The following is a 103,547-nucleotide window of genomic DNA, read 5'->3' on the forward strand; positions in this document are numbered from 1 at the left end:
ACGGACGGTCTCCCTCGATTGAGATCTTAACGACTCACTCTGGCACATTGCGATGCCGTTGGGAGCCGTCCACCCCAACAGTGCTCGTCACAGGGATGAGAGCAGCGCCGCGTCTGCGGCGCGGGAAACGTTCTTTCAGCCCAAGGACTTGGTCTGGCTGGATTCCTGTGACAAGCACAGGAATGAGGAAATCAAACAGGCGGCGGCGGGCTGCCCGAATTTCAATAGGCCTTAGCTCACGATATGCCGGGCAACCGACCGCAACACTGATCGATCCTTTGCGCTTGCGGTTATAGAGGTTGTCGATGACGATGGCTGATTGGCGAGGATTTTCCGCCTGGGTGGATCGATGCTGGGCGCCTCCAGTTGGACCCCGTGTATTGGTAATACAATTCTTGTGCGGCGCAATATTCGGTCACACCCGGCCGGTCGGCTTGAAAAACAAAGAAACCTCTAATATAACCGTTCCCGTGTGTTAATCCGCGAATATGAGAATGCGATCTTTGCAATCGCGCCGTCCAGCCTCGAAATGAGTGTGAAAACTTCGCGAATTCGCCCGATTTCTGTCGTGAAGGCTTCATCTGCCGGCGTTATATTCTATTCCGTCTTACAAAAACCAATATCGAATGTTTAAGGTCCCATCAAAAGAGGGACATAAGAAATAATACGGGAGAGCTATGATGAGAGAGCGTAATCTCTATCGTATCGTCGAAGTCAGCATGAGGCGCGAAAGCGGCCGGAAGGAAATCGGCATCATGACCGTGCGCCAGGCCCTTGAGCTTCCCCAGGTACCAAGCCTCGAATACAGTCATCCGGAACTCAATTCGCGGTCCGACGGCCGCTTCCTCACGCGTGACCAACTCGAGGCCTATGCGCGCTGCGCCTGACCCCGAGAGCACGGCTCCGGCATCATTCTCACGCCCTGCCTATTGCAGCAGCCCGTCCGGCTGCTAACGTCCTTCTCTCCAGATTCGCTTCGGCGTCGCCCTGACCTAGGGGGCGGTGCTGGTGCGTCGATTTCTGCGAACGAACCGCTCGGGCCAGACCGAGACCGAATGATGGAGCCGGACGATCATGCAGACAGCCCTGACACCCCCGCCCCTCGTCCTGCTGCCGATCTCCGGCAGCTCCGTCGGGTTTCCGGTGCGCCGGGTCTATTGTGTCGGCCGCAACTATGCGGCCCACGCCCGCGAGATGGGTCACGACCCGGACCGTGAGGCGCCCTTCTTCTTTCAGAAAAACGCCGACAATCTTCTGCCGCCGGGCGAGGATTTTCCCTATCCGACGCGCTCTTCCGACGTTCATCACGAGGTTGAGCTGGTCGTCGCCATGCGCACCGGGGGCGCGGATATTCCCGTCGAGCAGGCAGCCGATCACATCTTCGGTTATGCCGTCGGCATCGACTTCACCCGCCGGGATCTGCAGGCGGAAGCCAAGAAGGCGGGCAAGCCGTGGACGGCCGCCAAGGCGTTCGAGCATTCCGCGCCGGTTTCCGCGATCGTCCCCGTCACCGCGATCGGTCATCCCGCAAGCGGCAATATATGGCTCAAGGTCAATGGCGAACTGCGCCAACAGGGCGACCTCGACCAGATGATCTGGAAGGTGCCCGAGATCATCGCCGAGCTTTCCCGCCTCTTCACTCTCGCGCCGGGCGACATCATCATGACCGGAACGCCGTCAGGTGTGGGTGCCGTCACGCAAGGCGATGTCGTAGCCTGCGGCATCGACGGGATCGGCGCTATCTCCGTCAACATCGTTTGAGAAACGGAAGGGCGAAATTCACCGCCTTCGACCAAAGGACGCAGCCGCCATGCCGCTTTACGCTCTAGGACCGCTCAGACCGCAGACGCCGACCGAAGGCAGCTACTGGGTGGCGCCGGACGCAACCATCATCGGGCAGGTTGAGCTCGGCGAGGACGTCGGCATCTGGTTCGGCGCGACGCTGCGCGGCGACAACGAGCCGATCCGCATCGGCGCGCGCACGAACATCCAGGAGGCCGTCATCATCCATGTCGATCCCGGTCACCCGGTTTCCATAGGCGAAGGCTGCACCATCGGTCACCGGGCTATCGTTCACGGCTGCACCATCGGCGACAATTCGCTGATCGGCATGGGAGCGACGATATTGAACGGCGCGAAGATCGGCCGCAATTGCCTCGTCGGCGCCAACGCGCTGGTCACCGAGGGGAAGGAATTCCCCGACAATTCACTCATCGTCGGCGCCCCGGCCAAGATGGTGCGGACCCTCGATGACGCCGCCGTCGAAGGATTGAAGCGTTCGGCCGAACATTATGTGAAGAATTGGCAGCGTTACGCCGCCCAACTTACGCTGCTGGATTGATACGCGGCCTCACGCGCAGCTCTTGCAGTGTCCGCGGATCTCGATCGTCGTCTTCTCGGTCTTGAACTCCTGCGCGCGCACGAGCGTGGAAAGCCGATCCTCGATCACCTCGTCATGAAACTCGGTCACCTGGCCGCAGCCTTCGCAGATGGTGAAGGCCGTGACACCGTGGTCGTGCTCGTGTTCATGCGGGCAGCTGCAGGCCACGAAGGCGTTGAGGCTCTCCAGCCGATGAACCAGCCCGTATTCGAGCAGCTTGTCGAGCGCGCGATAGACCTGCAGCGGTGCGCGAAAGCCATTGTCGCGCAGCTTGTCGAGAATGGTGTAGGCGCTCATCGGACCGTCCGAATGGGCCAGCGCCCCCATCACCAGCGACTGGTTCTTGGTCAGTTGGGGCGTAACCATCAGTGATGTCCTCCATCCGAAGTATGCGGGGCGCTCTCGATCCGGCGGCCGACCGGCAACAGACTCAGCACGAAAAGGACCAGCGCGGCAACCACGATCGACGGTCCCGACGGCGTATCCCAGTGAAGCGAGCCGAAAAGCCCGCCGGCAACGGCGACCGCGCCGATCAGCGAGGCGTAGACAGCCATGACTTCCGGAGACGAGGCGAAGCGACGGGCGGTTGCCGCCGGTATGATCAGCAGCGAGGTGATCAGCAGGATGCCGACGATCTTCATGGCGATCGCAATCACCAGAGCCATCAGCAGCATGAAGAAGAACCGCGCCCTCTCGGGCTCGAGGCCTTCCGCTTCGGCCAGCTCCGGATTGACGGTCGATGCGAGCAACGGCCGCCAGAGATAGACCAGTGCGAAGATCACCAGAATGCCACCGCCCCAGACGATGTCGATATCGGCGCGGGATACCGCGAGGATGTCGCCGAAGAGGAAGCCGACGAGGTCGATCCGGACCCAGGTCATGAAGGCGACGATGACGAGGCCGATCGACAGCGCCGAGTGCGAGAGAATGCCGAGCAGCGCGTCGGTGGAGAGCGCGCCGCGCTTCTGCAGGAAGAGAAGCAGCACCGAGACGACGGAAGCGACGATAAACACGCTTACCATGAGGTTGAGGTCCATGAGCAGCGAGAGTGCCACCCCGAGCAGCGCCGAATGTGCCATCGTATCGCCGAAATAGGCCATGCGACGCCAGATGACGAAGCAACCGAGCGGCCCCGCGACCATGGCGATGCCAATTCCGGCGACGAGCGCGCGAATGAAGAAATCGTCAAGCATCGCGCTTCTCCGTCCCGTAACCCTGGAGCCGCGCGTGATGGCCGCAGCCGCAGTCCGGATCGTGATCGTGAATGTTGTCGGCCTCTTCGTCATGATGGTGGCCGTCGTCCGGGAAGCAGCTTTCGGTGATGCTGCCGTCGGCATGCAGCACCCGCCCGTCCGGGAGGTGCGTATGGTCGTGGTGATGACTGTAAACCGCAAGCGCGCCGGCGGCCCGGCGGCCGAAGAGTTTGAGATATTCCGGACTCTGGCTCACCACCTGCGGCGTTCCGCGACAGCAGACGTGGCCGTTGAGACAGACGACCGTATCGGTTTCCGCCATGACGATATGGAGATCGTGGGAAATGAGCAGGATACCGCAGCCGGTGCGGTTGCGGATCTGCTTGATCAATTCGTAGAGGGCTATCTCCCCGGAAAAATCGACTCCCTGCACCGGCTCGTCCAGGACCAGCAGGTCGGGTTTGCGGGCGATCGCCCGGGCAAGCAGCGCCCGCTGGAACTCGCCACCCGAAAGGTGCTGCACCTCGGCCTTCGCCATGTGCAGCATGCCCGTCGCTGCGAGCGACTCTTCGATCTCTCGCCCCTTGAGCGGGCCCGTCAGCGTCATCAGCCGCTCCACCGTCAGCGGCAGCGTCCAGTCGACGGCAAGCTTCTGCGGCACATAGCCGACCTTCAGCCCTGCGAGCCGGTCGACGTGTCCCTCATCTGGCTTGAGAACCCCGATCGCCGTCTTCGCCGTCGTCGATTTTCCCGAACCGTTCGGCCCTATGAGGGTGACGATCTCGCCGCGGCTGATCGAAAAATCGACGCCGCGCACCAGCCATCTGCCGTTTCGCCGCACTCCGGCATTGGCGAGGCTGACCAAGGGCGTCGTTTCTGGTGATCGGAAGTTCAACATCAAAAAGTTCCGGCTGGTGGTTGCCACTGGCTATCGCACACGTTATAGCATAACGCAATTGATGTAATAACATAACAACGCCGTTTCAAGCAATGTCCGGCCGTAAACGCCGGCTGCAGCAACCGGACAATTCGGAGAAAACGATGAATTCGACGACTGCCCTCCTGTTCGCCTCGACGCTTCTCCTTGCCTCCCCCGCATTTGCGGAGGCGCCCAATGTGGTCGTCTCGATCAAGCCGGTCCATTCGCTGGTCGCCTCGATCATGCAGGGCGTCGGCGAACCCTCGCTCATCGTCGAGGGCGGCGCCTCCCCTCATACCTACACCATGAAGCCGTCGAACGCCGCGGCACTGCAGGCGGCAAAGGTCGTGTTCTGGGTCGGACCAGGCCTGGAGGCTTTCCTCGACAAGCCGCTTGATACGCTCGGCACAGGTGCCCAGGTGGTCGAACTCGGCGAGGCTCCCGGGCTGGAGAAGCTGAAGTTCCGCGAGGGCGGCGCCTTCGAGGGGCATGATCACGGGGAAGAGGGGCACGGCGGGGAAGCCGGCCACGAAGATCATGGCGATGCCCATGCCGGCGAAGCGGACGGTGCCGAGCATGCCGATAAGCATGACGATCATCATCATGCAGAAGGCGAATTCGACATGCATATGTGGCTCGATCCGATGAACGCCAAGGCCATGGCGACGGAGATCGAGAAGACTTTGGCCGCGGCCGATCCGTCCAACGCCGCCACCTACAAGGCCAATCTGGAGAGGTTCAACGAGCGGATCGACGCTCTCGACAAGGGTCTCGCCGAGACGGTGGCTGCAATCAAGGACAAGCCTTTCGTAGTCTTCCACGATGCCTATCAGTATTTCGAGAACCGCTACAAGGTGCGCGTCGCCGGTTCGATCACCGTCAGCCCGGAAGTGCTGCCCGGCGCGGAACGGCTCTCCGAGATCCGCGCGAAGATCAAGGAATTGGGCGCGACCTGCGTCTTCGCCGAGCCGCAGTTCGAGCCCAAGCTCGTCAGTGTCGTCATCGAAGGCACGCCGGCGAAATCCGGCACGCTCGATCCGGAAGCCGGCACCCTCGAGGCCGGACCGGATCTCTACTTCCAGATGATGGAAAACATCGGCGTCTCGCTGAAGGAATGCCTATCTTCGGCGAGCTAAGGCCTGTTGAGATTCGGGCCACCGCCGCCGCTTGTTTGCTCGCCTCATCCCTGTGCTCGTCACAGGGATGAGGGAAAAATCGGGGTCCTTAAAAAGGAACACGCAAGGTCAATAGGCCGATGCGAGGCCTGCGATCACGCCCGTTGCGAGGCTGATCAGCAGAAAGTCATTGTCGACGCGCACCCATTGCTGGCCCCGTGGCGGCGGCCGCAGCTTGTAGCGACGGTAGTCGCGGACATAGGCCATGTGGCGCCGCTCGGACGGGCTCAGCCTGTGGCCGCGCGCCCAGCGGTGCTTTTTGACGATCACGCGCTTTTCGACATGCTTCTCGACGTGTCGGTCGACACGTTTCTCGACATGACGATCGATGTGCCTGTGGCGATTGCGATCATGCGCCTGCGCAAGCTCGAAGGAGCCGGCCGGCTGAGCAAGCGCCATCGGAGTGGCGAGGAACGAGCTGGCGACGAGCGCGATCAGAAGGCGTTTCATGGGGTTTTCCTTTCGTTATTACCCCCCGAAACTAAGCCTTCCTTCCTGAACCGAATATGAAGCCTGACATTACAAATAAGTAATGATTACCGATGCTTATAAGAGCTCTCTCATAAACTTTCCGCATTCAAACGCTAAGCGCCTGGTAACGGAACCGGTCGAAATCGGCAGGCATCGCGCAACCCGAGATATCGAAAGCGAAGATGCCGGCGAACGCCCCCGTGAAGGAACCGTGCTCGCCGCGCCCACCTTCGTCCGAAATCACGCCGGCGTCGAGCACCGGCCCGATGGTCAGCCATTGTGCCTGGTCCGCCCCTCGCCAAAAGAACTGGAGATCGTTGTCTCTCACCTCCATGGCGAGATGAATTGGACCGTCGGGTACGGCGATCCCGCTGCCGACCGGATAGGTCAACCGCCCGTTCGGAAAATCGCCCGGACAGGAGAGTACGGTGAGGGTACGTCCGAGGGTTTCGTGCCGTGTGACGCCGAGGGCATGGAACTTGTGCCGGTTATAATAATGCGTGAGACCCGCGACCTGCTGATAGGTGTCAGGAGCGAAATCGACGACGGCTTCCACGCGGAAGGAATGATGTTCCTGCCGCCGCGCCACCAGCGCCTGCTCGAACCAGCTGCCGATGCTCTCGCGGCCGAAGAGCCGGAGATGCCCGGTCCGGGCGGTTAACGAGAATATCCGCTCCGGGACCGGGGTGCGCAGCCACTGGAACTCCGGCGGAAGCACCTGCTCGTCGAAGTCCGTTTCAAAAAGGACACGCTCAGCGACGGTTCCTGCGGCTCCCGGCGCGGGCACGGTCACCTCGGGAACCGGGCCGCCATTTTCGAGATAGAGCCATCCGTCCTCCCGCCAGACGCATTTCTGCAGCGCAGTCTCGCGGCCGAGCGTGCAGCGTCGCTGCGGCGGCAGCGGCCGGCCGCAAAGATGCGTATGATAGGCTTGGCCGTCCGGCGTCTCGACATATTGCCCGTGCCCCGCGCGTTGCAGAGCCGCCTCCGGGTGACCCTTGGATGTGATGAGATGAACATTCGGGTGCATCTCGTAAGGTCCGTCGATGGTGCGGGACCGCGCCATGCCCACGGCGTGGTCGTAACCTGTTCCTCCCTCGGCGACAGTCAGGTAATACCAACCGTCGCGTCTGAAGAGATGCGGCCCTTCGACGAGGCCGAGCGGACTGCCGGCGAAGATGTTCTTCGCCGGGCCTACGAGCTTGCGGGTTCGCTCGTCCCATTCCTGCAGCAGGATACCGTCGAAAGCGGGGCTTTTGGGCGAACCGCCGAAGCTTTCGGAGCGGTGGTTCCACTTCATGTTGAGAAACCATTTGCGGCCATCGTCGTCATGGAAGAGCGACGGATCGAATCCCGACGAATTGACATAGACCGGATCGGACCAGGTGGCCTCGACCGCTTCCGCCGTCACGATGTAGTTGTGGGCATCCTTGAAGTTGCCGTCCAGGCGTTTGACGTCGGTATAGACGAGCCAGAACAGCCCGTCGCAATAGGAGAGGCACGGAGCCCATACGCCGCAACTGTCGGGGTTGCCGCGCATGTCGAGCTGACTTGCGCGTTCGAGCGGACGGCGCACGAGTCGCCAGTTCACGAGATCGCGCGAATGGTGAATCTGCACGCCGGGGTACCATTCGAATGTCGAGGTCGCGATGTAATAGTCTTCGCCGACCCGACAGATAGACGGGTCCGGATTGAAACCGGGCAGGATCGGGTTCCGGATCGTCGCGTTCATCTCTTGCATCTCCCTCTTCGCGGTGCCGCATCCAGCCCCAAGCTCACCGTCTTTTCAAGACCTTTCGCGCAGCGTTCCCAGACCGGCATCCCGGCAGATTGCCACCTGTCGAATCGCCTGAAATCCCCTGCGCGGGCTTCATTTTCCACGAAAGCTGCGGCGGAACATCGGCGGGAAGCGCGCCTGCGTGCCTAAGTTTTGATCATTCGCCGGTGGACGGTATTCGACTTTCGTCTGAGACCCCGCCCCTATCCCGGAAAATCGGCCATCGCACTTGAAAGCAGGCTTGAAATGGGCACTCTGCCTGTGCTTGGCAAAAAAACAAAAACCATTGCGGGGAGGAACTCGATGAAACCGTTACTCGGCTTCAGCCGATTGATCGACGCCATTACCGAAAAGATCGGCAAGGCGGTCTCTTGGCTTATTCTGGTGGCCGTGCTCGTGAGCGCCGGCAACGCCGTCATCCGAAAAGTGTTCAACATGTCGTCCAATGCATGGCTGGAGGCGCAGTGGTATCTCTTCGGCGCCGCCTTCATGTTCGCTGCCGCCTACACGCTGAGCCAGAACGAGCACATCCGCATCGATGTCGTCTACGGAATGTTCTCGCGCCGCGTGCAGCACTGGATCGACCTCTTCGGACACGTCTTCTTCCTGATGCCCTTCGTGCTTCTCATGCTGTATTACCTCGTGCCCTACGTACGGATGTCCTATGTTTCGGGCGAACTTTCCTCGAGCGCCGGCGGGCTCATCCTATGGCCGGCGAAAGCGATCCTGCTGATCGGCTTCGTTCTTCTCGCCCTGCAGGGCGTATCCGAAATCATCAAGAAGATCGCGATCATGACCGGAAACATGGACGATCCGACGCCTTACGTTCCGGCTCATGCACCGCTCGATGACACGGTATCGCCGGAGGCCCGCTCATGATCGAGTTCGTCGCTGAAAACCTGGCGCCGATCATGTTCGTGTCGCTGATCGTGTTCCTGCTGCTCGGATATCCGGTCGCCTTCTCGCTTGCCGCCAACGGTCTCCTCTTCTTCATCATCGGCGTCGAACTCGCGCCCTTGTCGGATTCCATCAATCTTTCCTGGCCCCTGCTGAACGCACTGCCGGAACGGTTCTGGGGGGTCATGTCGAACGACACGCTTCTCGCCATCCCCTTCTTCACCTTCATGGGCATAGTGCTCGAACGGTCGGGCATGGCCGAGGATCTTCTCGACACGATCGGCCAGCTCTTCGGTCCCGTGCGCGGGGGGCTTGCCTACGCTGTCATCTTCGTGGGCGCGCTTCTTGCGGCCACCACCGGCGTCGTTGCGGCTTCCGTGATCGCCATGGGTCTGATCTCGCTGCCGATCATGCTGCGCTACGGCTATGACCGCCGCATCGCCACCGGCGTCATTGCTGCATCCGGCACGCTCGCGCAGATCATCCCGCCGTCGCTCGTGCTGATCGTTCTTGCCGACCAGCTCGGCCGCTCGGTCGGCGACATGTATGCCGGCGCCCTCATCCCCGGTCTCGTTCTGACCGGGCTCTATATGGGCTACATCCTGCTGATGACCTTCGTGAAGCGGCACTCCATGCCGGCGCTGCCTTTGGAAGCGCGCACCCTCGGGTCCGGCGTCACCTCGCTTGCGATCGCGCTCCTGGTCGCCTGCGCAATCGCCTATGCGGCACACGTCTATCTTTCGCCGACACAGGGTGAAAACGCGGACATCCTCGGAGCGACGGTGGGTACCATATTCATCTATCTGGTCGCCCTCGCCGACAGGGCGCTCAAGATCAACGCGCTTTCGCGTCTGGCCCAGCAGGTGATCATCGTGCTGATCCCGCCGCTGGCCCTGATCTTCCTGGTTCTCGGCACCATATTCCTCGGCATCGCCACCCCGACCGAAGGCGGAGCCATGGGAGCCGTCGGTGCCCTTGTCATGGCTGCGGCCAAGGGCCGGCTGAACATGGAGGTCGTCCGCGCCGCGCTCGCCTCCACGACACGGCTCTCCGCCTTCGTGCTGTTCATCCTGATCGGCGCCCGGGTCTTTTCGCTCACCTTCTACGGCGTCAACGGACACCTCTGGGTGGAACATCTGCTGACCGCGCTCCCGGGCGGCGAGATCGGTTTCCTGATCGCCGTCAACGTGCTCGTCTTCTTCCTGGCGTTCTTCCTCGATTTCTTCGAGCTCGCTTTCATCATCGTGCCGCTGCTCGCACCGGCGGCCGACAAGCTGGGCATCGATCTGATCTGGTTCGGCGTGCTGCTCGGCATCAACATGCAGACGAGCTTCATGCATCCGCCCTTCGGTTTCGCACTCTTCTACCTGCGCTCAGTCGCAGCCCGGGTGCCCTATCTCGACAAGGTGACCGGCAAGAAGATGGAGCCGGTGACGACGGGGCAGATCTATTGGGGCGCAGTGCCTTTCGTCGGCATACAGATCATCATGATTGCGCTCACACTCATGTTCCCGCAGATGGTGCTGCATTACAAAGGCAGCGGCACCGGCGTCGATCCGTCGACGATAAAGATCGAAGTTCCGGGCTTCGGCAACGGCGGAGGCGGCCTGACCTTGCCCGACAACCGCGGCGGCCTCGGTCTTCCCGGCGGCTTGCAGCTGCCAAGCGGCAGCCCGCTCGACGGGGCTGGCCAGCAGCCGGCCCAACCGAATACGGCGCCGCAGCAGAACAACCCGGCTTCCGATCTCAGCGCACCGCCGTCGTTCAACTGAAGTGCGATCCACAAGCAGGCCGACGGCTTACCGTTGGCCGATACAAAGAAGCCAGCCGGCAGCGGCCGGGTGGCTTCTTTGCAGCATTCCATTTGGAAGGACGGATCAATCGGCAGCGAATTGCCGGGGGCTGAGCCTCAGAGCAGCTGCGCGGCGATGGCCTTCGAGCCGTTCTGTAGCGCTCTGCCGTACAGCGGCAGGAGCGACCGCGGCAACGCCGCGTTCATCCAACCATTGATGCGTGCAGATTTTGACGTAGGAGCCGACCCAGAGCCCACCCGTATACCGGCCAGCGGCCATGGTCGGAAGGGTGTGATTGGTGCCGCAGCACTTGTCGGAGTAAACCACGCTGGCCAGTTCGCCGATGAAGAGTGAACCGTAGTTGCGGAGCTTCTTGGCGGTGGCCTGCGGATCACGGGTGTGAACCTGAAGATGCTCGGCTGCGATGTAGTCTGAATAGGCGATCATCGCTGCTTCGTCTTCGCAGACGGTGATCTCCCCATAATCCTTCCAGGCTACCGACGCGACATCGGCAGTCGAGAGGTCCTGCAACTGCCTTTCGACTTCGACCAGGGTAGCTTCCGCGAGCTTGCGGTCGGTCGTGATCAGACCGACGCGGGTGCGAACATCGTGTTCTGCCTGCGCAAGGAGGTCGGTTGCGATCATAGCAGCGTTGCCGGTTTCGTCGGCGACGATGAAGATTTCGCTCGGGCCGGCAAGCTGGTCGATGCCGACTTGACCAAACACCTGGCGCTTGGCTTCGTTGACGAATGCGTTGCCGGGGCCAACGATCTTGTCGACCGCCGGGATTGACTCGGTGCCTGATGCCATTGCTGCGATTGCCTGGGCTCCGCCTACACGGAAGATGCGATCGGCACCTGACAGATGGCAGCCGGCGATCATGGCCGGGTGTGCGTTTGGCGGGAGGCAGGCGATTACCTGGTCGCAGCCGGCGACCTTAGCCGGTACGATGGTCATGACCGGCGCCGACAGGAGAGGATAACGACCGCCAGGCACGTAGCACCCCACGACTTCGATCGGGATGACGCGGTGGCCGAGGTGCAGACCCGGCAGTGTCTCGATTTCAAGCGGGAGGATGGTCTTGAGCTGAGCTTCGGCAAAGGCGCGGACGTTCGCGATCGCGAATTCGGTGTCTTCGCGGGTCTGCGGATCGAGTTCCGCTACGGCCTTCAGCCTCTCTTCTTCGCTTACTTCGAACTTTTCAAGCTCCACTTTATCGAAGGCTGCGGAGTATTCGCGAACAGCGGCGTCACCACGCTCACGCACATTTGCGATGATATCCTTGACCGTCTTCTCGACCGGAGCCGTGTCGGAGACGGCGTCACGGGTAGGCTTCTTGATCTGGATGAACCTGTCATTCAATGCGGCGAGACGCGATGTCATTAAAATCTCCTGTGTGCGGTGGTGTCTCAGCATCGTGGAACCGCGGCAGACGGGCAATTGCCCGCAAACCACCCGTTCAGTATTCTCACCACTTTGCGCGCCCGACGATCTCCGGACGTAGGAAGCGCGCGCCGGGGGTGCCATGCTGGGGCGAACCGATCAGATCAAGGAATCGACGAATGCCGAAAATCGGAAGCAAACTTCGTGAACTGCGCCGGAGGCGAGACTTGGGTGTCAGAGAACTGGCTGCGCGGTCGGGCATTTCACATTCTACGATCTCATTGATCGAGCGAGACCGAATGAGCCCGTCGATCGACACGCTCGGCGCGGTCCTCGACGCCCTGGGCACGACGTTGCCCGGCTTCTTTTCCGACCTGCAATCGAGTCTTCCATATACGCCGTTCTATTCCTCGGCCGACCTCATCGAGATTGGAAAGGCTGACACGATTTCCTACCGCGTCATTGGTCTGGACCATCCGAACAGGCAGATGCTTATGCTCCATGAGCGTTACGCGATCGGCGCAGATACCGGCGAGGAATTCACCCATGCGGCACAGGAGGCCGGCATGGTTCTGTCCGGAGCCGTCGAGGTGACGGTGGGCAACCAGAAGCGTATCTTGGGCGCGGGTGACGGCTACTATTTCGATAGTCGGCTTCCGCATCGATTCCGCAACGTCCACGATGGCCCGAGCGAAATAGTGAGCGCGATTACGCCGCCAACCTATTGACGCAGGCGTCACCCGATCCGAGTGGTGAGAATAGTGACCAGAGCGGTTAGTGCCCTTCCCAAACCCCTGAAAACTGCTTTGTATCGTGCAGTCGAAAACACTGATGGGGAGGGCTCGATGAAAATCCTTAAAGCTGCTGTCATTGCCTCTAGCGTCCTGACGACGAGCGTCGTCGGTGCGCAATCACGCGACCTGACGGTCGTATCCTGGGGTGGGAATTTCCAGGACGCGCAAAGAAAAATCTTCTTCGAGACATTCGGGAAGGAAACTGGAAAGCCCGTTCTCGATGAAAGCTGGGAGGGCGGATACGGCGTATTGCAGGCCAAGGTGAAGGCCGGCGTGCCGAACTGGGATGTCGTCGAAGTCGAAGCCGAAGAGTTGGCTCTTGGTTGCGCCGACGGCATCTACGAAAAGATCGACTGGCAGAAGATGGGCGGGAAGGAGGCTTATCTCCCGGCGGCCGTCAGCGACTGCGGTGTCGGCAATATCGTCTGGTCGACCGGCCTGTCCTACGATGGTGACAAGCTGGCGGAAGCTCCGAAGACCTGGGCCGATTTCTGGGATACGAAGAAATTCCCGGGTAAACGCGGCCTGCGCAAGGGGCCCAAATATGCGCTTGAGTTCGCCTTGATGGCAGATGGCGTCCCTGCGGACCAGGTTTACGACGTTCTGAGCGGCGAAGGCGGCGTTGATCGCGCATTCAAGAAACTAGATGAACTGAAGGCGGATATCACGTGGTGGGACGCTGGGGCACAACCACTCCAGCTGCTATCTTCCGGCCAGGTCGTCATGACGTCCGCATATAACGGCCGCATCAGCGGGATCAATCGCAGCGAGGGCAAGAAGTTCGGTTTCGTTTTCCCCGGCAGCGTCTATGCAATCGACAGCTGGGTAATCCTGAAGGATAGCCCGAACAAGGACGCCGGCATGGACTTCATCGCCTACGCGAGCAAGGCCGAAAATCAGGCGAAGCTTCCGGAGTATATCGCATACGGGCTTCCGAACCTTGGTGCGACCAAGCTCGTCCCGGAACAGTTCCAGAAGGAGCTGCCGACGACGGAAGAGAACCTGAATGGTGCCGTCGCTCTCGACGTAGACTTCTGGACAGACAACTCGGAAGAGCTCACCCAGCGTTTCAACGCCTGGCTGGCTCAGTAGGCGATCGTCTCAGTTAATTTACCGCCGCTCTGTTGCCCCGATCGATGGGGCAACATAACCCTTTGATCGTTTGGGGGGTGGCCCTCCTCCATTTTGCGTAGGTGACGATGGGCAACGCATTCATTCACTTCGACAAAGTCAGCAAAGCGTTCGGCGCCATGACCGTCGTCGATAAACTGGACCTGGCTATCGAGAAGGGCGAGTTTGTCAGCATGCTCGGACCATCCGGTTCAGGCAAGACTACACTTCTGATGATGTTGGCCGGCTTCGAGGCCCCCACCAGCGGATCAATTTCCGTCAGGGGCAAGCGGGTCGATGCACTGCCGCCCCATAGACGGAACATGGGCGTGGTTTTCCAGAACTACGCTCTGTTTCCCCATATGACAGTTGCGGAGAATGTAGCGTTTCCGCTCAAGATGCGTCGGGTGTCCCGCGGTGAAATCGTCGATCGCATCGGCAAGGCTCTCGATATGGTCCAACTCGGGGCGTTCCACGACAGGCGGCCGATCCAGCTGTCGGGCGGTCAGCAGCAGCGTGTAGCGCTGGCGCGAGCGCTCGTCTTCGAACCTGAAGTGGTCCTTATGGACGAACCGCTCGGGGCCCTGGACAAAAAGCTTCGCGAGCAGATGCAGATGGACATTCGCAATATCCATCATCGATTGGGTCTGACCATTGTTTTCGTGACACATGATCAGGCCGAAGCGCTGACGATGTCGGACAGAATCGCCATTTTCAATCACGGAAAGATCGAGCAGATCGGCACGCCTTCCGAAATTTATGACCGTCCGACGACGCAATTCGTCGCCGAATTCATTGGCGAAACCAACTTGCTCAGCGGCAAAGTGACGACGTCCGAAAACGGTTTGCTGGGTATTGCGGTCGATGGCGGCCAGCAACTCCAGGTCGCGTCAGCCGCAAAGCACGAACCGGGCAAGCACGTGAAAGTCTCGGTCCGGCCCGAGCGCATCGAACTCGGTTCTTCCGACGGGTCGAGGAATGAATTGAAGGTCAGGGTGTCTGACGTGGTCTATCGCGGTGACCACCTGCAGGTCGTCGTCGAGGCGGCAAACGGGTCTCTCGTCATCAAGTCTACCAGGAAAACAACCACGCCTCGGATCGGTGATGAGGCGGTCGCCTCGTTCTCACCCGAACAATGCTGGATCGTCGCATGAAGCAACGCTCCCGGTTCCTGCAGCATGCCAAATCGTTCGTCCTGATTGCGCCCCTTGCGCTATTCCTTCTGTTCTTTTTCGTCGTCCCTTTGGGAACCATGATGAAGACCGCCGTTTCCGATCCCGTCGCGTCTCGCGCGCTACCTACCGTAGCTGCTGCCCTCGACGGATGGGACCGCTCTAGCGCTCCGCCGGCGGAGGCGCAGAGAGCGCTGGTCGTAGACATTCAGGGAATACAGGACGACGAATTGTTTGGTGACCTAGTTCGACGGCTGAACAGCGCGAAGTCGGGTTTTCGAACATTGATGAGCAAGACCAGGACGGCAGTTGCCGATGACCCTAGCCTCGGTGACCTCACCTCCGTCGATCGGCGATGGAACGACCCGGCATTCTGGATTGCAGTCCAGGACGCCGCAAGCTCGCCTGTCACCGACCGAAATCTTCTTGCGGCTGTCGACCTGACGCGTGACAAGAATGGCAATGTGGTCGACGCGCCGGCCGGTACCTCGGCAAACCGCGAAACGCTGCTTCGCACCATGGTCATGGCGGGCATGGTGACCGTCTGCACCGTTTTGATCGGCTTGCCCTTCGCGATGGTGGCCGCCTCGACCACTGGCTGGAGGCGTCAACTCCTGCTTGGAGCGGTTCTGCTCCCGCTTTGGACATCGCTGCTCGTCAGAACGGCCGCCTGGTACATCATTCTGCAAGACAATGGTCTGATCAATATGACGCTCCAGGCAATCGGCCTGACGGACGGGCCATTGCCTTTGATCTTTAATCGGTTAGGCGTCGTCATCGCCATGACCCATGTCCTGCTTCCCTTCATGGTATTGCCGATCTTCAGTGTTTTGATCGGCATTCCCAAGAATCTGATGCCAGCCGCGGCCTCACTTGGCGCGTCACCTTTCCGATCATTCCTTTCGGTGCTTTTGCCACTCAGCCTGCGAGGCGTCGTGTCCGGATCGCTGCTCGTGTTCATGAGCGCTCTTGGGTATTACATCACACCTGCACTGATCGGCGGCGCAAAGGATCAGATGATCAGCGCCGTGATCGCCTACTATGCAACGGGCGCGGCCAACTGGGGCATGGCAGGCGCGCTCGGGATCGTTCTCCTGACCGCAACGATCATCCTTTACGTCGTCTACCTGCGGCTCTCATCCGAGGAGGCAAGGGCATGAGGACGCTTTCCCTGTCCAAGGCGATATTCGGCTCGGCCGTCGTCATCTTTCTCATGGCCCCGTTATTTGCGATCCTGCCGCTGGCCTTCACCGACAGCGTGTTCCTCAACTATCCGATCCCTGACTTTTCGTTGAGGTGGTTCGATGAATTGTTCACTGCCGACGCCTGGCGGCGCTCGATTATCAACAGCCTGATCATCGGAGCAGGAACGACGGTGCTTGCCACCGTGCTGGGCACGGTCGCCTCGCTTGGGCTTCGCGGAAAATCCGTATCGCTCCTGTTCGGTTTTTTCCGCACGGTGTTCCTGCTTCCGATGGTGGTTCCAGCGGTGGTGCTGGGCGTCGGTATGCAGTTGATGTTCGCCCAGTATGGGCTCGCGAATACCTATTTGGGAGTGATCGTAGCTCATACGGTGATCGCCATCCCGTTCGTGGTGGTGAACGTCACGGCCGCCCTACAGGGCATAGACCGTCGCCTTGAAAACGCTGCGGCCAGCCTCGGGGCGTCGCCGACGGTCGTCCTCAAGACGGTTACACTGCCTTTGGCCATGCCCGGAATCATTTCAGGAGCAGTCTTCGCGTTTGCGACCTCGCTGGATGAGGTGGTGCTGACCCTGTTCGTCGCGGGTCCCAACCAGAGAACCGTTGCACGGCAGATGTTCTCCACGATCCGCGAGAACATCAGCCCCGCCATTGCTGCCGCCGCATTCCTGTTCATCGTAGGCACCGTCCTGATTGCAGCCTTGGCTTACTTCCTTCGAAAGAAGCGGCAGGTCGCGTGAGCTGGATCGGCGCACTTTCATAAAAGGCCACGACGGAAAGCCTGCACGCAAGCGGGCCGAAGGGGACCCGCGGCAATGTTCCGGTCCTCAAATGGCTTAATGGGAAGCAACTCACCTGCAGCTAGTCCCTTCTCCCCGTCAAACGGGGAGAAGGTCGCGGCAGCGGGATGAGGGGCAATTTCGAAAAAGTGCCCCTCAGCGCAGCGTCAGATCTTGCCGTTCCGCTGCTGGATCATCATGAAGGTGTCGTAGTTGTATTCCGCAATCTGTGCGTTGAGGAAATACTCCGCGCGGAAGGCTTTGATCGATTCCCAGATCTTCTTGAATGGCGCGTTCGACGCTTCCATTTCCGCGTAAACCTTGTTGGACTCGTCGAAGCAGGCCGACAGGATTTCCGGGCTGAACGGGCTCAGCTTCGCCCCCGCCGCGACGAGGCGCTTGATCGCGGACGGGTTGAGATAGTCGTACTTCTGCAGCATGTTCGCGTCGGTCGCCTGGCAGGCCGTCCGCAGGAGCGACTGATAAGCCTTCGGCAGGCCGTCGAAGGCTGCCTTGTTGAACATGGCATGCACGGTCGGACCGCCTTCCCACCAGCCGGGATAGTAGTAATAGGGCGCGACCTTGTAGAAACCGAGCTTCTCGTCGTCATAGGGACCGACCCATTCGGCCGCGTCGATCGTGCCTTTTTCGAGAGCCGGATAGATGTCGCCGCCGGCGAGCTGCTGCGGAACGACGCCGAGGCGTTCCATGACCTTGCCGGCGAACCCTCCGACGCGCATCTTCAGGCCCTTCATGTCGGCGACGGTCTTGATTTCCTTGCGGAACCAGCCGCCCATCTGAACGCCGGTATTGCCGCCCGGGAAGCCGACCAGGCCCTGGGTTCCGAGAAACTCGTTGAAGAGGTCGATGCCGCCGCCATGATAGTGCCAGGCGTTCATGCCGCGGGCATTGAGTGCGAAGGGCACGGCAGCGCCCAGCGCCCAGGTAGGATCCTTACCCCAGTAATAATAGGCTACCGTATGGCACGCCTCGACGGTCCCGGCAGCCGCCGCATCCGCTGCCTGCAGGCCCGGGACGATTTCGCCGGCGGCGAAGACCTGGATCTGAAAATTTCCGTCGGTAGCTTCGGACACGTATTTCGACAGCACTTCCGCGCCGCCATAGATCGTATCCAGCGATTTCGGGAAGGACGACGTCAAGCGCCAGGTGACCTTCGGATTGGTCTGCGCAACGGCCGGCGCAGCCAGCGTCGATGCAGCAGCCGCACCCAGGCCGCCGATGCTCGCATGTTTGATGAATGAACGGCGATCCATGGTTCCTCCCTGTTCCCGCCATGAGCAGTGCGACACGGATCGGCCGCGTCACTGCCCATCGAGCCCCCGTCCGCCCATCCGGGACGTCGCAAGGTCTCTTTCCTCCTCGTTAGTGCCGACAACGCCGAAGCCCGCGAAGGCTTCGCGCACCGCGGCACACGTGCACCATACATAATCGATAATGCATGTCCAGCGACCGTGTCGCGGCGTCTTCTTCGACTTTTGTATAAGACGTCGCAAGCGGTTGGAAATTGCCCAAAATCGAGGCAAATCAATGCATTCGAACCGATTCAGAGCTCGGCGGATCTGGCCCAGAGATTGACGTCGGCCTCGCGTGCGTAAAGGTCGATTTCGCTCAGTTCCTCTGATGTGAAAGCGTCGTTTTCCAGCGCCTTGACGCAATCGACGATCTGTGCGGAACGGCTGGCGCCGATCAGCGCCGAGGTGATGCGGCCGCCGCGCAGCACCCAGGCGAGTGCCATCTGAGCGAGCGTCTGGCCGCGCCGTTCGGCGATCGCGTTCAGCTTGCGGATATTGTCGATGATCCCCGGACGGATGAAATCCTTCTTGAGGAAGTGGTTCTGCGCGGCGCGGCTGTCCTCGGGAATGCCGCTCAGGTACTTCGTCGTCAGCATGCCCTGCGCGAGCGGCGAAAAGACGATCGAGCCGATGCCGAGCTCCTCCAGCGTGTCGACGAGGCCGTCGTCCTCGACCCAACGGTTAAGCATCGAATAGCTCGGCTGGTGGATGAGACAGGGCGTGCCCATCTCCTTCAGGATCGCCGCCGCCTCGCGGGTACGCTGCGAGTTGTAGGACGAGATGCCGACATAGAGCGCACGCCCCGAACGGACGATGTGATCGAGCGCACCGCAAGTCTCCTCGAGGGGCGTTTCCGGATCGAAGCGATGGGAATAGAAGATGTCGACATAATCGAGCCCCATGCGTTTGAGGCTCTGGTCGCAAGAGGCGACAAGATATTTCCGGCTGCCCCACTCGCCATAGGGGCCGGGCCACATGTCATAACCCGCCTTCGACGAGATAATGAGTTCGTCGCGCAGGCCGGCGAAATCGGTGCGCATGATCTCGCCGAAGGCGATTTCGGCCGAGCCGGGCGGCGGACCGTAATTATTCGCCAGATCAAAATGGGTGATGCCGAGGTCGAAGGCCGTGCGGCACATGTCCACCTTGCGGTCGTGCGGCGTGTCGCCACCGAAATGGTGCCAAAGACCGAGCGAAATCGCCGGGAGCTTCAAGCCGCTCCGGCCGCAGCGATTGTACTTCATCTTCTCGTATCTGTTTTCCGCCGGTTTCCAGGCCATGACTCATGTTCCTCGTTCGCTTCGGTGGCGTTGAATACCCCTCCCCACGAGGGTCCTCAAGGGGCAGCAGATCGATGAAGGGCCCCTTGATCCGCCTGGCGGCCCCTTCTCGCCATCAAAATGGGAGAAGGTGGCGGCAGGCGGATGGCACCCGGCTCAGCGCAGCAATGCCTGCGCCTCTTCAATGCCGAGCGCCGCCGGCTGGGTGCAGGTTGTCGACAGCGTGACGAAACTTCCCTCCTCGCCGGATTTGAGGATCGACACCATCACGTCGACACCGTGCAGCGTGCGTTCCAGCGAGCAGCGGGCATCGCGCCCCTTGAGGATTGCGTCCGCCATATCCGCGAGCCCCGCCGTCCGATAATTGGCGATCGGGCCGAGCGGATGGTCCCAATTGTTGACGGCGAAGGGGTGTTCCCACATTTCGAGCGGCTGGATGTCCTTATTCCGCCCGCTCGCCTCGACCGTGCCGCCGAAGAAATTCGGATCCGGAACGAAGAGCGAGCCTTCGGTGCCATAAAGCTCCATATTCGCATGACGATGCGACCAGACATCCCAGCTTGCCGAAAGCGTGATGGTTGCGCCGTTCTGGAACTCGAGCAGGGCGTGAATGTTGGTGGGTGTCTTGACCGGGATAACCTCGCCGTTTCTGGGTTCGCTGGTGATGGTCCGCGTCGTGCTCGCCATGGAGGAGAGTGCGCCGACCCGTTTCACCGGTCCGATCAGGTTGATCAGGTTTGCGATGTAATAGGGTCCGAGATCGAGAATCGGCCCGCCGCCCGGCAGGAAGAAGAAGTCCGGATTCGGATGCCACATCTCCATGCCCGGGCTCATGACATGACATGTACCGGAGGTGACCTGCCCGATCTTGCCGGCGTCGATATAGGCGCGGGCAAGCTGGTGCGCCCCACCCAGGAAAGTGTCCGGTGCGCAACCGACCGTCAGCCCCTTTCCGGTGGCAATTCTCCTTAGCTCCTCCCCCTGCTCCAGCGAGAGCACAAGCGGCTTTTCGGAATAGACATGCTTGCCGGCTTCCAGAATGGCTTTCGAGACCGGAAAATGCGCCTCCGGGATCGTCAGATTGACGACGATGTCAACTTCCGGATTGGCGAGCAGTGCATCGATGCTCTGCGCAGTCACGTCGAATTCGGCGCCGCGTGCTTCCGCCGCCGCCGGATTGATGTCGGCACAGGCGGCGATCCGAATGCCCTTGAACAGTGGAGCAAGCTTGAAATAGGTCGTGGAGATATTGCCGCATCCGACGATGCCGACACCAAGTTCTTTTGTCATGGGAGTTTTCCGTCGATCAGTAGGATTGAATCGAAGCCAGCGAGCGCTTGGCGAAACGCCTGAAGTCGCTGGGATTGTCGTGTTCGGCGACAAAATATTTGGCCGAGGTTCTGGAAAGCGCCTGGATCAGTGCCTTCCAGTCGAGCGTTCCCTCCCCGACGTCGGCCCAACCATCCTCGTCCGCATTCTCGCCCTTGGGCGCGATGTCCTTGACATGGACGGCCGTGATGCGGGTCGGATATTTCGAGATCCAGGCGAAGGGGTCTCCCCCGCCGCGCACGATCCAGGCGATATCCGCCTCCCAGGAAAGGTCCGGGCCGCCGGCGAAAATCTGGTCGAGCGGCACCGAGCCGTCGGCGAGTGCATGGAACTCGAAGTCGTGATTGTGCCAGCCGAAATCGAGCCCGGCGTCGCGGAACGGCTTGCCGGCCGCCTGCAGCCGTGCCCCGAATGCTCGCCATCCGCCCGCATCCATCGGGCGCTGGTCCGGCATCAGGTAAGGGCAATAGATAGCGCGAATGCCGAGCGCCTCGGCTATCTCGAGCACGCGGGGCGCGTCGCTCTCCAGCATATCCAGGCCGAAATGCGCGGTCGGCATGGAGAGGCCGTTACGATCGAGCCCGGCCTTGAAATCGGCGATCTCCGCATCCGAGAGGGCCGCGTAAAGGGCTCCGTAGCCTTCCACCTGTGTGTAGCCCGCGGAGCCGATAGCAGAGAGGACTTCGGCAAAAGGCGGGAAATTGCGGGCGCTGTAGAGCTGGAAGCTGACGTCTTTCATGGAAATCTCCTGGTGGTCGTTGGACGGTTGCCTGGGAGTGCGCGTAAAATGGGGCTCACCCTTTTCCCTGGCAGGATTCGAGATCGTAGGCGCTGAAGCGTGGGCTCACGCCCGCGTCGACCGGCAGCCTTGGCGTGAATCGGATCGATTTCGTCTCGCCGGCGGTCAGATCGAAGGCATTGTCGGAATAGCGTCCCTCGACATCGGCCTCGATCATGACGTGCAGCGCCAGCCCGGCGGCCGTTACGGCGATATCGAAGGCCCCGTCCGGCCGAGGCGCCGTCTCGATGGTCAGTCCGGAAGGCACGAGATCGAGCGCTTTATAGGTACCGTGGACATAGTGTCCTTCGCCCGTTGCCCCGTTCGAAGCTTCGAAAGACCAGAAGAGCAGCGTGTCGGGTGGAATATCCTTCGCGGCGATGGTCACGAGCGTCGACGCGCGATCGGCCGGGCACGTCCCCGCGGCGGCGAGCAGCGGCTGCCGAGTGCCCTCGAGCGAAACCAGGAACGCCTGCAACTCGACCGTCACCGGCTCGGCCGTGTCGTTCACCATCGAGAAGGCGATTTCCCGCCCATCCGCGGAGGGAATTGCGGCAACGGCAACCGGCTGGAAGAAGCGGCGCGCCATGTAGTGCATCGCCTTCCAATGTCCGCCATAGTCGAGGCTCGACCAGGACGCCACCGGCCAGGTGTCGTTGAGCTGCCAATAGAGCGTGCCCATGCAATGGGGCTTCAGCGACCGCCAGTAGTCGACGGCCGTCCGGATCGCCAGGCCCTGCTGGATCTGGCTCAGATAGACGAAGCTCGGAAAATCCTTGGGGAACCGGAAGTAGCGGAACATGGTGCCGGCGATGCGTTCGTTGCCGCCGGCATTCTTCTGATGCGTCTCCATCACCGGCGAGGCGATGTTGAGGTCGCGCGTTTCGGCGAACTGCCGGATGACCGGCATCGAGGTGTAGGACTGGAATCCGAATTCCGAGCAGAAGCGCGGCCGCACGGTGCGGTAATTGTCGAAGGACTTGTTCTCGTGCCAGACGGACCAGTAGTGCATGTCGCCGGCCCCGTCGGCGTGCCAGGCGTCGCCGAAATCGAGGTATCCGACGGAGGGGCTGGACGGCCACCAGATCGCTTCCGGGCAGGCCTGCTTCATCGACGCCTCGACCGTCCGGTTCAGGCGGTCGTAGGAGACCAGATAGCGGTCGCGATCCCTGCGGCTCTCCTCGAACCAGGTAAGCGCGCCGACAAGCTCGTTGTCGCCGCACCAGAGCGCGAGGGACGGATGGGTCGAAAGCCGCCTGACCTGATAGTCCACTTCGGCCGCAACGTTCTCCAGAAAATCCGGCGTCGACGGGTAGAGATTGCAGGCGAACATGAAGTCCTGCCAGACGAGCAGACCGAGCCGGTCGCAAAGATCGTAGAACCAGTCGGGCTCATAGAAGCCGCCGCCCCAGACGCGGATCATGTTCATGTTCGCGTCCACCGCCGAGCGGAGAAGGTCCTCGACACTTTCGGGCGTGACGCGCGACATCAGCGCATCCGCCGGTATCCAGTTGGCCCCGCGGCAGAAGATCTCCCGGCCGTTTACCCGGAAGGCGAAGCGGCTTCCCGCCTCGTCCTTATCGGTGACGAGCTCGATCGTGCGGAAGCCGATCTGCCGCGTGACGATTTCGCCGGGCACCTCCACCTTGAGGGTCGAGAACGCCTGATCGCCGCTGCCGGCCGGCCACCAGCGCCTGGGCTCCTGCACCGTGAAGACATGGGTAAGGCGCGTTTCCCCGGCGCCGACCGCGCAATCCAGTCGTTCGCGCACGCCGTCGAGCATGAAATGGACCGGCACGATACCGGGATCGCGGGCGAAAAGCTGGACCGTCACCTGCAGATCGACGCAGCCGTCATCCAGCCACATCTGGCGCGTGGTGACATGTTCGATGCGAGCCGTTTCCAGCCGGCAGAGCGCCAGCGAGCCGTAGATCCCGAGCGGCGCGATGGCGATATTCCAGTCCCAGCCGAAATGGCATTGCGGCTTGCGCAGCATGTTGCCGTTGGCGATCGGCGAATTGCCGTCATGGTAGGGCACGTAGAAGGGTTGCGCCGCCTGCCGCCGCGCTCCCTCGGCAATTGCCGAATGGAGCACGATGCGGATGCGGTTCTCGCCGGCGACGATCGCGTCCGATACGTCGGGCCGATAACGGCGGAAGCAATTCTCGGACTGCAATACGCGCTCATCGTTGACGTAGACCGAGGCCACCGTGTCGATGCTTTCGAAGTCGAGATACCATCCCCCGTTCAGATCGTCGGCATCGATGACGACGGTGCGCTCGAGCACCCAGTCTTTCCGGGCGACCCACTGGATATCGGCCTCGTTTCGGCCGCGATAGGGATCGGCGATGATGCCGGCTCGCTGCAACGCGCTGTGCACGTCGCCCGGCAGCGCGATCGTCAGGGCGTGGCTGTTGTCGGCGGCGGCAAGCAGCCAATCGCCGGAAAGGTCGATACGGATGGAATCGCGGTTCGGGGTTTCGGAAGGCATTTCCATGATCCATTCGTGCACCGGGCGGCCTGCACCGGCGCCGTTTCATCGATACGGACCGAGTCTGTATCCCGGTCCCCTTCTCGGCTCGTCAGAGGCGGTTTTCACTCTCGGCGTCGAAGATCGACGCCACGCCCATGTCGAAGGTAAGGCGCACGGTGCTGCCCGGCGGGTAGCGCCTCTGGCCGGCAATCCGCACCGACATGGATTGGCCGGCAAATGTCAGCCATAGGAGGTTGTCGGCCCCCATCGGTTCCTCGATGTCGACGACCGCCTGGTGCGCCGGCTCGCCGTCCCTCGCCTCATCGACCTTCACGTGCTCCGGCCGCAGACCGAGAACGACCTTCCGGCCGGGCTGCAGCCTGGTGTGCGCCGGATAGTCGGTCACGTCGAAAGCGATGCCTCCGACCCGAACGAAGCTGCGTCCGTCCTTTGCCTCCACCTCGCCCCGGAAGAAATTCATCGAGGGCGAACCGATGAAGCCGGCGACGAAGAGGTTCTCCGGGGCGTTATAGATCGTCATCGGATCGGCGAGTTGCTGGATCACGCCGCTTTTCATGACGGCGATCCGGTCGGCCAGCGTCAGCGCTTCGATCTGGTCATGGGTGACATAGATCATCGTGTTCTTCAGCGACTGATGCAGGCGCTTGATCTCCACGCGCAGTTCGGAGCGAAGCTTGGCGTCGAGGTTCGACAGCGGCTCGTCGAACAGGAAGACGTCGACATCGCGCACCAGCGCCCGGCCGATCGCCACACGCTGCCGCTGACCGCCGGAGAGCTCCGAGGGTTTGCGCTTGAGCAGCGGCTGGATCTGCAGGATCTCCGCGGCACGCGTCACGCGCTTGTCGATTTCGGCCGGCGGGATCTTGGCGACCTTCAAGCCGAAGGAGAGATTCTTCTCGACGGTCATTTGCGGATAGAGCGCATAGGACTGGAACACCATGCCGATGCCGCGGTCCTTCGGCTCCTCCCAGGTGACGTTGCGGTCCTTGATGAAGATCTGCCCGTCGGAGACGTCGAGCAGCCCAGCAATGCAATTGAGCAGCGTGGACTTGCCGCACCCGGATGAGCCGAGCAGGACGAGAAACTCCCCGTGATCGATGTCGAGATTGAGCCTGTCGAGCACGGTGACGGCGCCGAAATTCAACGACAGATCCCTGACAGATACGCTTGTCATGCTTGCTTATCCTTTCACTGCGCCGGCTGCGATGCCGCGGACGAACAGGCGGCCGGAGACGAAGTAGACCGTCAACGGCACGAGGCCGGTCAGGATCGTGGCCGCCATGTTGACGTTGTATTCCTTCACGCCCTGAACCGAATTGACGATGTTGTTGAGCTGAACCGTCATTGGGTAGTATTCCGGCCGGGTGAAGACCACGCCGAAAAGGAAGTCGTTCCAGATCCCGGTCACCTGGAGGATCATCGCAACCACGAAGATCGGCAGTGACATCGGCAGCATGATCTTGAAATAGATCGTCCAGAACCCGGCGCCGTCGACGCGTGCGGCCTTGAAGAGCTCCTCCGGCAGCCCAGCGAAATAGTTGCGGAAAAGCAGGGTCAGGATCGGCATGCCGAAAATCGTGTGCACGATGATGAGGCCGGTCAGCGTCCCATAGACGCCCATTTCTCTGAGCACGATCACGATCGGATAGATCATCACCTGGTAAGGGATGAAGGCGCCGACGATAAGGATGGTGAAGAACAGATCGGCGCCCTTGAACCGCCAGTTGGCGAGCGCGTAGCCGTTCACGGAGGCGATTGCGATCGAGATGATCACGGACGGCACGGTGATGCGCACCGAATTCCAGAAGCCGCGGGAAAGCCCGTCGCAATTCAGTCCGGTGCAGGCCTCCGCCCAGGCCTTCACCCAGGGCTCGAAAGTGATCTCGAGCGGCGGAGCGAAGATGTTGCCGACGCGGATCTCGGGCATGCCCTTGAGCGAGGTCACGATCATCACGTAGAGCGGCAGAAGATAGTAGAGCGCCACGACGATCAAAGTGCCGTAGACGATGATATTGCGGCGGGAGAGCGTCCTGCGCGGCTTTCTGCCGCGGGGGCCGGCCACGAGTCCGGGAGCAGTCTCGTAAGCCGCGGCCATGCTGTTATTTGCGATGTTATCCACGCTTGCGGCCTCCTCCGAACTCCAGATATGCCCACGGCACGATGATGATCGCGACAGTCACGAGCATCATGGTGGAGGCGGCAAAGCCCTGGCCCAGGTTCTGCGCCTGGAACATGTAGTCGTAGACGTATTTGGCCGGCACTTCGGAGGCGATCCCCGGGCCGCCGCTCGTCTGCGCCACGACGAGGTCGTAGACCTTGACGATGCCGCTCGCGATGATCACCAGAGTGGTGATGAAGACGCCGCGCATCATCGGGATGATGATCAGCACATAGGTTTTCCACATCGGGATGCCGTCGACCCTCGCCGCTTTCCAGATGTCCTCGTCGATCCCACGCAGCCCGGCGAGCATCAGGCACATGACGAGGCCCGTTCCCTGCCACAGTGCGGCGATGAGAATGCCGTATATGACGATGTTCGAGTTGTAGAGCGGGTCGAAGGAGAAGCTCGTCCATCCAAGTGACCTGACGATCGACTGGATCCCGTATTGCGGATTGAGCAGCCATTGCCAGACGAGGCCGGTGACGATGAACGACAGGGCGAACGGATAGAGCATGATCGTCCGGAACGTGTTCTCGAAACGGATCTTCTGATCCATCAGGGCGGCCAGCACGAAGCCGATCACCAGGCTGAAAATCAGCGAGAGGCAACCGAAGACCGCCAGGTTCTGGATCGAGACCAGCCAGCGGGGCGCGGCCCACAGCCGCTCGTACTGGTCGAAGCCGACAAAGGCGAGCCGCGGCAGGAGCTTGGAATTGGTAAAGGAGTAGACGACCGTCCAGGCCGTACCGCCCACGAAGATGACCAAGGCCGTGAGGATCATCGGGATAGAGGCGATCTTCGCATTCAGGTTTCGCAGCCACTGGTTCGGCCGCGCCGAACCACGTGTTAGACCTGTCATGTTTCCTCCTCCGAACTGCAAAAGGTTTTCACGTAATCGGGCACCTGCGGCAATGCGCCGGCGGCTGAGGCCCGTTTGCCTCCCTCGCCCGCCACGCCTGCGCCGACAAAATCAGCGCAGGCGGCGCGTTTTCACCGTGCTCCCGGCGAGGGAAGATCAGCCCCGTCAAAGTGCGGGGCCTGGAGCGCCGCTCAATCCGCAGCCGCGATGATGTCGGCGAAACGCTTCTGCGCATCTTCCGGCGTCATGGAGTGGTTCGCGAAGAACTCGGAGAAAAGGTCCTCCTTCTGCTTCTGGCTGTCGGCCGACAGAAGCTGGTCCGTGCCCTGGATCACATTGCCCTTTGCGAGGATATCGAGCCCCTTCTTCATGCAGTCGTTCGCGGCCGCAAGATCGACGTCCCCGCGTACCGGCAGAGAGCCTTTCTTCAGATTGAAGGCCACCTGAGTTTCCGGCTTGAGCAAGGTCGACGCCAGCACTTCCTGCGCCTTCGACTTCTCCTCGTCCTCCAGAAGCGGGAAGTAGAACGCATCGCCGCCGGTCGAGATCACCTCGTTGACGCCGAGACCCGGAAGGCAGGTGTAGTCCACGCCGGCTTTCTGACCCGCAAGCTGGAACTCGCCCTGGGCCCAGTCCCCCATGATCTGCCCGCCAGCCTTGCCGGTGATGACCATGTTGGTCGCCTGGTTCCAATCCTGGACGTTGGTGCCCTTCGACATGCGGCGGGCATCGTCGGCAGCCTTGAAGACTTTGGCGATTTCAGGCCCGGCTGCCACTTCCTCGTCTTTCTGGGCGAAGACTTTCTCGAAGTTCTCCTTGCCGGCGATCGCAACCATCAGCACGTCGAAGGCGCCCGCCGCCTGCCACGGCTGGCCGCCAACGGCGAGCGGAACGATTCCGGCCTTCTCGAGCGCCGGGGCCGCAGCGACGAACTCGTCCCAATTCTTCGGAACTTCGACGCCCGCCTGCTTGAAGGCTGCATTCGAAAGCCACAGCCACTGCCAGGAATGGATGTTGACCGGCGCGCAATAGATCTTGCCTTCGATCGTGCAGGAGTCGAGCAGGCTCGAGGGCTTCACGACTTCCTTCCAATTCTCCTTGGTGGCGATGTCGGTGAGATCGCGCATCAGGCCCGCCTGCACCAGCTCTTCCGCCTGACGGCCGTGGTTGAACTGGGTGGCGGCCATTGGGTCACCGCCGGTTATGCGGCTGATCATGATCGGGCGTGCGGTACCCCCGGAACCGGCGATCGCACCGTCGACCCACTTGTTGCCGGTCGCATCGAAAGCTTTCGCCAGCTCGGCAACCGCCGCGGCTTCACCACCCGAAGTCCACCAATGCGTGACCTCGAGATCGGTCGCGTTGGCAGCGCCGAATGGCAAGGCAGTGGCTGCGCCCAAAGCGGCAGCTAGAAAACGCAATTTCATGAGTGTCCTCCCTCACTGTAACGTTGCCGGAAAAACTTAGTTCAAAGATTTTCTCTGCGCAACACCTACAACGGGCAATTCACGACAAATGCACAAATACAATCTCAGGTAGGGATAACCTGTAGGCGGAACGCCTGTCGGGAGGCAAGAAATTCGACGGCAAATTCGTGATAATCTCCCTGATTTCGTGCGTTTTCCCAGATCTCTCATCTCGGCGTAACCTTTCATGGCTTCCCATACGCCACATCGACGCTCTCCGCAGCGCAACTCAACCTGAGGGTTACGCCCTTCGCATTGCAGCAACGAAAATGCTCGACATCGCTCCTGTATCGTTACAGATTTTGGGTTGAACTCAGGCGTAGACGGATGTGGCCAGCAGCCGTAGTTCGTATATAAGGCGGGGCGACGCGGCCTCCGGTTGAAGGGTAGCGACGAGGGCCGCGATTCAGGAGAGCGGATTGGCGTGACGGGCATGGATGGCAAGACGAAGAACAGAGCGACGACGGCGCCGCCGGTCGAAGGCGGCAGACCGACCCTTAAGACGATCGCCTTCATGACCGGGCTCGGTGTTACCACCGTCTCGCGTGCCCTGAAGGATGCTCCGGACATCGGTGCGGAAACCAAGGAGCGCGTCCGCCTGGTAGCAAAACAGATCGGTTATCAGCCCAACCGGGCGGGCGTCCGCCTCAGAACGGGCAAGACGAATGTCATCAGTCTCGTGCTGACGCTGGAGGAAGAGATCATGGGCATTACCAGCCCCATGGTCATCGGCATCACCGAAATTCTCGCCGGCACGCAATACCACCTGGTCGTGACGCCTTACAGTTCGGCCAAGGATCCGCTCGGCCCGATCCGCTACATTCTCGATACCGGCGCGGCGGACGGGGTGATCATTTCGCGGACCGAGCCCAACGATCCGCGGGTAACGCTTCTAACCGAGCGCCACCTGCCCTTCGCCACCCATGGGCGAACCAAAATGGGGCTGATCCATCCCTATCACGACTTCGACAATGAACGCTTCGCCTACGAGGCGGTCCGAAAGCTCGTCGACCGCGGCAGGCGGCGGCTGGTGCTCCTCGAACCGCCGCCGAATCTGACCTTCCATTCGCACATGCGCACCGGCTTCGAGCGGGGCCTGAAAGACTTCGGCGCGGAAGCGGTAAGCTTTCACCAGGTCAACATCGACCACAGCCTGGTTGCCATCCGTGATGCGTTCGAGAAGCTGATGCGTTCCCCCGATGCCCCCGACGGCGTGGTGTCCGGCAGCGGTTCCGGCGCGATCGCGTTGATTGCCGGGATCGAAGCGGCAGGCAAGAAGGTCGGGGAGGACGCCGAAATGGTGTCGAAAGTGCCGAGCGACTTCCTGCGCTGGCTGCGCCCGGAAGTCATGACGATGTATGAGGACATCCGCATTGCGGGGCGCGAGCTCGCAAAGGCTGTGATCGGCCATATCGAAGGCCACCCCCCAGATACGCTTCAGAGCCTCAGCCAGCCGGAATTCCAGCCGCCGATGGCGAGGTCGGCGGTATCATAGATCTGCCGTGCCTGTTGCAGCCACCCCTGATTCCTGGGCCTGCCATAGGGAGCCGACCCGCCGAAAACCTCGCGTCAAGAGAACGCTTCCGCGCCGACGCAGCAGGGCTCAAATCCTCGCGGCCGGCCAGTACTTGTCGTCGGTAAAATCGCTTGGGACGGGATTGAGCTGCTCGAGCTTTCCGGCGACGAAATCGATCTGCATCTTCAGGTACCGGATTGGCCCCGGGATAGGCGCGCCCGTTGCCAGACTCCGCACCCGCCACTGCTCATAACCGGCCGCCTTTATGCGTCTCTCCGCCTCGTCGCGGATGGTCATCGATCCGGCGGCCGTGACCTCCGCCGCCTTGCCCCCTTCGATCACTGTGAATTTCATGCCTGCCTTCTCGAATGGCTCCCTTATTGAGATCTTAGACGCCGGAGCTTGCCTGGACTTGTCGCCGGATCGCGATGATTTAAGGTCGGTTCGACCTAAAATCACGACCGTGATCGATTCATAACAAGTTGAGACGCTGGATGCCGGCGGAAAACCGCACACACTTTTCCTCGCCCCGCTTTAGAGGGGCGGCCATCCGCCCCTCTAAACTCATGCGAATTCAAGCGTTCAGGCCGCTGCCCCACGGACCGTGATGGCTGTCTGCGCCATCGATACGGTCGAAACCGTGGGCGCCGAAGAAGTCGCGCTGCGCCTGGATGACATTGGCCGTGCCGCGGCCGCGGCGGTAGCTGTCGAAATAGCCGAGCGCCGAGGCCAGCGCAGGCACCGGAAGACCGCCGAGGACGGCCGTCGAAACCACCCGTCGCAATGCACCATCGCTCTCCTTGACCATGGCAGCGAAAGCCGGGGTGACGATCAGGTTCGCCGCATCCGGTGCCTTGGTGAAGGCGGTGGTGATCTCGTCGAGGAACTGCGAGCGGATGATGCAGCCGGCGCGCCAGATCTTTGCGATCGTAGGCATCGGCAGGTTCCAGCCGAACTCCTTCGAAGCCGCCGCCATCACTGCGAAGCCTTGCGCATAGGCGCCGATCTTGGCGGCGAGCAGCGCGTTTTCCAGGTCCTTGATGAAAGCGTCCCTGTCGGCCACCTTGATTTCGCCGACCGGCGGCAGACCGAGAACCTTCTCGGCGGCTTCCCGCTCTTCCTTCGCCGAGGAGATGCTGCGGGCTGCGACCGCCGCTTCGATTGCGGTCGCCGGCACGCCCATGTTCTGCGCCTCGATCACCGACCACTTGCCGGTGCCCTTCTGACCGGCCTTGTCGAGGATCATATCGACGATGGGATTGCCGGTCCGCGGATCGGCGGCCTTCAGGACCTTCTCGGTGATTTCGATCAGGTAGGAGTTGAGCCGGCCCTTGTTCCAGGCACCGAAGACCTCGCCGATCTCCTGTGCCGTCATCTTCAATCCGTCACGCAGGATGCCGTAAATCTCGGCGATCATCTGCATATCGGCATATTCGATGCCGTTGTGGATCGTCTTGACGAAGTGCCCCGCCCCGTTCTCGCCGAGCCAGGCGACGCAGGGGTCGCTATCGTATTTCGCAGCGATCGAGGTCAGAACTTTCTCGACGCGACGATAGGATTCTTCCGTGCCGCCGACCATGATCGAGGGCCCATGACGGGCGCCTTCCTCGCCACCGGAGACACCCATGCCGATGAAGGTGAGGCCCGAATCCTTCAGGCCCTCGAAACGGCGCATCGTGTCGCGGAAATTGGCGTTGCCCGCATCGATCATGATGTCGCCCTTGGCGAGATGGGGTTTCAGGGCCTCCATCTGCTGGTCGACCGGATCGCCGGCCTTGATCATGATGATGATCGGACGCGGCGGGCGGATCGCGGCGACGAATTCTTCGATCGTTTCGCAGGGAACGATCTGGTCCTTCAGCGCGCCGGCCTCAGCATAGAATTTGCGCGTCGCGTCGACCGTGCGGTTGAAAACGGCGATCCTGTTGCCTTTTTCAGCGATGTTGAGCGCCAGGTTCGAGCCCATGACTCCGAGACCGATTAGGCCGATTTCCGCCTGTGACACGTGATTGCCTCCATTGGACAGGGAGAGCCGGCCACGGCGCGCAATCGCGCGCGTGCCGGCCCTTCGAATTGATCTGCGCGTGTCTGTCACCCCCAGAAAATCAGGGACCGACGGCACGCGGCGGCGGAGGCTGTTTTGGCATTCAAATCGATTTACGACAAGCCGTTCCTGACAAAATCAAACCTTTTCCGGCCCCTGTTCGACGCCGTGAACACGCGCCGGAAGGCACCCTCTACATCCTCATTCTACATGCGTCCGAAGCGAATCCACGGGATATATCGCCTCCTGCCCCGTGTTCTGCCCGATCCAGCCCCGTAGAGCCTTGATCTAAGTCGAGTTTGCGCCCTAATGCCGCAGAACACGTCCGAGTCCCCGCGCGACGGGAATGGGGCCGGCGCAACCTCCAATGCAATAGGAGCGAGGACCGTATGGAAACGATCATCGGCTTTCTGAACACGATCTTCTGGGGCTATGTGCTCATTTATGGTCTGCTTGCGGTCGGCCTCTATTTCACGGTCCGGCTCGGCTTTCCCCAAATCGTTCATTTCGCCGAAATGTTCCGGGTCTTAAGCCGCGGCGGCAGCAAGGATGCGGCCGGGATCAGCCCCTTCCAGGCGCTTATGGTCAGCCTCGCCTCACGTGTCGGAACCGGTAACCTCGCAGGCGTTGCGGTCGCTCTCTATCTCGGCGGACCCGGCGCGACCTTCTGGATGTGGATCGTGGCGTTCGTCGGCATGGCGACCGCCTATGCCGAGAGCGCGCTGGCTCAGCTGTACAAGATACGCAACGAGGACGGGCAATATCGCGGCGGGCCGGCTTTCTATATCGCTCGCGGCCTCAATGCGCCCTGGGCGGCCACGATCTTCTCGGCCTGCCTTATCCTTTCCTTCGGTCTCGTGTTCAACGCCGTTCAGGCAAACTCGATCGCCGATGCGGTCGAAGGCGCCTTCGGCGTGCCCAAACTCGCAGTGGGCGTGGCCGTTGCGCTACTCTCCGGCGTGGTGATCTTCGGCGGCATCCGCCAGATTGCCCGCGTCGCCGAGATTGTCGTCCCCTTCATGGCCGCGGCCTATCTGCTCACGGCCGTCTACGTGCTGATCGCAAATGCCTCGGCGGTGCCGGGCGTACTCTGGACGATCATCTCGAGCGCCTTCGGTTTTCAGGAAGCGGCCGGCGGCATCACCGGCGGGATTGCTGCGGCGATGCTCAACGGCGTCAAACGCGGCCTCTTCTCGAACGAGGCGGGCATGGGTTCGGCTCCGAATATCGCAGCCGTGGCGACGCCTGTACCGCACCATCCCTCGTCGCAGGGCTTCGTGCAGTCCCTGGGCGTTTTCATCGACACGATACTGATCTGCACCGCGACATCGGTGATGATCCTGCTTTCGGGCACGCTGGAACCCGGCTCCGGCGTCACCGGGACACAGCTCACACAGGCAGCGATGAGCACGCATATCGGCTCGGCCGGGACCTATTTCATCGCCATCGCGATCTTCTTCTTCGCTTTCACCTCGATCATCGGCAACTATTCCTACGCCGAAAACGCGCTGACCTATCTCGGCGGGGGCAACCGACTCGGGCTTATGATCATGCGTTGCGCCACGCTGGCGATGGTCGTCTGGGGAGCCTACGAAAGTATCAGCACCGTTTTCGACGCGGCCGACGCCTCCATGGGACTGATGGCGACGATCAATCTCGTCGCGATCCTGCTCCTTTCGGGGACCATCGCAAAGCTGACGAAAGATTATTTCGAACAGCGCAAAGCGGGCGCCGTCCCGGTTTTCCACGCGGCCGATTATCCGGAGCTGCAGGGAAAGATTGATGGCGAGATCTGGTCGCGCGATTAGGGACAGGGCGGGACCGCCGAGGCATTCCTTGCCTCGGTGAGAGGGCATTGACCGCGCGGGTTCGCCAGCGCAAAAAAGGGCAATGGGAACGTCCTGCCCGGCATACCACAAAGACGCTGGCGCCGCCGACCGGCTCCAGCGGGAGGTTGCGACCGGCTGTCCAGGCGTCGATAGGCCGAGGCTCTGCCCTCCCGCGCTCGCCCAGACGAGCGGAATCTACCGCGAGCAGTCGCCCCCTGCGGCGCTCGCCTCCTACTTCAAATGCCTCTGGCTGCACCGCATGCCCGACGGCGCCCCCTCGACCATCGCCGTCGTCCCGGACGGTTGCAGCGACATCATCTGGTCGTCGAAGGGGCTGGCCATCGTCGGTCCCGACAGGGTCGCCGCCTTTCCGAAGCTTCCTGCCGGCGAAACCATCATCGGCGCTCGGTTCCGGATCGGCGCGGCGGCGCCGTGGTTACGCGCGCCGCTCCGCGAAATCACCGGCCAAACGGTGCCGCTCCATCTCGTCTGGGGTCCGGCTGCGAACGAAATCGAGGCGCGGATGCGCGAAGCAGCGAGCACGCCGGAGCGGCTCGGCGTTCTTGCTGCGGCTCTGCTTGGACGCCTATCCGCCGGCGCCGAGCCTCCGCCGCCGGACATTGCGGCTTGCGTCGCACATCTTCAGGTCGACCGGCTGACCTTAGACGATCCCGTCCGGACCCTTGTCCGCGAGATCGGTACCAGCGAGCGGACATTTCGCCGTCTGTGCCACGAGCATCTCGGCTACGGCGCAAAGACCCTCGACCGCATTCTGCGCCTGCAGCGCTTCCTGGCCGCCTGCCGCGCGCGGCCCGGGGACACGCTGGCAAACATTGCTGCCGATGCCGGCTATGCCGATCAGGCCCATCTTGCCCGGGAGGTAAGAGGGCTCACATCTTTCACGCCGCGCGAAATCCAGCGACAGTTGGCCGCGCGCTTCGGCCTTGGCCGGGTTGAGAATTCCCACATAACAGACTGAGTCAAAAGACTATTAGGTGCATGGGCCCGTCGGCGGCAAGGTTGGCCGTTTCGTTCAAGACCGTTGCCCGGAGCAATGCTATAAATTCCAGGACGGAGGAACGCATGGCGACGATGACGGCCCGGATTATCCACACCTCGATCGAGCGCGACTGGCGCGAGGTCTATGCCTTCATGGCAGACCACGAGAAGATGCCGCTCTGGGCGACCGGTCTCTCCTCCGGGCTCACGCGCGACGGCGACGAGTGGATCGCACCCGGGCCTCTCGGCAATGCCCGCGTCCGCTTCGTCGCCGACAACGAATTCGGTGTGGTCGACCACCTCGTGACACTCGATAACGGCGCGCGCGTCCACAATGCGCTTCGCGTCGTGCCGAACGGCGACGGCGCGGAAGTCATGTTCACCCTGCTCAGGCAGCCCGGCATGACCGATGCGCAATTCGCCGATGACGCGGCCTGGGTCGAAAAGGATCTTGCCGCGCTCAAATCCATCCTGGAAACCGGTAATCACAAGCAGGAAGGCGGCAAAGCCAATGGCCAGCAAAGGTAACGACAAACGCATCGACTATGTCGAGTTCAATGTGACGGATATCGCCGCGAGCAAGGCCTTCTACGGCAGCGCCTTCGGCTGGACCTTCACGGATTACGGCCCGGAATATTGCGAGTTCGCCGACGGGCGGTTGACGGGCGGTTTCACCACACTTGGTCCGGTTCGCAGCGGCGGTCCGCTCGTCATCATCTATGCCGACCAGATCGAGGACGCTCAGCGACGGGTCGAAGCCGCAGGCGGCAAGATCCTGAAGCCTATCTTCACCTTCCCGGGCGGCCGGCGGTTCCATTTTGCCGACCCCGATGGCTATGAGCTGGCGGTGTGGTCGGCGCAGTAGCCGTAAGCCTGTTCATTCGCCGAAGCGGATGAACAGCGCGCCGACGAGCCCGAAGACGACGATGCACTGCAGGATGAACATCGGCCATTCCTGTGCCATCTCGTTTCCTCCTTCGGCTGACGCCGTCACGGTTCTCTTCGCGCATGCCCGGCGCACTCGAGACAATCCCTAAATCGGCACCGATTTAAGGAGGCGGCAGCTTCCGAGGGGAAAGATGTCCGTCAGGAGACCGGCTCAAATCGTCCGCTTGATGTGCCAGCGGTCATGATACCAGAGCCACTGGCCCGGATATTCGCGAACCCAGCTCTCGACCTTGTCGTTCAACATCTGCGCCGTTGCCGTGACATCGACGCTGCCGTCGGCCCTGCGGGGGATTTCGACCGCCGGCTCGAGCTCCAGCCGGAAGCGGTTGCCGGGCAGGCGAATGCAACGGGCCGGATAGACCTCGCAATTGAACTGGCGGACGAGCTTGGCAAGCAGCGGGTTCGTCTGCACGGGCTGCCCGAAGAATTTCGTCTTCAGGCCCTTGCGGAATTTCTGGTCGACGAGCACGCCGACTCCGCCGCCCCGTTCGAGCTGCCTGGCAAGGGCGAAGGAGGAGCCGGCATGCGACGGCACGAGGTTGCCCATGCGCTCCTTGCGGAATTCGAATACCCGATCGGCGAGATAGGGATTGTTCGGCGGCCGGAAGAGCACCGTCACGTCGAGGCCGAAAGCCGAGCCGGCAACCGGCAGCATTTCGAAATTGCCGCTATGGGCCGTGAAGACGATGAACGGCCGCGGATTGTCTCGCAGCTCCAGGAAGAGCGGGATGCCCGAAACCTCAACCCTGCCCGGCTCCGCGCGCGCCGGATCGAAGTCGAAGAGCTGATCGAGGAACACGTATTCGGCGGCGAGCCGCCCCATATTGCCCCAGCTTTCGAGCGCGATCGCCGCGATCTCGGCATCGCTTTTCTCGGGAAAGGCATTGCGCAGATTGATCAGCGTCAGCTTGTGACGACCGGTTTTCGGCCCTATCCAGCGGGCAACGCGATCCATGAAGTTGATCGCCATGTCCGGGGGGAAAAGCTTCAGTATCGTGAGAAGCAGCAGGACGAACTGCGCGATCGACCATTGACGGAAACGATCCGCAGCAAGCACCAGCCGTGTGATCAGCATCCGCACGAAGATCAATCCATCCGCAACACGATCTTGCCGAAGATCTGACGCGACTCCATACGCTCCAGCGCACGGTCGATATCGTTGAGCCCCACCTCGGTATCGATCACCGGGTGAACGAGCCCGCGCCCCATCTTCTGCATGGCGTTCGCCATGTTCTCCATGCGGCAGCCGAAGGAGCCGAGCAGTTTCAGCTGCTGTTGAAACAGCATCATCAGGTTCATGTCGGTCGAAACGCCGGAGGTCGAGCCGCAGGTCACGAGGCGCCCGCCCCGCTTCATCGACAGCATCGAGCCCGCCCAGGTATCCTTGCCGACATGTTCGAAGACGACATCGACGCCCTTTTTCTTCGTCAGCTTCCGCACGACGCCTTCGAAACGATCGGTCCGGTAATTGATGACGTGGTCGGCACCGAGAGCCTTCGCCCTGTCGATCTTGTCGTCCGATCCGACTGTGGTGATGACCGTGCAGCCGATCTTCTTGGCGAGCTGGATCGCGGCCGTGCCGATACCGGATCCGCCCGCATGGACGAGGATCGTCTCGCCGGGTTCGAGCCTGGCGTTGTCGAACAGCATGTGCTCGACGGTACCGAAGGTGACCGGCGCCAGCGCCGCGCCGATTTCATCGACACCCGGGGGTGCAGGCACCAACAGGCGCGCCGGAAGGTTGACCTTCTCCTGCGCGAAGCCGTCCAGATGGAAGCCATGGACGCCTCCGACATGTTCGCAGAGATTGTCGCGCCCCTCGCGGCACGGGCGGCAGAGGCCGCAGGTACGCGCACCGTAGATCGAGACGAGCTGGCCGGGGAGCACATTGGCGACGCCCGGACCGATGCTCTCCACCACGCCGGAGGCTTCCGCGCCGATGACGAGCGGCATCTTGCGCTTGGCGAAAGCCATGCCGCGCCAGCCCCAGACGTCGATATGATTGAGCGCGACCGCCTTGACCCGCAGCGTCACCTCGCCAGGACCGGGCGCCTCCGGCTCCGGCAGATCGGTGATTTCAAGCTTGCGGTCATCGAGCAATTGCAGGGCGCGCATGGTTTTTCCTTTGCGGCAGGCAGGTATTCGGTCCTCGAGCGGCTCAAGCCGGCTCGGCGGTCATGACGAGGCTGGCGTTCTGGCCGCCGAAGCCGAAGGAGTTCGACAGCACTGCAGTCACCTGCTGGCTGCGCTTTACGTTCGGCACGACGTCGAGAACGATCGCGGGGTCGGGGTTCTGGTAGTTGATCGTCGGCGGCAGCGTGCCGCTGAGCATCGTCTGGAGCGAGAAGACCGCTTCGACCGCACCGGCTGCCGTCAGCGTGTGGCCGATCATCGACTTGTTGGATGAGACCGGGATCGACGGCAACCGCTCGCCGAAAACCGCGGACATCGACAGATACTCCATCTTGTCGTTTTCGGGCGTGGAGGTGCCGTGGGCATTGATGTAGCCGATCCCGGCTTCGTCGATGCCCGCATCCGCAAGTGCTGCGCGGATCGTCGCGATCGCCGGTCCGCCATCGGGGGAGGAACGCGTGCGGTGGAAGAGGTCGGCCTTTTCGCCGCAACCCTTGAGAATGCCGTAGATGCGGGCGCCGCGGGCGACCGCCGCTTCCAGCGATTCGAGCACGAGCGTCGCGGCGCCTTCCGCAATCACGAAACCGTCGCGATCCTTGGTGAAGGGCTTCGAAGCCTTTTCCGGCGGCTCGTTCTGTGTGGAGAGCGCCGAGAGCAGCGAGAAGCGGATGAGAGCCTCGGCACTGACCGAGCCGTCGGTCGCAACGGTGAGCGCCCTGTCGGTCCTTCCCTGGCGGATGGCTTCGACGCCGAGCTGTATGGCGGTCGCCCCGGATGCGCAGGCCGTCGAAAGCGTCACCGGGAGGCCACGCGTGCCGAATCGATCGGCAAGACGCTCCGAGATCGAGCCGAAAAGGACGGCCTCGTGGAAGGCCGGATCGGCCTTCTGCCGCATTGCCGCGAGGAAGCGGTTATAGGCGTCGCCCGGCTGGCTCGACGGCGGCGATCGGTCGGCAAGCTCGAAGCGGGCATTCCACTCAGGCTCGATCGGCGGGGCCGCCAGGAAGAGCGGGCCGTTGAATTCGCCGGAAAGGCCGGCCTGCGCCAGGGCCTCCAGCGTCGTTTCATGCGCCATCGCATAGGAACGCTCGACGGCATTCTCCGCAGGGATCTCGATGAAGTCGACCGTGCCGCTAATGCGGGTCGAAAGAGCATCGGTCGGGAACCGGGTGATCCTGTGGATTCCCGATACGCCCCCGGTGAGCGCCGCCCAGTTATCGTCGAGCCCCTGCCCGAGCGAGGTGATGACGCCCATGCCGGTGACAGCAACGATCGGACGGCCGAGGTGGTCCTTATAAGCCTTGCTCATAGTTCGAGCTCCTTATTCCGCGGCAAGCACGGCGACGCCTTCGCCACGGGAGTGGCCGATGGTGGTAACGACCGCCGCCCTGGCCGGCGCCAGCATCGGGGCTTCGGCGGCGGGGTCGAAAGGCGGAACCTTGGCTGCGTGTCCGAGCGAGAGCGCGGCCAGAACCATGCCGACCGGAAACTGCGCCTCGATGCCGTGACCGACGAGCCCGCCATAGGCACGGACAGGCCGGCCGGCGAGTTCGGTGTCGAGAAACGCCTTCTCCCGTCCGGCAAGGTCATGGAAGCCCGAGGTGCCGGAAAAGACGACGGTCGACTGCGGATCGAGCTCCAGGGCCGGTTTCGACAAATATCTGAGGCGCGCTTCGAGTCGCCCGTCCTCGCGGCTGCCGCGATCGCCGCCGATTGCATCGATCGTCGCATAGATGCGGGCGCCGCGCGACTCGGCATATTCGCGCGACTCCAGAACCAGGAAGGCACCAACGGAGCCGAGGATCATACCGCCCCCGTCCTCGGGCCTGCGCGACCAGATCGGATGCCATTCACCGAGCGCATGGCCCTGGATCGCCTCGATCATCAGGACGATGTCGAGACGCTCGGCCGAAAATGCACCGCCGACGAGCGTGTGGCTCGACTGACCGGCCTTGATGCGGGCAAAGGCCGTCTCGATCGCGGAAATGCCGGCCGCCTCTTCGCCCATGAAAGTGCGCGACGAACCCGTAACCTTGTGCACGATGGAGATGTTGCCGGCGAGAAGGTTCGAAAGCTGCGCCAGAAACAGCGTCGGGCGCAGTTCCGTCGTTAGCTTCTCGTTCAAGAGCCGTTCGCGGTCGTTGCGCTTCAGCGCCTCGTCGACGATGAGCGAGTCGACATTGATGTCGCGCTCGCCGCCGCCGGCCGCGACGATCATGTCCATGCTGCCGCAGGCTTCGAGGTTGTCCTTGAGACCAGCGTCGTCGAGCGCCAGGCCGGCAGCGAAAACGCCGAGGCGCTGCCAGTTCTCCATCTGCCGCTGATCGCCACGCTTCGGAATCTGCTGCGACCAGTCGATTTCCGGCAACGGATGGATCGGATAGGGTGCGAAACGTTCTGTCTCTATGCGGGCCTCAGGCGGCTCGGCCGCGCCGAGCAGCGCCACGTGAGGCTCGGCGCCAACGCCCTGGCTCGTCACGATGCCTACCCCGGTGATCACCACATCGTTCGCGGATTTCCTCATCTTCACTTCTCCGAACCGGCCATCGCGGCCATGAGCCCCAGTTCTTCCGCACGCTTGCGCACGATGTCGCCCAGCGGCACCTGGTCGAACGGAATCGTCCTCAGCTTCAGCTGGGCATCGCATATCTTCTTGCCGCCAGACGCAATCCTGGCCTTCGTCACGGCAAAGCCGGATCCCTCGTGCTCGAGCAGAGCCTCTATCTCAAGCTCGGCATTCGGTTCGACGAAGCTGCGCATCTTGGCACCATCGACCGTCATCAGGAACGGCATTGCGGCGAATTTCGTGGCGGCCAGCACGAGAAAACCGGAAGCCTGCGCCATGGTTTCGATAAGCAGCACGCCCGGGACCAGCGGATAGCCGGGGAAATGCCCCTCGAATACCGGGCTCTTCTCCGGCACGACCGAGCGCGCCACGAGACGGCCTGCCGACAGATCGACGGTTTCGACCCGGTCGATCATCTGGAAATATTCAAGGAGCATTCAGGCTCATCCCATTCGTTTCGCGCTCAAGTAAAAATGCCGATGCCGCCTGTCAAGCGCGGGGCGCGACAGGCGGCATCGGGAAAGGGCCGATCCTTGTCAGCGATGATCGCTAAAACTCCGATCGCAGATGAAAGCGTAATCCACGCGGAAAGCCGCTTGAGGCTTCCTCAACCCGCTTTGGCGGCCCGCAGCTCGTCGATCTTGGCACAGAGGTTCTTCAGCACGAAGTATTCCTCGGTCGAGACCTTGCCTTCGTTGACTTCCTGAGTCCACTGCTCCAGCGGGATCTTGATGCCGAATTCCTTGTCGATCGCAAAAACGATGTCGAGAAAGTCGAGGCTGTCGATGCCGAGATCATCGATCGTGTGGCTTTCCGGCTTGATCGTCTCGCGATCGATCTCGCTCGTTTCCGCGATAATATCGGCAACCTTGTCGAATGTAGCTGTCACGCGCATACCTCTTAAAATTCGAGTCTTGGCGAACCCTATAGAAAAATGCACCGGAAAAGCCAATGCCCCACAGGCTTTTGCCACCGCGATTTGAAACAGATGTTGCTAAACCGCCAGGAGAGGGCCGTCTACCTAGAAGAAAACCAGAAGCGGCAAGGCGACGATCGCGAAAGCGAGCGCCATCACGGAGCAGGCCGCATAGAAGACGGTGACCGCAGCCTCGATATCCTCTATGGCAGCAACCGCACGTCCGGCATCGTTCATCATGGGCTCGTCGACCTTCACGCCACCATAGATTCTCGGGCCGGCAAGCTGAATGCCGACGGCGCCTGCCATCGCAGCCTCGGGCCAGCCGGAATTGGGCGAGCGGTGAAGTCCATGATCGCGCCGCGCCACCTCGATTGCGGTTTTCGCCGCTTCCACACCGCGCCGGAAATAGGCGCCGGCCGCAATCAGGAGGGCCGAGAGCCGGGCCGCGGGCAGGTTCGCCAGGTCGTCGAGCCGCGCCGAAGCCCAGCCGAAATGAAGATATTTCGGGCTCTTGTGGCCGATCATCGAGTCAGCCGTGTTCAGCATCTTGTAGGCAAGAAGTCCGGGAAGTCCGGCAACCGCATACCAGAAAGCGGGAGCGACGACGCCGTCTGAAAAGTTTTCCGCAAGGCTTTCGATCGCCGCCCGGCAGACGGCCGGCTCGTCGAGTGTGTTCGGATCGCGTCCAACGATCATCGATACCGCCTTGCGGCCACCCGCAAGCCCATCGCGTCGCAGGCCGACGGCAACCCGGGAAACGTGATCGGCAAGGCTCTTTTGGGCGAGAAAGACGGCCACCGTGACAACCTCGAGCAAAGAGCCGAGGGCGCCAAGCACATCGAAAAGCCGAGCGAGCACGACACCCAAGGCCGTGGCTCCGGCGAGCAGTACCAGAATGCCGACGACACCGCGGAATTTCAGCCAGGCCTTGGTGAATTCGCCGCGGTTAAGCGCCTCGTCCACGAATTCGACCGCCTTGCCGAAGAACACCACCGGATGGGTCAGACGCGACCAGAGCCAGTCCGGATCGCCGAGGATGCGGTCCAGCAGCAGCGCCATCACGAGGATCAGAAGTATTTCAGCCGACACTACACACCCATCCGGTTCAAAGCCTCGGCGAGACGACGGTCGCCCTGCGCGTTCGGCGACAATCCGATACGCAGCCAGCGCGGATCGTAGTCGAACTTTCGCGTCAGGATATGCGCCTCGCAGAGCGCCGCGTGAAGATCGTAAGCCCGTTCGTGTTCTACGAGCGTGAACAGGCCGGTGCCGCCGACCACCTCGAGCCCCGCGCCGAGAAGCACCGCGTCGAGCGCGGCCTTGCGTTCCGCGATGCCGGCCTTGATCCCCGGCGTGTCGCTTTCCATCAGCTTCGCCGAAATGGCAAGTGCCGGACCCGAGACCGACCAGGGGCCGAGCCAGTCACGAAACGACTGCTCGATCGACCGGTTCGAGACCACAAAGCCGAGCCGAAGGCCCGCAAGACCGAAGAATTTCCCGAAAGAACGGAAAACGACGAGGTTGTCATTGGCGGCAACGTGTCCGGCGACGCTTGCGTCCGGCTCCAGATCGCCGAAGGCCTCATCCACCACGAGCAGGCCGTCATGCACCCGCATCGCTTCCGCCATTGCAAGGATTTCCTCCGGCGGAAAGAGCCGTCCGGTCGGATTGTTCGGATTGACGACGACCGCCAGGCCGTGCGCCGTCTGGAGATCACCGGCGCATGTGACGGAGTCGACGGAAAGGCCGGCGGCTTTCAGAACGCGCGCATATTCGCCATAGGTCGGCGCAAATACGGCGACGCGCTTTCCCTGAACCGCGATCCGCGGGAGCAATTGAATGACGGCCTGCGTTCCGGGCACCGGCAATGGCATGAGTTCGCCGGTTCGGTAGTAGCCCCTGGCCGCCGCACGCGCCGCCTCTTCCACATGCTGATCGGGCAATCGGTGCCAGACGCGCCCGTCGATTTCCGGCAGGGCGACGGGACACGGGTTGATCCCCGTCGAGAGATCAAGCCAGTCGTCGGGCGTGCCGCCGAAGCGCGCTGCAGCTTCCGTGATCCCGCCGCCATGAATGATGGGAGCAGCCATGATCATTCCGAGAAATCGATGAGATGCATGAAGGAGCCGGCAACATTCCGGCGACGGAGGCCGGCGCGGCCGAGATCGAGCCCTGCCGCGTCCCGTGCCGTGAAGAGCGGCTCAGCCGCTCCCTCCGAAACGATCGTGGCATAGTGAAATTCGTGCGCGGTCATCGGTCCGCGGAAAAACACGTCGTCGACCGGTGTCACGCGCCGGTAGCCGAGATGCCGCTTGCGTTCGGCAAAGCTCGTGACGAGCGGCAAAAGCCCGAGCATCTCGTAACGCCCGCCATCCGCCGCGACAAGCCCGTCGCCCAGCACCATGTAGCCGCCGCACTCCCCGAAGATGCGCGCCCCGTCTCCAGCGGCCTTGTGCATGGCAGCGCGGAAATTCGAAGCATTGGAGACCTGTTCCGCATGAAGCTCGGGATAACCGCCGGGGAGATAGACCGCATCGGCAAGCGGATCGGGCCCCTCGTCCGCAAGAGGCGAGAAGAACGTGATTTCGGCCCCCTGCCCGCGCCAGCCGGAAAGAAGATGCTCGTAGCAGAAGGCGAAGGCCACGTCGCGTGCGACGGCTGTCCGCTGGCCGAGCGGCGTTAGCGTCCCGGCCGTCTCTCCCACCGTCAGCGGCGTCGCCGCAGCAAGCACCGCCTCGAGATCGCAACCCGATGCGACCCGCATTGCCGCGTGATGGATGAAGGCTTCCAGCGATCCATGCTCGCCTGCCTGTACGAGGCCCAGGTGGCGTTCGGGCAGCTTCAACGCTGCGTCCTGCCGCAGCACGCCGAAGACCGGCATCGCAATACCGGCAAGCGCATCGCGCAGCATTCCCTCATGCCGGTCGCTGCCGACCTTGTTCAGAATGACGCCCGCGACACGGACATCGTCGCGGTGACGGGCATAGCCGCCAACCAGGGCGGCCACGGAATGGGAGAGGCGCGCGCAATCGACGACCAGGATCACTGCAAGTCCGAGTGCTGCGGCGAGATCCGCCGGCGCACCCGTGCCATCCGCCGCGCCGTCAAAGAGGCCCATCATCGCCTCCATGATCAGCACCGACCCGTCTTCCGTCTCAGCCGCCGCATTGGCAAGGAGCAGTTCGGGGCGCATTGCCCAAGGGTCATAATTGAAGCAGGGTTTGCCGCTGGCAGCCGTGTGAAAAGCCGGGTCGATATAGTCCGGTCCCGCCTTTCCAGGCGCGATCGAGAGCCCGCGCCGTTTCAATGCCCGCATCAGGCCGAGCGTGACCGTGGTCTTGCCCGAGCCGGAGCTCGGGGCTGCAATCATCACTCCATTCATGCCGGATTCCGGAGAATGCGGCTCGAAAACGGATCGGGAGCGAGCGCCCGGCCATCGAGAGCGCCAAGCCAGTCGAGCGAGGCGCGCAGCCGGACGACTTCGCCGACGACGACGATTGCCGGCGGCTCGAGCCCCGAAGCGGTTACATCGGTCTCAGCGGACGAAAGCGTGGTTTCCAGCACGACCTGCTCCGGCGTCGCGGCATTGCAGACGAAAGCCACAGGCTCGTCCGGCGAGCGGCCGGCGGCGATCAGGTTGGCCGAGATCTGGCCGATATGCTTCATCGCCATGTACATGACGATCACCGGAGAGCCCTTGGCAATGCCTTCCCAATTGATCCTGTCCGGCACGACGCCGGAAGAATCATGGCCGGTGAGGAAAGTCACCGCGTGGTTCACCTCCCGATGCGTGACCGGAATACCGGCATAGGCAAGCCCGCCTATGCCCGCGGTGATCCCGGGAACGATGCGAAACGGGATGCGGTGCTCGACCAGGGTCAGCGCCTCCTCTCCGCCGCGGCCGAAGACAAAGGGATCGCCACCCTTGAGGCGCAGCACCCTCTTCCCTTCACGTGCCAGTTCGACCAGCCGCAGCGAGATATCGCGCTGTTTCGGCGAAGGCTTGCCGCCGCGCTTGCCCGCAAATTCGAGTGCGGCACCCGCTTTGGCGAGCTTGAGGCAATCACCGTTGACCAGCGCATCGTGAACGATCACATCCGCCTGGCGAAGCGCGTTGGCTGCGTGCAGGGTCAGAAGGCCCGGATCGCCCGGGCCCGCGCCGACGAGCCAGACCGAACCCGGCTCGAGATCAGGCAGGCCGGCAAACATGTCGGTCATCGGTCGATACTCCGGGCAAAGCAAGGCATTCCATCCGATCCAACCGAGGAAAAACTTGAAGTCGTTATGCAGGAAACAATGGCAGATAATTGAATCCGCTCATCAAAGAAACTGCAAAATTCGGCCGAGGCCATCACACGGCTCCCTTTGCATAATCAGCCGGTCCGGCGATTGCCGCCGTCGCCCGCACCGATCGGATCTTAGGTACAAGCAGCACCGCGTCGCACCCGGCGGCCGCCAGAGCCGCGCCTTCAGCAACGCCGTGGCAACCCGTATGGGCAAAGACGACCTTCGATGGATTTTTTAGACGCGACGATTGCGCCTCCAGCGTGGCAGCGTCGAAGAAATGGGTAGGCACCGAAAAGTGCCGCGCCACCGCATGGATCGCGGGCTCATCGGTCCGCGCATCCAGAGAGGCGACGAGTGCGACATCCCTGCCGGAAGCGCCGGCATCCGCAAGTGCCTTTTCGGCAAGCGCGATCACCTCTTCGGGCGCAGTATTGCGCTCGCAGCCAAGGCCGAGCACGAGTTCGGCGGTGATGTGTCCTTCGGCGGAAGGCATATGCGGTGCGGCTCCCATGCGGCGTCGGCGTTCCATACGAAGCGCCGGCCTGGCAAATGCCACGTACCGGTCCGGACAGCACCGGATCAAGCCCCCTGCATGGGTCGGCCGCACCGGACGCTCTTTCAGTCCGCCTGAACGGACGCCGTCGCATGATCGTCATTTTTATCGGAGCGTTTCAGGTCGGTCAAACCGGATTGCGCCATCCACGTGTCGCAATCCGTGCGGTCACGGAACGCCCTCAAGACAATTCTTTGCATTTCGGCGTCAGCTCTGACACAAGGCGGCTGAAGCAGTTCCGCCGCCCTATTTGCTCGAGACTCCAGTGCACGACCTAGCCCTCCACATACTGCTCTTTCTTTTTGCGGCCGCATTCCTTGCCGGGTTCATCGATTCGATCGCCGGCGGCGGCGGGATGATCACCATCCCGGCCATGCTGATTGCGGGGATTCCACCGCTCGAGACGCTGGGCACCAACAAGCTGCAGTCCCTTTTCGGCTCCGGGTCGGCGAGCATCGCCTATGCCCGGCACGGCCACGTGAACCTCAGGGAGCAGCTCCCGATGGCCCTGATGTCGGCGGCGGGCGCAGTATTGGGCGCCTTGCTGGCGACGGTCGTTCCCGCGGACGTCCTGGAGGCCGTGCTGCCGTTCCTGTTGATCGGCATCGCGCTCTACTTCGGCTTCAAGCCGAATATCGGCGACATCGACAAGCATCGGCGGCTGTCGGTGTTCCTGTTCACCATCACCTTCGTGCCCCTGATCGGCCTCTATGACGGCGTTTTCGGTCCGGGCACAGGTTCCTTCTTCATGCTCGGTTTCGTCTCCCTCGCAGGCTACGGCATCCTCAAGGCGACGGCGCACACGAAATTCCTGAATTTCGGCTCCAATATCGGCGCATTTTTCGTCTTCCTGCTCAGCGGCGTCGTGCTCTGGAAGATCGGCCTGACGATGGGCGTCGGCCAGTTCCTCGGCGCGCAGGTCGGCTCGCGTTATGCGATGGCAAAGGGCGCGAAGATCATCAAGCCTTTGCTGGTCGTCGTTTCGATCGCGCTCGCCATCCGGCTGCTCGCCGATCCGGGATATCCGCTGCGGATCTGGCTGGGGCTTTAGGCCAGTCGAAAACCGACGAGCGTTCAGCCGCTCCAGACGAGATGTCCGCCGCCCAGATCCGATGGCGGCGGGAAGGACGGCACATAGTCCAGGGCGCGCACGGGACTGGGCAGGTCTTCCGCTTTCGGCACGAAGTCCCGGCGTACTCGACCCGGGTCTGCCACGGGAACGGCAGCCATCAGTTTCTTCGTATAGGGATGCTGCGGATTCTCGAAGATCTGCCGCCGCGTGCCCGTTTCGACGAAACGGCCCATATACATGACCGCTACCCGATGGCTGATTTGCTCGACGACTGCCATGTCGTGAGAAATAAACAGGTAGGAGACGCCGGTCTCGTCCTGGATGTCCTGCAGGAGATCGAGCACCTGAGCCTGGATCGACACGTCGAGTGCCGCGACGGACTCATCTGCGACGATGAGCTTCGGTGAGAGAGACAGGGCGCGCGCTATGCAGATGCGCTGCCGCTGACCGCCCGAAAACTCATGCGGGTAGCGCTTCATCTGCTCGGGCGACAATCCGACCCGCTTGAAAAGATACTCCACCCGGTCACGCAGCTCGCTTCCGCTTGCAAGGCCGTGGATCACCAGTGGCTCGGCCACCAGATCGCCGACGCGCATTCGCGGATCCAGCGATGCGTAAGGGTCCTGAAAGATCATCTGGACGTCGCGCAGGATGGGCCGCATGGTGCTCCCCCGCAAGCCATGCGTGGAGCGTCCGTCGACCCGGATGTCTCCCGTCCACGGGACAAGGTTCAAGAGCGCCTTGCCGGTCGTCGACTTGCCGCAACCGGATTCTCCGACGAGAGACAGCGTCTCACCCCTGCGCACGGAGAAAGAAATGCCTTCCACCGCGTGAAGTCGCCTGACCGGGCGCTGAAGGATGCCGCCCTTGATGTCGAAACGCACCGTCAGGTTCTCGACCAGGAGCATCGGCTGTTCGTCGCCTGGCTGAGATCCTGCCGCGACCGCCTTCCCCGCTGCGCGTTTCGGTGCCTCCGTCCCCGCCATTTCGCCGAGGCGCGGCACAGCGGAAAGGAGTTCCTTCGTGTACGCATCCTGCGGATGCGCGAAAAGATCCCTGCTGGTTGCGTGCTCGACGGTGCGGCCATGCTTCATCACCAACACCTCGTCGGCCATCTCCGCGACCACGCCCATGTCATGGGTGATCATGATCACCGAAATCCCATGATCGGCCTGCAGCTTGCGAATAAGGGCGAGGATCTGCGCCTGAACCGTTACGTCGAGCGCCGTCGTGGGCTCGTCGGCGATCAGAATTCGCGGGTTCTGCGCGAGTGCCATCGCGATGACGATGCGCTGACGCAAGCCGCCGGAAAGTTCGTGCGGATATTGGCCGAGCCGCCGCTCCGGCTCCGGGATCTGAACCTGGTCCAGGAGTTCTACGGCCCGCGCCCGCGCGGCGCGCCGGCCACTGGCGTTCCCATGCGCGGTGATCGCACCGATCAGCTGATTGCCGACCGTCATCACCGGGTTGAGCGAGGTCATCGGCTCCTGGAAGATCATCCCGATCTTGCGCCCGCGAATTTGCCGCATGCGCGCTTCCGGAAGCGCCAATATGTCCTCGCCATCGAGAGTGGCCGAGCCGCCCGCAATACGTGCCATCGGCTTCGGCAGCAGCTGCATCAGCGAAAGCGCGGTCATCGATTTTCCCGATCCGCTCTCGCCTGCAAGACAAAGCGTCCTGCCGGGAAGAAGATCGAAGGACAGACGCTCCACCACGACCTTCGGCCCGGTCGGCGTGGCCACCTGGACGGTCAGTTCCTTCACGGAAAGCAGAGAGGAAGTCATCGGGCAGAGGCCTCGGCAATGTCATCAGCAGGACGCCCTGCCCCGCCGAGGCGGAGCAGGGCCGTTCGTCACGCAAAGACGATGCGCGGGAAATAGAAGGACACGACCCAGTTCGGCTGGTCGACGACCTCGCTGATGCGGAGGTCGCCGCAGACCGAACACAGCATGTAGGCGTCTTCCGGCTTCATGCCGCGTGTCGCACAGAGAAGGTCGATCATGCCGGACACGGCCGCACGCGCACCTTCCATCAGATCGCTTCCAATGCCGGTCGTGACCTCATAACCCTCGGCGTCGAGATGCCGTGTGACGGGGCCAGGCGTGGTAAAGCGCGGCATCTTGAGATTGGCGTCCTTCACCAGTTCCAGCTTCACGACCACATCCATCGCGCTTTCGATGGCCGTGCCGCAGACTTCGCCATCCCCCTGCGCCGCATGCGTGTCGCCGATGGAGAACAAGGCGCCCTCCACCTCGACGGGAAGATAAAGAGTCGTTCCCGCCGCCAGATCGCGAATGTCGAGATTGCCTCCTACCCGCCGCGGCGGAACTACGGAATGCAGCCCCGGCTCTGCCGGCGCGAGCCCGATCGTGCCGGCGAAGGGCTTCAGGGGAACCCGGCCGAGCTCGCCGAAGGCTGCGGGAGCGAGCGTAGCCGGATCATATTTCCAGAGTGTCAGCGCCGGCTCGGCGAACTGATCGGCGAGGAGCCCGAAGCCCGGAATATTGGCCGTCCAGCCAAAGCCGCTCGGCTTGAAGTGCTCGATGGTCACCTTCAGGGCGTCCCCCGGCCTGGCCCCATCGACATAGATGGGACCGGTGACCGGATTGACCTTCGTAAAATCGACCGTCGAGACATCGGCAACCGTGCTGTCGGCGGTGAAATGACCGGAGCCGGAGTCCAGGCAATTGAACTCGAGCCGCGATCCGGGCGCCACGGTTTCCGCCGGCGGGATCGAATGATCCCAGCCGTAATGGTGATGGCGTCCGTGGATGGTGTAGTCGCAGTTACTGCACATCTTTTGCATATACCTGATCGTAATGGACGGGGATGTGGACCGGATCGACGAACAGCTTGTCGTCGCCGCCGATACGCTCGGAACGGATGGTGAAGCGCTCCTCGTTGAAGATCGGCGCCCAGGGCGCGTCCTCCATGATCTTCAGATAGATGTCGCGCCACAGGGCCTCGCGCTCCGCGGTCTTTGCCGGGTCGACGATGGCGTCGGCTTCGGCTGCCTTCTTGTCGAGCTCTTCATTGCAGTACCAGGACCAGTTCCAGCCTCCCGGCACGGCACCGCCGCAACCCAGAATGGGACCATAGAAGTTCGAGGGATCGGGGAAATCGGCAATCCACGCCATGCCGCCCGACCAGATCATCGGCGCCTGGTTTTCCTCGCCGCCGGCCGCAATGACATTGGCCTGTGCGAGCGACTTGATGGATGCCGTGATGCCGATCGCCTTCAGGTCCTGCTGAATCGCCTGGGCGATGCGCGGCTGCGGGTCGGTATTCATGACATAGAGTTCGGTCGAGAACCCGTCCGCGAGGCCAGCTTGCTCGAGCAGCTTCTTGGCACCGTCGGGGTCGTAGGCATAACCTGCATAGTCCTTTGCATAGCCGGGCATCGAGGGCGGCAGCGGCTGGTTGGCGGCAACCGCGCGACCGTTGATGATACGCAGGATACGATCCTTGTTGATGGCCATGTTCACAGCCTTGCGCACCTCGACCTTGTCGAAGGGAGCCATCTTGACGTTCATCGTCACATAGCCGGTGTGCAGCTGGCCACCCTGGATGATCAGGTCCTTGAAGTTCGGATCATTCGTCACTTCGACGAACTTCGCCGGCGGAATGCCGTCCCCGGGCACGTCGATTTCCCCATTCTGCAGCCGAAGCAGCGCGACGACCGGCTCCTGGCCAACCTCGAAGGTGATGCGGTCCAGCTTCGGGAGCCCTTCGTTCCAGTAGTCGGCGAAGCGCTCGAAAACGAGGCGCTGCCCAAGCGTCCACTCGGCAAGCTTGAACGCGCCGGAACCGACGGGATTCTTCCCGAAGTCGGCGCCGTGTTTCTCGACCTCTTCCTTCGGCACGACATGGGCAAAGTTGAGGGCCATGACATGGAGGAATGTAGCGTCGGGACGGGTCAGTTCGAACCTGATCGTGTGCGGATCCTGCACCGTGATGCCGGACAGCCCCTCCGCCTTGCCGGCAGAGGCATCTTCAAAGCCTTTGATCATCGAAAAGAAGCCGGCACCCGGGCTCTGGGTCGTCGGGTTCACCACGCGCTCGATCGAATATTTCACGTCTTCGGCCGTCAGCTCGCGGCCATTGTGGAACTTGACGCCCTGGCGCAGCTTGAACGTGAAGACTTTGCCGTCTTCAGAGATTTCGTGGGATTCGGCAAGGTCGGGACGCAGCTCGGTCGTGCCCGGGACATAATCCATCAGGCCGTCGAACAGCGACTTGATCATCGACCAGTTCTGCCAGTCGTAGCCGATCGCCGGATCGAGTGTCGAAACATCGTCCTTGTAGGTGACGGTCATTTCGCCACCCTGCTTGATGTCGTCGGCAAGCGCAGGAGTTCCCAAGAGGGCAGCGGCACAGACGCCGGCCAGTAGCAAGTTCCTCATCTGAAGTTCCTTTCTTCGTGCTGCTGTTGGTTCTTCCCGCGTCAACGCAGCTTGATGCGCGGGTCGATAAGCGGTGTGATGAGATCGGCGAGCAGGTTGCCGAGCACGATGGCAAACGCAGAGACGAGCGTGACGCCCATGATGATCGGGATGTCCACCCGCTGGATCGCCTGCCAGGCAAGCTGGCCGATGCCGGGCCAGCCAAAGACGCTTTCCACCACGACTATTCCGGACATGAACAAACCGATGTCGATGCCGATCATCGCGATAACGGGCAGTATCGCGTTGGGCATTGCGTGCCGGAACAGGACCTTGGCGCGGCCGGCACCGGTTGCGCGCGCCGTGCGGATGAAATCCTGGCGCATCACTTCGATCAGCGAGGAACGCATCATGCGCGAATACCAGCCGGCGCCCAGAAAGCCGAGCGTAACGGAGGGCAGGACCAGATGGGCGAAAGTGCCATAGCCGCCAATCGGGAACCAGCCGAGCTTCACGGCGAAGACATAAAGCAGCAGGATGCCGATCACGAACTGCGGCGCCGACACCCCGACGAAAGAGGCGATCATCAGCGTATCGTCGGTGCGTGAGCCGCGCCGAAGCGCCGCGACGATCCCCATCGTGAGACCGAAGATCAGTTCACAAGTGATGGCTCCGGCCATCAGCACGAGACTTGCGGGAAGCCGCGACGCGATCAGCGTCGCGACTTCGGTCTTCTGCAGGTAGGAGCGGCCGAAGTCGCCCTGCACGAGGCCGGAAACATAGCGCAGATACTGCTCGTAGAAAGGCAGGTTGAGCCCGAGCTGTTCGCGGATGTTCTCCACGGTCTGAGCCGTTGCGCTGCGGCCGGCGATCTGTCTGGCCGGATCGGCCGGTATCAAATAGAGGAGAACGAAGGTGACGAAGCTGATACCAAGCAGGATGACGACCGTCTGAAGCAGTCGCCGCGCGATATAGGCTGCCATCAATGCCTCCCCTGCTGCGTCGGATCGAGAACATCCCGCAGCGCATCGCCGACCAGGTTGAAGGCGAGCGCGAGCGCCAGGATCGCCGCACCCGGTATGAACACCAGCCACGGTGCCGAAGTGAAATAGGTCTGGTTTTCGAAGATGATATTGCCCCAGGAGGGGATGGGCGGCTGCACGCCGATACCGAGGAATGAAAGGGTCGCCTCCAGAAGCACCGTCGTCGCAATCCCGAGCGTCGCCCAGACGATGATCGTGGACAGGAGATGCGGAAGAATGTGACGGAAGAGAATGCGGCCGGCGCCGGCCCCCATGGCCCGCTCGGCAGTCACGAAATCCCGCTCGGCTATCGATCGGGTTTCGGTATAGACGACGCGGGCGATCTGCACCCAATTCACCATGGCGATGACCATCGCAACGATCCAGAGGCTGGGTGTGAAGATCGCGGCCAGAACGATGGCAAGGAGGAGCGCCGGAAAGGCCATCATCAGGTCGGTGAAGCGCATCAGCACGGTGTCCACCCAGCCGCCGAAATAGCCGGCTGCAATGCCGACGAGCGAGCCGATGACAACGGCAATGCCATTGGCGACCACGCCGATAACGAGCGAGGTGCGCGCGCCATAGATCAGCCGGCTCAGGAGGTCGCGTCCGACAAGGTCGGTACCGAGCCAGAATTGACTGTTGGGCGGCAGCGGCGCGCCTTCTATGGTCAGACCCTCGAAGAACTGCTCGTGCGGGTCATAGGGCACGATCCAAGGCGCAAGCGCTGCTGCGCCCACCACCACGACGATGACCGCAAGACCGATGAGCGCAAGCGGCCTGCGAAGGAGGCGCGTCCACACGCCCGGTGTCCTATTCTCTTTGCTGCGCGCCGTTTCAGCGACCATGGTCGGCATTCTTCAATCCGTGGTTCTCGAATTCCTGGACGATCGCCGCGGCGACGTCCTCGATGCTGCAGCTGCTCGACATCGCGGTCAGGCGTAGGTGCTGGTAGGCTTCGCTGGCCCCGCAGTTCTTCCGGAGCATCAGCAGCGCCGTTGCCTCCGCAAGTTCCTGGCGCCGCGTGAGGCGATGCTTCAATGCGGCGACGTCACGATCGAGCGCATGGCAGCGGACAAAACTGTGGCTTGCGACCATCAGTGCACTGTACAGCCCGGCGCTGCCGATGGGCTTCAGAAGCTGCGCGTCGGCCCCTTGCGCGATAGTCCAGGCGATGCGGCCGGGTGCCTCGGAGCCGATCAGTGCGATCATCGGCATGGGGGCTTCCCCCTGACGCCAGGGAAATTGCTCGTCGTGGCCCATATCTGCGTCGATCAGGAGGACGTTGAACTCCTCTGCAGATCGGTCACCGGGAAAATCCGGCCAGGCCTGTTCCGCCGCAATGCCTATGCGGGCGCATTGGGCAAAGAGAGCGTCGACGTTCTGATGCGGCCGGTGCAGGATGAGCGCCCGCCAGCCATCGAAATTCGGGGTGTTATGAACAGATCTCATTTCACCACCTTCAGCTCAGGCCGCGCCTCGTTCCCTCCCATCGGGCGGACAAGCGGCGTGGATGTCAGGAACGGATCCGGCGTGATGGCTTCATACGAGCGCTTGACGATCTCGAAACTGCCATCTGCGCCCGCGCGGCCGATATGGGCCGGCAATTCCACATGGTTTGTCCATCGATCGACGCTGATGGCCCCGAGCGGTGTATCGACCGCCTGCCCGCACAGGGCGGCGCGTACACCATCCGCATCGTCGCTGCCGCTGCGCGCGATCGCCTCGGCGATCATCATCACGGCACTGAATGCCTGCACATAGAAGGCATCGACTACGGCGCCCGGATCCAGCGCCGCAAGTGTCTTCAGGAAGGAGTCGTTTTCCGGCGACTGGATCGTGCGGAAATAGCAGCTGACCGTGAAATGCCCCGCCGCGGCGTGTCCGAGCCCGGCGATCTCGCCCTCGTAGAGGTTGCAGCTGATGACCGGGCATTTATCCGGATGGAAGCGATCATCCGCTTCAGCGAGAGCGTGAAGCGCGCGCAGGAAAGCGTATGACGACGGGCCGATCAGGTTGTTCAGGATGAAATCCGGTTTCTTCTCGCGCACCTCGTCGATCAGGTGGACGATATCCGTGTCGCCCATCGACACGAAACGCTCGCCCAGGACCTCGCCGCCCGAGCGATGGAGAATGTCGCGTGCGATTCGGTTGGTCTCCCAGCCCCAGATATAGTTGGAGCCGACAAGCATCGCCCTGCTGCCGAACCGCGGCGCGATATAGTCGAGAAGCGGCACCAGGTGCTGGTTGGCACAGGCGGCAACGTAGATAAGGTTTTCGGAAACCTCGAAACCTTCATAGACGCAAGGATACCAGAGCAGCGCGTCGAGCTTCTCGACCACGGGAATCACTTCCTTGCGGCTCCAGGAGGTGGTGCAGCCCACCACATGGCGCACACCGTGCTCGCGGATCAGTTGCCTGCAAAGCGGTGCATAGCGATCCGCCTCGCCTGCGGGATCGAAATGATAGGCCTCGAGCCTGAACGGAAAACGCTGGGACGCATTGACATGCTCGATCGCTGCCATTGCGCCGCCAAAGCCTTGGCCCGCCGGCTGCGCATAGCTCCCGCTCCGAGAGAACAATACTCCTACCGGGTAGGTAACGTTGCCTGTCATTCGCCCCTCAAATGCAAAAAGGCCCCGCAGAGAAACAAAGTTTCCCTTCGAGGCCCAGATGCCGACAGATAATTTCAGCCAAGCCTAACGTTAGGATACGACTTGTCAATACGAAAGGACATGGCGGCGACGATTTCCTGTCCGGATCTTGCCGTGCTCGCTAGAATACCGCCAGCAGAAGCGCACCGGCCGCAATCAGACCGACGCCGAGCCAGTTGATCAGATTGAGCTTCTCTCCGAGAAAAAGCACGCCGAACAGCGCAACGAATATGATCGACAGCTTGTCGACCGGTGCCACGCGAGCGGCATCGCCGAGCTTGAGCGCGCGGAAATAAGCGAGCCACGACGCCCCTGTCGCAAGACCGGACAGGCCGAGGAAGAGCCAGGTTCGGCCGGAGATCTCCGTCGGGCGCTGCCATTGTCCGGTCACTGCAACGATGCTCACGACAACGACAAGAATGACGGCTGTTCGGATCAGCGTCGCGAAGTCGGAAGTGACGTCTGCGACGCCGATCTTGGCGAAAATGGCAGTCAGCGCTGCGAAGACCGCGGAGAGCAGCGCCCAGAACTGCCAGGCCTGCGTCATCAGAATTCCACGCCCTTCTGACCCTTGATGCCCGAGCGGAAGGGGTGTTTCACCAGTTCCATCTCCGTTACCAGATCGGCGATCTCGATCAGGTCTTCCTTGGCGTTGCGGCCGGTCAGGACCACATGCGTCATGTGCGGCTTCTCCTCCTTGAGAAAGCGCACGACCTCGGCGACGTCGATGTAGTCGTAGCGCAGCGCAATGTTGATCTCGTCGAGGAGCACCATGGAGTTGCGTTCGTCGCGGATGAGCTCCTTTGCCTTCTCCCACGCCTTTGCCGCCATTGCGACGTCGCGCGCGCGATCCTGCGTCTCCCAGGTGAAGCCTTCGCCGAGCGTGTAGAACTGGCAGATATCGCCGAAATGTTTCTCGATCAGATCACGCTCGCCCGTGTGCATGGCGCCCTTGATGAACTGAACGACGGCGCAGGGCATTCCGTGGGCGATGTGGCGAAAGATCATACCGAAGCCGGCCGTCGATTTGCCCTTGCCCTTGCCGGTGTGGACGATGATCAAGCCTTTTTCGTCCGTTTTGGTGGCCATGATCTTGTCACGGGCGGTCTTCTTCTTCGCCATCTTCATGGCGTGGCGCGCTTCGTCCTTCTCGGCGAGCGGTTCGCCGGTATTCGCGGTCTCGTCGTTCATGATGTCCTCCCTATTGGTTTCCGGCCATCAGGCGGTCGGTAGCCGCGCGGCCGGAAAGGCTGTTCAGTTCGAATCGCGCCGAGTTGGAGCGCGGGTTCCATAGGCCGCGGTCGATCGCCTCCAGCAGCCTCTCCGATATTTCCGAAAGCGCGGCCGGGTTCTTTTCGCGCAGGAACCGGAGGACTTTTTCGTCGGCGATATAGGCCTGATAGGCTGCCTCGAAATGATGATCGCGCACCGCCCCGGTGGTCGCAGCGAAGGCGAACATGTAATCGATCGTCGCGGCGATTTCGAAGGCTCCCTTGTAGCCGTGGCGCATCACGCCGTCGATCCACTTCGGATTGACGACCCGGGCACGCACCACGCGGCCGATCTCCTCCTCGAGCGAGCGGATGACCGGCTTTTCGGGGCGCGAATGGTCGTTGTGGTAGATGGCCGGACGCTGACCGCCGAGATGCTCAGCCGCAGCGCTCATGCCGCCCTCGAACTGGTAGTAGTCGTCGCTGTCGAGCAGATCATGCTCGCGGTTGTCCTGGTTCTGGACCACGGCTTCGATCGAGCGCAGGCGCTCCTCGAAAAGGCCCCGCTCCGCCTTTCCATCCTCGCCGGCACCGTAGGCGTAACCGCCCCAGATGAGGTAAGCCTCGGCAAGATCGCCGCGCGTTTCCCAGTTGTTCTCGTCGACAAGCGCCTGCAGGCCCGCTCCGTAAGCGCCGGGTTTCGAACCGAAGACGCGATAGGAGGCACGGCGTCGAGCCTCGTTCACGTCGGCGCCCCGCTCTTCCCACCGCCGCGTTTCGGCACGCATGCGGGCGGCGATCATATTGTCGGCATCGTCCTCGTCGAGCGCGCCGACCGCGCGGACCGCCTTGTCGAAGAGTGCTATCTGCTCGGGAAAGGCGTCGCGGAAGAAGCCGGATATACGCAGGGTGACGTCGACACGGGGACGGCCGAGAACGGCAAGCGGAACGATTTCGTAACCGGTCACGCGGCGCGAGGCCATGTCCCAGACGGGCTTTGCGCCGATCAGTGCCAATGCCTGGGCGATGTCGTCGCCGCCGGTACGCATGTTGGAGGTGCCCCAGGCCGTCAATCCGAAAGAGGACGGCCATTCGCCGTGGTCCTGCAGGTAGCGGCGGATAAGCAGCTCCGCCGATTTCCTGCCGAGCTCATAGGCCGCCGGAGTCGGCACGGAGCGGCTGTCCACCGAATAGAAGTTGCGCCCCGTCGGCAGCACGTCCGGACGGCCGCGCGTCGGCGCACCCGAGGGACCGGGGGCGACAAACCGGCCGTCGAGGCCGGTCAGCAGACCCTTGATTTCCGCCTCGCCTGAGCTCTGGATCGAAGGCTTCAGCCGCGTCTCGACCACGTCAAGTACGGCGCGGCTGTTGGTCCATCCCACCGGGCAGACGATTTCGCCTGAAACGAGCTTCGCTGCAAGCAGTTCGATGCGCTCGACAGTGTCCCCGGCGGTGCGCCATGGCGCATCCGAGAGGGCGGCGAGAAGATCGGGCTTCGGGCCGGCCCAAGGATCGGACATGACGCAATCGAGCGGGTCGAAGGGTTGCGGTAAAGCCACGTGCAATCTCAAGTCCGCCGCAATTGCCCGCTGCAGGCTCTGATCTCCGCCCTCACCCAGACCCCGCGGCACACGGGCGAGCGCGACCGTAAGATCGGTCAATAGCCTTCCCTCCGGCGCCAGGCCGAAGATATGCAACCCGTCACGGATCTGCATTTCCTTCAGGTCGCAGAGATAGGCATCGAGTTTTTCGAGTGCCTGGTTCTCGCTGTCGCCCTTCTCGATGCCGGCGTCGTGGTCGAGGCCGATGTCGCGGACGAGATCGAGGATCTGCCGGCTGAGCAGCCTGAGCCGCCGGGGATCGCCTCCCGCAGCCTCGTAGTATTCGTCGACCAGCGCCTCCAGGTCCTTCAGCGGTCCGTAGGACTCCGCCCGCGTCAAAGGTGGCGTCAGATGGTCGATGATGACGGCGCTCGTTCGCCGCTTAGCCTGCGTGCCCTCGCCGGGATCGTTGACTATGAAGGGATAAAGATGCGGCATCGGACCGAATATCGCTTCGGGGTAGCACTCTTCGGAAAGCGCCAGCGCCTTTCCGGGGAGCCATTCGAGGTTGCCGTGCTTGCCCATATGGACGATCGCATGGGCGCCGAATACCTCGCGCAAATAGGCATAGAAAGCGAGATAGCCGTGCGGCGGCACGAGGTCCGGAGCGTGATAGGTTTCCTTCGGGTCGATATTGTAGCCGCGCGCCGGCTGGATGCCCACGAGCACATCGCCGAAGCGCGCGAGCGGCAGGGCGAATATGCCGTCGATGTAGAAGGGGTCGGCCTCCGGCGCGCCCCAGCGCGCGGTCACTTCCTGCTGAATCTTTTTCGGAAGCGCATTGAAGAAACCCTTGTAGTGATTCAAGGAAATCGTTTCGCGGATTTCACGGTCGCCGCTCGCCGCATTGGTCGGCCCGGCCATCAGAAAGCGGATCAGCGCGTCGCCGTCATCAGGAACATTGCCGACAGCATAGCCTTCCGCGGTCATCGCTTTCAGCACTTCGATCGTGCCGGCAGGCGTATCGAGACCCACGCCGTTTCCGAGGCGTCCGTCGCGGTTCGGATAGTTGGCCATGACGATGGCAACCCGGCGACCCCCGGGCGGGGTCCGGCGCAGCTTCGTCCAATTGGCGGCAAGGCGCGCCGCGAAACGCGCGCGATCCGCAAGCGGCTCGTGTCCGACGATATTGGCCTCCACCAGCGGGTCGTAAACCGAGGCAGCCTTGAAGGAAACGGCACGGGAGAGAACCCTCCCGTCCACCTCCGGCAACGCGACATTCATGCCGAGATCGCGGGCCATCAGCCCTTGAGCCGAAGCTTCCCAGGCCTCCCGCGACGAGCCGGAAAAGATGACCTGCAGCACCGGCGCGCCGCCTGATTCGAGCACGGTCGGCTGGCGGTCCGCGCCGGGTGCGGAAACGGCAAAGCCCGTGGCGTTCATCACGACATCCGGCACGGCTTCGGCGAAGATCGCTTCGACCGTGCCGATCGAGACCGGATCCTTGAGGCTGGAGACGAAAACGGGGAGCGCTCGCACAGCCTCGGCCGCCAGAGCCTCGATCAGCGCCTCCACCGGCTTCGTCTCTCCGCTCTGGACGAGCGCGCGGTAGAAGCAGACGGCGACGGTGGGTTCGTGTTCCGCTCTGTCCGCCTGACCGGGGGTTACAGCCGGACGCGTTTCGGACAGGCGCACCCATTCCTCGACGCCGATCACGCCCCTGCCAGGCCACCATATCCCCGCCTTGAGCAACGGCCGCGCCGGCTGCGGCTTGTCGCCGCCATCGATCAATGCCTGCGCGTAACCGAGGAACAGGCCGGCATTCTCCGCGCCGCCTTCGGTGCAATACGCCCAAAGGCGCTGCCGATCTTCCACCGATACGGTGGAAAACGGGTCGAGGCCCGGGTCCGGCTTGTCGTCGCCCGGCAACACGGCGATCTGGAACTTATTCGCAATCGCCGCGGCGTAGAGCGCCTCGAGGACGTAACGGAAGTAGCTCGCACCACCGAGCGGCCGTACGACGATCAGTTTCGCATGCCTCGCCGTGCGTTCGACGTAAGTGTCGACCGACATGGGGTGCATGAGATTCATGAGGCTGGCGATCCGCAGGCTTCTTGCGCCCGCGCGCTGACGATGGGCAGCCGCGATCGAGGCAAGCTCCGTATCGGCCGCCGACAGGAACAATATGTCGCCCGGGCTCTGTCCCAGGTCGATCGCCTCATTACCGTCGGCGATCGTTCCTTTCTGAGCTAGGAGGAGATGCATGGATGCTCCCTGGACTCCTCATTCAAAGTCGAAGCCATTTCACGCGAGCGCCGAAATCGCTGCGCGCACGGCGGGCTCGTCCATGTCATGCAGCCCGATGACGACGAGACGCGTGCCGCGTGTTTCGCCGGAAGCCCATGCGCGGTCGAAATACTGGTCGATGCGGCTGCCGACCGCCTGGACCAAGAGGCGCATCGGCTTGCCCGGAACGTCGACGAAGCCCTTGAGGCGCAGCACGTCGTGCTCTGAGATGACGCCTTTGAGCTTTTCGATGAAAGCAGCAGGGTCGGCTATGGCGCCAAGCTCTACGACGAAGCTGTCGAACTCGTCATGATCATGCTCCTCGCCTGCCTCATGCTCCATATCGTGGTGAGACTTGCGGTTGACGATATCGCCCTCCGTACCCACTCCGAGCCCGAGCAGGATGGCGGCGGCTACCTCGCCGTTCCTCGCCTCGATCATCGTCGTCTTGCGGCTGATGCGGGAGGCCACCTCTTCGCGCACGGACTGCAGCCCCGCGGCGTCGATAAGGTCCGTCTTGTTGAGAACGATGAGGTCCGCGGCGGTGAGCTGATCCTCGAAAAGTTCTTCAAGCGGGCTCTCGTGGTCGAGATTATCGTCGCCGACGCGCAGCGCGTCTACCTTGTCGTGATCATCGGCAAAGCGGCCCGCGGCGACCGCCGCACTATCGACGACGGTGACGACGCCGTCGACCGTTACCTCGCTGCGGATGTCCGGCCAGTTGAATGCGGCGACGAGCGGCTGCGGCAGCGCCAGGCCGGAGGTTTCGATGACGATATGATCCGGCCGGTTGTCCCTCTCGAGCAGCTTCGTCATGGTCGGGATGAAGTCGTCGGCGACGGTGCAGCAGATGCAGCCATTGGTTAGTTCGATGATGTCCTCTTCCGAGCAGGCTTCCGCTCCGCAGCCCTTCAGCACATCGCCGTCAACCCCGAGATCACCGAATTCGTTGATGATCAGCGCGATGCGCTTGCCGTCGGCATTCTGCAGCAGGTTGCGGATCATCGTCGTCTTGCCGGCACCGAGAAAGCCGGTGATGACGGTAGCCGGTATTTTGCCCTGCGGCGCCCTTGCGAGTGTCATGAATCAACCCTTCATTTTCAGCGGCAGTCCGGCCGCGACAAAGTAAACTTCTGCGGATTTCTCCGCCACGATCTGGTGGAGCCGGCCGGCGTGATCGCGAAAGTCGCGCGCCATCCGGTTTTCCGGGACGATCCCGAGACCGACCTCATTAGAGACGAAAACGAGTCGCGAGCGCGCCGCGGGCAGAAAGGCGGCGAGCGCGGCGAATTCGGCGGCCATGTCGCGCTCCTCCATCATCAGATTGGTCACCCACAGGGTCAGGCAGTCTATGAGGACAGCCCGGCCGGGCTCATCGATGCGGCGAAGCAGCCCCACGAGATCGAGCGGTTCTTCGTGGGTGGTCCAACCCTTCCCCTGCCGAGTAGCCTGGTGAAGGGCGATGCGTTCCCGCATCTCCTCGTCGAAGGCCCGGCCGGTCGCAAGATAGTGCATCGGAGACCCGGTGGCCTCGACGAGTTTTTCCGCGAAGGTGGATTTTCCCGAACGCGCGCCGCCAAGCACGAGGATCGGGCCGAGATTGGAAATGTCCATACCGCCTGCCCTAGAGAAGGCTATAGCGGCAACGGCGCGCGCCGAGAACGCGTTGGATCGAAGACCTGTGAGCCACGACAACCTCCGTGCTGGCATCGGGGAGCATCTCCCCTCGGGCGGAATGCCCTGACGGATGGCAGGTCTCCTGGCTCACGGCGTCACGATCCTCATGGCCGTACGTTCGACGAACCGGCTCGGCCCGAAAAACGATGCGGCAAAAGACCGAACGGGCTCGCCTCGCCTTCCCGGCGTTTGCGGCATCGCGAAAGGCGGACGATTCGTAGAAGAAGAGGCGTCCTGCCTGGCTCATCGCAATGCCACGCCAGTGGCTTTTCCGACATGCCGCCAAACTTCACGAGACTGCCCCATGCAGCGCGTGGAAATCCGGCGGAATGCCCGATGGCGAACCCTGACCGTTCTACAGTCGCGGGGTCGGCTGCGATAAGGGCGCCCGGCGTGGGTCCGCCCCGTCGCATTCCCATTTACTCCCTCGCCCCACCTCGGCACGAGGGAACCATCCATACTGCGTTAATTATGAAGCGGCGGCGGCAAAGTCAATCGACGGCCTGCGACACCGGGACCGCCGATTACGGCAGATATGCGCTTTCGCGCCGGCTACCCCGAACGGGTAGGCAGACACTTCCGGCCCGGCCATGATAAGAATGAATGCTTGGGGTCCGGCGACATTGTGTCGATCCGGTTATCATTCACGTTCATGATCCGCGGACCACGTCGGCCGCAGGAGATCATCGTGGAGGGTGCGATGTTTCACTTGCGTCGTGCCGCAATCGCTGCTTTGGGCGCAGCGTTTTACGGTTCCATGCCGACGATTGCCGCCGAACCGGTTGGAGAAGCGGTCCGGATCAGGACGGTCGTCACCGGCAGCGGCGGGCCGCTCGTGGAGCGGGACGCTGTTCACCGGGACGAGCGAATAAGCACGTCCAGATCTGGGCTCGGCCAGTTCGTGTTCCGCGACGGCAGTAAATTGGCGGTGGGGGCAGGCTCTTCCGTCGTCATCGACAAGTTCGTCTTCAACGATTCGAAATCGGTGCAGCAACTCACCGTCGCCGCCGCCAAAGGCACGTTCCGTTGGATCAGCGGAAATTCGAAGCACTCGGCCTATCAGATCTTGACGCCTGCCGGAACGATCGGCGTACGCGGAACCGTGTTCGACTTCTACATCGGCAACGACGGAACGACGGCGATCGTTCTCCTGGAGGGCGCGGCCCGGTTCTGCGGCCCGGCGGGATGCCAGCAGCTCACCCGACGCTGCGATTGCGTGATCGCAAAGCGCGACGGCACCATGACGGACACGCACAAGGCCGGTCGCCGCACACTGGCGACACTCGGAAACCGGAAGGCCTTGCCCTTTCTTTCGGGCGACCAAAGACTTTCTGCCTCCTTCGGCGGCATGAGCGGCAGTTGCGGCATTTCGGCCGCTATCGAGATCAAGCCGACCACGCCGGAACGGGCACGGCCGCCCGAAAAAGCAAGCCCGCAAAAGGCGCCCCGCCCGGGCAAGACGCCCAGCAACGAGCCCGGCAAGCGTGGCCTCGACAAGGGGAAGAAAGGGCAGGACACGGGCAAGAAGGGACAGGACACCGGCAAGAAGGGCCAGGATAGCGGCAAGAACGGGCAAGTGGACACAGGCACGAAGAAGGGCCGCGGTTAGAGCACTCCCAGGAAAAATGTGTAATGGTTTTCCGTCCGGAACTGCGTTGGATCAAATGGTCTCTCTATTCGGCGGATCTGGCTTCGTCTGCGAACGGCAAAGGTTCACCGGCAAAGTGGTCTGTCCGGCGTCCGATGCGGCGGTAGAAATCCGATAATCCCCCGCACAGAGCCGGAGCCTTGAGCTTTGCGGCATTGACGAGCTCTCTGCGGGGCCGTGACCTTAAACGCATCGCCCCGATCAACTGTTCATGAATGCGCTGCAGCTCGGAAAACTCGGCCGAAGCGGCCATATGCTCGTCACCGACCACGGCGAATACCCGCGTTCGCGTGCTCTTGCCCTTCAGCGCCAGCGCCCCCGCCTCCAGCACGGCGCACCGTTCGCCCAGATCCGCCGTCGTCTCGGATATCAGAATATCGAAGCCGACGTCCTTGCAGGCAGCCTCGATCCGGGCGGCGACGTTGACCGCGTCGCCGACGGCCGAATAGTTGAAGTGCATCTCCGCTCCCATATTGCCGACGCAGGCAAGCCCGGTATGGATCCCCACACCGATCGCCACCTTTTGGTCGCTCCCGAAGCCGAAGGCGTCGCTCTCGTTGAGGCGGGCGAGCGTCTCGCGCATGGCCAAGGCGGCGCGGATGGCCTTGCCGGGGTGATCGGCGACGTCGACGGGCGCATTCCAGAACGCCATGATCGAATCGCCGATGAACTTGTCGAGCGTGCCTTCATTGGCGATGACATGGCGGCTCAGCGCGTCGAGCAGCGTGTTGAGAAACCGGACCACCTCTCCCGGCGTCAGGCGCTCGCTGATCTCCGTGAAGTTGCGCACGTCGACGAACATGATCGTCAACTCACGGTCGTCGCCGCCGAGACGCAGGGCGTCATGCGTATGCTCGATGCGATAGAGGAGCGAGGGCGACAGGTACTGGCCAAAGGCGCGCCGAACCACGCGCCGCTCCCGGTCTATGACCAGGAAACGATAGGCGGTTGCCGCAAAATGGGTGATCGATCCGGCAAGGATCGGAGCCAGAGGGTCGAACAGCAGGCCTGCATAGAGGAAGGCTGACCAGGAGGCAGCGAGGGCCAGCGCGGTTATCAGAAGGCCGCAGGCAAGCGCGACGGCCGGGCTGACGAAGGTGGTCAGCAGGACGAGCAGGCTCCCTGCAGCCGCGATCGCAAGGATTTCCAGTCCGTCCGCCCAATCCGGACGGGAGAGGAAGCGGCCCGAGAGAACCTGCTCGACAGTCTGCGCGTGCAGCGACACGCCGGGCACGTTGTGTCCAAGAGCCGTGGTGCGGATGTCCTGCAGGCCTGCTGCCGACGTGCCCACGAATACGATACTGCCTTGGATCGCTGCCCTCGTCTCTGCGGAAACTCCGTCGGGCGCCAGCACCCGGCCGGCAGAGACATATCTTTCACCGCGATCGGGACTGACATAGAGCCAGAGTTCGCCCGCCGCGGTCACCGGCACCACGAATTCGCCGACCTTGATCAGCGTGATGGTATCAGGCGCATCCGGAGCACCCGCTACGATGTAGGTGGAAGCGCCCTGAGCCACGCGCAGCGCTTCGAGGGCCAGGTTCGGATAGAGTTGCTCGCCATCGCTCAACAGCAGCGGGACGGCGCGCACAACGGCCGACGGCCTGCCGGGATTGAGGCTGATATGGCCCAGGCCCACGGCACTGGCTTCGAGTTGTGGCCTCAAAGGAGTCGCAGCCGTAAGCCGCGGCGGCGCATCGAGCGGACTTTCGCCGGTGAAGGCGAAACCCGCTTTCACCGGCGGCCGGTAGTTGCCTGCGTTGGAAAGGCCGAAACCGAGCACGACGGGCCGGTCGCCGATCGATCGGGAGAGTATCTCGTCATTGTCCGGCAGCCGCTCAAGGAGCGCCGGATCGACCCCGGCGACATCGCGCATGACGCTGCGCGGCGAAAGACGGTCGGGTTCGGAGAACAGGATGTCGAAGGCTATCACCGCCGCCCCCATTTCCGAGAGCCGGTCGACCAGTGCGGCAACGCGGTCGCGCGGCCACGGCCACTGGCCGAACTCTTTCAGCGATGCCTCGTCAATGTCGACGACGCGAACCGGAACGTCCTCGAAGCTGCGCGGCGCCAGGCGCTGATACTCGTCGAAAGTGAGATCTCGGGCGAGACGCAAAAGCGGCGGATCGCTTGCACGCAGCACGGTGAGCGCCGCGACGATCACCAGGCCGATAATGACCCCTATTAGCTGCGTGCGTGCCATGGCAGCGCCCTTCGCCCGGACGCCGTCGCCATGCACAGCGGCGAAGAGGTCGTCCTACCCGAAAACCATGCTGCATTTTTCGCAAGGCGTATGCAACGGAGAACGTGACGACGGCTGTAAAGCCTCAGGTCCTGGTTGGAAGCACCTTGTCGAGAAATGCAAGCATGGCGCCGTTGAACACGTCGGGCCTCTGCAGCGGCGCAAAGTGGCTGACGTGTTCAAGCGTGATCAATTCGGCTGCGGGAATGCTCCGCGCGAGATATTGGGCGTGCTCTCTCTTTATGAACTCGTCGTTCTCGGCCTGCACGATCGCGACCGGCACTCGGATGCCGGCGAGGTCGCCCGCCGAGTAATTGGGTTGCGTACTCATCATCTCGCTGACGGCCGAGACGAAGTCATCGAACTCATCAGGCGTCGCCGACAATTCGGCATAGTCCTTCCGGTGCCGGGCGAAGCAACGGTCGATAACCGGAGTGGCCTCGAATTCTGTCGCGCCGCTCGGGTCCATGTTGCAGGCGAAGAAGAAGACGCCGGCAACGCGCGTTGGAGCCTCGCTCGCAAGCACGAGGCCGATGCACGCCCCGTCGCTCCAGCCCACCACGGCGAACTTCTGAAGTCCCAGCATGTCGGTGACGGCAAGGACGTCGGACGCCATCACTTCGTAGCTGTAGGGCCGCTCATCGCGCGTGCTGCGCCCATGTCCGCGGCTGTCGATGAGCACGACGCGACGGCCGGCCTCAAGAAGCGGCGCAAGCTGATAGCCCCAATTGCCGCTGTGGCCGAGACCGCCGTGCAACAGGACCACCGGTGCTCCCGCGCCATATGTCGAGTACCATATCCGGGCGCCATCGCGCTCCACATAGCCCTGCTCCGCGGCCGGAGGCAGAGCCGGTGCGCCCTGGGCTTCGAACTGCCGAAGATCGTCGTCGTATTGCTGCATTTCGATCCTTTCAACGAGCCGTTTTCTGCGCTTCCGACACGATACGGTCCGGGTGAGAAATGCCGAAAGGGCACGCCTCGTCCGGCCGGCCCTACCCCAAAAGCGTGCCGAGCCATGTCCGATCGAGTACCGCTTCGAGTTCCCCGGCAATCTCGTCGAGAGCCGCATCCACCGACTGGCGGTAATTGCCTCCCCCGCCTTCGATACCGAAGCTCTTGAGCAACGCGGAACGGTAGGCGTCGCTTCCGAAAAGACCGTGCAGATAGGTGCCCATCACGCGGCCGTCCGCCGACATCGCTCCATCCGGGCGGCCGTCGATCTCGACCGGCGCGCGGCTGCAATCGGCGCCGGTCGTCTTGCCGAGATGGATTTCGTAGCCTTCGAGCGCGACGTCGTATTCTCGCGACCAGGCGCGGCTGTTGCGAACCGTCTTTTCCGGAGCCATCTCCGTCTCGACGGAAAGCAGCCCCAGCCCCTCAATCGCGCGCTTGCCGCCCTCTATACCGAGCGGATCGGTAACCCGGCTTCCGAGCATCTGATAGCCGCCGCAGATACCGACGACCCGCCCACCGCGGCGCATATGCCGGTCGAGGTCCCGGTCCCAGCCCTGCCTGCGGAAATCCTCCAGATCGGCAATGGTGGACTTCGAGCCGGGTATGACGACGAGGCCCGCATCGTCTGGAAGCGGCGCCCCCGGCCGAACGAAGACGATGTCGACGTCCGGCTCCGCGGCCAGGGGATCGAGATCGTCGAAATTGGCGATCCGCGACAGGACGGGGACCGCGACCTTCAGCGCCTTGCCGCCGCCCCGCGTCAGCCTCTCGAGGACGACGGAGTCTTCGGCAGGCAGCCGCCCGGCACTTTTCAGCCAGGGCACGACGCCGAAGCAAGGCCAGCCGGTAAACTGGCGGACCGATGCGATGCCGTCGTCGAAGAGCGTAACATCGCCGCGGAATTTGTTGATGAGGTAGCCGGTGACCATGCGCCGGTCGTTCTCCGGCAGGATCGCATGCGTGCCGACCAGGGACGCAATGACACCACCGCGGTTGATATCGCCGACGAGAACGACGGGTACGACAGCGCGGGTGGCAAAGCCCATATTGGCGATGTCGCCGGCGCGCAGATTGATCTCGGCCGGCGAACCGGCGCCTTCGACGATCACGAGATCGGCGCCGCCTGACACCTGCTCGAAACTCTCCATGACAGAGCCGAGGAGCCTTGGCTTGAGAGCCTGGTATTCCCTCCCCTTGGCCTGGCCGGCCACCTTGCCCTGGATGACGATCTGGCTGCCCACGTCCGATTGCGGCTTCAGGAGCACCGGGTTCATATGCACGGAAGACGGCACGCGTGCGGCAAGCGCCTGGAGCCATTGCGCACGGCCGATCTCGCCGCCGTCGTCAGCAACGGCGGCATTGTTCGACATGTTCTGGGGCTTGAACGGTTTTACGTTGAGGCCATGGTTGGATGCGAGCCGGCAGAGGCCCGCCACCAGTACCGATTTTCCGACATCCGAGCCGGTTCCCTGCAGCATGATCTTGCGTGTCATGCCTTTCCCGTAGCATCGAAACCGCCTGCCGCAAAGCTCCGTCCCGACGCGATTCCGCCATGATTGCGTCACCGGCGTTCGCGGTGCGTTTCCGGCCTTCTTCAAGCGTTCTGGAGCGGGAACCTGTGTGCAGTTTTAATTTTTAGGATCTGAAAATTCTCGCGAGCTAGCTCAATTGCGACATGCGGTGCCGAGCCTGGCATTCAAGCCGTCGCGGCAAGAGCCTATATCCGCGCCATCGAAACCCGCCGGAAAATTGCCCGGTCTCCCAAGGTAGAAAGTCATGCTGTTCGTTTTCGGCAAACCCAACTTCGTTCAGATCGCCTGGAACTCCAAGGCGCCGAACGGCCAGTCCCGCGTCCGTAATGTGGTCGCGGAAGCGCCGGTCGGCCCACTCGGCCTCATCCGCACGTCCAACGTCGGATAAAGCGCCACGTCGCGTTCGAAACCGCCCCCTTTTCGGGGCGGTTTCTTCACGATTCCTGCCCTGAAATGCAAAAGCCGCACCCAACCGTTGGAACGGAAGGGTGCGGCGATCAGATCGTTCCGCTGAATATCGGGTCCGGTACGCACTACCTGATCCGGACCTGCGGCAGTCGCCCGCCGCAGGCAGACAATTATCCCCACAACCTTACCGGATCGTTATTGAGGCCTTAACCAAAGGTGAATTTCGGCGATTTCGCCGTTCGCGTCCTCGGTACCGCGAGCTCGTCGCGGCGCAATATGCCGCCGGCGACCGGCGCCGGATCGAAAAGGTTGATTTCTCGACGCGAACACTTAGGCTTGCCGCAATGACAACGAAGTGGGCCGGCAGCTTCAGCGCGGGAGCGGTTAGGCGGCGCTCCATCCACCATGCGTGGCCGCAGTGACGTGAAGGTGTCGACGGACATGAAAAAACTCCTTGCTACCCTCATCCTCACGGCGGGCATATGGTCTCTGGCAGGCCCTTCCGGGGCTGCCGAATGCGGCGGCGTCAGCATCGCCGAGATGGACTGGGCCTCGGCGGGCGTCGCGGCTCACGTGGACAAGTTCATTCTGGAAAACGGCTATGGATGCAGTGTGAAGCTCGTCGCTGGCGACACGATGCTGACCTTCACCTCGATGAACGAGAAGGCGGAGCCCGACCTGGTGCCGGAGCTGTGGATCAACTCCGTACGCACGCCCTTCGATGCCGCAATCAAGGAGGGCCGCCTCGTCGAAGGCGCCAGGATCTTGAGCGAAGGTGGGGTCGAGGGCTGGTGGATTCCGAAGTTCATCGCCGACGCGCACCCGGACATTCGAACGGTGCAGGACGCGTTGAAGCACCCGGAACTCTTCCCTTCTCACGAGAACCCCGCAAAGGGAGCGGTCCACAATTGTCCTTCAACATGGAATTGCCGGTTCTCCACCGCCAACCTCTACAAGGCTCTCGAAGCGGACAAGGCCGGCTTCCAGCTGATCGATCCCGGTTCCGCTGCCGGGCTTGACGCGTCGATCGCCGATGCATTCGAGAAGAAGACCGGCTGGCTCGGCTATTATTGGGCTCCGACCGCCTTGCTCGGCAAGTACGAGATGACCTTGCTGTCTTTCGGCGTGGATCACGACAAGGCGGAATGGGACTCCTGCACTGCCGCCCCGAATTGCCCGACCCCAAAGGTAAACTCCTATCCGGTCTCGGACGTCTATACCGTGGTGACCAAGTCCTTTGCCGATCGAGCAGGCAGCGCCATGGACTACGTCCAGGCGCGGCAATGGGAAAACGCGACGGTAAACAAAATTCTGGCTTGGATGGATCAGAACCAGGGGACGAACGAAAGCGCCGCCCGCTACTTCCTCGAAAACTTCCAGGAGATATGGACGCAGTGGGTAGGCCCGGAGGTCGCCGAAAAGGTGAGGGCCGCGCTCTAGATCACTGTGATCTTCGGTCGGATCGGCGCGAAATCGTGAAGATGATCGATTCCAGCGCCCCTTCGAGGATGCGGCTGCCTGATGCGCGACGCACGAGCCGCGCCTGCGTCGCAAACAGTAAAGCGGTCGGCGTGTTCCGCTGTCACAGTTCTGATGCAAGGAGCGGGAAGCGCCGCGAAAACGCAGTCGGCGTAAAAGCTCCAAGCCAAGAGAAGGGGAAAGGTTGTCCATGGCTAGTCACGCAATCGAGGTGAAGAACCTCTACAAGATTTTCGGCCCGCGCGGAGAGGATTACGTCAAACTCGTCGAGAACGGGATGGGTAAGGCCGAACTCAACGAAAAGCACGGCCACGTGCTCGGACTGCAGGACATCAACATTTCCATGCCGGGCGGCTGCATAACGGTCGTGATGGGGCTCTCGGGGTCCGGCAAATCGACGCTGATCCGGCACATCAACCGGCTGATCGATCCGACCTCGGGCGAAGTCCTCTACGACGGCGTCGACGTCTGCAAGATGAACGAGAACGACCTTCGCGCGTTCCGCCGTCACAAGACGGCGATGGTCTTCCAGAAGTTCGCACTGCTGCCGCATCGCACGGTTCTCGAAAACACCATCTACGGTCTTGAGATACAGGGTATCGATCGGCGCGAGAGCGAAAAGCGTGCGCTTGGCTGGATCGAGCGCGTCGGCCTTCAAGGCTTCGAGCAGCACTATCCGAACCAGCTTTCCGGCGGCATGCAGCAGCGCGTCGGCCTTGCCCGCGCGCTTACGAACGACGCCGACATCCTGCTGATGGACGAGGCCTATTCGGCACTCGATCCGCTGATACGCGTCGACATGCAGTCGGTCCTGCTCGAACTGCAGAAGGAATTGAAGAAGACGGTGGTCTTCATCACCCATGATCTCGACGAGGCCCTGAGGCTCGGCGACAAGATCGCCATCCTGCGCGACGGCCGCGTCGTGCAGCAGGGAACCGGCCAGGAAATCGTGCTCTCGCCAGCCGACGACTACATCACGGCCTTTGTGAAGGAAGTGAACCGCGGGCGGGTGGTCAACGTGGAGACGATCATGCGGCCGCTCTCCGGAAACCCGGAAGGCCTGCCGCTCGCCGTAGGCACCGTGCTCGAAGCAGCCGCCCGCACCATGACCGGCGCGCAAATAAGCAACGCCCATGTCGTCGACGCCAACGGTCGCCCGATCGGTGCGATCGACCTGCAGATGATCATCTCCGCCATGGTGACGCCCGTGCAGCATACCGACCGGCAGGCGGCTTGACTGGCTTTGAGGGCGCCCATGTGCGCCCTCAACAGCGGATAGTCAAGTGACCCCCAGCCTTCCGCTGATGTACCGGAACTCCTGCGTCTTGCCTCCATAGCCATAGGCTGCCGCCGGTACCTCATGGACGAGCACGTAGCTTTCGGGATGGACCATCCCGAGAATATCCTCGAAGGCCGCAAAGATCGCTTCGACATAGGCACCAAGTTCCTGCTTCGTATTGGTGCCGTCGACAACCTTGATGTCGAGCCAGAAACTGCTGCTCTGCTGCGAGGCGAGCGACTTTCCGCCCGCGAACCAATGCCGCGGATCGACATAGCTGACGACGACCGCCGTCACCGAGGGGTCCTTGCGAAGATGCGACTGTGTGAGGTCGCTTACCTTTGCCGCTATTTTCGCCGAAAGCTCCGGCTCCGGCTGTCCGGTAACGCTGATGTTGATGATGGGCATCACAGGTTCCTTTCTTCGAAACACCTCGTCAATTTGCCATCGTCGCCACATCAACAAAATCGAATTGTTTTGCAGATACACTTCTGTAAAATTGAAGTATGAATCCGATCGATCCCGAGCTGCTGCGCACTTTTCTCGCCTTCGCCGAGGGAGGCTCGCTTGCAAGAGCGGCAACCGCCGTCAACCGTTCGCCCTCCGCGGTGACGGCGCAAATGCAGCGGCTGGAAGCACTGATCGGCGAGCGCCTTCTTGCGCCCGCCGGACGCGGACGCGTGCTCACGCCCGTTGGAGAGGAGCTCGCCGCCCATGCCCGGCGTATTTTGGATGCGCACCGCGACGCCTGGCTCAGCCTCAGGGGCGCGCGCGCCGATGGACGGATCTCCCTGGGCAGCACTCAGGACTTTGCCGATACGATGCTGCCCGGACTGCTGCGCCGCTTCGCGCGTTCCCATCCACGCATTCGCCTGGATTTGAGGATCGGGCGGTCGAAAGAATTGACGGCCGCCTTCGATCAGAACCAGATCGACATTCTTCTTGCCATGCGACAGGCGGCTGCAGATGACGAATTGCTCGCGCTCCGCGAACAGATGCTTTGGCTCGGCTCCGACAGGGGCTTGGCAACGGACGAAGAGGAGCTCCCCCTCGCCGTGCTCGACCCACCTTGCGGCTTCCGCGCCGCCGCCATATCGGCCCTCGAGAGAACCGGCCGCCGCTTTCGGATCGCGGCAACGAGCCCCAGCCTGTCGGGCCTGCGCGCCGCCGTCTTGAGCGGCATCGCCGTTACGACCCGGACGGAAAGATTTCTCGGCACCGGCATCGAGCGCGCTCCTGCCCATCTCGGCTTGCCATCCCTGCCTCCGGCGGAATTCAGCCTGCGTCTGCGCGCCCGGGCAGAGAAGCCCGCAACCGATCTAGCTGCGCTGCTTGCGAACGAATTGCCGCGCTGATCGGCGCAATTCTGTTGCCAACACATAAAGATATCTTTATATCTTATTGCAGTTCCATTCAGCCGGGAAAATCCGATGTCCGTTGCAGTCCATGCCCTTTCCGATCTCCTCGCCCAGAAGGGCGTCCTGCTTGCCGATGGCGCCACAGGCACGTCGCTCTTCGCCATGGGGCTCGAAGCGGGCGAGGCACCGGAGATGTGGAACGAGACGAAACCGGAAAACATCACCAAGCTGCATCAGGACTTCGTGGATGCCGGCGCCGACATCATTCTCACCAATTCCTTTGGCGGCACACGCCACCGACTGAAGCTTCATCAGGCCGAAGACCGGGTCTACCAGCTCAACAAGCGGGCCGCAGAGATCGCGCGCGCGGTGGCCGACCAGGCGTCGCGAAAGGTCATTACGGCCGGATCCGTCGGCCCAACGGGCGAGCTGCTGATCCCGCTCGGCGCCCTCTCCTATGAAGACGCGGTCGCGGCCTTCGTCGAACAGATCGAGGGCCTGAAAGCCGGCGGCGCGGAGGTCGCCTGGATCGAGACCATGTCCTCTCCGGACGAAATTCGTGCGGCCGCCGAAGCCGCGGCGAAGGTCGGCCTTCCCTATGTCTACACCGGTTCCTTCGACACCGCCGGCAAGACGATGATGGGCCTGCACCCGAAAGACATTCACGGCGTCGCCGCCGATATCGGCGACGGTCCGGTTGCCGTCGGCGCGAACTGCGGCGTCGGGGCGTCCGACATTCTTTCCTCGCTGCTCGACATGACGGCTGCCAGCCCGGAGGCGACAATCGTCGTCAAGGGCAATTGCGGTATTCCCGAATTCCGCGGCTCGGAGATCCACTATTCCGGCACTCCGCCGCTGATGGCCGAATATGCCCGGTTGGCCGTCGACGCCGGCGCCAGGATCATCGGCGGCTGTTGCGGCACCTCCTGCAACCATCTGGCCGCGATGCGGCTCGCGATCGACAATCACACCAGGGGTGAACGCCCCACGCTCGATACGATCGTCGAGAAAATCGGTCCGTTGCGGAACAAATCGGCAAATGAAGGTCCCGCCGCCCCGGCCCGAGAGCGCCGTCGGCGCGCCTAAGGTCATGCCTGCGGAAGCTCCGGCGGCAAAGCCGGAGCTATCCTATTCTACGGGACCAGGGTGAGTGCGCATTTGCGCCGGCGGGGCGTCGCTCGCGCTGGCGCTCACCAAAGCGACATTTTCGCCGAGATCGCAAATCCCGCGCAAAGGTGCCCCGAGCCGACCGCGCTCCGTGGAGCAGCCATATTCCGCAGCACTGGCAAATGCCGGGTAGAACTGAAGCGCGGCACCGAGATGACGGGATCCCTCTTCGGAAAAATGCCCATGGTCTTCGAAAAGCGCCACTCCCCTGTCCTCGGTTCTGCAGCGGCCCCCGCCGCAGAGATAATCGGTGAAGCTCACGACCGGATAGTCGCTGGCGATGTCCGCCAGAATCGAGAGTACGTCACGGTCGTGGGTCCGGACATTCGCAAGTGACGCCCCGCAGTCATCGGCGGAGGTTCCAAGCAGTCGGGCTCGCGCGACGCAAAGGCCGGTATCGCGACCATCCTGCGGCGGCGGCGCGATGACGACCGGCCGAAAGCCATTCTGCCGTAACCATGCGAGGCTTGCCCGATAACTGCCGGTCACGGTCCGAGCGTCCGACGGCACCACTCCCTTACCGTCGAGAAGCATCGTCTCTTCCTCCAAATACTGATTCAGCGGCGAGGACAACACGACATAGCGGATCGACTTGTGCGCCAGAAGGAAGCGCTGCACCTCCCTGTTGTGCTCGATGCACTCCTGCGGCCAAGCGGGCTCGAACTTGGCCTTGATCGGGGCGAGGCCGGCGAGCGGACCGCAATTGTTGTTCGTCAGTTGTACAAGCCGTGCGCCCGGTTCGGAGGCCAGAATGCTATCGACGAGGTGCCTGGCAAAGGAGTCTCCCCAGACGGCAATGACCGGTTCGCTGCTTGTGCCGCATTTCAGGTCGACAACCGCATTGCAATCCTTCCCTATGCCGACGCTCGGCTTGGTGAGGCGGGCAAGCTCGGCATTCCCGGAGGCGAGACCGTCGCTGCCGTCGAACACCAGGCCAGTCGCAACGGCCATGGACCCCACCGCCGCGACCGTTGCGAAGATCGCCTTCCGCCCGAGACGGGCACGATTGCGAAAGGGACCTTCGACATATCGCCAGCTGAGGTAGGCGAGACCGAAGCAGAGCACGATGAGGCCGGCGTAGCCGGCAGGCGTCACTCCGTCACTCGTGCGCAGGCGCGCAAATGCGAATACCGGCTGATGCCAGAGATAGAGGCTGTAGCTGCAGAGGCCGATCGCAACGAGCGGGCGGGCCGAGAGGCACCTGCCGATCAGCGTGTCGCCGCGAGCGAAAGCGAGAACAAGGGCCGTACCGGCGACGACTGGAACGGGCGCCCAGCCCGGATAATGTTGCGTGTCGGTTGTCGAGAGATAGCTTGCAGCGATGAGGATAAGCCCGCCCCAGGCGAAGCACTCGCGGACGGATCTGGAGAATTCACGATTTGAAACACCCGAGAGAGCGACGGCGGCACCGAGGCCTAGTTCCCAAAAGCGACTGGGCAGGAGATAGAAGTTTCCCGCCGGATCGATGCGCGCGAAAAGCTGCGTCGCGCCGAAGCTCAGAACCGTCGCCGCGACGATCACCTTGAGCCCGGTCGCCTCCGACAGGCGGCGCAGCGAAAGCAGAAGTAGGGGAAAGACGATGTAAAACTGCTCCTCGACCGCAAGGGACCAGGTGTGAAGCAGCGGCATGAGATCGGTGTCGGGCGTGAAATAGTTCGTCTGGTCCCAGAACAAGAAATTGGCCGCGAACAAGTTCGCCGCGTAGAGGCTCTTGCCGAATTCATTCAATTCCTTCGGCAGCATCCACATGAGCGCGAAGGGAATAGAGGCCACACAGACGAACAGAAGCGCTGGCGCGAGGCGTCGTGCACGCCGCTCATAGAAAGCGACGACGCTGAATGCGCCGCTGCGGATCTCCTGGTGAATGAGGCTCGTGATCAGAAAGCCGCTGATCACGAAGAAAACGTCGACTCCCGCGAAACCGCCAGAGATAAAGCCGAAACCGGCATGAAACAGCAGGACGGGTATTACGGCGACGGCGCGCAGCCCGTCGATCTCGGGTCTATAATGCATAATGCGAGGCAGGTACTTCCATGAGGTTGGCGCATCGTTAACACGGTCAATCGGCCGGCGCCACGCCGCCGATCACCTCACGGGCGCCCGCAGCACGTGATGGCGCCAGGCTTCGAGCCCCTCTTCGATGTTCCTGCGGCCGAATCCGACGCGGAAGCGATCCTGCGGGACCGGCAGTAGATCGGAGACGAAAAGGCTCGAAGGAAGCAACAGCACGCCTGATTCCTCGACAAGCCGCCGGCAATGTTCCTCCACGCCGTCTGCCCCGTGATAGCGGGCGAAGCCGACGCAGCCGCCGTCCGGCGCCTGCCACGCGTAGAGATCTGCGAACTCGGCGAAGAAGGCTCCGAGTTTCTCGAGATTTCGCGTGCAGAGCGCGCGATTGCGTTCAAGTATCCGATGGCGCGATTTCAGCGCGATCGTCGCCAGTACCTCCGATGGCCGGGAGTTGCAGATGGAGAGGTAGTGCTTCATGCCTTCCATGCGCTGGAGAAGCGCGCGATCGCGGCAGGCGATCCAGCCGATCCGAAGACCTGGAAGGCCATAGGCCTTGGACATGACGTTGAGCGAAATACCGCGATCGAAGAGTTCGGCCGCCTGCGGCAGGCGCTTCTCCTCATCGCGCTCCAGTCCTCGATAGACCTCATCGCTGAAAAGATGAATGCCGCGCTCGGCGCAGAGCGCCGCGAGCGCGCGAAAGACCGACGGCTCGGCGACAGCGCCCGTCGGGTTATTGGGGAAATTGACCGCGATCAGCTTCGTATTCGGCTGCAACGCCGCCCGGACATCGGCGATATCGATCTGCCAATTGTTCTCGGGACGGAGTGCAACGCCGCTCACCGACGCGGCGAGCGTGACCGGAAGCGTTTCCATCGACTGGTAATTGGGCACGGTGACGATGGCATGGTCCTCGGGACCGAGCGCAGCCAGCATGGCACAGTAGAGCCCTTCCTCGGCACCGGCGAAGCAGAGGATATCTTCCGGCTCCAGCCCCTCATAGGTCGCGGCGATCGCCTTGCGGAGCGCTGGAGCGCCATGGGTCTCGGTATAGCCGAGCGTCAGCCGCTCCCACGCGTCGCGATCGGCGTCGTCGGCGCAGGAAAGCAGCTCCGCCATCGACATGGTTTCGCTGTCGCTCGCGGTCATGTGGTGGCGCGCCGTGAACTCCCAACGCGAGAAATGCGTCTCGAGGCGAAAGGCCGGCAAAGTCGTCATGGTCGTTCTTCCCTTTGAACGCGAGGCTCGCTGCTGATTCAGGCGGCGCCTTCTTCGCGCGCGGCCGAGAGGTAGTTGTAGATGGATGCGCGCGAGGTGCCGATCAGGCTCGCCAGATGGTCGACCGCATTGCGGGTCTTGAAGAGCCCCTGCTCTTCGAGGGCCGCAACCAGTGCCACGCGATCCGGGCGCTTCAAGGCGGAAAGCGCAAGGCCTCTCACCTTTAGCCAAGCGTGCAGCGCTGCATTGATCTCCTCGCGCCAGTCGCGCGAAAACAATGCCGGCGGCCGTGGTTCCGGCGTGCCGGCAAAGGCCGCGAGCAGCCTCACGGCGTCGTCGATTCGTGAGACATCGAGATTGATGCAGAGCAGCCCGACGGCATGTCCCTCATTGTTGCGAAGCACCGCCGAGACCGATTTCAGCCGCCGTCCGTCCGCGCCCGTCTTCTCATAAGGGCCGAGCACGCAGGCGCCCTCAGCCATGCCGTCGAGGCCATCCACGATGAGGGAGTCGGTCGCCGCGGTGCGACCGGAAAAGGCGTTCCAGAGAGCCGCAATCTTGCCGGTGGACAGATCGTGCAGAACGACCTCCGCATGCGGGTAAAGCAACGCGCTTATCGCCGCGGCCGAGGGCGCGTGCACAGCAAGACAGGTGGGAATGCCCGGTTCTATATTCATGCGTGCATCTGAAACGATTTATACGTTTTGTCAAGATTGTACTTTTTATTCATAATCGCGGCTCGACGGATCGAGAAGTCAGCGCGGAAACGCCGCGACGACAGCGATGATCGGGCCGAGCGGAAACAGCCGATCGTGCCGATTGATCTCCGGCGCATAAAGGCTCGAGATCGTTCCGTCGAGAAAGAGCGCATTGGGGCAATCGAGCGCGTCGCGAAACAAAGTCGCGAAATCGTGAAAGCGCACCGGCCGTTTCGACACGGCGAAGACCACCTTCCCGCTGTTCGTCACCCCGACGCCATTGCGGGTCTTGAGGCTGTCGCTCTCAGGCAGGAAACGGGGATGCAGCGCACCATCGATGACGAGCATCGGACCGGATTGCGTCGCGAAACGCGGCTCGATGCCGGCAAGGCGATAGGCCTCCGCCGCCATGACCCCGGCCATGCCATCGCCGACATAAAAGACGCCGTTCGGCAGCATGTGAAAGTTGCCCCAACCCGGATTTCTATTGAGCGGCGCCAGTTCCGCACCCTCCTCCACATGCAGCCCGACCGGAGCGAGGTCCTCGTGGTACATGCCGCCGTTCATCGCGAAGACGAGATACTGTTCGCGACGACGAAGTTCGAGCGACAGCGCCCTGAAAGACCTGAACGGCATGCCCGTCTGATCCTTGTTGTAGAGCCTTATGTCGCTCGTCGACGGGTCGAAGCTGCAGGCGAGGTAGGTTTCGCCGAGATGGAGAACATCGCGACAGGCACCGAATGCGGGTGCAGCCAGACCGGCGGATAGAAGGGCGGCGCCGGCGATGAAGGCTCTTGTAAACAGCGGCATCGAACAGACCCGGAGGGAATCATACGACGTAGCATCGCATGGATTGCAGCGGATTTATGCGGGCGCGCGCTGATTAAAGCTCGATCGCCGCCATATGGAAACGCAATTGCCCCGCCGGATAGCGATAGTCGCACCCCACCGGACAGGCATCGCGGGACAGACAGCCGTGAGCAAGGCAGCCGGTCACCCCTTCTCCGGTTCTCAGATGCGCGCGACAGCGCCCCATATCGAACGTAGCGCCTGCCAAGGCGTCCGCCGGGCAGCCAGAAAGGCAGGGCCGTCCAATACAGCGTTCGCAGGGGTGGCCACCCGCCGGCTCGCCCGTCACCGGCATGGCTCGATCGAAGCCCAGCGCGCCGCGATAGCCGTGCCATAGGCCGTAGCGCGGATGAATGAGGATGCCGAGCGGCGACGGCTTCAGCCCCTCGGCACGCATTGCCCATTGCTGGAAGGGCTGCCAAGGGGGATCGGATGGAAAATACGCCGAGGCGCCTGCTGCCGCAGCCGCCGGGCGGATGACCTGCTTCGACCACTTGTCGAGCGGCTCCGCACCGCCGCCGTCCGGTTCGCCTTCGCGCCACCGACTGAAGGACTCCCAGACCGAGCCGCCGACATTGCCGATCAGCACCACGCTCGCCGCGGACTTGCCTCCTTCGAGCGTCGGCGCCCCCTCGCCCGGTGCGAAGTTCACGGTTCCGCGCAAAAAAAGACCGTGCGGCGCAAGCGCCGCACGGATGGTTTCAAGCACATCGCTTTCCGATGCGTAAGGAGCCGTCATTTCGGTTTCGGCCCTTGAGTTTCGTAATGCGGGCGCCAGACCTCTTTCTGTATCATATCGGCTACCTGCGCCGCGCCGCCTTGCTCCCTGGCTCGCTCGGGAGCCTTTCAGGTGAAGGCGTCGGGCATCGAGTCCTTCCGCTTGGCGATGAATTCCTTCAGCGCCTCGTCGATTGCCGGGTCGAGATAGGGCGCCTCATAGTTTTCGAGCCACGAGCGGGCGAGCGCGTTGGCGCGCTGTTCGATCCGCTTCTCGCCCTCGATCTCCCACTGCTCGAAGGAGTTGTTATCGGCGAGCGGCGAGCGATAGAAGGCGCTCTGGAAGTTCGCCTGCGTATGTGCACAGCCGAGATAGTGGCTGCCGGGGCCGACTTCGCGGATGGCGTCGAGCGCCTGCGCGTCTTCGGAAAGGTCCACGCCCTCGGCCATCTTCTGCATCATGCCGAGCTGATCCTGGTCGATCATGAACTTCTCGTAGGACGAGACGAGACCGCCCTCGAGCCAGCCGGCTGCATGCAGCACGAAGTTGGTGCCGGCAAGCAGCGTCATGTTCAGCGTATTTGCCGATTCATGTGCGGCCTGCGCATCCGGAACCTTCGAGCCGCAGAGCGAACCGCCGGTACGGAACGGCAGGCCGAGGCGGCGAGCCAGCTGAGCAGCGCCGTAGGAGACGAGCGACGGCTCCGGCGTGCCGAAGGTCGGCGCGCCCGACTGCATCGAAATCGACGCGGCGAAGGTGCCGAACAGCACCGGCGCGCCCTTGCGGATGAGCTGGGTAAAGGCCGCACCTGCGAGCACTTCGGCGAGGATCTGCGTCAGTGTGCCGGCGACCGTGACCGGGCTCATCGCGCCCGACAGGATGAAGGGCGAAACGACGCAAGCCTGGTTATGGCGGGCGTAGACCTTCGCGGCACCGAGCATCGTCTCGTCGAAGACCATCGGCGAGTTCGCGTTGATGAGATTCAACGTCACCGCATTGTTCTCGACGAAATCGTCGCCGAAAAGGATCTTCGCCATTGCGACCGTGTCTTCGGCGCGCTCGGGCGCGGTGACCGATCCCATGAAGGGTTTGTCGGAATAGCGGATATGGCTATAGACCATATCGAGGTGACGCTTGTTCACGGCGATGTCGACCGGTTCGCATACCGTGCCGCCCGAAGAGTGCATCGACGGAGCCATATAGGCGAGCTTCACGAAGTTGCGGAAATCCTCGATCGTCGCATAGCGGCGGTTGCCGTCGAGATCGCGCACGAAGGGCGGACCGTAAACCGGCGCGAAGACGGTCGCCTTGCCGCCGATCTGAGCGCTGCGCTCCGGGTTGCGCGCGTGCCAGGTAAAATCCTTCGGCGCCGTCTTCAAGAGCTCGCGGCAAAGTCCCTTCGGGAAATGCACGCGTTGACCGCGCACGTCGGCACCAGCGGCCTTCCACAGATCGAGCGCTTCGGCATCATCGCGAAACTCGATGCCGATCTCTTCGAGAACGACCTCGGCGTTGCGTTCGATGAGCTGCAGCCCTTCCTCGTCAAGAACTTCGTATTCGCGAATCCTGCGCTGGATATAAGGCAGAGACGGTCCCGGGCCACCGCCGGTGCGGGAAGCGCGACGCGCTGCCGCTCCCCGCCCCTCGCCACGCGCGCGGCGTCCGCCGCCTTCGGCCGCACCTTGTTCTGTAACGTCGCTCATTCGCTCATTCCTCTTCCCGCGGTGCCCCGCGCATTATGCGCGATGAACGCCGCAACACTTTGATGGGTGGGTGCATACCCCTTTCGCGAGGCTAATCCAGCGGCGGGCATATGCATCCGGTAGTCGATTTGACGTAATGCTACCAAGGCGCCGGACCGGTACGGGTCTTAATGCGCCAACGGCTGGCGCATCTTAGACACTCGTTCTCCGGTCGCTGCCATTGCAGTCGTCTTTCGGCTGCTTCAGATCGGCACCGCGCAAGCGCCACTCTAACGCCTTGAAGTGCTGTATAATTTTGCAGGCAGCAGATTCCGAACCGCGGAATAATGCCGCCGCCGTCGCGTGGGAGCATTTACGCCGGGCGCCGTCGTTTTTCATCACATGCGACGTCGCTTTCAACAAGAGATTTTTAGGTATAGCCCGCTAAGGATTGGGCGACGCGTCCGGATTGCGCCCTCTCTCGTGCCACCCGTGCGAAATGACTGTGCCAGGAACCGAGGAACCCAACTATGGCAGACGATGAAATCATTCTCGAGGACCTTTCCGATGAGGAACTCGTGCAGCAGATGCATGACGACCTCTATGACGGTCTCAAGGAGGAAATCGAGGAAGGGACGCGCATCCTCCTCAAGCGTGGCTGGACGCCTTACGACGTCCTGACCCAGGCTCTGGTCGAAGGCATGCGCATCGTCGGCATCGATTTCCGCGACGGCATTCTCTTCGTCCCGGAAGTGCTCCTTTCGGCCAATGCCATGAAGGCCGGCATGTTCATCCTGCGCCCGTTGCTTGTTGAGACCGGTGCCCCGAAGCTCGGCAAGATGGTGATCGGCACGGTCAAGGGCGACATCCACGACATCGGCAAGAACCTCGTCGGCATGATGATGGAAGGCGCCGGCTTCGACGTCGTCGACCTCGGCATCAACAATCCGGTCGAGAACTACCTCGAAGCGCTCGAGCGTGAGAAGCCGGACATCCTCGGCATGTCTGCCCTGCTCACGACGACCATGCCCTACATGAAGGTCGTCATCGACACGATGAAGGAAAAGGGATTGCGCGACGAATACATCGTCCTCGTCGGCGGTGCACCGCTCAACGAGGAATTCGGCAAGGCCGTCGGGGCCGATGCCTATTGCCGCGATGCCGCCGTCGCCGTCGAGACGGCCAAGGACTACATGAAGCGCAAGCACAATCAGCTCGCAGCAGGCTGAGACGATCCGACATGAAAAAGCCGGCTGCCCGTGTGAACGAGCAGGCGGCTTTTTTGTTTTCGGAAAGAGCGTCGATCTTGCGCTCAGGCCGTCAGTTGGCGGCCTTGGCGACCCGATGGCCGGCTCCCTGTGTCGCGTTTACTGCATTTGCAGTATCCTGTCCTACGCCGCGGATCGTGTTTGCGCAGGAACTCAGGGTTGCCAGCGATATCAAAACAGCTCCGATGGTCGCGATAGATTTTGTCGTCATGACCGTGATTCCTTTGTTGATGCAAGGCGGAATAAAGATGGAAAACGCAACGTCGGCAAGAGAACGTGCACAACCGAAGAAAGTTCATGTCATTGGTTGCGGCGCGATCGCGCGCGAAATTCTTGCCGTCTGCGCGGCCAACGGGCTCGACCACATCGAGCTCAACTGTCTGCCGGCCATCTGGCACAACACGCCGGAAAAGATCACTCCGGGCCTGCGTGAGGCTATCACCCGGGCGCGCGCCAACGGTTTCGAGCGCATCTTCATCGCCTATGCCGATTGCGGCACCGGCGGGCTTATCGACCGCCTCTGCGAAGAGGAAGGGGTGACGCGCATCCCGGGGCCGCATTGCTACTCGTTCTTTGCCGGAAACACGGATTTCGCAGCCCGCTGGGACGATGACATCACAGCCTTCTTCCTGACGGATTTCCTTGCCCGGCAGTTCGAAGCCTTCGTCATCGAGCCGCTCGGCCTCGACCGGCACCCGGAACTGCGCGACATGTATTTCGGCCACTACCGCAAGCTCGTCTATCTCTCCCAGCAGGAGGACGCGGTGTTGCAGGAAAAGGCGCGTCGCGCCGCCGATATTCTCGGGCTCGAATATGAGTACCGCTATACCGGCTATGGCGATCTCACGACATCGCTGATCGAGATTCGATCCCTCTGAGTCGGCGTTTGTGCCGCCCGAGGGAATAGTTGGGCGCCGTCACATGTCCTATCCAATTCACGATGGGAGAGAGACAATGGCCCGCAGATCGACGATAGTCGCAGCCGCGATTGCCCTTTTGACACTCGCCGGGTGCATGACAAATCAATCCAGCCGAAACACGATGACCCCTGCCGGAAGCAGTTCCGGCGGCAGCAGCATGGGCAGTTCGGGAGGCGGCAGTTCGGGTTACTGAGCCACACTTCGGCGCGACGCGCTTTTAAGGCCGCCCGTTACCGACGGACGGCCTCGCGACACATCAGTAATACGGCGAATAGCACTGCTGTCTTGGGCCACCATAGGGCTGATAGGAATTGTCCGCAGCGCGGTACGAGCGGTAGCGGTCATAGCACCAGTTGACGTGGCTGGAAGGCAGTCCCGGCGCCGCATAGCGTGGCTCTGCGTAACGCGGCTGGGCGATGGCGCCGCCAATGATCATGCCGGCACCGAAGGCTCCCAGAGGATACCACCAGCCGTCGCTGTGCCGGCGGTAGCCGTGGCGGCGATAGCTGTAGCCGCGATGCCCGTTATACCAGCCGTGACGATGGCCGTGCCGGCGCCAGCCGTGCCGCGGGCGATGTCGGTGACCATGCCAGCCGCGGTGGTCGACCGTCTGCACGTCGCTCGCCTGCGACACCGGAACGGTTGGGAAGGGCATAGCTTGCGCAGGCGCATAGGCGGTGAAAGCCGTCACAGCCGCGAGGAACAGTATCCCAATCTTCTTCATCTCCACACCTATCTGTTCGAATAGGTCAGAGCTTTTGCCGCCGGCCAGGTGAACACGCAGTGAATGCAAAATTCATGATATTCTTAAGGACCATCCGAAGGCCGGTGCACGCCTATTCCCGGTCCTTTGTCGCCGCCGATAAGGCAGGCATTTCGCCGCGCCGGCACAAGCGGCGCGCTCCGCGAACGCAAGGTTCGCATGCGCGATCGTGCAGCGTCGTTTTTGGACATATCGGACGTCGTGGCAAGGTGAGCCACGGCGCGTGGACATGCGCATTGTCGCCCCTATAGGAGAACAGGAATCCGATGGCAGACCGCATTATCGTCTACTGGCGCGATATCCCCGCGCAAGTCATCATCAAGCAGGGCCGCAAGACCGCCAAACGCGAGCTCTCGCTGCGTTTCACCGAGGCGATCGACATGTGCGCCATGCGCACCGGAGCCGCCGAGACCGACGACTACCTCGCCGAATGGCGCAAGGCCGATCCCGTTCCGGTATCCGACGACCTCGAGGCGGAAGCCGACAGGGCGGCCGCGGAATTGGAAGCCGCCTATGACCGGGAGCGCCTCGTCGCACTCGTCAAGGCCGGAGGCCGGGACAATGCCTGACCCCAAGGTCGTGACCGGCAACGCCCAGTCCGCCAGGAAGGCGGCGACGGGCGCCTATACGCCCCAGGGTGTGTCGCCCAGCCGCCGCTCGCGCCACAAATACACGGTACGTCTCTGGGCCGTGCGCAATTCGCGTTTCCTCGAGTGGTTCTACAACCGTTTCGCCGACATGTTCCTGCTTCTCCATCCGCTTTGGAACGCAATCGGCTACAACCGGGTTGAAAGGCCTGTCACCTTCGTCGAGCGTCACGTCAAGGGCTTCCTGTTCGACTGTCGCATGTGCGGCCAGTGCGCGTTGTCCTCAACCGGTATGTCGTGCCCCATGAACTGTCCGAAACAGCTGAGGAACGGCCCCTGCGGCGGCGTACGCGCAAACGGCAATTGCGAAGTCGAACCCGACATGCCCTGCGTCTGGGTGCAGGCGTGGAAGGGCTCGCAGAACATGGTGAAGGGTGATGCAATCATGAACGTGCAGAAACCGGTCAACCAGTCGCTGCGCGAAACCTCTTCCTGGTTGCGGGTAACGGCCGAGGCCGCGGCCGCCCGCGAAGCGGCGAACAAGGAAGGTCCGCAGCAATGAGTCCGGACATCAATCCTCACGATCCCGGCGCACCGCTCGATCCCCTGCCCGGCCATTCCTCGCGCGGGCGGTTGGAGCGCGTGCTGCGCCGCGGCGAGTTCGCAGTTACCGCCGAACTCAATCCGCCGGACAGCGCCGATCCCCAGGACGTCTACGAGCGAGCGGCAGTCTTCGACGGATGGGTGGACGGCATCAATGCGGTCGACGCTTCAGGCGCCAACTGCCACATGTCATCCGTCGGCATCTGCGCGCTCCTGACGCGCATGGGCTATGCGCCGATCATGCAGATCGCCTGCCGCGACAAGAACCGCATCGCGATTCAGGGTGACGTGCTCGGCGCCTCGGCCATGGGTGTCCAGAACATCATGTGCCTCACCGGCGACGGCGTGCAGGCGGGCGACCAGCCCGGGGCCAAGCCGGTTTTCGATCTCGACTGCATGTCCCTGCTCGATACGGTGCGCATCATGCGCGACAATTCAAAGTTTCTTTCGGGCCGCAAGCTGACGACGCCGCCTCAGGTATTCCTCGGAGCGGCGATCAACCCCTTCGCTCCGCCCTATGATTTCCGCCCCTACCGCCTCGCCAAGAAGATCGAGGCCGGCGCACAGTTCGTGCAGAGCCAGTATTGCTTCGATGTTCCGATGTTTCGCGAATACATGAAGAAGGTGCGCGATCTCGGTCTTCACGAGAAGTGCTACATCCTGGTGGGCGTCGGGCCGATGGCATCCGCCAAGACTGCCCGCTGGATCCGCTCCAATGTTCCGGGCATCCACATTCCGGACAGCATCATCAAGCGGCTCGAGGGCGCACAGGACCAGAAAAAGGAAGGCAAGCAGCTCTGCATCGACATCATGAACGAGGTGAAGGAGATCGAGGGCGTTTCCGGCGTCCACGTCATGGCCTACCGCCAGGAAGAGTATGTTGCCGAAATCGTCCATGAATCAGGTGTCCTGAGGGGCCGCAAACCCTGGACTCGCGAAGCCGCGCCGACCGATGCGCTGGTTGCGGAGCGGCTGGAACATATCCGCGAAGGCAAAGAAGAAAATCAGCAGCAGATGGCCGAGGCCGCTGCGCACCACCCGCATTGAGACAAAGCCGTGAGTCGGCGGCTTTAGCAGAGGATAACCGGCGCTCCTGCTCGTCCAGCGCCTTACAAACACAGAACGGCCCTATTACATAGGCCAACGCTCAAGGTTCAGAGGATCTCATATGACCCGCACCATCGTCGCCTCCGCCACCCGCGAGATCATCATCGGCTTCGACCAGCCCTTCTGCGTCATCGGCGAACGCATCAATCCGACAGGCCGTAAGAAGCTCGCCGCCGAGATGATCGAGGGCAACTTCGACACCGTGATCAAGGATGCGCTGGAGCAGGTTGCCGCCGGCGCGACGATGCTCGACGTCAATGCAGGCGTGACGGCCGTCGACCCGAACGAGACCGAGCCGCCGCTCCTCGTCAAGACTCTGGAGATCGTTCAGGGCCTCGTCGACGTGCCGCTGTCGATCGACAGTTCGGTTACTGCCGCCATCGAAGCCGGCCTGCGCGTCGCAAAGGGCCGCCCGCTCGTCAACTCGGTGACCGGCGAGGAAGAGAAGCTCGAAGCGATCCTGCCGCTCTGCAAGAAATACGACGTTCCGGTGGTGGCGATCTCCAATGACGAGACCGGCATTTCGATGGACCCGGACGTCCGCTTCGCGGTCGCCAAGAAGATCGTCGAGCGCGCCGCCGATTACGGCATCAAGCCGCACGATATCGTCGTCGATCCGCTGGTCATGCCGATCGGCGCACTGGGATCTGCGGGCCAGCAGGTTTTCGCGCTGCTTCGCCGCCTTCGCGAAGAGCTCAAGGTCAACACCACCTGCGGCCTCTCCAACATCTCCTTCGGCCTGCCGCATCGCCACGGCATCAATGCCGGCTTCATCCCCATGGTGATCGGCGCCGGCATGACCTCGGCCATCATGAACCCCTGCCGTCCGCAGGAGATGGAGGCGGTTCGAGCCGCAAACGTGCTTAACGGCACCGACCCGAACTGCACAAACTGGATCATGACCTATCGCGACCACAAGCCGGCCGAAGGCGGCCAGGCCGTCGCTGCTGCGGCCGCACCGGCGGGTGCCGGCGGGCGGCGCGGCGGACGCGCGGCGCGCGCCGGCGTCGCACGGGCGGAGTAAAAATGGCCAGGCACCACTCCTTCGCAAGCGACCTGGCGGCACTCTGGTTTCAGGCCCCCATGGTCATAGCCGCGCGTACGCAGGCGATGGCCGTAGCCGCTATCACCGGCTCGGCAACCGACTATGTCGAGGCAAGCCGGATGGTGACTGAAAAGATGGCGGCAGTCGCCGAAAGCGTCGTCGCCGCCAATGTCGCCCTGGCGAAGGAAGGAATGGGTGCGGCCGCGGCGCTTGCCGCCGGAAAGCCGGGCTCTGCCGCCGCGCACAACCGGATAGCGGCGGCCGCAGTTCGGCCCTATGCCAAGCGCGTGCGGGCAAACGCCCGCCGGCTCGCGAAATAAACTGCTGGCGAGACAGAAAATGTTGAACGTGCCCTCGAAGGACGAAAAGAACGATCCGCTGGTGCTCTTCATGCCCTCCGGCAAACGCGGCCGTTTCCCCGTCGGGACGCCGATCCTCGATGCCGCACGTTCGCTTGGAGTTTATGTCGAAAGCGTCTGTGGCGGCCGCGCCACCTGCGGACGTTGCCAGGTTTCCGTCCAGGAAGGCAATTTCGCCAAGCACAAGATCGTTTCGTCCAACGACCATATCTCGCCGATTGGTCCCAAGGAGCAGCGTTACGCGAGCGTGCGCGAATTGCCTGACGGGCGGCGGCTGTCCTGCTCGGCCCAGATTCTCGGCGATCTCGTCATCGACGTGCCGCAGGACACCGTCATCAACGCACAGGTGGTGCGCAAGGCCGCAACCGACCGCGTGATCGAGCGCAATGCGGCGGTGCAACTGTGCTATGTCGAGATCGACGAACCGGACATGCATAAGCCGCTCGGCGATCTCGATCGGTTGAAGGTCGTCCTGGAAAAAGACTGGGGTTGGAAGGACCTTCTGATCGCCCCCCACCTGATCCCCCAGGTGCAAGGCATATTGCGCAAGGGCAATTGGGCAGTGACTGCGGCGATCCATCGCGACATGGACTCCTCGCGTCCCTTCATTGTCGCTCTCTGGCCGGGGCTGAAGAACGAGGCCTATGGCGTCGCCTGCGACATTGGCTCGACAACGATTGCGATGCATCTCGTATCGCTGCTCTCCGGACGCATCGTGGCCTCCTCCGGCACATCGAATCCGCAGATCCGCTTCGGTGAGGATCTGATGAGCCGCGTCTCCTATGTGATGATGAATCCGGATGGCCGCGAGGCGATGACCAAAGCGGTACGCGAAGCGTTGAACGGCCTGATCGGCAAGGTCTGCGCCGAGGGCGAGGTCGACCGCCGCGACATTCTCGACATGGTCGTCGTCGCCAATCCGATCATGCATCACCTGTTCCTCGGGATCGACCCGACGGAGCTCGGCCAGGCGCCATTCGCACTGGCCGTCTCCGGCGCCCTGCAATATTGGGCGCACGAAATCGACATAGAGGTCAATCGCGGCGCGCGCCTCTATATGCTCCCGTGCATCGCCGGCCATGTCGGAGCGGACGCCGCGGGTGCGACGCTTTCCGAAGGGCCGCATCGTCAGGATAAGATGATGCTGCTCGTCGATGTCGGCACCAATGCCGAGATCGTGCTCGGCAACAGGGAGCGCGTCGTGGCCGCCTCATCGCCGACCGGACCGGCCTTCGAGGGGGCCGAGATCTCCTCCGGCCAACGAGCCGCACCCGGAGCGATCGAGCGCGTTCGCATCGATCCCGAGACGCTGGAGCCGCGGTTCCGGGTGATCGGCGTCGACAAATGGTCGAATGAAGAAGGTTTCGCCGAGGCCGCTGCGGCAGTCGGTGTCACAGGGATCTGTGGCTCGGCGATCATTGAAGTCGTCGCGGAGATGTACCTCACCGGCATCATTTCGCAGGACGGCGTCGTCGACGGCGCAATGGTCGCAAAGAGCCCGCGCATCATCCCGAACGGCCGCACCTTCTCCTATCTGCTCCACGAAGGCGAACAGCGCATCACCGTGACGCAGAACGATATCCGAGCGATCCAGCTCGCCAAGTCCGCGCTCTATGCCGGCATCAAGCTGCTCATGGAGAAACAAGGTGTCGATCACGTCGACACGATCCGGTTTGCCGGTGCCTTCGGCTCCTTCATCGATCCGAAATATGCCATGGTGCTCGGACTGATTCCCGATTGCGACCTCACCGAAGTGAAGGCGGTCGGCAATGCCGCCGGCACAGGCGCGCTGATGGCGCTCCTCAATCGCGGTCACCGCCGCGAGATCGAGCAAACAGTGAGGAAAATCGAGAAGATAGAGACGGCGCTTGAATCGAAGTTTCAGGAGCATTTCGTCAACGCCATGGCGATGCCGAACAAGGTGGATGCCTTCCCGAAACTCGCCGAAGTGGTTACCCTGCCGGCGCGCAAGGCACTGATTGACGACGGTGGCGAAGGGGGCGGTCGCAGACGGCGACGCAGCAGGGAGTAGCCCCAGCCTCGTCTCACCGCGCGAATAGCCGGACCTTGTGTCGACGGCCGAGGAGATCCGATGAAAAGCGGCTGCAATCCTGGACGGATCGTCATCCTCAACGGGGCACCGCGATCCGGCAAGTCGAGCATAGCCGCGGTGATCCAGGAGACATTCGACGGTCCGTGGATGAACCTTGGCGTCGACACTTACATGGAGCGAGTAATACCTCGCCGCTACCTGCCGGGGATCGGGTTGCGGCCCGGCGGTGAATTGCCTGAAATCGAAGCGCTCGTACCTCTCTTCTATGCAGCCCTCTACGAGTCCGTTGCCGCGCATAGCCGGCTGGGTCTGAACGTTGTCGTCGATGTCGGGCATCACGAGGCCTATGGCGAACCACGCCATATCCTCCCCGACTGCGCTCGGCGGCTTCTCGGCCTTCCCGTCCTCTTCGTCGGGGTGCGGTGTCCGGTTGAGACGATAATGGAGCGGCGCAATCGCGGCCAGCTCGGCCGCGAAGGCGGTTACCTCGCCGGCAGCGAGGCGGAGCCTGTTCCGCGCCAGGTGCTCGCCTGGCAGCGAGAGGTGCATCGCCCCGGTATCTACGATCTCGCAGTCGACACGTCCATGATGACGCCTGACGAATGCGCCGCGCTCATCCGCAAACGGCTCGAAGCAGAGCCCATGGCTCCGACAGCATTCCAACGGCTGGCCAGAATGGCCAGCATTTCGCAGCCCGATTAAAGTCTGTTGAGAGTCGCGATGTCCGCGGCGGCTTGTTTCATGTCAATGTGCTTGTCACAAGGATCCAGCCGACCAAGTCCTTGGGCAGGAAGAACGCCTCCCGCGCTGATTGCAGTCCCCATATACGCTTTATGGGCCGATCGGTCGGCAGAGCCAGCCATAGGTTCTGAATGGCATGATGACCGGGAACGGTGAACTCAAGCTGCTGCCATCTCCACATAGGACGCCAACAGGCCGCCCCAGCCGTTTTCCGAATTGAAAATACCGCGCATTTCCTCGGCCTTCACGCCGTAATTTTCGAGATGGCGGTGCTCGAGAATGACGGTCGTGCCACCTTCCCCATTTGGCTCGAACAGGATCTCCACTTCGGTATGCAGGCCGGGATCGTAGTCGAAATCGGCGTTGAGCTGCCAGTCGAAGAGAATTCGGTTCGGTCGGTCGCACGCGATGACACGCCCCCACTCGCATTCTTCTCCCGCGTTGCCGATCTCGTACCAGCGGCCACCCGCGACGGCCTCTACAACAACCGTCTTTTGACCGGACTGCGTGAGGCTGTGGCCCTTGATCCACCACGTCCCCATTCCGCTGACGAAAATGTCGAACGCCTGCTGCGGCGATGTACGCACCGTAACCGACTTACGGACCGGTGCCGGCTCGATCATGTTCATGAGGTCTCCTCCCGTGAGATCGCGACAGAGTTACTCTTCGGCTTTTTCAGACCACTCGGCCGCCTCGACCGCCTGCTTGAATGCGGCGAGTTGATCATCCCAGAATCGGTCGAGCCATTTCCTGAGCGGCCCCAGCCCGTTGGGATCGATCGAATAGATTCGCCGCGCACCCGACGGCACGTCGCGCACGAGATGTGCCGCCTTCAGTATCTTCAAATGCTGTGAGATCGCCGGCTGTGAAACCGGCATCGCCCGGGCGATCTCGGCGACCGACTGCCGCCGCTCAGCCACCTTCTCGAAGATGGCACGGCGCGTTGGATCGGCGAGCGCAGCAAAGGCTTTATCCTGATCATAAGTCATAGCTTATTATAAGCCAAAACTTATGATCGTCCACCCCGGTATCGCGCGACGTTTGCTTCCCGAGTCGTTTGGCGGTCCCGGGACGCCGCCTGCGGAATTATGCCGCCTGCATCTGCAGCTCGGCGAAGGCAGCGCGAACATGCTCCGCGACCGCCAGAACCGGCGCCGGCGCATCTTCGATGACCTTGAGGCCGATGTTGTAGTGACCTAGATCCGGCAGGCCGTCACGCTCGCCGAGCTGGACCATCTCGCCTTGGACGAGATAGCGCGGCAGCGGCGCGATCGCGAGCCCGGCGAGAACAGCCGCACGCTGTCCGGTCGTATAGGCGCTCAAAAAGGCGACGCGGAACTTGCGGCCCGCACGCGACAGCTTCTCGACCGCATCGGCACGCCAGACGCAGCCGTCCTCCCACATGGAAACCGGCAGAGGATCGCGCAGATGCGCGTTCCCGCATTTCGCACCTGCCCAGACCAGTTTCTCCTGCATCAGGATTTCTGCGCCTTTGGCAGAGTCCTCGGAAAGGCTGTTGAACACGGCGATGTCCAGCCGATGCTCGTCGACCCGCTTGCGCATCGCGTTGCTCATGCCGATCGAAACGTCGATGGTGACGTTCGGATACGTCTCGGCAAAGCGCTTCAATACATCAGGCAGAATTCGCTCGCCGACGTCCTCCGGCGCACCGACCCGCACCACCCCGTTCATGTCTGGCAACAGGAAGCGGGACACCGTCTCGTTGTTGAGCGATAGAAGCCGCCGGGCATAGCCGAGCAGGAGTTCGCCCTTCGGCGTCAGCGACACCGAGCGGGCGTCGCGCAGGAACAACGTGCAGCCGAGCATTTCCTCGAGCTTCTTGATCTGCATCGAAACGGCTGAAGGCGTGCGGTAGACCGTCTCCGCGGCGGTGGTGAAGTTTCCGGTCTCGGCAATGGCGACGAAAGTCTTGAGCACGTCCATTTCGAGCAGCGGAAGCGCGTGGCGCATCATCATGTTCATGGCGGCATCCTAGATCAGAAAAACTGAAAGATAACTTAACTTCATTTCGTTTGATTGAACATCACGCATGCGCGATAGTCAAGCTTCCAAGGGACGGAAACGCCCTGAACCAGAAGGAGAAGGCTATGTCCGCTCTGATGTTGGCGATCGATAATGGCGCCCCTGACGAAAGACCGGGCCCGAGTGCCGCGCCCACCGGCCGGGCGCCCAGGCAGGCTCGAACCGTCGATGAAGGAGACATCGTTCTGGCAATGCTGGGGCATGCCCGATCTCTTATCGAACGGATTGCCGAACGGCGTCGTGCCGGCAATCTAGTCAGGAATCGGGTGGAAACACGCCGCCAATTGGCGAGACTGCCAGCCAGGGTCCGAAACGACCTGTTACCCGCGGAACAGCAACCGATCAGAGCATCCGATAGAACGACTAAAGCGGGCGAAATCAATCACGGGGTTTGATGAATCGCATCAAACATATTCGTTTGAATGATCAATCGCGTTGCACCATAACGTCCATGGTCGCGACCTTTTGAGGAACTCAGAAGGAACCAGCTATGTCTATGAACGAGCATTTTTCATCCGCATCGAGCCCGGGTCTCGCAGCCCTGCCCGGACTTTTCAACCTGCGGGCACGTGCCTGGGCCGCCTGGAAGCGCCACCGCAACGAACGTGTCCTGGAGAACCTCTCCTATGACACGTTGAAGGATATCGGCTTCCCCTCCGTCGATGATGCAGTGCATAAGACGGACCAATGAATAAAGACTGCAGATGCCATCCTCCCGGCATTGACCGCAAGACCAGACTATAAGGGCATTCCCGCAACGGAATGCCCTTTTTGTTTCGAAAAGCGCCAAGCACTTGGCGCCAGCAAGTGCTCCCTACTCGAAGAATCCCTTCGGCGTCTTGCCCTTCAGAAAAGGTTCGACGAACGCATGAAGCAGCTCGGGCTGGCTGATGACGGCGGTGTGCGACGTCGCCGGGAGGACGGCAAGGCGAGAGGCGGGCAGTGGTTTGCCCATGTCGCCCATGACGCCCCCGCCGAGCAGCCGGAACAAAGCGACCGAATGTTCGAGGGTCGCCACGTCCGCATCGCCGGTGATGATCAAAACCGGGGTTTTCAATGCCCTGACGTCCGCTTCCCATGCCATCGGCTCCTTCTCCAGCGCGATCAGTTTCCTGACGAGCTCGGGGAAGCCGTCGGGATTGGCTGCTAGCTTGCGATAGTCCTCGGCAAACGGCATGTTGACGAACATCTCGACCGACATCTGGGGAATGAAGGCCTTGAACGCCGGCTGCCAGCCCTCGGCATCATAGGCCACGGAGGCGGCGGCGAGCTTGTTGACTTTTTCCGGATGGCGAATGGCAAGCTGCAGACCGGCAGCCGCACCCATCGAGTAGCCGAAGACATCGGCCTTTTCGATCTTCACGGCATCCATGAAGGCTGCGACGTCATCGGCAAGATTGGGATAGGTGATCGGCCGGTCGATATCCGTGGTGCGGCCGTGGCCCTGAAACTCGATCGCATAGACCTTGTGGGTCTCGGCGAGCTTCGGGATAATGGCACCCATCGAAGGGATGTTCATGTAGGCGCCATGCAGCACGATGAGCGGGTCGCCCTCGCCCGAGACTTCGTAATACATTTCCATGCCGTTGACCTTGACCCGATCGCCCGCCGGTTCGGATCGGGCAAGCGTGGCGCCCGCAACGAGCAGCGTCGCGGTAATCAGGGCGGTGCGGAACATCGTTCTTCTCCTCGGTTTGGGACCGGCCTGTGCCGGTTTCGATGATAAGACGAGCGAGTCTCCCGCTCCCCGACATGAGCAACACAATTTTGCAGCGCTGCGCAACCTGTGACTGCCTTTGCCCGGACGACCCCCTCGCCTCCTGATAATATTTGCGGCTGGCATCAGTGGCATGTTTTTGCTTTTGTAAAAGCGGTCCGTGTCGAGAGTTCCCCAGTAGATCGGTAATCCTGATGAGTGAGAGTGAAGCCCAATTGCCGGTGATCCATTTTGCGGACGCAAAGACCTTCGAAACGTGGATCGCGGAGCAAGGACCTGATTGCAAGGGGCTTTGGGTGAAATTCGCCAAGAAGGCGTCCGGGATAGCGACCATCACGCCGAGGGAGGCGCTCGATGTGGCGCTCTGTTACGGCTGGATCGACGGTCAGCGTATTGGATCCGACAGCGACTTTTACCTGAACAAATACACGCCGCGCCGTGCGCGCAGCCGATGGTCGCAGGTGAATTGCGCTCGGGCGACCGAATTGATCGCCGAGGGGCGCATGATGCCGCGCGGCCTTGCCGAAGTTGAACGCGCCAAGAACGACGGCCGGTGGGATGCCGCCGCGCCACCGCCGAGCAAGGCGACCGTGCCCGACGATCTTCACCATGCGCTTGCGCAGAACGCAGCGGCTAAGATGCTGTTCGACGAACTCGACAGCCAAAATCGCTACGCAATCCTATTTCGCATTCACGATGCGAAGAAGACCGAGACGCGGGCTGCGCGCATCGAAAAATATGTCGGCATGCTTGCCCGCGGCGAGACGCCTTACCCACGACGCAAGGCGCGATAGATCGATCTGCCTCTCAGGCCGCCAGCGGTTCGACCTCGACCGTCACGTGCGAAAGCTCGTGGATATGCTCGAGCTTGCGGCGGTAGCTCGACGGACTTTGCGGATTCTTCGTCACCAGCGAAACGATGGCACCGTGGTGGCCGGGCCCAAGCTGCCACACGTGCAGATCGGTGATCCGATCCCCGTCCCGCTCGATTGCCGCGCGTATTTCGTCGGGCAGGTCCTCGCCCGGCGGAATGTAATCGAGCAAAACGCTGCCGCTGTCTCGTATCAGGCCCCATGACCAGCGGGCAATCACCAGCGCGCCGACAATGCCCATCATCGGATCGAGCCATATCCAGCCAAAGACGCTGCCGGCCGCAAGCGCGACGATCGCAAGGACCGAGGTGAGCGCGTCCGCCAGCACATGCAGGTAGGCGGCACGCAGGTTGTTGTCCCGCCCCTGGGCCGAGACGCCATGGTGGTGCTCGTGATGGTGATGATGGCCGTGGTGATTGTGACTATGGTGGTGATGTGAATGATCCTCACGAAGCAGCCAGGCACAGGCGAGATTGACCGCAAGTCCGAGTACGGCCACCGAAATGGCTTGCGGAAAACTGATTGCCACCGGATCGGCAAGCCGCAAGAGGCTTTCCCAGCCGATCAGCAGCGCGATCAAGGCAAGTACGATCGCGCTTGAGAAACCGGCGAGATCGCCAAGCTTGCCCGTACCGAAGGTAAAGCGTGGGTTGCGCGCGTTACGCCGGGCATAGAGATAGGCGAGCGCCGCGATGAGCAGGGCCGCGGCGTGTGTCGACATGTGCCAGCCGTCGGCGACCAATGCCATGGAACCGTAAAAGGTACCGGCGGCGATCTCCGCCACCATCATTCCCGCAGTCAGTGCGATGACGGACCAGGTGCGCCTTTCGTTGCGCTGGTGATTGTCGCCGAGGAATACATGATCATGACCAGTGGGCGCCGGTGAATGGGTTTCGCTCATTTCAGGTATCTCCTGACGATTTCGATCAGTTCGGCAGCGCCCTCTTCGCGCTCTCCTTGAGATTCGTGGCCGGCGACGTGGCCGCGAATATGATCTTCGATCAGTTCGATCGTCAGCCCGTTGACTGCACCGCGCACGGAGGCGACGAGGTTGAGAATATCGCCGCAGGCCTGGCGAGCTTCGAGCGCACGCTCGACCGCTTCCATCTGCCCCTTTAGCCGGCGGACACGGGCGAGCAACTTTTCCTGATCTCTGATCGTGTGGGACATAGCATAGGGGGGTACCCTATTTCAGACGCCCATGCAAGCCGCGCCGTCGCTGTGTTGCCTTGACGCCGGGCCACGAAGCTGCGCGCTCTCCAATGCGTCTTGTCAGATACCGACATCCAGACTCCGCGAAGATGAAAAGTCGCTGGCGGCAAAGTCGCAACTCAGGCGCTGTTGCGCAGCTTTCGCTCAGTTTGCCTCATTTTTGCTCGATTACGTCATCGCGGTCCGTGATCTTGTCGCATTCCATATACTCGTCGATCCGGCCCGCGAGAGGCCCGGGCCGATGGATGTCGCAATGCGAAATTTCTTCCCAGTCGCGGCTTTCCATGCCAATGTCGCAATTCGGCAAGCTGAAGCGCATATTCCAAGCGACGAATATACGAGCCTTAATGCATGTCGCCCAAAAGTGCGCAGCGGTTTGGGGCTGACGACATGCACGGAAGCGACGACCTGAAGTGCGTCGCATGAATTCTATCTCTGCAACGTGCTTTAGCCTGGGAGGTTCTATGCACAAACCGCTGACGAAGAAGCGCTCGCTCGTCTTCTTTCTGGTGCCAAACTTTTCGATGCTGCCCTTTTCGGCGGCGATCGAGACACTTCGCATCGCGAACCGGATGCTCGGTTATGAAGCCTATACGTGGCGTCTCGCCTCGACCGACGGGCAAAAGGTCTATTCGTCGGCGGGCATTGCGCTCGAAGTCAACACCTCGCTCGCCGACGAACGCAAATATCTCGGCGGAGAAAGCCGCCCATCGATGGTGCTGGTCTGTTCGGGCGTCTATGTCGAGGACTTCCAGAACAAGTCGGTGAATGCATGGCTGCGCGAAGCCTATAATCGCGGCATCGCCGTCGGCAGTCTCTGTACCGGCGCCCATGTGCTCGCCTCGGCGGGCCTGCTCACGGGCAAGCGCTGCGCGATCCATTGGGAAAACCTGCCGGGCTTCTCCGAGAGCTTCCCCCAGGCCGATGTATATGCGGACCTCTACGAGATCGACGGCAACATCTATACGTGCGCCGGCGGCACCGCCTCACTCGACATGATGCTGAACCTGATCGATCAGGATTTCGGCGAGAACCTCGTCAACCGCGTATGCGAACAGGCGCTGACGGATCGGGTGCGCGGGCCGCACGACCGCCAGCGGCTGCCGCTGAGAGCGCGTCTCGGCGTCCAGAACGCAAAGGTCCTGTCAATCATCGAATTGATGGAGAGCAACCTCTCCGAGCCGCTGTCGCTACTGGAGATCGCAGAAAGCGCGGACCTGTCTCGCCGTCAGATAGAACGGCTTTTCCGCCAGGAAATGGGCAGATCGCCTGCCCGCTATTATCTGGAAATCCGCCTCGACCGCGCCCGGCACCTGCTTATCCAGTCGTCCATGCCGGTTGTGGAAGTCGCCGTCGCCTGCGGCTTCGTTTCCGCTTCGCATTTCTCGAAGTGTTACCGCGAGCTTTACAACCGCTCGCCGCAGCAGGAACGCGCCGAGCGCAAGCTGACGCTGCAGATGGCACGGTAGATCGCGTCTATTCGATCCTCTGGGACCTTGCCGGGTTGGTCGAAACCCTGATTCGTTCGTACGGGCCGATTGCTTTAGAGCACTTCCGGAAAGGGTGTAACGCTCTTCCGTGTGGAAGTGTGTGATTCCAAACTGTTAGAACGTTTCCCTGTTTCATTGAAACAGGGAAACGGCGGGCTTCGCTCTCCGGCCGCGCCGCCGCGCAGCAGTGAAGGATTTCGCTTTTCGCCGCCTTCAATTGGGCCGGAGCACCATTTTCTCCGGATAAACGGCGCCCTCTCACAAAAAATTAATGATTGTGCAAAGCGCCCACTTTCTTTGGGCCGCCGTCTTACTTATGGTCGCATAACGAGAATTCCATCAGCATAATCATCTATAAGTTGTTTATCATATATCACGAGAGATAATATGTCCGGTCTCGCCTCGCCCGTGGCCTTCGCCATCGCGCTGACGGTAACAAGCGCTCACGCGACCTTCGCCGACGAACTGACTTCCTCCCGAAACTGGTCGGGCTGTTATCTGGGAGCAAATGCGGGCTATGGCCGCGCCGATGCCGAAGCAACCGATAAGCCGTTCACCCAGGGGCCATTCGCGACGGACGGAACCTCCTGGAACAGTGTCGGTCCGCCCTACGAGGTGATCAAGAGCGATGATCACGGAGTAGTCGGCGGGATCGAAGCCGGTTGCGACCGGCAATTCGATGTCGAAGGGCTGACACTCGTCTTCGGTGGCGCAGTCGATTTCAGCCTTATGAATCTTGCCGGCACCGGCACGTCCGCAATCGTCAACGACACACATGCAAGCTTCGACACCGACTGGGTCGGCACCGCGCGTCTTCGTGCCGGACTTGCCGCCGACGACCTGCTCTTTTATGTGACCGGCGGTGTCGCCGTGGCCGATATCGGCGTGCGCGCCTACGACCTTAGCGACTGGCCGACGATCGGTCAGATGAACGTTTCCGGCGGAGGAACAAAGAGCGGTTGGGTGGCAGGTGCTGGGGCTGAGTGGCGCTTTGCGGAGAACTGGTCGGCAACGCTCGAATATCTTCATTACGATTTCGGCAAGGTGACCGCCTCGGGCGCAGCGATCGAACCGGTCGGCGCGTTCCCGCGCTACGAAAACGATCTCGATTTCGATGTGGTGCGGGTCGGAATCCGTTGGCGAATGTGACCTTGCGGGACGCCGAGTGGTAGAGGCAAAGACACAAGGCGGCCGCATCGTAAGCGAACACAAAAACCTTTTTAATCAATGTATTACGAGTTTTCTTCAGACGCTTGTGACATAAACAGCGTCGTAGACAAAGACAGGGCGGACACGCCCGTGGCTTGGAGTCAGTGCCGTCCCTCCAGGCGATCGCGGCAGATATTGCAGGAGTGCAGACAATGGCGCAAACATTAATCGACTTTTCCGCCGGGCAGATCACCGACGGATCGGCCGGCGGGGCCGATAATGTCCTTAGCGCCGGCGGGCTCGTTTTCACGATATCCGCGCAAGGAAATTGGAGTGCCAATTTCGACAACGGCCGTTTCAATTTCGCCGAGGACCCGGCCTATGGCGGCGAACAATTTTCGATCGCCATCACCAGCGCAACCGGAGCTTTGATCGACTTCTACGACTACCAGATAAGCGTGAACGCCGATCCTTTGGTCGTGAATGGTTGGTCGCCGGGACTCGGTCTGGACGGAACCACCTGGTACGACGACAATATTCACGCCGATGGCGTCGGGCCCTATTATTATCGGGCGATCTTTGCCGGCAATGTTCCCGCTATGAGCAGAGGAGCATCGCTCAGCCTGCAAGATCTCATCATTCCGGAGACGACGACCACCGGCACGATGAGCTTTTGGCTCGATAATATAACCATCGACGCGAACCACCGGCCGGTTGTTACCAATTTCGATGCCTCCGACGCAAAGGACTATGTCAGCGGCAGTCAAGCTGCGATACTTGTGGATACCATAAGTCTGGCTGCCGTCGTCGATGCTGACAATACCGGCTGGAGCGGTGGACAGATACGTTTCACGCTTTCCGGAGTGGTTGCAGGCGAAGATGTCCTCGGTCTGCAAAACCAGGGAACGGGTGCCGGGCAAATCGGAATTTCAGGTACGATCGTTACCTTTGGTGGCACCGCTATCGGAACAATGAGCGGAGGCGGTGCGGGGTCCAGCTTCCTGCAGGTCGCTTTGAACGGCAACGCTTCGGGCGCCGCAGTGGAAGCCATTATTCACAACCTGACCTACGCCAACATGGGCGCCTCGCCCACCGGCACAAGGACCATCTCTGTTACGGTCCGCGACGCCGAAGGCGGCAATTCGACAACGACATCGACGACGGTGAATCTCATCGCAGTCAATGACGCTCCGGTGACGACGACGTCCGGCGGTACCGGATCCTTTACTGAGGGAGATGCACCGGTGGCGATCGACACCGGACTAACCGTGTCCGACCTCGACAACGGCACGCTCGCCTCGGCGACCGTCCAGATCACCGGAAACTTTCATTCCGGTCAGGACGTTCTGGCCTTCGCGAATACCAGTTCGGCCGCGTTCGGGAACATCGATGCCACTTATAGCTCCCTGACAGGCGTTTTGACCCTTACGTCGCCGGGCGGAACGGCAACCGTCGCGCAGTGGCAGGCGGCGTTACGGACCGTCACTTATTTGAACACCTCCGAGGCCCCCACGGCTGCGGCCCGTACGATCAGCTTCACCACCAATGACGGCACGAGCGACAGCGCTCCCGCCACGAAGATCATCGACGTCGGCTCCGTCAACGATGCGCCGCAAATTTCCGCGCCCGGTGCAATCGCTCTCACGGAGGACACCGCGGCCGCTGTCACGGGCATTTCCTTCTCCGACGCCGACGCTGGCGGCAGTTCCGTGACCGTTACCTTCTCCGTGCCATCGGGATCGCTCTCGGCCGTCAGCGGCAGCGGCGTAACCGCAGGCGGAACGGGGACGGGCCTCACGCTCACCGGCACGGTGGCCGATATCAACGCATTCATTGCAGCCGCAAACGTGACTTTCACGCCGGCCGCGAATGCGACCGGCAACGTGATCCTCACGACGAGCATCACCGATGGCGGAAACACAGGCAGCGGCGGCGCGCAGACCGCGGCGGAAACGACGGCGCTGCAAATAACGGCGGTCAACGACGCCCCGACGGTTTCGGCTCCCGCTGTGGTCAGTATTTCTGAGGACACCGCGACGGCAATTACGGGCATCTCCTTCGCTGATGCGGATGCAGGGTCCAGCACCGTTACAGTTACTTTCAGCGTCGCCTCGGGATTGCTCTCGGCGCATTCAGCGGGCGGCGTTACCGTTTCCGGCACGGGCACATCGCTGGAAATGTCCGGCTCCCTGGCCGACATCAATGCCTTCATCGCCGGTTCGAATGTCACATTTACGCCGGTGTCCAACTCGACCAGCAACGTCGTTCTGACGACGGAGATCAACGACCTCGGCAACGCGGGGTCCGGCGGCGCGAAAAGCGATGCTTCCTCCACGACGCTCGTAGTGACTGCCGTGAACGATGCACCCGTAAACCACGTTCCGGTCGGGCAATCGGTCCTAGCCGACGGCGCCCTCGTCTTCAGCATTGCAGATGGAAATCTAATTTCGATTGCCGACGTCGATGCCGGCAGCGGTACGGTCGTGGTGACGCTTACCGCCGAACACGGCCAGCTTACGCTGAGCGGCACTACGGGTCTGACCTTTATTGCCGGCACCGGCACGTCCGATTCGGGCATGACCTTTGCGGGTTCCCTGAGCGACATCAACGTCGCACTGAACGGGCTGGTTTTCTCTCCTAGCCCCGGCTATTCGGGCGACGCCTCACTAAAGATCACAACCAATGATCAGGGGCATTCCGGTTCGGGCGGTGCGCAAAGCGATAGCGATACGATCACCATCGCCGTCGTGTCGCCGGCTCCGCAGGTCTTAAGCGTCGACGCTGCCGCACCGGACGGAGTCTACAAGGCAGGAGATACGATCACACTGACCGTAACTTTCGACGGGGTGGTCAACGTCGACACCACCGGCGGAACGCCGACATTGCTGTTGGAAACCGGCGCCACCGATCGGCTTGCCGCGTATGTCTCGGGTTCCGGATCGAATACGCTGTCCTTCAGCTACACGGTTCAGGCGGGCGATCTGGCTCCGGATCTGGATTATGCGGGCATCTCCGCGCTAGCGGCGAACGGCGGAGCGATCAGAAGCGCCACCAATGTCGGCGCCGATCTGACACTGCCGACGCCGGGCGGCGCCAACTCGATCGCCGCGCAGAACAACATCGTCGTGGACGGCGTTGGGCCGACGGTCACCAGCGTAGGAGTGCCTGCAGCCGGCACTTACAAATTCGGCGACAGTCTGGACTTCGCGATCAACTTCCATGAGGCGGTGACCGTGGACACCACCAACGGCGTTCCGCGACTTGCGGTTATGCTCGATATGGGCGGGACAGCCTATGCCGAATATATTGCAGGAAGCGGCAGCACCGCTCTGGCATTCCGACTGACGGTTGCCGATAACCAGGCAGATTGGACCGGGACCGGCATCACGCTCGGCCCCGTCACGCTCAATGGGGCGACTATAAGCGACAGCGCCGGCAACAGCGCTCTGCTTACCTTGAACAATATAGCGCCGACCAGCTCCATCCTCGTCGACGGCATCGTCAATGACGCTCCCGCGCTCACCGGCGATCTGAGAGCGACGGTCGCAGAGGGCGGAACCTATAAGCTCACGACGGCCGATCTCGGCTATTCCGATCCGGACGACACTGCAGCAGGTGTTAGCTTCAACGTCTCCAACGCCGTCAATGGCTCTGTCCTCGTCAACGGGTCAGTGGCCGCGAGCTTTACGGCGGCGCAACTCGCAGCCGGCCTCGTCTCCTTCCGCCACAATGGCTCGGAGACCACTGCCGCATCCTTCCGGGTCGTCGTCGAAGACGGCAATGAGGACAACTCCGCGCCAACCCCTGCGACATTCAATTTCACCGTCAACCCCGTCAACGACGCTCCCATACGCAGCGGCGATCTGAGAGCGGCGGTCGCAGAGGGCGGAACCTATAAGCTCACGACGGCCGATCTCGGCTATTCCGATCCGGACGACACCGCAGCGGGTGTTAGCTTCAACGTCTCGAACGCCGTCAATGGCTCTGTCCTCGTCAACGGGTCAGTGGCCGC

At 62.1% G+C, this 103,547-nt stretch carries 95 protein-coding genes; 37 read left to right on the top strand and 58 right to left on the bottom strand.

The genetic code is table 11. The features are described from left to right. Nucleotides 1-677: 677 nt before the first annotated feature. From ACTJKL_RS24200 to ACTJKL_RS24210, 3 genes are all read left to right on the top strand, one after another. Entirely contained in the window at nucleotides 678-887 is a 210-nt protein-coding gene (locus ACTJKL_RS24200; RefSeq protein WP_100673707.1) for a hypothetical protein, read from the top strand. Between the two features lie 187 nt (nucleotides 888-1,074). Then, a complete protein-coding gene (locus tag ACTJKL_RS24205) occupies nucleotides 1,075-1,761 on the top strand; it encodes a fumarylacetoacetate hydrolase family protein (protein ID WP_102761302.1) in 687 nt (228 codons plus the stop codon). 49 nt (nucleotides 1,762-1,810) lie between these two features. Next, entirely contained in the window at nucleotides 1,811-2,341 is a 531-nt protein-coding gene (locus ACTJKL_RS24210) for a gamma carbonic anhydrase family protein (protein ID WP_127712763.1), read from the top strand. A 9-nt stretch (nucleotides 2,342-2,350) separates the two neighbouring features. Here the strand turns inward: ACTJKL_RS24210 and ACTJKL_RS24215 are convergent, their stop codons facing one another. From ACTJKL_RS24215 to ACTJKL_RS24225, 3 genes are read right to left on the bottom strand one after another with little or no spacing between them, the layout of a single operon-like run. Further along, nucleotides 2,351-2,746, bottom strand: coding sequence for a Fur family transcriptional regulator (locus ACTJKL_RS24215; protein WP_003536852.1), 396 nt, complete (start codon nucleotides 2,744-2,746; stop codon nucleotides 2,351-2,353). Continuing rightward, nucleotides 2,746-3,573, bottom strand: a complete 828-nt coding sequence (znuB, locus tag ACTJKL_RS24220) for a zinc ABC transporter permease subunit ZnuB (RefSeq protein ID WP_275597790.1) — start codon at nucleotides 3,571-3,573, stop codon at nucleotides 2,746-2,748. The genes ACTJKL_RS24215 and znuB overlap by 1 nt, the downstream gene beginning before the upstream one ends. Next, complete coding sequence (locus ACTJKL_RS24225) at nucleotides 3,566-4,471, bottom strand: metal ABC transporter ATP-binding protein (RefSeq protein WP_018095205.1); 906 nt, start codon at nucleotides 4,469-4,471, stop codon at nucleotides 3,566-3,568. Before ACTJKL_RS24225 ends, znuB begins: the two co-directional genes overlap by 8 nt. Before the next feature lie 143 nt (nucleotides 4,472-4,614). Here ACTJKL_RS24225 and znuA point away from each other — a divergent pair, with 143 nt between their 5' ends. Beyond that, nucleotides 4,615-5,628, top strand: a complete 1,014-nt coding sequence (znuA, locus tag ACTJKL_RS24230) for a zinc ABC transporter substrate-binding protein ZnuA (RefSeq protein WP_100673712.1) — start codon at nucleotides 4,615-4,617, stop codon at nucleotides 5,626-5,628. 108 nt (nucleotides 5,629-5,736) lie between these two features. Here znuA and ACTJKL_RS24235 read toward each other — a convergent pair whose 3' ends face one another. After that, a complete protein-coding gene (locus ACTJKL_RS24235) occupies nucleotides 5,737-6,117 on the bottom strand; it encodes an RcnB family protein (RefSeq protein ID WP_275597788.1) in 381 nt (126 codons plus the stop codon). Between the two features lie 127 nt (nucleotides 6,118-6,244). After that, nucleotides 6,245-7,870: a glycoside hydrolase family 43 protein gene (locus ACTJKL_RS24240; RefSeq protein WP_440854012.1), complete on the bottom strand. Its 1,626-nt coding sequence runs from the start codon at nucleotides 7,868-7,870 to the stop codon at nucleotides 6,245-6,247. A 348-nt stretch (nucleotides 7,871-8,218) separates the two neighbouring features. On the opposite strand from ACTJKL_RS24240, the gene ACTJKL_RS24245 reads away from it, so the two are divergent. Together ACTJKL_RS24245 and ACTJKL_RS24250 are read left to right on the top strand one after the other, a co-directional pair. Beyond that, complete coding sequence (locus ACTJKL_RS24245) at nucleotides 8,219-8,794, top strand: TRAP transporter small permease subunit (protein WP_100673713.1); 576 nt, start codon at nucleotides 8,219-8,221, stop codon at nucleotides 8,792-8,794. Beyond that, nucleotides 8,791-10,584: a TRAP transporter large permease gene (locus ACTJKL_RS24250; protein WP_440854013.1), complete on the top strand. Its 1,794-nt coding sequence runs from the start codon at nucleotides 8,791-8,793 to the stop codon at nucleotides 10,582-10,584. The genes ACTJKL_RS24245 and ACTJKL_RS24250 overlap by 4 nt, the downstream gene beginning before the upstream one ends. Nucleotides 10,585-10,689: 105 nt before the next feature. Here ACTJKL_RS24250 and hisD read toward each other — a convergent pair whose 3' ends face one another. Beyond that, nucleotides 10,690-11,988 carry a histidinol dehydrogenase gene (gene hisD, locus ACTJKL_RS24255; protein WP_018095211.1) on the bottom strand — a complete coding sequence of 433 codons (1,299 nt, stop codon included), beginning with the start codon at nucleotides 11,986-11,988 and terminating at the stop codon, nucleotides 10,690-10,692. A 179-nt stretch (nucleotides 11,989-12,167) separates the two neighbouring features. On the opposite strand from hisD, the gene relB reads away from it, so the two are divergent. The 5 genes from relB (at nucleotide 12,168) to ACTJKL_RS24280 (ending at nucleotide 17,006) form a co-directional block, all read left to right on the top strand. Next, nucleotides 12,168-12,716, top strand: a complete 549-nt coding sequence (gene relB, locus ACTJKL_RS24260) for a type II toxin-antitoxin system RelB family anti-toxin (protein ID WP_338283558.1) — start codon at nucleotides 12,168-12,170, stop codon at nucleotides 12,714-12,716. Nucleotides 12,717-12,833: 117 nt separating this feature from the next. Then, nucleotides 12,834-13,874: an ABC transporter substrate-binding protein gene (locus ACTJKL_RS24265; RefSeq protein ID WP_440854014.1), complete on the top strand. Its 1,041-nt coding sequence runs from the start codon at nucleotides 12,834-12,836 to the stop codon at nucleotides 13,872-13,874. A gap of 107 nt (nucleotides 13,875-13,981) precedes the next feature. Continuing rightward, nucleotides 13,982-15,046 (top strand): ABC transporter ATP-binding protein, encoded by a 1,065-nt coding sequence (locus ACTJKL_RS24270; RefSeq protein ID WP_440854015.1) that lies wholly within the window; start codon nucleotides 13,982-13,984, stop codon nucleotides 15,044-15,046. Beyond that, a complete protein-coding gene (locus ACTJKL_RS24275) occupies nucleotides 15,043-16,224 on the top strand; it encodes an ABC transporter permease (RefSeq protein WP_440854016.1) in 1,182 nt (393 codons plus the stop codon). Before ACTJKL_RS24270 ends, ACTJKL_RS24275 begins: the two co-directional genes overlap by 4 nt. Then, on the top strand, nucleotides 16,221-17,006 hold the full coding sequence (locus ACTJKL_RS24280) for an ABC transporter permease (RefSeq protein ID WP_100673718.1): 786 nt from the start codon (nucleotides 16,221-16,223) through the stop codon (nucleotides 17,004-17,006). The genes ACTJKL_RS24275 and ACTJKL_RS24280 overlap by 4 nt, the downstream gene beginning before the upstream one ends. Before the next feature lie 206 nt (nucleotides 17,007-17,212). Here the strand turns inward: ACTJKL_RS24280 and ACTJKL_RS24285 are convergent, their stop codons facing one another. The 9 genes from ACTJKL_RS24285 to ACTJKL_RS24325 all read right to left on the bottom strand — a co-directional run bounded on the left by ACTJKL_RS24285 (nucleotide 17,213) and on the right by ACTJKL_RS24325 (nucleotide 28,686). Next, nucleotides 17,213-18,319: a TRAP transporter substrate-binding protein gene (locus ACTJKL_RS24285; RefSeq protein ID WP_100673719.1), complete on the bottom strand. Its 1,107-nt coding sequence runs from the start codon at nucleotides 18,317-18,319 to the stop codon at nucleotides 17,213-17,215. Between the two features lie 290 nt (nucleotides 18,320-18,609). Next, nucleotides 18,610-19,638, bottom strand: coding sequence for an L-glyceraldehyde 3-phosphate reductase (mgrA, locus tag ACTJKL_RS24290; RefSeq protein ID WP_440854017.1), 1,029 nt, complete (start codon nucleotides 19,636-19,638; stop codon nucleotides 18,610-18,612). Nucleotides 19,639-19,794: 156 nt separating this feature from the next. Further along, a complete protein-coding gene (locus ACTJKL_RS24295; RefSeq protein WP_275597782.1) occupies nucleotides 19,795-20,928 on the bottom strand; it encodes a Gfo/Idh/MocA family protein in 1,134 nt (377 codons plus the stop codon). 16 nt (nucleotides 20,929-20,944) lie between these two features. Next, entirely contained in the window at nucleotides 20,945-21,706 is a 762-nt protein-coding gene (locus ACTJKL_RS24300; protein ID WP_324761904.1) for a sugar phosphate isomerase/epimerase family protein, read from the bottom strand. Between the two features lie 55 nt (nucleotides 21,707-21,761). Further along, a complete protein-coding gene (locus ACTJKL_RS24305) occupies nucleotides 21,762-24,236 on the bottom strand; it encodes a beta-mannosidase (protein ID WP_440854018.1) in 2,475 nt (824 codons plus the stop codon). 91 nt (nucleotides 24,237-24,327) lie between these two features. Next, nucleotides 24,328-25,413: an ABC transporter ATP-binding protein gene (locus ACTJKL_RS24310; RefSeq protein ID WP_018095222.1), complete on the bottom strand. Its 1,086-nt coding sequence runs from the start codon at nucleotides 25,411-25,413 to the stop codon at nucleotides 24,328-24,330. Between the two features lie 6 nt (nucleotides 25,414-25,419). Further along, entirely contained in the window at nucleotides 25,420-26,358 is a 939-nt protein-coding gene (locus tag ACTJKL_RS24315) for a carbohydrate ABC transporter permease (RefSeq protein WP_100673724.1), read from the bottom strand. Further along, nucleotides 26,351-27,259 (bottom strand): carbohydrate ABC transporter permease, encoded by a 909-nt coding sequence (locus ACTJKL_RS24320; protein ID WP_100673725.1) that lies wholly within the window; start codon nucleotides 27,257-27,259, stop codon nucleotides 26,351-26,353. The genes ACTJKL_RS24315 and ACTJKL_RS24320 overlap by 8 nt, the downstream gene beginning before the upstream one ends. Nucleotides 27,260-27,450: 191 nt before the next feature. Beyond that, on the bottom strand, nucleotides 27,451-28,686 hold the full coding sequence (locus ACTJKL_RS24325; protein WP_018095225.1) for an ABC transporter substrate-binding protein: 1,236 nt from the start codon (nucleotides 28,684-28,686) through the stop codon (nucleotides 27,451-27,453). A 472-nt stretch (nucleotides 28,687-29,158) separates the two neighbouring features. Here ACTJKL_RS24325 and ACTJKL_RS24330 point away from each other — a divergent pair, with 472 nt between their 5' ends. Beyond that, nucleotides 29,159-30,220 (top strand): LacI family transcriptional regulator, encoded by a 1,062-nt coding sequence (locus tag ACTJKL_RS24330; RefSeq protein ID WP_275598105.1) that lies wholly within the window; start codon nucleotides 29,159-29,161, stop codon nucleotides 30,218-30,220. 108 nt (nucleotides 30,221-30,328) lie between these two features. On the opposite strand, the gene ACTJKL_RS24335 is transcribed toward ACTJKL_RS24330, so the two are convergent. Next, nucleotides 30,329-30,595, bottom strand: a complete 267-nt coding sequence (locus ACTJKL_RS24335; protein WP_275597780.1) for a hypothetical protein — start codon at nucleotides 30,593-30,595, stop codon at nucleotides 30,329-30,331. Nucleotides 30,596-30,815: 220 nt separating this feature from the next. After that, nucleotides 30,816-32,246 carry an NADP-dependent phosphogluconate dehydrogenase gene (gnd, locus tag ACTJKL_RS24340; RefSeq protein ID WP_440854019.1) on the bottom strand — a complete coding sequence of 477 codons (1,431 nt, stop codon included), beginning with the start codon at nucleotides 32,244-32,246 and terminating at the stop codon, nucleotides 30,816-30,818. Nucleotides 32,247-32,674: 428 nt separating this feature from the next. On the opposite strand from gnd, the gene ACTJKL_RS24345 reads away from it, so the two are divergent. The 4 genes from ACTJKL_RS24345 (at nucleotide 32,675) to ACTJKL_RS24360 (ending at nucleotide 35,978) form a co-directional block, all read left to right on the top strand. Further along, complete coding sequence (locus ACTJKL_RS24345; protein WP_100673729.1) at nucleotides 32,675-34,093, top strand: alanine/glycine:cation symporter family protein; 1,419 nt, start codon at nucleotides 32,675-32,677, stop codon at nucleotides 34,091-34,093. Nucleotides 34,094-34,175: 82 nt separating this feature from the next. Next, the gene (locus tag ACTJKL_RS24350) at nucleotides 34,176-35,093 is read left to right on the top strand and encodes a DUF6597 domain-containing transcriptional factor (protein WP_440854020.1); all 918 of its coding nucleotides are present in this window, start codon (nucleotides 34,176-34,178) and stop codon (nucleotides 35,091-35,093) included. Nucleotides 35,094-35,197: 104 nt separating this feature from the next. After that, nucleotides 35,198-35,641, top strand: coding sequence for an SRPBCC family protein (locus ACTJKL_RS24355; RefSeq protein ID WP_275597777.1), 444 nt, complete (start codon nucleotides 35,198-35,200; stop codon nucleotides 35,639-35,641). Beyond that, the gene (locus ACTJKL_RS24360) at nucleotides 35,625-35,978 is read left to right on the top strand and encodes a VOC family protein (RefSeq protein ID WP_127711086.1); all 354 of its coding nucleotides are present in this window, start codon (nucleotides 35,625-35,627) and stop codon (nucleotides 35,976-35,978) included. The genes ACTJKL_RS24355 and ACTJKL_RS24360 overlap by 17 nt, the downstream gene beginning before the upstream one ends. Nucleotides 35,979-36,212: 234 nt before the next feature. Here the strand turns inward: ACTJKL_RS24360 and ACTJKL_RS24365 are convergent, their stop codons facing one another. The 11 genes from ACTJKL_RS24365 to ACTJKL_RS24415 form a co-directional block, all read right to left on the bottom strand. Next, entirely contained in the window at nucleotides 36,213-37,136 is a 924-nt protein-coding gene (locus tag ACTJKL_RS24365) for a lipid A biosynthesis lauroyl acyltransferase (RefSeq protein ID WP_100673788.1), read from the bottom strand. A gap of 11 nt (nucleotides 37,137-37,147) precedes the next feature. Next, nucleotides 37,148-38,176 (bottom strand): zinc-binding dehydrogenase, encoded by a 1,029-nt coding sequence (locus ACTJKL_RS24370; protein ID WP_018095235.1) that lies wholly within the window; start codon nucleotides 38,174-38,176, stop codon nucleotides 37,148-37,150. A gap of 43 nt (nucleotides 38,177-38,219) precedes the next feature. Then, complete coding sequence (locus ACTJKL_RS24375; RefSeq protein WP_440854021.1) at nucleotides 38,220-39,503, bottom strand: beta-ketoacyl-ACP synthase; 1,284 nt, start codon at nucleotides 39,501-39,503, stop codon at nucleotides 38,220-38,222. Nucleotides 39,504-39,515: 12 nt separating this feature from the next. Beyond that, nucleotides 39,516-40,718, bottom strand: coding sequence for a beta-ketoacyl-ACP synthase (locus ACTJKL_RS24380; RefSeq protein ID WP_440854022.1), 1,203 nt, complete (start codon nucleotides 40,716-40,718; stop codon nucleotides 39,516-39,518). Between the two features lie 2 nt (nucleotides 40,719-40,720). Further along, nucleotides 40,721-41,197, bottom strand: coding sequence for a 3-hydroxyacyl-ACP dehydratase FabZ family protein (locus tag ACTJKL_RS24385; RefSeq protein WP_003530766.1), 477 nt, complete (start codon nucleotides 41,195-41,197; stop codon nucleotides 40,721-40,723). A gap of 170 nt (nucleotides 41,198-41,367) precedes the next feature. Further along, complete coding sequence (locus ACTJKL_RS24390) at nucleotides 41,368-41,655, bottom strand: acyl carrier protein (protein WP_010969581.1); 288 nt, start codon at nucleotides 41,653-41,655, stop codon at nucleotides 41,368-41,370. A 126-nt stretch (nucleotides 41,656-41,781) separates the two neighbouring features. Further along, the gene (gene cbiB / locus ACTJKL_RS24395) at nucleotides 41,782-42,768 is read right to left on the bottom strand and encodes an adenosylcobinamide-phosphate synthase CbiB (protein ID WP_100673735.1); all 987 of its coding nucleotides are present in this window, start codon (nucleotides 42,766-42,768) and stop codon (nucleotides 41,782-41,784) included. Beyond that, nucleotides 42,768-43,769, bottom strand: a complete 1,002-nt coding sequence (cobD, locus tag ACTJKL_RS24400; protein WP_100673736.1) for a threonine-phosphate decarboxylase CobD — start codon at nucleotides 43,767-43,769, stop codon at nucleotides 42,768-42,770. The genes cbiB and cobD overlap by 1 nt, the downstream gene beginning before the upstream one ends. A gap of 2 nt (nucleotides 43,770-43,771) precedes the next feature. Then, on the bottom strand, nucleotides 43,772-45,061 hold the full coding sequence (locus ACTJKL_RS24405) for a cobyrinic acid a,c-diamide synthase CobB (RefSeq protein ID WP_440854023.1): 1,290 nt from the start codon (nucleotides 45,059-45,061) through the stop codon (nucleotides 43,772-43,774). Continuing rightward, nucleotides 45,058-45,897: a uroporphyrinogen-III C-methyltransferase gene (gene cobA, locus ACTJKL_RS24410; protein ID WP_100673738.1), complete on the bottom strand. Its 840-nt coding sequence runs from the start codon at nucleotides 45,895-45,897 to the stop codon at nucleotides 45,058-45,060. The genes ACTJKL_RS24405 and cobA overlap by 4 nt, the downstream gene beginning before the upstream one ends. A 133-nt stretch (nucleotides 45,898-46,030) precedes the next feature. Next, nucleotides 46,031-46,459: a cobalamin biosynthesis protein gene (locus ACTJKL_RS24415; protein ID WP_100673739.1), complete on the bottom strand. Its 429-nt coding sequence runs from the start codon at nucleotides 46,457-46,459 to the stop codon at nucleotides 46,031-46,033. Nucleotides 46,460-46,784: 325 nt separating this feature from the next. Here ACTJKL_RS24415 and ACTJKL_RS24420 point away from each other — a divergent pair, with 325 nt between their 5' ends. Further along, nucleotides 46,785-47,570, top strand: coding sequence for a TSUP family transporter (locus ACTJKL_RS24420; RefSeq protein WP_026168628.1), 786 nt, complete (start codon nucleotides 46,785-46,787; stop codon nucleotides 47,568-47,570). Nucleotides 47,571-47,593: 23 nt separating this feature from the next. Here ACTJKL_RS24420 and ACTJKL_RS24425 read toward each other — a convergent pair whose 3' ends face one another. The 12 genes from ACTJKL_RS24425 to cobU all read right to left on the bottom strand — a co-directional run bounded on the left by ACTJKL_RS24425 (nucleotide 47,594) and on the right by cobU (nucleotide 62,301). Then, nucleotides 47,594-49,375, bottom strand: a complete 1,782-nt coding sequence (locus ACTJKL_RS24425) for an ABC transporter ATP-binding protein (RefSeq protein WP_411934148.1) — start codon at nucleotides 49,373-49,375, stop codon at nucleotides 47,594-47,596. 68 nt (nucleotides 49,376-49,443) lie between these two features. Then, complete coding sequence (locus ACTJKL_RS24430) at nucleotides 49,444-50,388, bottom strand: acetamidase/formamidase family protein (protein WP_324761916.1); 945 nt, start codon at nucleotides 50,386-50,388, stop codon at nucleotides 49,444-49,446. After that, nucleotides 50,378-51,994, bottom strand: coding sequence for an ABC transporter substrate-binding protein (locus ACTJKL_RS24435; protein ID WP_440854024.1), 1,617 nt, complete (start codon nucleotides 51,992-51,994; stop codon nucleotides 50,378-50,380). The genes ACTJKL_RS24430 and ACTJKL_RS24435 overlap by 11 nt, the downstream gene beginning before the upstream one ends. Nucleotides 51,995-52,035: 41 nt before the next feature. Continuing rightward, nucleotides 52,036-52,956 carry an ABC transporter permease gene (locus tag ACTJKL_RS24440; protein WP_018095246.1) on the bottom strand — a complete coding sequence of 307 codons (921 nt, stop codon included), beginning with the start codon at nucleotides 52,954-52,956 and terminating at the stop codon, nucleotides 52,036-52,038. Next, complete coding sequence (locus ACTJKL_RS24445; protein ID WP_440854025.1) at nucleotides 52,956-53,852, bottom strand: ABC transporter permease; 897 nt, start codon at nucleotides 53,850-53,852, stop codon at nucleotides 52,956-52,958. The genes ACTJKL_RS24440 and ACTJKL_RS24445 overlap by 1 nt, the downstream gene beginning before the upstream one ends. Further along, complete coding sequence (locus ACTJKL_RS24450) at nucleotides 53,833-54,447, bottom strand: ANTAR domain-containing response regulator (protein WP_440854026.1); 615 nt, start codon at nucleotides 54,445-54,447, stop codon at nucleotides 53,833-53,835. The genes ACTJKL_RS24445 and ACTJKL_RS24450 overlap by 20 nt, the downstream gene beginning before the upstream one ends. After that, complete coding sequence (locus ACTJKL_RS24455) at nucleotides 54,444-55,610, bottom strand: transporter substrate-binding domain-containing protein (RefSeq protein WP_440854027.1); 1,167 nt, start codon at nucleotides 55,608-55,610, stop codon at nucleotides 54,444-54,446. The genes ACTJKL_RS24450 and ACTJKL_RS24455 overlap by 4 nt, the downstream gene beginning before the upstream one ends. 160 nt (nucleotides 55,611-55,770) lie before the next feature. Beyond that, entirely contained in the window at nucleotides 55,771-56,196 is a 426-nt protein-coding gene (locus ACTJKL_RS24460) for an EamA family transporter (protein ID WP_440854028.1), read from the bottom strand. Further along, nucleotides 56,196-56,840 carry a cob(I)yrinic acid a,c-diamide adenosyltransferase gene (gene cobO / locus ACTJKL_RS24465; protein WP_324761919.1) on the bottom strand — a complete coding sequence of 215 codons (645 nt, stop codon included), beginning with the start codon at nucleotides 56,838-56,840 and terminating at the stop codon, nucleotides 56,196-56,198. The genes ACTJKL_RS24460 and cobO overlap by 1 nt, the downstream gene beginning before the upstream one ends. A gap of 10 nt (nucleotides 56,841-56,850) precedes the next feature. Next, nucleotides 56,851-60,666 (bottom strand): cobaltochelatase subunit CobN, encoded by a 3,816-nt coding sequence (gene cobN, locus ACTJKL_RS24470; protein WP_440854029.1) that lies wholly within the window; start codon nucleotides 60,664-60,666, stop codon nucleotides 56,851-56,853. A 39-nt stretch (nucleotides 60,667-60,705) separates the two neighbouring features. Next, nucleotides 60,706-61,770 (bottom strand): cobalamin biosynthesis protein CobW, encoded by a 1,065-nt coding sequence (gene cobW / locus ACTJKL_RS24475; RefSeq protein WP_440854030.1) that lies wholly within the window; start codon nucleotides 61,768-61,770, stop codon nucleotides 60,706-60,708. A gap of 3 nt (nucleotides 61,771-61,773) precedes the next feature. Further along, nucleotides 61,774-62,301 (bottom strand): bifunctional adenosylcobinamide kinase/adenosylcobinamide-phosphate guanylyltransferase, encoded by a 528-nt coding sequence (cobU, locus tag ACTJKL_RS24480; RefSeq protein WP_100673749.1) that lies wholly within the window; start codon nucleotides 62,299-62,301, stop codon nucleotides 61,774-61,776. Nucleotides 62,302-63,064: 763 nt separating this feature from the next. On the opposite strand from cobU, the gene ACTJKL_RS24485 reads away from it, so the two are divergent. Continuing rightward, the gene (locus tag ACTJKL_RS24485; protein WP_379943124.1) at nucleotides 63,065-63,973 is read left to right on the top strand and encodes a FecR family protein; all 909 of its coding nucleotides are present in this window, start codon (nucleotides 63,065-63,067) and stop codon (nucleotides 63,971-63,973) included. Nucleotides 63,974-64,037: 64 nt separating this feature from the next. Here ACTJKL_RS24485 and cyaD2 read toward each other — a convergent pair whose 3' ends face one another. From cyaD2 to ACTJKL_RS24500, 3 genes are all read right to left on the bottom strand, one after another. Continuing rightward, complete coding sequence (gene cyaD2 / locus ACTJKL_RS24490) at nucleotides 64,038-66,215, bottom strand: adenylate cyclase CyaD2 (protein ID WP_440854031.1); 2,178 nt, start codon at nucleotides 66,213-66,215, stop codon at nucleotides 64,038-64,040. A 124-nt stretch (nucleotides 66,216-66,339) separates the two neighbouring features. Further along, nucleotides 66,340-67,155 (bottom strand): alpha/beta fold hydrolase, encoded by an 816-nt coding sequence (locus ACTJKL_RS24495; protein WP_379943120.1) that lies wholly within the window; start codon nucleotides 67,153-67,155, stop codon nucleotides 66,340-66,342. Nucleotides 67,156-67,246: 91 nt separating this feature from the next. Continuing rightward, entirely contained in the window at nucleotides 67,247-68,701 is a 1,455-nt protein-coding gene (locus tag ACTJKL_RS24500) for a cobyric acid synthase (protein WP_440854032.1), read from the bottom strand. Nucleotides 68,702-68,984: 283 nt separating this feature from the next. Between ACTJKL_RS24500 and ACTJKL_RS24505 the strand changes: the two genes are divergently transcribed. The 3 genes from ACTJKL_RS24505 (at nucleotide 68,985) to ACTJKL_RS24515 (ending at nucleotide 71,864) form a co-directional block, all read left to right on the top strand. Further along, nucleotides 68,985-69,128 (top strand): hypothetical protein, encoded by a 144-nt coding sequence (locus ACTJKL_RS24505; RefSeq protein ID WP_010969600.1) that lies wholly within the window; start codon nucleotides 68,985-68,987, stop codon nucleotides 69,126-69,128. 461 nt (nucleotides 69,129-69,589) lie between these two features. Beyond that, nucleotides 69,590-70,588: an ABC transporter substrate-binding protein gene (locus ACTJKL_RS24510; RefSeq protein WP_440854033.1), complete on the top strand. Its 999-nt coding sequence runs from the start codon at nucleotides 69,590-69,592 to the stop codon at nucleotides 70,586-70,588. Nucleotides 70,589-70,817: 229 nt separating this feature from the next. Continuing rightward, nucleotides 70,818-71,864 carry a quaternary amine ABC transporter ATP-binding protein gene (locus tag ACTJKL_RS24515; protein ID WP_100673754.1) on the top strand — a complete coding sequence of 349 codons (1,047 nt, stop codon included), beginning with the start codon at nucleotides 70,818-70,820 and terminating at the stop codon, nucleotides 71,862-71,864. A 42-nt stretch (nucleotides 71,865-71,906) separates the two neighbouring features. Here the strand turns inward: ACTJKL_RS24515 and ACTJKL_RS24520 are convergent, their stop codons facing one another. Beyond that, nucleotides 71,907-72,314, bottom strand: coding sequence for a tautomerase family protein (locus ACTJKL_RS24520; RefSeq protein ID WP_440854034.1), 408 nt, complete (start codon nucleotides 72,312-72,314; stop codon nucleotides 71,907-71,909). A 98-nt stretch (nucleotides 72,315-72,412) separates the two neighbouring features. Between ACTJKL_RS24520 and ACTJKL_RS24525 the strand changes: the two genes are divergently transcribed. Both ACTJKL_RS24525 and bmt read left to right on the top strand, forming a co-directional pair. After that, nucleotides 72,413-73,261, top strand: coding sequence for a LysR substrate-binding domain-containing protein (locus tag ACTJKL_RS24525; RefSeq protein WP_440854035.1), 849 nt, complete (start codon nucleotides 72,413-72,415; stop codon nucleotides 73,259-73,261). Nucleotides 73,262-73,336: 75 nt separating this feature from the next. Next, on the top strand, nucleotides 73,337-74,350 hold the full coding sequence (gene bmt / locus ACTJKL_RS24530; RefSeq protein ID WP_440854036.1) for a betaine--homocysteine S-methyltransferase: 1,014 nt from the start codon (nucleotides 73,337-73,339) through the stop codon (nucleotides 74,348-74,350). A gap of 42 nt (nucleotides 74,351-74,392) precedes the next feature. On the opposite strand, the gene ACTJKL_RS24535 is transcribed toward bmt, so the two are convergent. The 6 genes from ACTJKL_RS24535 to ACTJKL_RS24560 all read right to left on the bottom strand — a co-directional run bounded on the left by ACTJKL_RS24535 (nucleotide 74,393) and on the right by ACTJKL_RS24560 (nucleotide 81,627). Further along, a complete protein-coding gene (locus ACTJKL_RS24535; RefSeq protein WP_440854037.1) occupies nucleotides 74,393-76,444 on the bottom strand; it encodes an acyltransferase family protein in 2,052 nt (683 codons plus the stop codon). Nucleotides 76,445-76,516: 72 nt separating this feature from the next. Beyond that, nucleotides 76,517-77,659, bottom strand: a complete 1,143-nt coding sequence (locus ACTJKL_RS24540; RefSeq protein ID WP_411934130.1) for an aminotransferase class I/II-fold pyridoxal phosphate-dependent enzyme — start codon at nucleotides 77,657-77,659, stop codon at nucleotides 76,517-76,519. Nucleotides 77,660-77,697: 38 nt separating this feature from the next. Next, nucleotides 77,698-78,336, bottom strand: a complete 639-nt coding sequence (locus tag ACTJKL_RS24545) for a helix-turn-helix transcriptional regulator (protein WP_440854038.1) — start codon at nucleotides 78,334-78,336, stop codon at nucleotides 77,698-77,700. Between the two features lie 78 nt (nucleotides 78,337-78,414). Then, a complete protein-coding gene (locus ACTJKL_RS24550; RefSeq protein WP_440854039.1) occupies nucleotides 78,415-79,167 on the bottom strand; it encodes a phosphodiester glycosidase family protein in 753 nt (250 codons plus the stop codon). 73 nt (nucleotides 79,168-79,240) lie between these two features. Then, the gene (locus ACTJKL_RS24555; protein ID WP_018095267.1) at nucleotides 79,241-79,945 is read right to left on the bottom strand and encodes a 4Fe-4S dicluster domain-containing protein; all 705 of its coding nucleotides are present in this window, start codon (nucleotides 79,943-79,945) and stop codon (nucleotides 79,241-79,243) included. A gap of 107 nt (nucleotides 79,946-80,052) precedes the next feature. Continuing rightward, on the bottom strand, nucleotides 80,053-81,627 hold the full coding sequence (locus ACTJKL_RS24560) for a trimethylamine methyltransferase family protein (protein ID WP_018095268.1): 1,575 nt from the start codon (nucleotides 81,625-81,627) through the stop codon (nucleotides 80,053-80,055). A gap of 509 nt (nucleotides 81,628-82,136) precedes the next feature. On the opposite strand from ACTJKL_RS24560, the gene ACTJKL_RS24565 reads away from it, so the two are divergent. After that, nucleotides 82,137-82,835: a cobalamin B12-binding domain-containing protein gene (locus ACTJKL_RS24565; RefSeq protein WP_018095269.1), complete on the top strand. Its 699-nt coding sequence runs from the start codon at nucleotides 82,137-82,139 to the stop codon at nucleotides 82,833-82,835. Nucleotides 82,836-82,926: 91 nt separating this feature from the next. Here ACTJKL_RS24565 and ACTJKL_RS24570 read toward each other — a convergent pair whose 3' ends face one another. Further along, complete coding sequence (locus tag ACTJKL_RS24570; protein ID WP_440854040.1) at nucleotides 82,927-83,085, bottom strand: entericidin domain-containing protein; 159 nt, start codon at nucleotides 83,083-83,085, stop codon at nucleotides 82,927-82,929. 37 nt (nucleotides 83,086-83,122) lie between these two features. On the opposite strand from ACTJKL_RS24570, the gene ACTJKL_RS24575 reads away from it, so the two are divergent. Further along, the gene (locus ACTJKL_RS24575; protein ID WP_440854041.1) at nucleotides 83,123-83,752 is read left to right on the top strand and encodes a DUF1638 domain-containing protein; all 630 of its coding nucleotides are present in this window, start codon (nucleotides 83,123-83,125) and stop codon (nucleotides 83,750-83,752) included. 298 nt (nucleotides 83,753-84,050) lie between these two features. Here the strand turns inward: ACTJKL_RS24575 and ACTJKL_RS24580 are convergent, their stop codons facing one another. Next, nucleotides 84,051-84,518, bottom strand: a complete 468-nt coding sequence (locus tag ACTJKL_RS24580) for a BA14K family protein (protein ID WP_275597756.1) — start codon at nucleotides 84,516-84,518, stop codon at nucleotides 84,051-84,053. A gap of 305 nt (nucleotides 84,519-84,823) precedes the next feature. Between ACTJKL_RS24580 and ACTJKL_RS24585 the strand changes: the two genes are divergently transcribed. From ACTJKL_RS24585 to ACTJKL_RS24615, 7 genes are all read left to right on the top strand, one after another. Further along, nucleotides 84,824-85,126: a virulence factor gene (locus ACTJKL_RS24585; RefSeq protein WP_003530676.1), complete on the top strand. Its 303-nt coding sequence runs from the start codon at nucleotides 84,824-84,826 to the stop codon at nucleotides 85,124-85,126. Beyond that, nucleotides 85,119-85,706, top strand: a complete 588-nt coding sequence (locus ACTJKL_RS24590) for a methylenetetrahydrofolate reductase C-terminal domain-containing protein (RefSeq protein WP_275597755.1) — start codon at nucleotides 85,119-85,121, stop codon at nucleotides 85,704-85,706. Before ACTJKL_RS24585 ends, ACTJKL_RS24590 begins: the two co-directional genes overlap by 8 nt. Further along, nucleotides 85,703-86,794 carry a methylenetetrahydrofolate reductase gene (locus ACTJKL_RS24595; RefSeq protein WP_440854042.1) on the top strand — a complete coding sequence of 364 codons (1,092 nt, stop codon included), beginning with the start codon at nucleotides 85,703-85,705 and terminating at the stop codon, nucleotides 86,792-86,794. The genes ACTJKL_RS24590 and ACTJKL_RS24595 overlap by 4 nt, the downstream gene beginning before the upstream one ends. Before the next feature lie 121 nt (nucleotides 86,795-86,915). Next, nucleotides 86,916-87,878 (top strand): methyltetrahydrofolate cobalamin methyltransferase, encoded by a 963-nt coding sequence (locus ACTJKL_RS24600; protein ID WP_100673765.1) that lies wholly within the window; start codon nucleotides 86,916-86,918, stop codon nucleotides 87,876-87,878. Between the two features lie 2 nt (nucleotides 87,879-87,880). Continuing rightward, nucleotides 87,881-88,219, top strand: a complete 339-nt coding sequence (locus ACTJKL_RS24605; protein ID WP_440854043.1) for a hypothetical protein — start codon at nucleotides 87,881-87,883, stop codon at nucleotides 88,217-88,219. A gap of 19 nt (nucleotides 88,220-88,238) precedes the next feature. Beyond that, a complete protein-coding gene (locus ACTJKL_RS24610; protein ID WP_379943099.1) occupies nucleotides 88,239-90,290 on the top strand; it encodes an ASKHA domain-containing protein in 2,052 nt (683 codons plus the stop codon). A gap of 60 nt (nucleotides 90,291-90,350) precedes the next feature. Further along, entirely contained in the window at nucleotides 90,351-91,013 is a 663-nt protein-coding gene (locus ACTJKL_RS24615; RefSeq protein ID WP_440854044.1) for a phosphotransferase-like protein, read from the top strand. Between the two features lie 197 nt (nucleotides 91,014-91,210). Here the strand turns inward: ACTJKL_RS24615 and ACTJKL_RS24620 are convergent, their stop codons facing one another. From ACTJKL_RS24620 to ACTJKL_RS24630, 3 genes are all read right to left on the bottom strand, one after another. Further along, entirely contained in the window at nucleotides 91,211-91,681 is a 471-nt protein-coding gene (locus ACTJKL_RS24620; protein ID WP_275597752.1) for an SRPBCC family protein, read from the bottom strand. Nucleotides 91,682-91,711: 30 nt separating this feature from the next. Beyond that, nucleotides 91,712-92,041: an ArsR/SmtB family transcription factor gene (locus ACTJKL_RS24625; protein ID WP_275602516.1), complete on the bottom strand. Its 330-nt coding sequence runs from the start codon at nucleotides 92,039-92,041 to the stop codon at nucleotides 91,712-91,714. 97 nt (nucleotides 92,042-92,138) lie between these two features. After that, nucleotides 92,139-93,035: a LysR substrate-binding domain-containing protein gene (locus tag ACTJKL_RS24630; RefSeq protein WP_018095281.1), complete on the bottom strand. Its 897-nt coding sequence runs from the start codon at nucleotides 93,033-93,035 to the stop codon at nucleotides 92,139-92,141. 550 nt (nucleotides 93,036-93,585) lie between these two features. Between ACTJKL_RS24630 and ACTJKL_RS24635 the strand changes: the two genes are divergently transcribed. Then, nucleotides 93,586-93,786 (top strand): hypothetical protein, encoded by a 201-nt coding sequence (locus ACTJKL_RS24635; protein ID WP_018095283.1) that lies wholly within the window; start codon nucleotides 93,586-93,588, stop codon nucleotides 93,784-93,786. 123 nt (nucleotides 93,787-93,909) lie between these two features. Here the strand turns inward: ACTJKL_RS24635 and ACTJKL_RS24640 are convergent, their stop codons facing one another. After that, nucleotides 93,910-94,773, bottom strand: coding sequence for an alpha/beta fold hydrolase (locus ACTJKL_RS24640; protein WP_018095284.1), 864 nt, complete (start codon nucleotides 94,771-94,773; stop codon nucleotides 93,910-93,912). Nucleotides 94,774-95,006: 233 nt separating this feature from the next. Here ACTJKL_RS24640 and ACTJKL_RS24645 point away from each other — a divergent pair, with 233 nt between their 5' ends. Further along, nucleotides 95,007-95,606 (top strand): YdeI/OmpD-associated family protein, encoded by a 600-nt coding sequence (locus tag ACTJKL_RS24645; RefSeq protein WP_100673772.1) that lies wholly within the window; start codon nucleotides 95,007-95,009, stop codon nucleotides 95,604-95,606. Between the two features lie 13 nt (nucleotides 95,607-95,619). Here ACTJKL_RS24645 and dmeF read toward each other — a convergent pair whose 3' ends face one another. Beyond that, entirely contained in the window at nucleotides 95,620-96,585 is a 966-nt protein-coding gene (dmeF, locus tag ACTJKL_RS24650; RefSeq protein WP_275597751.1) for a CDF family Co(II)/Ni(II) efflux transporter DmeF, read from the bottom strand. Then, nucleotides 96,582-96,854 carry a metal/formaldehyde-sensitive transcriptional repressor gene (locus tag ACTJKL_RS24655; RefSeq protein WP_018095287.1) on the bottom strand — a complete coding sequence of 91 codons (273 nt, stop codon included), beginning with the start codon at nucleotides 96,852-96,854 and terminating at the stop codon, nucleotides 96,582-96,584. Before ACTJKL_RS24655 ends, dmeF begins: the two co-directional genes overlap by 4 nt. Nucleotides 96,855-97,360: 506 nt before the next feature. Here ACTJKL_RS24655 and ACTJKL_RS24660 point away from each other — a divergent pair. The 3 genes from ACTJKL_RS24660 to ACTJKL_RS24670 form a co-directional block, all read left to right on the top strand. Then, nucleotides 97,361-98,365: a GlxA family transcriptional regulator gene (locus tag ACTJKL_RS24660; RefSeq protein WP_003530649.1), complete on the top strand. Its 1,005-nt coding sequence runs from the start codon at nucleotides 97,361-97,363 to the stop codon at nucleotides 98,363-98,365. Nucleotides 98,366-98,773: 408 nt separating this feature from the next. Further along, nucleotides 98,774-99,535, top strand: a complete 762-nt coding sequence (locus ACTJKL_RS24665) for an outer membrane protein (protein WP_440854045.1) — start codon at nucleotides 98,774-98,776, stop codon at nucleotides 99,533-99,535. A gap of 212 nt (nucleotides 99,536-99,747) precedes the next feature. After that, nucleotides 99,748-103,547 (top strand): beta strand repeat-containing protein (locus ACTJKL_RS24670; RefSeq protein WP_440854046.1); only part of this gene is annotated, 3,800 nt, incomplete at its 3' end.

It is taken from the genome of Sinorhizobium sp. 22678, assembly GCF_052044265.1.
Lineage (GTDB): Bacteria > Pseudomonadota > Alphaproteobacteria > Rhizobiales > Rhizobiaceae > Sinorhizobium > Sinorhizobium meliloti_A.

Coding starts and splice junctions, on each gene's coding strand:
- ACTJKL_RS24200 (WP_100673707.1), top strand. CDS start 678: ATGATGAGAGAGCGTAATCTCTATCGTATCGTCGAAGTCAGCATGAGG.
- ACTJKL_RS24205 (WP_102761302.1), top strand. CDS start 1,075: ATGCAGACAGCCCTGACACCCCCGCCCCTCGTCCTGCTGCCGATCTCC.
- ACTJKL_RS24210 (WP_127712763.1), top strand. CDS start 1,811: ATGCCGCTTTACGCTCTAGGACCGCTCAGACCGCAGACGCCGACCGAA.
- ACTJKL_RS24215 (WP_003536852.1), bottom strand. CDS start 2,746: ATGGTTACGCCCCAACTGACCAAGAACCAGTCGCTGGTGATGGGGGCG.
- znuB (WP_275597790.1), bottom strand. CDS start 3,573: ATGCTTGACGATTTCTTCATTCGCGCGCTCGTCGCCGGAATTGGCATC.
- ACTJKL_RS24225 (WP_018095205.1), bottom strand. CDS start 4,471: ATGTTGAACTTCCGATCACCAGAAACGACGCCCTTGGTCAGCCTCGCC.
- znuA (WP_100673712.1), top strand. CDS start 4,615: ATGAATTCGACGACTGCCCTCCTGTTCGCCTCGACGCTTCTCCTTGCC.
- ACTJKL_RS24235 (WP_275597788.1), bottom strand. CDS start 6,117: ATGAAACGCCTTCTGATCGCGCTCGTCGCCAGCTCGTTCCTCGCCACT.
- ACTJKL_RS24240 (WP_440854012.1), bottom strand. CDS start 7,870: ATGAACGCGACGATCCGGAACCCGATCCTGCCCGGTTTCAATCCGGAC.
- ACTJKL_RS24245 (WP_100673713.1), top strand. CDS start 8,219: ATGAAACCGTTACTCGGCTTCAGCCGATTGATCGACGCCATTACCGAA.
- ACTJKL_RS24250 (WP_440854013.1), top strand. CDS start 8,791: ATGATCGAGTTCGTCGCTGAAAACCTGGCGCCGATCATGTTCGTGTCG.
- hisD (WP_018095211.1), bottom strand. CDS start 11,988: ATGACATCGCGTCTCGCCGCATTGAATGACAGGTTCATCCAGATCAAG.
- relB (WP_338283558.1), top strand. CDS start 12,168: ATGCCGAAAATCGGAAGCAAACTTCGTGAACTGCGCCGGAGGCGAGAC.
- ACTJKL_RS24265 (WP_440854014.1), top strand. CDS start 12,834: ATGAAAATCCTTAAAGCTGCTGTCATTGCCTCTAGCGTCCTGACGACG.
- ACTJKL_RS24270 (WP_440854015.1), top strand. CDS start 13,982: ATGGGCAACGCATTCATTCACTTCGACAAAGTCAGCAAAGCGTTCGGC.
- ACTJKL_RS24275 (WP_440854016.1), top strand. CDS start 15,043: ATGAAGCAACGCTCCCGGTTCCTGCAGCATGCCAAATCGTTCGTCCTG.
- ACTJKL_RS24280 (WP_100673718.1), top strand. CDS start 16,221: ATGAGGACGCTTTCCCTGTCCAAGGCGATATTCGGCTCGGCCGTCGTC.
- ACTJKL_RS24285 (WP_100673719.1), bottom strand. CDS start 18,319: ATGGATCGCCGTTCATTCATCAAACATGCGAGCATCGGCGGCCTGGGT.
- mgrA (WP_440854017.1), bottom strand. CDS start 19,638: ATGGCCTGGAAACCGGCGGAAAACAGATACGAGAAGATGAAGTACAAT.
- ACTJKL_RS24295 (WP_275597782.1), bottom strand. CDS start 20,928: ATGACAAAAGAACTTGGTGTCGGCATCGTCGGATGCGGCAATATCTCC.
- ACTJKL_RS24300 (WP_324761904.1), bottom strand. CDS start 21,706: ATGAAAGACGTCAGCTTCCAGCTCTACAGCGCCCGCAATTTCCCGCCT.
- ACTJKL_RS24305 (WP_440854018.1), bottom strand. CDS start 24,236: ATGCCTTCCGAAACCCCGAACCGCGATTCCATCCGTATCGACCTTTCC.
- ACTJKL_RS24310 (WP_018095222.1), bottom strand. CDS start 25,413: ATGACAAGCGTATCTGTCAGGGATCTGTCGTTGAATTTCGGCGCCGTC.
- ACTJKL_RS24320 (WP_100673725.1), bottom strand. CDS start 27,259: ATGACAGGTCTAACACGTGGTTCGGCGCGGCCGAACCAGTGGCTGCGA.
- ACTJKL_RS24325 (WP_018095225.1), bottom strand. CDS start 28,686: ATGAAATTGCGTTTTCTAGCTGCCGCTTTGGGCGCAGCCACTGCCTTG.
- ACTJKL_RS24330 (WP_275598105.1), top strand. CDS start 29,159: ATGGATGGCAAGACGAAGAACAGAGCGACGACGGCGCCGCCGGTCGAA.
- ACTJKL_RS24335 (WP_275597780.1), bottom strand. CDS start 30,595: ATGAAATTCACAGTGATCGAAGGGGGCAAGGCGGCGGAGGTCACGGCC.
- ACTJKL_RS24345 (WP_100673729.1), top strand. CDS start 32,675: ATGGAAACGATCATCGGCTTTCTGAACACGATCTTCTGGGGCTATGTG.
- ACTJKL_RS24350 (WP_440854020.1), top strand. CDS start 34,176: ATGGGAACGTCCTGCCCGGCATACCACAAAGACGCTGGCGCCGCCGAC.
- ACTJKL_RS24355 (WP_275597777.1), top strand. CDS start 35,198: ATGGCGACGATGACGGCCCGGATTATCCACACCTCGATCGAGCGCGAC.
- ACTJKL_RS24360 (WP_127711086.1), top strand. CDS start 35,625: ATGGCCAGCAAAGGTAACGACAAACGCATCGACTATGTCGAGTTCAAT.
- ACTJKL_RS24365 (WP_100673788.1), bottom strand. CDS start 37,136: ATGCTGATCACACGGCTGGTGCTTGCTGCGGATCGTTTCCGTCAATGG.
- ACTJKL_RS24370 (WP_018095235.1), bottom strand. CDS start 38,176: ATGCGCGCCCTGCAATTGCTCGATGACCGCAAGCTTGAAATCACCGAT.
- ACTJKL_RS24375 (WP_440854021.1), bottom strand. CDS start 39,503: ATGAGCAAGGCTTATAAGGACCACCTCGGCCGTCCGATCGTTGCTGTC.
- ACTJKL_RS24380 (WP_440854022.1), bottom strand. CDS start 40,718: ATGAGGAAATCCGCGAACGATGTGGTGATCACCGGGGTAGGCATCGTG.
- ACTJKL_RS24385 (WP_003530766.1), bottom strand. CDS start 41,197: ATGCTCCTTGAATATTTCCAGATGATCGACCGGGTCGAAACCGTCGAT.
- ACTJKL_RS24390 (WP_010969581.1), bottom strand. CDS start 41,655: ATGCGCGTGACAGCTACATTCGACAAGGTTGCCGATATTATCGCGGAA.
- cobD (WP_100673736.1), bottom strand. CDS start 43,769: ATGGCTGCTCCCATCATTCATGGCGGCGGGATCACGGAAGCTGCAGCG.
- ACTJKL_RS24405 (WP_440854023.1), bottom strand. CDS start 45,061: ATGAATGGAGTGATGATTGCAGCCCCGAGCTCCGGCTCGGGCAAGACC.
- cobA (WP_100673738.1), bottom strand. CDS start 45,897: ATGACCGACATGTTTGCCGGCCTGCCTGATCTCGAGCCGGGTTCGGTC.
- ACTJKL_RS24415 (WP_100673739.1), bottom strand. CDS start 46,459: ATGCCTTCCGCCGAAGGACACATCACCGCCGAACTCGTGCTCGGCCTT.
- ACTJKL_RS24425 (WP_411934148.1), bottom strand. CDS start 49,375: ATGACTTCCTCTCTGCTTTCCGTGAAGGAACTGACCGTCCAGGTGGCC.
- ACTJKL_RS24430 (WP_324761916.1), bottom strand. CDS start 50,388: ATGTGCAGTAACTGCGACTACACCATCCACGGACGCCATCACCATTAC.
- ACTJKL_RS24435 (WP_440854024.1), bottom strand. CDS start 51,994: ATGAGGAACTTGCTACTGGCCGGCGTCTGTGCCGCTGCCCTCTTGGGA.
- ACTJKL_RS24440 (WP_018095246.1), bottom strand. CDS start 52,956: ATGGCAGCCTATATCGCGCGGCGACTGCTTCAGACGGTCGTCATCCTG.
- ACTJKL_RS24445 (WP_440854025.1), bottom strand. CDS start 53,852: ATGCCGACCATGGTCGCTGAAACGGCGCGCAGCAAAGAGAATAGGACA.
- ACTJKL_RS24450 (WP_440854026.1), bottom strand. CDS start 54,447: ATGAGATCTGTTCATAACACCCCGAATTTCGATGGCTGGCGGGCGCTC.
- ACTJKL_RS24455 (WP_440854027.1), bottom strand. CDS start 55,610: ATGACAGGCAACGTTACCTACCCGGTAGGAGTATTGTTCTCTCGGAGC.
- ACTJKL_RS24460 (WP_440854028.1), bottom strand. CDS start 56,196: ATGACGCAGGCCTGGCAGTTCTGGGCGCTGCTCTCCGCGGTCTTCGCA.
- cobO (WP_324761919.1), bottom strand. CDS start 56,840: ATGAACGACGAGACCGCGAATACCGGCGAACCGCTCGCCGAGAAGGAC.
- cobN (WP_440854029.1), bottom strand. CDS start 60,666: ATGCATCTCCTCCTAGCTCAGAAAGGAACGATCGCCGACGGTAATGAG.
- cobW (WP_440854030.1), bottom strand. CDS start 61,770: ATGACACTCGCAAGGGCGCCGCAGGGCAAAATACCGGCTACCGTCATC.
- cobU (WP_100673749.1), bottom strand. CDS start 62,301: ATGGACATTTCCAATCTCGGCCCGATCCTCGTGCTTGGCGGCGCGCGT.
- ACTJKL_RS24485 (WP_379943124.1), top strand. CDS start 63,065: ATGTTTCACTTGCGTCGTGCCGCAATCGCTGCTTTGGGCGCAGCGTTT.
- cyaD2 (WP_440854031.1), bottom strand. CDS start 66,215: ATGGCACGCACGCAGCTAATAGGGGTCATTATCGGCCTGGTGATCGTC.
- ACTJKL_RS24495 (WP_379943120.1), bottom strand. CDS start 67,155: ATGCAGCAATACGACGACGATCTTCGGCAGTTCGAAGCCCAGGGCGCA.
- ACTJKL_RS24500 (WP_440854032.1), bottom strand. CDS start 68,701: ATGACACGCAAGATCATGCTGCAGGGAACCGGCTCGGATGTCGGAAAA.
- ACTJKL_RS24505 (WP_010969600.1), top strand. CDS start 68,985: ATGCTGTTCGTTTTCGGCAAACCCAACTTCGTTCAGATCGCCTGGAAC.
- ACTJKL_RS24510 (WP_440854033.1), top strand. CDS start 69,590: ATGAAAAAACTCCTTGCTACCCTCATCCTCACGGCGGGCATATGGTCT.
- ACTJKL_RS24515 (WP_100673754.1), top strand. CDS start 70,818: ATGGCTAGTCACGCAATCGAGGTGAAGAACCTCTACAAGATTTTCGGC.
- ACTJKL_RS24520 (WP_440854034.1), bottom strand. CDS start 72,314: ATGCCCATCATCAACATCAGCGTTACCGGACAGCCGGAGCCGGAGCTT.
- ACTJKL_RS24525 (WP_440854035.1), top strand. CDS start 72,413: ATGAATCCGATCGATCCCGAGCTGCTGCGCACTTTTCTCGCCTTCGCC.
- bmt (WP_440854036.1), top strand. CDS start 73,337: ATGTCCGTTGCAGTCCATGCCCTTTCCGATCTCCTCGCCCAGAAGGGC.
- ACTJKL_RS24535 (WP_440854037.1), bottom strand. CDS start 76,444: ATGCATTATAGACCCGAGATCGACGGGCTGCGCGCCGTCGCCGTAATA.
- ACTJKL_RS24540 (WP_411934130.1), bottom strand. CDS start 77,659: ATGACGACTTTGCCGGCCTTTCGCCTCGAGACGCATTTCTCGCGTTGG.
- ACTJKL_RS24545 (WP_440854038.1), bottom strand. CDS start 78,336: ATGAATATAGAACCGGGCATTCCCACCTGTCTTGCTGTGCACGCGCCC.
- ACTJKL_RS24550 (WP_440854039.1), bottom strand. CDS start 79,167: ATGCCGCTGTTTACAAGAGCCTTCATCGCCGGCGCCGCCCTTCTATCC.
- ACTJKL_RS24555 (WP_018095267.1), bottom strand. CDS start 79,945: ATGACGGCTCCTTACGCATCGGAAAGCGATGTGCTTGAAACCATCCGT.
- ACTJKL_RS24560 (WP_018095268.1), bottom strand. CDS start 81,627: ATGAGCGACGTTACAGAACAAGGTGCGGCCGAAGGCGGCGGACGCCGC.
- ACTJKL_RS24565 (WP_018095269.1), top strand. CDS start 82,137: ATGGCAGACGATGAAATCATTCTCGAGGACCTTTCCGATGAGGAACTC.
- ACTJKL_RS24570 (WP_440854040.1), bottom strand. CDS start 83,085: ATGACGACAAAATCTATCGCGACCATCGGAGCTGTTTTGATATCGCTG.
- ACTJKL_RS24575 (WP_440854041.1), top strand. CDS start 83,123: ATGGAAAACGCAACGTCGGCAAGAGAACGTGCACAACCGAAGAAAGTT.
- ACTJKL_RS24580 (WP_275597756.1), bottom strand. CDS start 84,518: ATGAAGAAGATTGGGATACTGTTCCTCGCGGCTGTGACGGCTTTCACC.
- ACTJKL_RS24585 (WP_003530676.1), top strand. CDS start 84,824: ATGGCAGACCGCATTATCGTCTACTGGCGCGATATCCCCGCGCAAGTC.
- ACTJKL_RS24590 (WP_275597755.1), top strand. CDS start 85,119: ATGCCTGACCCCAAGGTCGTGACCGGCAACGCCCAGTCCGCCAGGAAG.
- ACTJKL_RS24595 (WP_440854042.1), top strand. CDS start 85,703: ATGAGTCCGGACATCAATCCTCACGATCCCGGCGCACCGCTCGATCCC.
- ACTJKL_RS24600 (WP_100673765.1), top strand. CDS start 86,916: ATGACCCGCACCATCGTCGCCTCCGCCACCCGCGAGATCATCATCGGC.
- ACTJKL_RS24605 (WP_440854043.1), top strand. CDS start 87,881: ATGGCCAGGCACCACTCCTTCGCAAGCGACCTGGCGGCACTCTGGTTT.
- ACTJKL_RS24610 (WP_379943099.1), top strand. CDS start 88,239: ATGTTGAACGTGCCCTCGAAGGACGAAAAGAACGATCCGCTGGTGCTC.
- ACTJKL_RS24615 (WP_440854044.1), top strand. CDS start 90,351: ATGAAAAGCGGCTGCAATCCTGGACGGATCGTCATCCTCAACGGGGCA.
- ACTJKL_RS24620 (WP_275597752.1), bottom strand. CDS start 91,681: ATGAACATGATCGAGCCGGCACCGGTCCGTAAGTCGGTTACGGTGCGT.
- ACTJKL_RS24625 (WP_275602516.1), bottom strand. CDS start 92,041: ATGACTTATGATCAGGATAAAGCCTTTGCTGCGCTCGCCGATCCAACG.
- ACTJKL_RS24630 (WP_018095281.1), bottom strand. CDS start 93,035: ATGAACATGATGATGCGCCACGCGCTTCCGCTGCTCGAAATGGACGTG.
- ACTJKL_RS24635 (WP_018095283.1), top strand. CDS start 93,586: ATGTCTATGAACGAGCATTTTTCATCCGCATCGAGCCCGGGTCTCGCA.
- ACTJKL_RS24640 (WP_018095284.1), bottom strand. CDS start 94,773: ATGTTCCGCACCGCCCTGATTACCGCGACGCTGCTCGTTGCGGGCGCC.
- ACTJKL_RS24645 (WP_100673772.1), top strand. CDS start 95,007: ATGAGTGAGAGTGAAGCCCAATTGCCGGTGATCCATTTTGCGGACGCA.
- dmeF (WP_275597751.1), bottom strand. CDS start 96,585: ATGAGCGAAACCCATTCACCGGCGCCCACTGGTCATGATCATGTATTC.
- ACTJKL_RS24655 (WP_018095287.1), bottom strand. CDS start 96,854: ATGTCCCACACGATCAGAGATCAGGAAAAGTTGCTCGCCCGTGTCCGC.
- ACTJKL_RS24660 (WP_003530649.1), top strand. CDS start 97,361: ATGCACAAACCGCTGACGAAGAAGCGCTCGCTCGTCTTCTTTCTGGTG.
- ACTJKL_RS24665 (WP_440854045.1), top strand. CDS start 98,774: ATGTCCGGTCTCGCCTCGCCCGTGGCCTTCGCCATCGCGCTGACGGTA.